General features: G+C 73.2%; 89 protein-coding genes (1 of these 89 running past the window's edge). 38 read left to right on the top strand and 51 right to left on the bottom strand.

The window, feature by feature from the left end; genetic code table 11:
* Positions 1-464: the 5' portion of an SAM-dependent methyltransferase gene (locus tag Val02_RS00445; RefSeq protein WP_239151132.1), read on the bottom strand. Its footprint begins 349 nt before the window's first position; 464 of the gene's 813 nt are visible here — the first part of the coding sequence; it begins with the start codon at positions 462-464; its stop codon lies off the left edge, out of view.
* Positions 465-627: 163 nt separating this feature from the next.
* On the opposite strand from Val02_RS00445, the gene Val02_RS00440 reads away from it, so the two are divergent.
* On the top strand, positions 628-1,314 hold the full coding sequence (locus tag Val02_RS00440) for a MerR family transcriptional regulator (RefSeq protein WP_203896804.1): 687 nt from the start codon (positions 628-630) through the stop codon (positions 1,312-1,314).
* Between the two features lie 25 nt (positions 1,315-1,339).
* Here Val02_RS00440 and Val02_RS00435 read toward each other — a convergent pair whose 3' ends face one another.
* Complete coding sequence (locus tag Val02_RS00435) at positions 1,340-3,226, bottom strand: WD40 repeat domain-containing protein (RefSeq protein WP_203896803.1); 1,887 nt, start codon at positions 3,224-3,226, stop codon at positions 1,340-1,342.
* Between the two features lie 98 nt (positions 3,227-3,324).
* Between Val02_RS00435 and Val02_RS00430 the strand changes: the two genes are divergently transcribed.
* The 3 genes from Val02_RS00430 to Val02_RS00420 are packed head-to-tail and all read left to right on the top strand — an operon-like array spanning position 3,325 to position 6,056.
* Positions 3,325-4,482: a cytochrome P450 gene (locus Val02_RS00430; RefSeq protein ID WP_203896834.1), complete on the top strand. Its 1,158-nt coding sequence runs from the start codon at positions 3,325-3,327 to the stop codon at positions 4,480-4,482.
* A gap of 48 nt (positions 4,483-4,530) precedes the next feature.
* Entirely contained in the window at positions 4,531-5,010 is a 480-nt protein-coding gene (locus Val02_RS00425; protein ID WP_203896802.1) for a SigE family RNA polymerase sigma factor, read from the top strand.
* Positions 5,007-6,056, top strand: coding sequence for a hypothetical protein (locus Val02_RS00420; protein ID WP_203896801.1), 1,050 nt, complete (start codon positions 5,007-5,009; stop codon positions 6,054-6,056). The genes Val02_RS00425 and Val02_RS00420 overlap by 4 nt, the downstream gene beginning before the upstream one ends.
* Positions 6,057-6,066: 10 nt before the next feature.
* On the opposite strand, the gene Val02_RS00415 is transcribed toward Val02_RS00420, so the two are convergent.
* The 10 genes from Val02_RS00415 to Val02_RS00370 all read right to left on the bottom strand — a co-directional run bounded on the left by Val02_RS00415 (position 6,067) and on the right by Val02_RS00370 (position 15,287).
* Positions 6,067-6,699, bottom strand: a complete 633-nt coding sequence (locus tag Val02_RS00415) for a response regulator transcription factor (protein ID WP_203896800.1) — start codon at positions 6,697-6,699, stop codon at positions 6,067-6,069.
* On the bottom strand, positions 6,696-7,874 hold the full coding sequence (locus Val02_RS00410; protein WP_203896799.1) for a sensor histidine kinase: 1,179 nt from the start codon (positions 7,872-7,874) through the stop codon (positions 6,696-6,698). The genes Val02_RS00415 and Val02_RS00410 overlap by 4 nt, the downstream gene beginning before the upstream one ends.
* The gene (locus Val02_RS00405; RefSeq protein WP_203896798.1) at positions 7,871-8,296 is read right to left on the bottom strand and encodes an ABA4-like family protein; all 426 of its coding nucleotides are present in this window, start codon (positions 8,294-8,296) and stop codon (positions 7,871-7,873) included. The genes Val02_RS00410 and Val02_RS00405 overlap by 4 nt, the downstream gene beginning before the upstream one ends.
* A complete protein-coding gene (locus tag Val02_RS00400) occupies positions 8,293-9,237 on the bottom strand; it encodes a hypothetical protein (RefSeq protein ID WP_203896797.1) in 945 nt (314 codons plus the stop codon). The genes Val02_RS00405 and Val02_RS00400 overlap by 4 nt, the downstream gene beginning before the upstream one ends.
* Positions 9,238-9,337: 100 nt before the next feature.
* Positions 9,338-10,267 (bottom strand): STM4011 family radical SAM protein, encoded by a 930-nt coding sequence (locus tag Val02_RS00395; RefSeq protein ID WP_203896796.1) that lies wholly within the window; start codon positions 10,265-10,267, stop codon positions 9,338-9,340.
* Positions 10,264-11,544 (bottom strand): STM4012 family radical SAM protein, encoded by a 1,281-nt coding sequence (locus tag Val02_RS00390; RefSeq protein ID WP_203896795.1) that lies wholly within the window; start codon positions 11,542-11,544, stop codon positions 10,264-10,266. The genes Val02_RS00395 and Val02_RS00390 overlap by 4 nt, the downstream gene beginning before the upstream one ends.
* Positions 11,541-12,323, bottom strand: a complete 783-nt coding sequence (locus Val02_RS00385; protein WP_203896794.1) for an STM4013/SEN3800 family hydrolase — start codon at positions 12,321-12,323, stop codon at positions 11,541-11,543. The genes Val02_RS00390 and Val02_RS00385 overlap by 4 nt, the downstream gene beginning before the upstream one ends.
* Positions 12,311-13,393, bottom strand: a complete 1,083-nt coding sequence (locus tag Val02_RS00380) for an STM4014 family protein (protein ID WP_203896793.1) — start codon at positions 13,391-13,393, stop codon at positions 12,311-12,313. Before Val02_RS00380 ends, Val02_RS00385 begins: the two co-directional genes overlap by 13 nt.
* 2 nt (positions 13,394-13,395) lie before the next feature.
* Positions 13,396-14,343 carry an STM4015 family protein gene (locus Val02_RS00375; protein ID WP_203896792.1) on the bottom strand — a complete coding sequence of 316 codons (948 nt, stop codon included), beginning with the start codon at positions 14,341-14,343 and terminating at the stop codon, positions 13,396-13,398.
* A gap of 8 nt (positions 14,344-14,351) precedes the next feature.
* On the bottom strand, positions 14,352-15,287 hold the full coding sequence (locus Val02_RS00370) for an STM4015 family protein (RefSeq protein ID WP_239151128.1): 936 nt from the start codon (positions 15,285-15,287) through the stop codon (positions 14,352-14,354).
* A gap of 173 nt (positions 15,288-15,460) precedes the next feature.
* Here Val02_RS00370 and Val02_RS00365 point away from each other — a divergent pair, with 173 nt between their 5' ends.
* Positions 15,461-18,754 (top strand): S8 family serine peptidase, encoded by a 3,294-nt coding sequence (locus Val02_RS00365; RefSeq protein ID WP_203896791.1) that lies wholly within the window; start codon positions 15,461-15,463, stop codon positions 18,752-18,754.
* 32 nt (positions 18,755-18,786) lie between these two features.
* On the opposite strand, the gene Val02_RS00360 is transcribed toward Val02_RS00365, so the two are convergent.
* Positions 18,787-19,113 carry a YciI family protein gene (locus Val02_RS00360; protein ID WP_203896790.1) on the bottom strand — a complete coding sequence of 109 codons (327 nt, stop codon included), beginning with the start codon at positions 19,111-19,113 and terminating at the stop codon, positions 18,787-18,789.
* A gap of 171 nt (positions 19,114-19,284) precedes the next feature.
* Between Val02_RS00360 and fxsT the strand changes: the two genes are divergently transcribed.
* Positions 19,285-21,243 carry an FxSxx-COOH system tetratricopeptide repeat protein gene (fxsT, locus tag Val02_RS00355; RefSeq protein ID WP_239151142.1) on the top strand — a complete coding sequence of 653 codons (1,959 nt, stop codon included), beginning with the start codon at positions 19,285-19,287 and terminating at the stop codon, positions 21,241-21,243.
* Here the strand turns inward: fxsT and Val02_RS00350 are convergent.
* A complete protein-coding gene (locus tag Val02_RS00350) occupies positions 21,208-22,257 on the bottom strand; it encodes a LacI family DNA-binding transcriptional regulator (protein ID WP_203896788.1) in 1,050 nt (349 codons plus the stop codon). The genes fxsT and Val02_RS00350 overlap by 36 nt on opposite strands.
* 41 nt (positions 22,258-22,298) lie before the next feature.
* Here Val02_RS00350 and Val02_RS00345 point away from each other — a divergent pair, with 41 nt between their 5' ends.
* Positions 22,299-24,710 carry a glycoside hydrolase family 2 protein gene (locus Val02_RS00345; protein ID WP_203896787.1) on the top strand — a complete coding sequence of 804 codons (2,412 nt, stop codon included), beginning with the start codon at positions 22,299-22,301 and terminating at the stop codon, positions 24,708-24,710.
* Here the strand turns inward: Val02_RS00345 and Val02_RS00340 are convergent.
* Genes Val02_RS00340 through Val02_RS00330 form a run of 3 tightly spaced genes read right to left on the bottom strand, consistent with a single transcriptional unit; the run spans position 24,677 to position 27,641 of the window.
* On the bottom strand, positions 24,677-25,498 hold the full coding sequence (locus Val02_RS00340) for a carbohydrate ABC transporter permease (protein WP_203896786.1): 822 nt from the start codon (positions 25,496-25,498) through the stop codon (positions 24,677-24,679). The two genes, Val02_RS00345 and Val02_RS00340, sit on opposite strands and share 34 nt — an antisense overlap.
* On the bottom strand, positions 25,495-26,367 hold the full coding sequence (locus Val02_RS00335; RefSeq protein WP_203896785.1) for a carbohydrate ABC transporter permease: 873 nt from the start codon (positions 26,365-26,367) through the stop codon (positions 25,495-25,497). The genes Val02_RS00340 and Val02_RS00335 overlap by 4 nt, the downstream gene beginning before the upstream one ends.
* Entirely contained in the window at positions 26,364-27,641 is a 1,278-nt protein-coding gene (locus Val02_RS00330) for an ABC transporter substrate-binding protein (RefSeq protein ID WP_203896784.1), read from the bottom strand. The genes Val02_RS00335 and Val02_RS00330 overlap by 4 nt, the downstream gene beginning before the upstream one ends.
* Before the next feature lie 235 nt (positions 27,642-27,876).
* Between Val02_RS00330 and Val02_RS00325 the strand changes: the two genes are divergently transcribed.
* Entirely contained in the window at positions 27,877-28,710 is an 834-nt protein-coding gene (locus Val02_RS00325; protein WP_203896783.1) for a spermidine synthase, read from the top strand.
* 51 nt (positions 28,711-28,761) lie between these two features.
* On the opposite strand, the gene Val02_RS00320 is transcribed toward Val02_RS00325, so the two are convergent.
* The 5 genes from Val02_RS00320 to Val02_RS00300 form a co-directional block, all read right to left on the bottom strand.
* Complete coding sequence (locus Val02_RS00320) at positions 28,762-29,217, bottom strand: hypothetical protein (protein ID WP_203896782.1); 456 nt, start codon at positions 29,215-29,217, stop codon at positions 28,762-28,764.
* 158 nt (positions 29,218-29,375) lie between these two features.
* Positions 29,376-31,448, bottom strand: coding sequence for an amino acid adenylation domain-containing protein (locus Val02_RS00315; protein ID WP_203896781.1), 2,073 nt, complete (start codon positions 31,446-31,448; stop codon positions 29,376-29,378).
* A 119-nt stretch (positions 31,449-31,567) separates the two neighbouring features.
* Positions 31,568-35,830 (bottom strand): discoidin domain-containing protein, encoded by a 4,263-nt coding sequence (locus Val02_RS00310; RefSeq protein ID WP_203896780.1) that lies wholly within the window; start codon positions 35,828-35,830, stop codon positions 31,568-31,570.
* Positions 35,831-36,062: 232 nt separating this feature from the next.
* Positions 36,063-40,739, bottom strand: a complete 4,677-nt coding sequence (locus Val02_RS00305; RefSeq protein WP_203896779.1) for an nSTAND1 domain-containing NTPase — start codon at positions 40,737-40,739, stop codon at positions 36,063-36,065.
* A 76-nt stretch (positions 40,740-40,815) separates the two neighbouring features.
* Entirely contained in the window at positions 40,816-43,407 is a 2,592-nt protein-coding gene (locus Val02_RS00300) for an ATP-binding protein (RefSeq protein ID WP_203896778.1), read from the bottom strand.
* 153 nt (positions 43,408-43,560) lie between these two features.
* Between Val02_RS00300 and Val02_RS00295 the strand changes: the two genes are divergently transcribed.
* From Val02_RS00295 to Val02_RS00285, 3 genes are read left to right on the top strand one after another with little or no spacing between them, the layout of a single operon-like run.
* The gene (locus tag Val02_RS00295; RefSeq protein ID WP_203896777.1) at positions 43,561-43,743 is read left to right on the top strand and encodes a hypothetical protein; all 183 of its coding nucleotides are present in this window, start codon (positions 43,561-43,563) and stop codon (positions 43,741-43,743) included.
* Between the two features lie 52 nt (positions 43,744-43,795).
* Entirely contained in the window at positions 43,796-44,767 is a 972-nt protein-coding gene (locus Val02_RS00290) for a helix-turn-helix domain-containing protein (protein WP_203896776.1), read from the top strand.
* A gap of 38 nt (positions 44,768-44,805) precedes the next feature.
* Positions 44,806-45,723: a hypothetical protein gene (locus tag Val02_RS00285; RefSeq protein ID WP_203896775.1), complete on the top strand. Its 918-nt coding sequence runs from the start codon at positions 44,806-44,808 to the stop codon at positions 45,721-45,723.
* Between the two features lie 60 nt (positions 45,724-45,783).
* Here the strand turns inward: Val02_RS00285 and Val02_RS00280 are convergent, their stop codons facing one another.
* The 5 genes from Val02_RS00280 to Val02_RS00260 form a co-directional block, all read right to left on the bottom strand.
* A complete protein-coding gene (locus tag Val02_RS00280) occupies positions 45,784-46,509 on the bottom strand; it encodes a DUF6892 domain-containing protein (RefSeq protein WP_203896774.1) in 726 nt (241 codons plus the stop codon).
* 121 nt (positions 46,510-46,630) lie between these two features.
* Complete coding sequence (locus Val02_RS48530) at positions 46,631-47,647, bottom strand: methyl-accepting chemotaxis protein (protein WP_308439975.1); 1,017 nt, start codon at positions 47,645-47,647, stop codon at positions 46,631-46,633.
* A 67-nt stretch (positions 47,648-47,714) separates the two neighbouring features.
* Positions 47,715-48,299, bottom strand: coding sequence for a hypothetical protein (locus Val02_RS00270; RefSeq protein WP_203896772.1), 585 nt, complete (start codon positions 48,297-48,299; stop codon positions 47,715-47,717).
* Positions 48,300-48,306: 7 nt separating this feature from the next.
* On the bottom strand, positions 48,307-49,188 hold the full coding sequence (locus tag Val02_RS00265; protein WP_203896771.1) for a methyltransferase domain-containing protein: 882 nt from the start codon (positions 49,186-49,188) through the stop codon (positions 48,307-48,309).
* Between the two features lie 13 nt (positions 49,189-49,201).
* Positions 49,202-50,128 carry an NADP-dependent oxidoreductase gene (locus Val02_RS00260; protein ID WP_203896770.1) on the bottom strand — a complete coding sequence of 309 codons (927 nt, stop codon included), beginning with the start codon at positions 50,126-50,128 and terminating at the stop codon, positions 49,202-49,204.
* A gap of 76 nt (positions 50,129-50,204) precedes the next feature.
* On the opposite strand from Val02_RS00260, the gene Val02_RS00255 reads away from it, so the two are divergent.
* Positions 50,205-50,606 (top strand): winged helix-turn-helix transcriptional regulator, encoded by a 402-nt coding sequence (locus tag Val02_RS00255; protein ID WP_203896769.1) that lies wholly within the window; start codon positions 50,205-50,207, stop codon positions 50,604-50,606.
* Here Val02_RS00255 and Val02_RS00250 read toward each other — a convergent pair.
* From Val02_RS00250 to Val02_RS00240, 3 genes are all read right to left on the bottom strand, one after another.
* Complete coding sequence (locus tag Val02_RS00250; protein ID WP_203896768.1) at positions 50,594-51,598, bottom strand: hypothetical protein; 1,005 nt, start codon at positions 51,596-51,598, stop codon at positions 50,594-50,596. The genes Val02_RS00255 and Val02_RS00250 overlap by 13 nt on opposite strands.
* 74 nt (positions 51,599-51,672) lie before the next feature.
* The gene (locus Val02_RS00245; RefSeq protein ID WP_203896767.1) at positions 51,673-52,083 is read right to left on the bottom strand and encodes a hypothetical protein; all 411 of its coding nucleotides are present in this window, start codon (positions 52,081-52,083) and stop codon (positions 51,673-51,675) included.
* A 39-nt stretch (positions 52,084-52,122) separates the two neighbouring features.
* Complete coding sequence (locus Val02_RS00240) at positions 52,123-52,329, bottom strand: hypothetical protein (protein WP_203896766.1); 207 nt, start codon at positions 52,327-52,329, stop codon at positions 52,123-52,125.
* Positions 52,330-52,481: 152 nt separating this feature from the next.
* Here Val02_RS00240 and Val02_RS00235 point away from each other — a divergent pair, with 152 nt between their 5' ends.
* A complete protein-coding gene (locus Val02_RS00235; RefSeq protein ID WP_203896765.1) occupies positions 52,482-53,057 on the top strand; it encodes an HD domain-containing protein in 576 nt (191 codons plus the stop codon).
* Here Val02_RS00235 and Val02_RS00230 read toward each other — a convergent pair.
* Both Val02_RS00230 and Val02_RS00225 read right to left on the bottom strand, forming a co-directional pair.
* Complete coding sequence (locus tag Val02_RS00230) at positions 53,047-55,467, bottom strand: penicillin acylase family protein (RefSeq protein ID WP_203896764.1); 2,421 nt, start codon at positions 55,465-55,467, stop codon at positions 53,047-53,049. The two genes, Val02_RS00235 and Val02_RS00230, sit on opposite strands and share 11 nt — an antisense overlap.
* A 160-nt stretch (positions 55,468-55,627) precedes the next feature.
* A complete protein-coding gene (locus Val02_RS00225; RefSeq protein ID WP_239151124.1) occupies positions 55,628-56,461 on the bottom strand; it encodes a metallophosphoesterase family protein in 834 nt (277 codons plus the stop codon).
* Positions 56,462-56,489: 28 nt separating this feature from the next.
* Between Val02_RS00225 and Val02_RS00220 the strand changes: the two genes are divergently transcribed.
* Complete coding sequence (locus Val02_RS00220; RefSeq protein ID WP_203896762.1) at positions 56,490-57,563, top strand: ATP-dependent DNA ligase; 1,074 nt, start codon at positions 56,490-56,492, stop codon at positions 57,561-57,563.
* Between the two features lie 9 nt (positions 57,564-57,572).
* Here Val02_RS00220 and Val02_RS00215 read toward each other — a convergent pair whose 3' ends face one another.
* A complete protein-coding gene (locus Val02_RS00215; RefSeq protein WP_203896761.1) occupies positions 57,573-58,649 on the bottom strand; it encodes an alkene reductase in 1,077 nt (358 codons plus the stop codon).
* A 117-nt stretch (positions 58,650-58,766) separates the two neighbouring features.
* Here Val02_RS00215 and Val02_RS00210 point away from each other — a divergent pair, with 117 nt between their 5' ends.
* The 9 genes from Val02_RS00210 to Val02_RS00170 all read left to right on the top strand — a co-directional run bounded on the left by Val02_RS00210 (position 58,767) and on the right by Val02_RS00170 (position 68,708).
* Positions 58,767-59,261, top strand: a complete 495-nt coding sequence (locus Val02_RS00210) for a MarR family winged helix-turn-helix transcriptional regulator (RefSeq protein ID WP_203896760.1) — start codon at positions 58,767-58,769, stop codon at positions 59,259-59,261.
* Positions 59,262-59,403: 142 nt separating this feature from the next.
* Entirely contained in the window at positions 59,404-59,751 is a 348-nt protein-coding gene (locus Val02_RS00205) for a hypothetical protein (RefSeq protein ID WP_203896759.1), read from the top strand.
* A 57-nt stretch (positions 59,752-59,808) separates the two neighbouring features.
* The gene (locus tag Val02_RS00200; protein WP_203896758.1) at positions 59,809-63,915 is read left to right on the top strand and encodes an ATP-binding protein; all 4,107 of its coding nucleotides are present in this window, start codon (positions 59,809-59,811) and stop codon (positions 63,913-63,915) included.
* On the top strand, positions 63,912-64,394 hold the full coding sequence (locus tag Val02_RS00195) for a GNAT family N-acetyltransferase (protein WP_239151123.1): 483 nt from the start codon (positions 63,912-63,914) through the stop codon (positions 64,392-64,394). Before Val02_RS00200 ends, Val02_RS00195 begins: the two co-directional genes overlap by 4 nt.
* 64 nt (positions 64,395-64,458) lie before the next feature.
* Complete coding sequence (locus tag Val02_RS00190) at positions 64,459-65,199, top strand: hypothetical protein (protein ID WP_203896757.1); 741 nt, start codon at positions 64,459-64,461, stop codon at positions 65,197-65,199.
* Positions 65,196-67,568 carry a lantibiotic dehydratase family protein gene (locus tag Val02_RS00185; RefSeq protein ID WP_203896756.1) on the top strand — a complete coding sequence of 791 codons (2,373 nt, stop codon included), beginning with the start codon at positions 65,196-65,198 and terminating at the stop codon, positions 67,566-67,568. Before Val02_RS00190 ends, Val02_RS00185 begins: the two co-directional genes overlap by 4 nt.
* Before the next feature lie 5 nt (positions 67,569-67,573).
* Entirely contained in the window at positions 67,574-68,119 is a 546-nt protein-coding gene (locus tag Val02_RS00180; protein WP_203896755.1) for a hypothetical protein, read from the top strand.
* Complete coding sequence (locus Val02_RS00175) at positions 68,095-68,511, top strand: CBS domain-containing protein (protein ID WP_203896754.1); 417 nt, start codon at positions 68,095-68,097, stop codon at positions 68,509-68,511. The genes Val02_RS00180 and Val02_RS00175 overlap by 25 nt, the downstream gene beginning before the upstream one ends.
* Positions 68,512-68,522: 11 nt before the next feature.
* Positions 68,523-68,708, top strand: coding sequence for an antitoxin (locus Val02_RS00170; RefSeq protein WP_203896753.1), 186 nt, complete (start codon positions 68,523-68,525; stop codon positions 68,706-68,708).
* A 9-nt stretch (positions 68,709-68,717) separates the two neighbouring features.
* Here the strand turns inward: Val02_RS00170 and Val02_RS00165 are convergent, their stop codons facing one another.
* Both Val02_RS00165 and Val02_RS00160 read right to left on the bottom strand, forming a co-directional pair.
* Positions 68,718-70,109: a class I adenylate-forming enzyme family protein gene (locus tag Val02_RS00165; protein WP_203896752.1), complete on the bottom strand. Its 1,392-nt coding sequence runs from the start codon at positions 70,107-70,109 to the stop codon at positions 68,718-68,720.
* On the bottom strand, positions 70,106-71,620 hold the full coding sequence (locus Val02_RS00160; RefSeq protein ID WP_203896751.1) for an NAD(P)-binding domain-containing protein: 1,515 nt from the start codon (positions 71,618-71,620) through the stop codon (positions 70,106-70,108). Before Val02_RS00160 ends, Val02_RS00165 begins: the two co-directional genes overlap by 4 nt.
* A 73-nt stretch (positions 71,621-71,693) precedes the next feature.
* Between Val02_RS00160 and Val02_RS00155 the strand changes: the two genes are divergently transcribed.
* Positions 71,694-73,169, top strand: a complete 1,476-nt coding sequence (locus Val02_RS00155) for an aromatic amino acid ammonia-lyase (protein WP_239151122.1) — start codon at positions 71,694-71,696, stop codon at positions 73,167-73,169.
* On the opposite strand, the gene Val02_RS00150 is transcribed toward Val02_RS00155, so the two are convergent.
* A complete protein-coding gene (locus Val02_RS00150) occupies positions 73,155-73,817 on the bottom strand; it encodes a response regulator transcription factor (RefSeq protein ID WP_203896750.1) in 663 nt (220 codons plus the stop codon). The two genes, Val02_RS00155 and Val02_RS00150, sit on opposite strands and share 15 nt — an antisense overlap.
* A gap of 154 nt (positions 73,818-73,971) precedes the next feature.
* On the opposite strand from Val02_RS00150, the gene Val02_RS00145 reads away from it, so the two are divergent.
* Both Val02_RS00145 and Val02_RS00140 read left to right on the top strand, forming a co-directional pair.
* Positions 73,972-75,249, top strand: coding sequence for a sensor histidine kinase (locus Val02_RS00145; protein WP_203896749.1), 1,278 nt, complete (start codon positions 73,972-73,974; stop codon positions 75,247-75,249).
* Positions 75,201-75,845: a LuxR C-terminal-related transcriptional regulator gene (locus Val02_RS00140; RefSeq protein ID WP_203896748.1), complete on the top strand. Its 645-nt coding sequence runs from the start codon at positions 75,201-75,203 to the stop codon at positions 75,843-75,845. Before Val02_RS00145 ends, Val02_RS00140 begins: the two co-directional genes overlap by 49 nt.
* Before the next feature lie 43 nt (positions 75,846-75,888).
* Here the strand turns inward: Val02_RS00140 and Val02_RS00135 are convergent, their stop codons facing one another.
* The 9 genes from Val02_RS00135 to Val02_RS00095 all read right to left on the bottom strand — a co-directional run bounded on the left by Val02_RS00135 (position 75,889) and on the right by Val02_RS00095 (position 85,364).
* On the bottom strand, positions 75,889-76,236 hold the full coding sequence (locus tag Val02_RS00135; protein ID WP_203896747.1) for a hypothetical protein: 348 nt from the start codon (positions 76,234-76,236) through the stop codon (positions 75,889-75,891).
* Between the two features lie 101 nt (positions 76,237-76,337).
* Positions 76,338-78,389: an MMPL family transporter gene (locus Val02_RS00130; RefSeq protein ID WP_203896746.1), complete on the bottom strand. Its 2,052-nt coding sequence runs from the start codon at positions 78,387-78,389 to the stop codon at positions 76,338-76,340.
* 64 nt (positions 78,390-78,453) lie between these two features.
* Entirely contained in the window at positions 78,454-79,482 is a 1,029-nt protein-coding gene (locus Val02_RS00125) for an aminoglycoside phosphotransferase/kinase family protein (protein WP_239151121.1), read from the bottom strand.
* Positions 79,473-80,240 carry a maleylpyruvate isomerase N-terminal domain-containing protein gene (locus tag Val02_RS00120; protein WP_203896745.1) on the bottom strand — a complete coding sequence of 256 codons (768 nt, stop codon included), beginning with the start codon at positions 80,238-80,240 and terminating at the stop codon, positions 79,473-79,475. The genes Val02_RS00125 and Val02_RS00120 overlap by 10 nt, the downstream gene beginning before the upstream one ends.
* 104 nt (positions 80,241-80,344) lie before the next feature.
* Positions 80,345-81,322: a hypothetical protein gene (locus Val02_RS00115; protein WP_203896744.1), complete on the bottom strand. Its 978-nt coding sequence runs from the start codon at positions 81,320-81,322 to the stop codon at positions 80,345-80,347.
* A 75-nt stretch (positions 81,323-81,397) separates the two neighbouring features.
* On the bottom strand, positions 81,398-82,558 hold the full coding sequence (locus tag Val02_RS00110) for a hypothetical protein (protein ID WP_203896743.1): 1,161 nt from the start codon (positions 82,556-82,558) through the stop codon (positions 81,398-81,400).
* A 115-nt stretch (positions 82,559-82,673) separates the two neighbouring features.
* Positions 82,674-83,813, bottom strand: coding sequence for a serine hydrolase domain-containing protein (locus tag Val02_RS00105; RefSeq protein WP_239151118.1), 1,140 nt, complete (start codon positions 83,811-83,813; stop codon positions 82,674-82,676).
* Positions 83,814-83,895: 82 nt separating this feature from the next.
* Positions 83,896-84,297 (bottom strand): carboxypeptidase-like regulatory domain-containing protein, encoded by a 402-nt coding sequence (locus tag Val02_RS00100; protein ID WP_203896741.1) that lies wholly within the window; start codon positions 84,295-84,297, stop codon positions 83,896-83,898.
* Between the two features lie 95 nt (positions 84,298-84,392).
* Positions 84,393-85,364 carry a trypsin-like serine peptidase gene (locus Val02_RS00095; protein WP_203896740.1) on the bottom strand — a complete coding sequence of 324 codons (972 nt, stop codon included), beginning with the start codon at positions 85,362-85,364 and terminating at the stop codon, positions 84,393-84,395.
* A gap of 217 nt (positions 85,365-85,581) precedes the next feature.
* On the opposite strand from Val02_RS00095, the gene Val02_RS00090 reads away from it, so the two are divergent.
* The gene (locus Val02_RS00090) at positions 85,582-86,082 is read left to right on the top strand and encodes a hypothetical protein (protein ID WP_203896739.1); all 501 of its coding nucleotides are present in this window, start codon (positions 85,582-85,584) and stop codon (positions 86,080-86,082) included.
* Here Val02_RS00090 and Val02_RS00085 read toward each other — a convergent pair.
* Positions 86,063-86,812 carry an SDR family oxidoreductase gene (locus tag Val02_RS00085; RefSeq protein ID WP_203896738.1) on the bottom strand — a complete coding sequence of 250 codons (750 nt, stop codon included), beginning with the start codon at positions 86,810-86,812 and terminating at the stop codon, positions 86,063-86,065. The two genes, Val02_RS00090 and Val02_RS00085, sit on opposite strands and share 20 nt — an antisense overlap.
* 81 nt (positions 86,813-86,893) lie before the next feature.
* Here Val02_RS00085 and Val02_RS00080 point away from each other — a divergent pair, with 81 nt between their 5' ends.
* The 3 genes from Val02_RS00080 to Val02_RS00070 all read left to right on the top strand — a co-directional run bounded on the left by Val02_RS00080 (position 86,894) and on the right by Val02_RS00070 (position 91,665).
* On the top strand, positions 86,894-87,364 hold the full coding sequence (locus Val02_RS00080; protein ID WP_203896737.1) for an RrF2 family transcriptional regulator: 471 nt from the start codon (positions 86,894-86,896) through the stop codon (positions 87,362-87,364).
* A complete protein-coding gene (locus Val02_RS00075; RefSeq protein WP_203896736.1) occupies positions 87,361-88,377 on the top strand; it encodes a WD40/YVTN/BNR-like repeat-containing protein in 1,017 nt (338 codons plus the stop codon). Before Val02_RS00080 ends, Val02_RS00075 begins: the two co-directional genes overlap by 4 nt.
* 111 nt (positions 88,378-88,488) lie before the next feature.
* Positions 88,489-91,665 (top strand): GH92 family glycosyl hydrolase, encoded by a 3,177-nt coding sequence (locus Val02_RS00070; protein WP_203896735.1) that lies wholly within the window; start codon positions 88,489-88,491, stop codon positions 91,663-91,665.
* Between the two features lie 11 nt (positions 91,666-91,676).
* Here the strand turns inward: Val02_RS00070 and Val02_RS00065 are convergent, their stop codons facing one another.
* From Val02_RS00065 to Val02_RS00055, 3 genes are all read right to left on the bottom strand, one after another.
* Positions 91,677-92,306: a response regulator gene (locus tag Val02_RS00065; protein WP_203896734.1), complete on the bottom strand. Its 630-nt coding sequence runs from the start codon at positions 92,304-92,306 to the stop codon at positions 91,677-91,679.
* Positions 92,303-93,421, bottom strand: a complete 1,119-nt coding sequence (locus Val02_RS00060; RefSeq protein WP_203896733.1) for a sensor histidine kinase — start codon at positions 93,419-93,421, stop codon at positions 92,303-92,305. The genes Val02_RS00065 and Val02_RS00060 overlap by 4 nt, the downstream gene beginning before the upstream one ends.
* A 66-nt stretch (positions 93,422-93,487) precedes the next feature.
* Positions 93,488-95,974, bottom strand: a complete 2,487-nt coding sequence (locus Val02_RS00055) for an ABC transporter permease (protein ID WP_203896732.1) — start codon at positions 95,972-95,974, stop codon at positions 93,488-93,490.
* A 142-nt stretch (positions 95,975-96,116) separates the two neighbouring features.
* Here Val02_RS00055 and Val02_RS00050 point away from each other — a divergent pair, with 142 nt between their 5' ends.
* A complete protein-coding gene (locus Val02_RS00050) occupies positions 96,117-96,818 on the top strand; it encodes a hypothetical protein (RefSeq protein ID WP_203896731.1) in 702 nt (233 codons plus the stop codon).
* On the opposite strand, the gene Val02_RS00045 is transcribed toward Val02_RS00050, so the two are convergent.
* The gene (locus Val02_RS00045) at positions 96,737-97,642 is read right to left on the bottom strand and encodes a helix-turn-helix transcriptional regulator (RefSeq protein WP_203896730.1); all 906 of its coding nucleotides are present in this window, start codon (positions 97,640-97,642) and stop codon (positions 96,737-96,739) included. The two genes, Val02_RS00050 and Val02_RS00045, sit on opposite strands and share 82 nt — an antisense overlap.
* An 86-nt stretch (positions 97,643-97,728) precedes the next feature.
* Between Val02_RS00045 and Val02_RS00040 the strand changes: the two genes are divergently transcribed.
* Positions 97,729-98,739 carry an NAD-dependent epimerase/dehydratase family protein gene (locus Val02_RS00040; RefSeq protein WP_203896729.1) on the top strand — a complete coding sequence of 337 codons (1,011 nt, stop codon included), beginning with the start codon at positions 97,729-97,731 and terminating at the stop codon, positions 98,737-98,739.
* Between the two features lie 61 nt (positions 98,740-98,800).
* Here the strand turns inward: Val02_RS00040 and Val02_RS00035 are convergent, their stop codons facing one another.
* Positions 98,801-99,199 carry a hypothetical protein gene (locus Val02_RS00035; protein WP_203896728.1) on the bottom strand — a complete coding sequence of 133 codons (399 nt, stop codon included), beginning with the start codon at positions 99,197-99,199 and terminating at the stop codon, positions 98,801-98,803.
* Positions 99,200-99,293: 94 nt separating this feature from the next.
* Between Val02_RS00035 and Val02_RS00030 the strand changes: the two genes are divergently transcribed.
* The 6 genes from Val02_RS00030 to Val02_RS00005 all read left to right on the top strand — a co-directional run bounded on the left by Val02_RS00030 (position 99,294) and on the right by Val02_RS00005 (position 115,174).
* Positions 99,294-101,870, top strand: coding sequence for an NPCBM/NEW2 domain-containing protein (locus Val02_RS00030; protein WP_203896727.1), 2,577 nt, complete (start codon positions 99,294-99,296; stop codon positions 101,868-101,870).
* 48 nt (positions 101,871-101,918) lie between these two features.
* Positions 101,919-102,257, top strand: coding sequence for a CU044_2847 family protein (locus Val02_RS00025; RefSeq protein ID WP_203896726.1), 339 nt, complete (start codon positions 101,919-101,921; stop codon positions 102,255-102,257).
* Positions 102,257-103,885, top strand: coding sequence for a VMAP-C domain-containing protein (locus Val02_RS00020; RefSeq protein WP_203896725.1), 1,629 nt, complete (start codon positions 102,257-102,259; stop codon positions 103,883-103,885). The genes Val02_RS00025 and Val02_RS00020 overlap by 1 nt, the downstream gene beginning before the upstream one ends.
* The gene (locus tag Val02_RS00015) at positions 103,882-104,850 is read left to right on the top strand and encodes an AAA family ATPase (protein ID WP_239151117.1); all 969 of its coding nucleotides are present in this window, start codon (positions 103,882-103,884) and stop codon (positions 104,848-104,850) included. Before Val02_RS00020 ends, Val02_RS00015 begins: the two co-directional genes overlap by 4 nt.
* A complete protein-coding gene (locus Val02_RS00010; RefSeq protein WP_203896724.1) occupies positions 104,840-109,939 on the top strand; it encodes an SAV_2336 N-terminal domain-related protein in 5,100 nt (1,699 codons plus the stop codon). Before Val02_RS00015 ends, Val02_RS00010 begins: the two co-directional genes overlap by 11 nt.
* 108 nt (positions 109,940-110,047) lie before the next feature.
* On the top strand, positions 110,048-115,174 hold the full coding sequence (locus tag Val02_RS00005; RefSeq protein WP_203896723.1) for a diguanylate cyclase: 5,127 nt from the start codon (positions 110,048-110,050) through the stop codon (positions 115,172-115,174).
* The last annotated feature ends 169 nt before the right edge of the window (positions 115,175-115,343 follow it).

Genomic DNA, 115,343 nt, shown 5'->3' with positions numbered 1-115,343 from the left:
TGCCCGCTGTCGAGCATGTGCCGCACCGGCTCCGCGCCCAGGATGCGGTCCACGTCGGAGAGGTCGGCGTCGACGTAGCTGGTGCGCCCCTCGGGGGTGCTGGTCAGCAGTGCCCGCGCGTGCGTGAGCACGATCGGGTCGTTGTCGATGTACGCCACCTCGGTCGAGGGCTGCAGGCCCTGGGCGATCTCGTGGATGTTCGGGCTGGTGGGGAGGCCGGTGCCGACGTCGATGAACCGGCGCACGCCCGCGTCGACGAGGAAGCGGACGGTGCGCATCAGGTACGCCCGGTTTTCCCGGGGGGCGGTGCGGGCGTTGGGATTGACCTTCAGCCCCTGCTCGGCGGCGGCACGGTCGGCGGCGAAGTTGTCCTTGCCGCCCAGCAGGTAGTCGTACACCCGTGCGGGATGCGGCCGGTCGGTCTGCAGGTCGGCGTGGTAGTGGTCCGGATCCGGGGAGGTCACGGTCCACAGTGAACACGAAGTCTGGGCGGCCCGCGTTCCTGGGGGGAGATCGCGGGCCGAACACACCATAGACGAACATCTCAGGCAAAGGAACTCGCATCGCGTCCTCGATTGCGTAGTTCTACCGATGTTGCATCGAATCCGGCCGCCCACCATGGGAGCCGTGAACGCACGCGAGTACACCATCGCCGAACTGGCCCGCGAGGTCGGCATGTCGCCCCGGAACATCCGGGCCCATCAGGCGCGCGGCCTCATCGCCCGGCCCGTCCGCCGGGGGCGCGTCGCCTACTACGACTTCGGGCACCGCGACCGCCTGGAGTCGGTGAAGGCGCTGCAGCGCCAGGGGTTCAACCTCGCGGCCATCGAGGCCATGCTCGGCACCGGCCAGACCAGGGCGCACAACGAACAGCTGAACCGGCTCGTCGGGCGGCTGGCGGAGGAGCAGCCGGCGCTGGCGTTCCGGCTCGAGCGGCACGGCATCACGGCCCGCGGCGACAACGGCACGCCCCACGTGCTGCGCCCCCAACTGCTGCGCCGCGCCCTCGAACTGCGCAAGGTCGGGCTGCCTACGCTGGCGGCGCTGCACATCCTCATCGCGATCCTGGACCGGCTGGGCGCGGTCGCCGACGATCTGGCCCGGATGACCGGCGGGCGGATCCGCACACTGACCCGGGATCCGGACTCGGCACGGGCACTGGAGCCGGTCGAGCGGATCGCCGCCGGACTGCCGGACGGCCTGGCCGAACTGCTGAACGAGGCATTCCGCGCGGCGGTGGAGAACCTGGCCGCGCGCCCGGACCCGGTAGCGACCCGCCGCGCCCCGGTCCACCCCACCCGCCGCGCCAGCTGACCCCAGCCCGCGGCGTCGAAGGGGTTCACGTCAGGGTGAAGACGTATATGCCGGGGTCGGCCGTCACGCACAGCGCGCCGTCCGGCAGCCAGCACACCGTGTTCACCCACGTCGCGTCGACCCGCATCGCCGCCACCGGCCGGTCGGCCCCGATCTCGTGGACGCGCAGTTCGTTGGTCCAGCCGGCCATTGCCAGTAGCGAGCCGTCCGGGGAGACCGCCATCGCGTGCACCCGCCCGACCCCCGAACGGGCGACCCGACCCCGCACCGCACCCGACTCCGCGTCCCAGTGGCGCACACCGTCGGCACCGGCCGTCACCAGCAGGTCCGTGCATGGGTCCACCGTGACGGCGGAGGTGCCGGTGGTGTCGAGCGTGTGCCGGAGCGCCCCCGTCGTCCCGTCCACGATGGATATCCGGTCCTCGTGGACCAGCGCGCACCACGTCCCGTCGCGGCCGATCGCCGTTCCTTGTACCCGGGTGGGCGGGGTGATCCGCCAGCGGAGTTCGCCGGCGGTCAGGTCGTGCGCCTCCGCCCAGCCGTCCGAGTGGCCGCCGGCCACCAGGAGCCACGTGCCGTCGGGAGCGGCGGCGAGCGCGGCGGCGCGACCACCGGCCGTCGGGTTGTGCAACAGGCGGCCGTCGTGTGGGTCGTGCACACGGATCGTGCGGTCGGTGTGGGCGGCGGCGAGCCAGGCGCCGTTCCGGGCCGCCGCGAGTATGAGGGCGGACGCGTCGTGGCGCAGCGTGCGGAGTCGCTGCGCGGTGGCGGCGTCGCGCAGTTCGACCGCGTCGTCGCGGATCGCCGCGATCCACGTGCCGTCCGCGGCGGCCACCGCCCCGCCCCAGCGGGAGCGTCGGGCCGTCCCACCGGGGCGCACCGAGCGGTCCTCGACCGTCCACAGTCGAACGTCACCGGCGTCGCACCCGCTCGCCACCCATTCGCCGGAGGGGCCGAACGCGAGTCCCCACACGGCGCGGTGGTTGCCGCGGAACGTGCGCACCCGGGCGCCGGAGCGCGCGTCCCACACCCGGACCGGGCCGTCGCCGGCCGTCGCGACGAGCCGGCCGTCCGGCGAGAACGCCACCGCGTGCACGTCCGCGCCGTGCTCCAGCGTCGCCACCCGCCGGCCGGTGCGCGGGTCCCACACGATGCCGCTCCGGTCGCCTCCGCTGGCCAGAAGTGCGCCGTCCGGCGAGGCGGCCAGCGCGTACACCACGTCGGAGTGTCCATCGTGGACGGTGCTCACGCCGTTCCACAGATGAATGTCGTAGTCGAAACCGGCGGCCGCGACCCACGTCCCGTCGGGTGACACGGCAACCGCCTGGGGCAGTGTCCCCGCCGCGAACCGCTCCCGGACCTCCCCCGTCGCGGCGTCCAGCAGCCACACCTCGCCCCGGTTGATCGACGCGGCGACCAGCGAACCGTCGGCGGTGACGGCCACGTCGGTGCAGACCGCCTCGACGACCGGCACCTCCCGCAGCAGTGCGCCGGTGCGCAGGTCGGACAGGCGCACCGACTCCCCCGAGGTCGACGCGACGAGCCCGGTCGCCGAGACGGCCACGCCGGCCACCCGGTCCGGATGCCGCGCGAGCCGCCCCAGGACGTGCCCGTACGAACAGCCCGCCACCAGCTCGCCGTCCGGCGTCACCGCGAGCGAGCGCACGGCCGCGGGCGCCCGGATCACGCGCCGCAAGCCGGGGAACACGTCCGGCAACGGCCACCGGTTGACCAGCCGGCGGGCCGGCGGCAACCCGCCCGGCGCCACGCCCAGCCGGCTGCACGCGATGTCGACCAGTGCCGACGCCGGCTCCACCGGCCCCAACAGCTGCGCGAACGCCGCCACCTCGGGTACGCCCGCCGGGCCCCGTTCGCGCAGTGCGTCGTCGAGCCATCGCCATCCGTCCGCCACGGGACACAGCATCACATCGCGGGACAAGTACCGTAGTGCGCGTGACGAGTGTCGTGGCGAACGCCGAAGTCGATACCCTGCTGGACGAGCTGACCCGCATGGTCGGCCGCGAGGACCCCTACCCGCGCTACGCACGGCTGCGCGAGATCTCGCCGGTGCTGCGGGCCCAGGACGGCGCGCTCGTGCTCACCCACTACGCCGACATCACGACGATGTTCCGGGACCAGCGCCTCGGCCACCCGCCGCAGGAGGCGCTCGGCCTGATCGGGCTGGCGGACTGGGCCGATCACCCCGCGCTGTACAACCTCTTCACGAGCATGCTGCAGCAGAACCCGCCGGATCACACCCGGCTGCGGCGGCTGGTCAGCGGGGCGTTCACGGCGCGGCGGGTGCAGGCGCTGCGGCCGCGGATCGAGGAGATGGTCGACGAGCTGCTGGAGCGGATGGACGGGCCGGTCGAGTTCGTGTCGGCGTTCGCGTTCCCGTTGCCGGTCAACGTGATCGGCGAGCTGCTCGGTATCCCCGAGCCGGACCGGGCGCAGTTCCAGACGCTGACCCGGGACTGGACGCAGGTCTTCGAGATCATCACACCGGAGGTGCTGGCCACCGCCGACAAGGCCGCCGCCACCGTCCGCGAGTATCTCTCCGGGCTGGTCGAGGAGCGCCGCCGCGCACCCGGTGACGACCTGCTCAGCGCGCTCGTCGCGCACGAGGAGGCCGGCGACCGCCTGAGCACCGACGAGCTGCTGGTGATGGCGGGCCTGCTGTTCATCGCCGGGTTCGAGACGACCACCAACCTGCTCGCCAACGGCCTGGTCGCGCTCCTCACCCACCCCGACCAGGCGGCCCTTCTGCGGGAACGCCCGGAGCTGGCCCCGAGCGCCGTCGAGGAGCTGCTGCGCTGGGACACGCCGGTGCAGCTCTCCAGCCGCCTCGTGTTCCAGCCGGTGACGCTCGGCGGCGTGGAGCACGAGCCCGGTTCGCGGATGGTGGCGTACCTCGGCGCGGGCAACCGGGACCCGCGGCGCTTCGAGGATCCGGAGACGCTGCGCCTCGACCGCAGCGACAACGGGCCGCTGTCGTTCGGCGGCGGGATCCACTACTGCCTGGGTGCGCCGCTCGCCCGGCTGGAGGCGCAGGTGGCGTTCCCGGCCCTGCTGCGTCGCTTTCCCGACCTGGCGCTCGACGGCAAGCCCACGCAGCGCGACAGCCTCAGCATCCGCGGCCTCACGCAGCTGCCCGTCACCACCACCTGATCCCCGCCGGCTGTCAACGGACGGCGCGTCCCGGCGCGTGCGTTATCCGTGACGTTCGACGATTACGTGCGAGTGCGCGGGCCGGCCCTCGTCCGGCTGGCCCGCCTCATCGCCGGCGACCGGCACCTCGGCGAGGATCTGGTGCAGGAGGTGCTGACGAAGGCGTTCCCCCGGTGGGGGCGCATCGTCGCCGGCGGCCGGCCGGACGTGTACCTGCGCCAGATGCTGGTCAACGCGCACATCTCGTGGCGCCGCAAGCGTTCCAGCGCGGAACTCGTCGACGGGGACACCCGCGTCGAACGGGCCGACCGGGCCGACATCGGCGCGGAGACGGCCGCCCGGGACGCGATCTGGCGCCAGATCCGGCTGCTGCCGACGAACCAGCGCGTCGCGGTCGTCCTGCGCTACTACGAGGACCTCGACGACGTCGCGATAGCCGAGATCCTGAACTGCTCCCCGGTCACGGTGCGCACCCACATCATGCGTGGGCTCGCCGCCCTGCGCGCCCGCGAAGGGAGCCTCCGATGAACGACGTGATCGTTGCCGCCCTGCGGGAGAACGCCGAGGGCGACGAGCGCATCGAGCAGCTGCTGACCGCCGTCCACGCCGGTGCCCGGCACCGCCAGAACCGCCGGGTCGGCGCCGCCCTGCTGAGCGTGCTCGCGGCGACGACGCTGCTGATCGGCTCCTCCGCCTGGTGGCCCGGCAACCGCGGCACCGTCCCGATCCCGGAGACGGCGGCGGCCCGACCACCGGCCACCGGCGGGATGAACGCGATCGAGGCGCCCGAGGTCGTCGGCAGCGACCCGACGCTCTTCCACCTCGACGTCGCCGACCTGCGCGGCTGGAGCAGCGTCGCCTGGAGCAGCGGCCGCAACGGCCACGAGGAACTGGTCGCGGAGACGTCCGAAGGCGGCGAGGTGCGCATCGAGCTCTCCCGCGACCCGCAGACGCTGGCGCAGCGCGGCGGCGTGACCGGTTCGGCCATGGTGTGGGGGAACACCGCCGAGACGACCGACTACGGCGACCGGCACATGGTGCGCTGGCAACCCGCGCCCGGCCTGTGGGCCCAGGTGCGTTCCGGGGTCGACGCCGCCGACGCGCTGCGGATCGCCGAGTCCGTGCGGCTGGACCGGGTGTTCCGGTGCGCGGTGCCGTTCCGGCTGGTCGGCTTCGAGGCGACGACGCTCGTCAAGTGCGCCACCCACTTCACCGTCCTGTACGCGCGCGGTTCACCGAAGCCGACGGTGCTGCCGATCGCGTTGGGGCCGTGGGGCGAGGTGTGGCTGTCGATCGGCGGGGACCCGCAGACGGAGTACCAGGTGGCGATGACGCAGGCGCAGGTCGCCGCGTCGGGTATGCCGGCCCAGCGGATCACCCGCGTTCCGGCCCGGATGACGCCGCCGCCGAGCCCGGCGAAGGCCGGCTGGGAGGTGCCGGCCGGCGAGGCGACGGCGTACGTGTGGGGGTTCGGCGCGCCGGACGAGGCCGTCATGACGGCGCTGGTGGGCGCGATCCGACCGGTCGACGACGTGCTCGACATGGAGTCGTGGCCGACGGGTCCGTTCGGCTGAGCGGCGGGGGTCAGAGCTCTGCGGTGCCGGCGACCAGGGCGAGGCGCACCCGGTTGGGGCTGTCGGTCTTGGCCATCAGCGCGGTGATGTGGGTCTTCACCGTCGTGATGCCGATGTGCAGGCGTTCGGCGATCTCCGCGTTGGTGAACCCCTCGCCGACCAGGCGCAGCACGTCGCGTTCCCGGGCGGTCAGGCCGCGCACCGGCGCCGGCGTCACCTCACGGGCCTGCACCGCGCGGCGCACCAGCCGCTGCAGCACCGCCTGGCTGAACGGGCTCTCGCCGGCAGCCGCCTTCCGGATGCCGTCGAGCAACTCCGTCGGGGCGGCGTCCTTGAGCAGGAAGCCGCACGCGCCGGCCGTCAACGCCGGGTACAGGTGATCGTCGTCCCCGAACGTCGTCAGCACCAGCACCCGGGTCGACGGCCGCTGCGCGAGGATCCGCCCGGTGGCGCTGATCCCGTCGACGCCCGGCATGTTCAGGTCCATCACCACCACGTCGGGGTGCACCTGTTCGGCCAGCCGCTCCGCCTCGCGGCCGTTCTCGGCCTCGCCGACGACCTCCATGTCGGGCGCGGAGTCGCACAGCATCCGCAGGCCGGCGCGCACCAGGTGCTGGTCGTCCGCCAGCAGAATTCTGATCATGACTCTGAGCCCGGCGGGTGCAGCACCGTCTTGACGCGCCAGCCGGTCGCGTGCGGGCCGGCGTCGAGGCGGCCGCCGAGGACCTCCACGCGTTCGCGCATGCCGGTGATGCCGTGGCCGCCGCCGACCGGCTTCGCCGTGGATGCCGTGCCCGTGCCGCCGTCGTCCTGGACCTCCCAGTGCAGCGCGTCGGCGTCGAGGGTCACGCGCAGGCGGACGTTCGCCTGCGCACCGGCGTGCTTGGCCACGTTGGTCAGCGCCTCCTGGGTCAACCGCAGCACGGCCATGCCGCGCACCGCGTCGAGGGTACCGACCTCCGGGGCGATGTCGGCGTCGACGACGATGCCGGTGCCGCGGGCCCGTTCGACGGCGGCGCCGAGCGCGGCCGGCAGCGAACCGGGCTCGATCGCGGTCAGCGCGGCGTCCTTGCGCGGCCCGTCGGGGTTGCGCAGCACGGCCACCAGCCGGCGCAGGTCGGCGAGGGCGGCGGTGCCGGTCCCGTGCACGTCGTCGAAGACCTCGGTGACCCGCGGGTCGACGTCGGGCAGCACGTGTCGGGCCACGCCGACGCGCAGCACCATCGAGGCGACGTGGTGGGCGACGACGTCGTGGAGTTCGCGGGCGACGGTGCTGCGCTCGTCGGCCCGGGTGGCGCGGCTCTCCGACTCCAGGCGGCGGCGCTCCTCCTCGACCTGTTCGCGGGCGCGGCGGGCCAGCTCGCGGGAGTTGCGGATGTTGAGGCCGAACAGGATCGGCAGGGCGACGATCGGCGCGATGCCCATGAGCGAACCGGCGATCTCCAGCGGGGAGTCGCCGATCACGTCGACCACGTAGGCGGCGAAGACGGTGAGCCCGCCGGCCGTGACGTGCCACGGGCGGCGGGCCCGCATCGCCAGTTCCAGGAGGGCCCAGGTGGAACCGACCCGGCTGATCGTCGGGTCGATGTCGGCCACGTGCGACAGGAGGAGCAGGAAGCTCTGCACCAGCGAACCGGCGAACGGCATCCGGTAGGTGATCAGCGCGCCGGCGAAGGCGACGCCACCCACGGCCCACTCCCGCCAGCCGGGCGCGTGGGTCAGCGGGTGCAGCGTCAGGTACGCGACGCCGCTGAGGTCGAGGAGCAGGAGCCGCAGCCACGCGTACCGTTCCTCGAAGAACCTGCTCCCCCAGCTCACGTGTGCACTCTAGGCCAGCGCCGACATATGCCCAGGTACAACAGCAGGCCCAACGGGGCGAGCATGATCACCAGTACCAGCAGCGGCGAGACGATCCACCACGGGACGTTCCGCTCGCGGGCGTCGAGCCAGATCCAGCGCCCGACGAACAGGTCGAACGCGATCACGTGCGCCCACACCGCCGCGGCACCGGTCGCACCGGCGAACAGTTCGCGGATGCCGGGCAGCGACGGATTTGCCACCGCCGGCAGGATGTCGCCGACGGCCGGCAGCACCAGCACCGCGTAGACGAGCACCGGCGGCAGCACGATCAGCGGCGAGCGGACGATCCTGGCGGTCCACGCCCACCCGGGCAGCACGATCATCAGTGCCCAGAACGGCGCGGCCACCAGGAACGTCAGTTCGAACAGAAACTCGGTCACCGGGGGACCCCCGCGAGCGACGGGGTGCACGCCCGGCGGGAAGCGGCGGTGAGGGTGACGGCCACGCCGCCCACCACGGCCGCCGCCAGCGCCGTGAAGCCCAGCGCGGTCGCCGCGTCCGGCCGCAGCAGCGGCTGCCCGCGCAGCGCCTGCACGCTCAGCAGCACCGTCAGCACCATGTACCCGGCCCCGCCGATGCGCACCAGCGCCAGCCGGGCGGCGTCGTCCAGGACCGGGAACCGCCGCGCCAGCAGCGTCAGCGCCAGGGCCAGCAGCGGCAACGCCTGCAGCGCGTGCAGCCCCACGAAGTGGCCGATCCGCAGGTCCCCGCCGATCGTGCTCCAGCCCACGACGGGCAGTCCGGGACCGCCGTCGGCGGTGCCGACCGCGTGCGCGCCGCCGAGGCCGACCATGCCGGGGCGCGGGATCGTCATCGGGATGGCCGCGAGCATGCCGAGCAGCGAACCGGCCAGCCCGAGCCGCACGCCGGACGACGCGGCCCGGTCCCCGAGGGTCTGCCGCGCCAGTATCACGGCGATCGCCAGGTGCGCGAACCACAGGATCATGATCGAGGCGCCCATGACCCTGAACAGCATGGCGTCCAGCGGCGTACCTTCGTTGAAGTGGCTCGCCCGGCCGCGCAGCACCTGCCCCACGATGATCACCATCTCGACGACGAACGCGGCGACGATGACCACGACGGCCCGGTCGGCCCAGCGACTGCGGCGCGGGAGCAGGGACAGCATCCACGCCAGCGTCACCGAGTAGATCGCGATCGACACGGCGAACTTCCACGACTTGAGCCAGATCGGCGCGCCCAGCAGGATGCGGGAGTCGGCGAAGATCGCCACCGTGGCGACGATCGACAGCAGGGCCATCGCCGCGGCGAGGACCATCAGCGGGCGGTTCCACGTGGCCGCCCGGCGCAACGGGGTAGTCATGCCGACAGCCTCTGATCGCGAACGATCGAAATCGCCCGACCGCGGGCCGGTCCGGTGGCCGCCGGTACGGCCCGCCCCTCCTACCGTGGTAGGAGAAACCCTAGGGGAACGCGGCGGGGATGCGTTCGATCAGCCCGCCCGCGAACACGTCGCGCAGCCCGAGCGGTTTCAGGTGCACGTATCCGATGTGGCAGTCGCAGGTGGCGTTGACGCAGGTGCGCGGCTTCAGGCCGGCCCGCCAACTGCCGTCGTAGAGATTGCCGATCGGCTCGTCGATGAAATGGCAGCGGCGCACGGTCCCGTCGCCGCGCACCGAAATGGCGTCCTCCCCGGCGAAACAGGGCCGCCCGAGGGAAATGTGCGGCCGCACGCTGTGACCGAAGAGCGGGTCGATCGCCGTCCACTCCCTCTCCTCGGCCGGCGAATAGGTGTGCCCGTCGGCGGCGTTGATCCACACATAGACGTCCTTCGGCAGCGCCGCGCGCAGGGCCCGGGCGTCCGCCAGCTGCGCCGGCAGGCCCACCACCCCGACGGAATAACGGACGCCGGAATCCGACAGCTCGCCGCAGCGGGCGAGAAAGCGTTCCATCGAGATCTGGGTGGGATGGAAGGTGGTCCAGAGCGCGACGCGGGTGCGGTCGGCGGCGGCCAGCCAACCGACGCGGGCGGCGAGGTTGGTCTGGATGGCGACCCGGTCCAGGTGCGGGAGGTGGGACATCCGGACGATCGCGTCGCGGTACCAGCGGCGCGTCAGTCCCTCGCCCCACGGCGTGAAGAGAATGCGCATGGGGATGCGGTTTTCCTCGACCCAATCGACAAAACGAGATAGTGCCGCCCGGTCCGCGCGCAGCAGCGCGGGCGGGTCACGGCGTTTCGCGAATGGGCAGTAGGCGCAGTCGTAATTGCAACTCGCGAGCGGGCCGCGATACAAAATCGTCAATACTTCAATTGCTTCGTGTCGCGCGTCCGCCGGGGGCGCGACCGCAGTTCCCAGCCGCACCGCTTCGCTGCCACGTCCGCGGACAGTCATCGGGGCGCGTTCTCCGCCATGGCGTGGCGGACCGCGTCCGAGACGAGCCAGGGGCCGATCGCGTCGGAGTGGGCCAGCCCTTGCGGGGTGAGCCGCGTGCCGTCGCCGGTGGCCCAGCCGCGCTCCACCAGTTCGGGAAGCGCCGGCGGATCCTCCCGGAACCGCCTCCGGTACGCGTCGGCGTCCACGCCCTCCGCGCGGAGCAACGACTTCAGGAGCCAGCGGCGGCGCTGCTCACCGGCGTCCAGCGCGAACCCGTACTCGGCGAACGCGAACTCCTCCGGCCGGCGGTTCAGATAGTCGTCGAGCACACCGCGCACCTCCCGCACACTCACCGCGTAGTCGAACGAGTAGTGCAGGGCCCGCGTGTACGAACGGGCACCGCAGCCGAGTCCCACCATCCCGTCGTCCTGACAGGAGTACTCGTCCTCGGCGTCCGGCACACCGGCCAGGCGGAACTGCCGCATCGAGCGCTGTTCGTAGCCGGCGTCGGTCAACGTCTCCACCGCCTGCCAATACAGCGTCAGGCGCTGGGTGTCCCAGTCCGCCGGGGTGTGCGCGCGGCGGCCCAGTCCGGTCAACGGGCGCACGTACAGCGGGTACAGGTACAGCTCCTCGGGGCGCCACTTCAGGGCGGCGTCGAGGCTCTCCGCCCAGGTGTCCGGCGTCTGGCCGTCGATGCCGTAGATCAGGTCGACGTTGAGGATCGGGAAGTCGTGTGCCCGAACGGCCGAAAGCGCCGCCTCGACCTCGGTGCGGCGCTGCGGGCGACCCGCCGCACGGGCCTCGACGTCGAGGAAGCTCTGCACGCCCATGCTCACCCGCGTGGTGCCGTGCGCGGCGAGGACGGCCAGCCGGTCCGGGGTGGCCGTCGCCGGTGACGTCTCCACGGAGAGCGGAACCCCGGCCACGCCCGCGATCCCGAACAGCTCCTCCAGCTCGGCCGCGGTGAGATAGGTGGGCGTGCCGCCGCCGAACGCCGCGCGCGCGTACCGGGCGCCGTCGCCGAGCGCATCGGTCACCCGTGCCGCCTGACTGCGCAGCTGCGCCAGGTACGCACTCACCTGCGCGGCCGGCGGGCGGGCCCGCGTGAAGAGGTTGCAGAACCCGCAGCGCATCTCGCAGAACGGCACGTGCACGTACAGGAACAGCGCGTCCGTCGGTTCGTCGCGCCACACGTCACGCAGCGCGGGGCGCGGCACCAGCGGCCGGTACGCGCTCTTGTGCGGATACGCGTACAGGTATCCGGCGTAGGGCGTGCCGTCGAGAATGTTCATGCGGGCACCACGAAGTCGGCGTACGGCACGGTCCAGACGACCTCGTGCCCGACGCGGTGCCCCTCGTGCCCGTCCTCGCCGTAGGCGGTGCCGTGGTCGGAGCAGACGATGACGAGGACCGGCCGTCCTCTGTGGACGGTCGCGAGGAGCCGATCGAACCGGCTGTCGACGTACTCCAGCGCGGCGGCGTGACTGTCCACCGTGTCCTGCGGGGCGTCCGGCAGGTAGTGGCGGTTGGGCTGGTGCAGCGCGGCGACGTTCAGGAACGTGAAGAGCGGCCGCTGCCCCGGCACCCGCGCGACGACCTCGGCCAGGCGGTCGAGCTGGGCGTCCAGACAGTCCGGTGCCGTCACCCCGAACGCCGGCTCCCAGTGCGCCTCCGCGAAGAGGCCCGGCAGGACGGAGCCGAGCGCGCCCCGGCCGTTGAAGAAGCCGACGCCGCCGACGCACACGGTGTGGTACCCGGCCTCGGCGAGCGCGGTGGGCAGGTCGGCGGCCGCGAAGACCCAGGTGTCCTCGCCCGACGTCGCGCTGCCGGGGAAGGCCGCCGCGTAACGGCGCTGGTGCGGGCCAGGTGCGACCGGCGTCGGCAGGAAGCCGGCGAAGAACGCGTGATGGGCCGCGTAGGTGAAGCTGGCCGGGGTGTGGCGGCGTTCCCAGCGCAGCACGCGGGCGAACGCCGGGGTGCGCCCGCGCTCCCACAGGTCGACGGCAACGTCGTAGCGCAGCGTGTCGAGGGTGACGAACAGCAGGTCGTGGCTCGGGATCAGGCGGCGCATGCCATCGCGCTCCGCTCGGCGAAGGCCCGGTACCGGCCGGTGGCCAGCGCGTGCAACTCCTCGGTGTAGGTGTCCCGCCCGTCGGCGAGCAGGCCCGGCAGCAGGTCCCCGAACGCGTTTACCTCGGCGACCGCGTGCGCCCGCCAGTCCACCGAGAACATCAGGTCCACGCCGACGTGCAGGCTGCGCGGGAAGCACGCGGCGACCCGTTCGCAGGTCTGCATGGCCGCCGCCCAACCGGCCGGGCCGGTGGCGTGCCTGACGGCGTCGAGATCGCCGCGGGCGTTGCCGAGGTGCAGGTTGGTCATCGGGCCGGGTCCGGTGCGCACCACGGCGTGGGTCGCGCGGCCGGCGATCACGACGACGCGCAGGTCGAGCACGCCGGTGTCGAGCCCCGCCTTGGGGAACCAGCGTTCGACGTGCAACCCGTCCGGCGCCAGCCGGTCCACTATGGAGGCGACGTCGGCCTCCCGGGTGTACCGCCGCACCCGCAGCGAGTTGAACATCGCACCACCGGCCGTCTCGACCGGCGTGACGGCGGCGATCCGGGTCCCGGTGACCTGCAACGCGACGACCCCGGCCGCCGACGACCCGTACGCCGGCTTGACGAACACCCGCGACCAGCCGGCGTCGCGCATGGCGGCCCGCAGCGCCGGATAACCGTCCACCGTGGACGGAAGCGCCGCCGGGACGGGAACGCCCGCCGCCCGCAGCACCGCGTGGCAGCGCCGCTTGTCGCACAGCACCGCGATGTCGTCGGCCGGATTGAGCACGGTCCCGGCCGCGGCCTCCAGCGCCCGCGCGGCGCGCACCAGCCCGCGGTACGCGGCGGCCGTCCCGATAAGCTCCCCGTGTCTCGCCGGCGTCGCGGCGCCGCGCAGCAACCGGTCGACCTCAGGGTCCTCGCCGGGCGAGTCGATGCGCAGGAGCGCACCGCGCGCGGGCCGGGCGCCGGCGAGCACGTCCCGCCAGGGCAGCACCTCGGGCGCGGGCAGCCGGCGCCGCCGCGCCGCCGCCAGGAACAGGGTCACCCGCCGGTTGTCCGGGTTGCCCACGACGGTGAGGTCCACGTTCACTCCGTCACGGCGGGGTAGCGGTACTCCTCGCCGTCACCGTCGTCGTCGGGCTCCTGCTGCTCGGACACGTCGACCCGCACGCCCGGCAGCGCGCGGACGAGCTGCGCCGCGGCCGCGTCGGAGAGGTAGTGGTGGTGCAGGTCCAACTCCTCCAGGTGCTCCAGCGGCTGCCCGGCGAGCAGCACCTGTGCCCCCTTGTCCCCGAGCGTGCCGAGCGACAGGTCGAGCCGGGTCAGCCGCTGAACGACCGGCGCCACGGCCAGCGCGCCGGCGAGGCGGTCCGCGTGCTCGGCGTTGCGCAGCCCCAGCGAGCGCAGCCCGCGGAACTTCTCCCCGGACAGCAGCGGCGCGAGGTCGTCCACGGTGACGTCGCCGCCGTAGTCGTCGACGCCGAGCCACAGTTCGAGGTCGGTGAGGGCGGGGAGGCGGCTGCGCAGGACGGCGCCGACCACGTCCCGGGACAGTCCCCCGCTCTCGAACGCCAGCGACCGCAGCCGCGCGTGCGTCACCGGCCGGAACTCCAGCTCCTCGCCGCAGCCGCGCACGCGCAGCACCTCAAGGTCGGGGTAGGCGTCGAGCAGGAGACTGACGTCGCCCACCTTCATCCAGGAGACCTCGCACTCCTCGCTGGTCATGTCGCCGAGGAAGAGCGCCGTCAGCCGGTGCAGGCGGGGCGCCACCCGGCACAGCTGCGGGATCGGCGCCGGGTTGAACGCCGCGTACCCCCACGCGCCGATCACCAGCGCCTCGACGCGCGGCCCGACCGCGTCCACGAACGCCTCGAAGCCGTCCCGGAACCCGTCGGAGAAGCGGTCGTTGTCGTCGAAGTCCCAGAACGAGTAGCGCCAGGCGACCGGACCGTCCACAGTGGGCGGTCGCTCGCCCGGCCGGTACTCCACGACGGGCAGCCCCGCGAACTCCGTCGCATGCCGGTGAAAAGTCATGGTGCGCTCTATTCCGATACGGCCGTGTAGCGGCGGTCTTTGCGTTCGTACAGCCCCGGCCGGATGAACTCGGACAGGTCCACCTCGACGCCGGGCAGCGCCGCGACCAGTCGGGCCCGCGCCTCCGGCGTGATCCAGTGGTGGTGCAGGTCGAGCCGCTGCAGGTGGGCGAGCTTCGCCCGGCCGGCGATGAGCGCCTCGGCGCCCGTGTCGCCGAGCGTGCCCAGCGACAGGTCCAGCACGTCCAGCTGGGCGGTGATCGGGGCGTCCACCGCGGCGGCCGCCAGCGCGTCGCTGACCGGCGAGTTGCACAGCCCGAGGTTTTCCAACGCCGGCAGCAGCCCGCCCTCGAGCACCCCGGCCAGGTCGTCGACCTCGGTGTCGCCCCCGTACTCGGGCACACCGAGCCACAGCTCCAGGTGGCGCAGCGCGGGCAGGTCGCAGTCGCCGAGCGCGCGGACGGTCTCCGACGGCAGGCCGCCCGACTCGAACGCCAGCTCGGTCAGCGCGGGGTGCGCCACGGGCGACAGCAGCACCGAACCGCGCACCCGCAGCGCCTCCAGCGCAGGGAACGCGGCGAACAGCGGCGTGATGTCGTCGTGCTCGATCCAGGAGATCTCCGACTCCTCCGGCGTCAGGTCGGCGAGGAACAGCGCGCGCAGCCCGGTGAGCCGCGGCGCCACGTCGAGCAGCGCCTCGAGCGGGAACGCGTTGCCGTCCGCGAAGCCCCACGTGCCCAGCACCAGGGAGCGCACCGCGTCGCCGCCCCGCTCGGCCAGCGCGGCCAGCTTCCCCTCGAACCCACCGACCGGGGCCGGATAGCCGGCCTCCTCGACCCGCCAGGCGAACGCCGACGGCTCCCCGAGCTCCTCGTCGTCCGGCGCGAAGACCCGCACCGGCAGGCCGCCGAAGCTCTCGCAGTGCCTGTACACCCTGACCGCCACGCGGGCGCCCCCCGTCTCGCTCGTTCGGACGCCGGCACGCTAGCAGCCCCCTCGGACATTTTTCTCAGGACGCGTGCCCGAACGGGAGGAAAACCGGATCAGGACAAACCGAATCGCCACCAATCAACGTCTATATATATGCACCGACGTAGAAGTCGTAGACAGGAGAGGCGATGGGTCTGAGACGAAGGATCACCGCGGGAGCCGCCGTCGGCACGCTCGTCACGGCGCTGGCCGTCGTGCCGCAGCAGGCGTTCGCCGCGCCCGGGTCGGCGCTGGAAGAGGCCGCCTCCACCGGAGACACGCGCAGCGTAACCCTGATCACCGGCGACCGGGTGCGGTTCACCGGCACCGACCGGTTCGGCATCCAGCGCGCCAAGGGTCGGGAGAAGGTGCCGTTCAGCGTGCGGCGGGTGGACGGGCACCTGCACGTCGTGCCGGCCGACGCAATGCCGATGATCCGCGCGGGCAAGCTCGACGCGCGGCTCTTCGACGTGACCTCCCTGGTCGAGTGGGGCTACGACGACCGGCGTCCCGACGTGCCGCTCATCGTCACCGGCGCCGGCCAGGGCAACTCCGGAGTGGCGGCCGCGCGCGCGGGCGTTCCCGCGAAGATGAAGGTGACCCGGGAACTGCCCGGGGCGCGCGGGGCGGCCGTGAGCGCCGACCGGGCCGCGCTCGCCGACACGTGGAACACGATCAAGGCGGCCGGGACCCGTGCGGAGGCCCCGACCTTCCGGATCGACGCACTGCTCCACCCCACGCTCGACGTGAGCGTGCCGCTGACCGGCGCGCCGACGGCGTGGGCGGCCGGGTTCACCGGCACCGGCGTCACCGTCGCGGTCGTCGACAGCGGCATCGACGGCAACCACCCCGACCTCGCCGGCAAGGTGGTCGCGGCGCAGGACTTCACCGGCGCGGAGGACCTGCGCGACGTCGTCGGCCACGGCACGCACGTGGCGTCCACGATCGCCGGCACCGGTGCCGCCTCCGGCGGCAAGTACAAGGGCGTGGCACCCGGGGCGAACCTGGTCAACGCCAAGGTCTGCCTGCCGTTCGGTTGCCCCGAGTCGGCGATCGTCGCCGGCATGCAGTGGGCCGTCGCCGAGCAGCACGCCAAGGTCGTCAACATGAGCCTCGGCGGCGGCGACACCCCGGGCACCGACCCGCTCGAGCAGGCCGTCGCCGACCTCACGGAACAGTACGGCGCGCTGTTCGTCATCGCCGCCGGCAACGCCGGCAGCGAGCGCAGCATCGGCTCGCCCGGCAGCGCCGACGCGGCGTTGACCGTGGGCGCCGTCGACAAGCAGGGCAAGCTGGCGCCGTTCTCCAGTCGCGGTCCGCGCACCGGCGACAGCGCCGTCAAGCCCGACATCACCGCCCCCGGCGTGGGGATCGTGGCCGCGCGCAGTGGCGACAGTTCCGGTTCGGGCTCCTATGTCTCCTTCTCGGGAACGTCCATGGCCACCCCGCACGTCGCCGGTGGCGCCGCGATCCTGGCCCAGCAGCGGCCCGACCTGAAAGCCGCCGGCCTCAAGTCGACCCTGATGGCGGCCGCCCGACCCGACCCCGCGGTGAGCGTCTACGCCCAGGGCGCCGGCATGCTCGACCTGGCGCGCACCATCGACCAGCGGGTCACCGCCACGCCGCCGAGCGCCAGCTTCGGCCGGGCGCTGTGGCCGCACGGCGACGACACCCCGGTCACGCGCACCGTCACGCTCGCCAACGGCGGCAGCACCGCGGTCACGCTCGACCTGGCCGTGCAGGCGACCAGCGGCGCGGGCGTCTTCACCGCCGACCGCTCCAGCGTCACCATCCCGGCCGGCGGCACGGCGCCGGTCACGCTCACCGCCGACACCCGGGCGAACGTGCCCGACGGGCTGCACGGCGGCTTCCTCGTGGCCAGTTCCGGCGGCGCCGTGGTGACCCGGGTGCCGTTCGGGGTGGAGAAGGAGGTCGAGAGCTACGACGTCACGGTCAGGACGATCAGCCGCGCCGGCGGTGTGCCGGAGGACTCGTTCACGCTGCTGATCGGCCTCGACGCGCCGGTGGTCGTCGACGCGTACGACCCCGACGGGACCGCCGAGACACGGGTGCCCAAGGGGCGTTACTCGGTCTTCTCGCAGATCCTCGACGAGGCCGACAGCGAGAACCCGAAGATCTCGTTCGTGGTGCAGACGGTGCTCGACGTGAGCGCCGCCCGCACGGTCACGCTCGACGCACGGGCCGCCAAGCCGGTGAAGGTGCCGGCGCCCGAGGCCGGCGCGAAGGAGTTCCACGTGCTGGCCGTCGCCGGGCTCGACGATCCCGAGACGGGATTCGCGCTCGGGGCGGCGACGGCGACGTTCGACAGCCTCTACCTGGGGGCCGCGGGCGGCAACCCCTCCCTCGACCACTTCGTGACGAAGGTGTCGGTGCAGTTCGGCAAACCCGCCGCGGACGGCTCCTTCGCCGACAGCCCGTACCAGTACAACGGCGCCTGGGCGGTGCGCGGGAAGTTCCCCGTCGGCCTGTCCCGCACGCTGCGCCAGCGCGACCTCGCCAAGGTCAAGGTCGACTACCGGGCCTCGATGACCGGCACGCCGGTCTCCACCCGGGGCGTCTACGCGGCCGTGCCGGACCTGCCGTTCGGCGGGTCGGCGTTCCCGGAGTTCCACCCGCCGGTGGTGCGCACCGAGTACTTCGGCGGTGACCCGGACGTCACCTGGAGCACCGACATGGACGAGTACGACGGCGCCGAGGCCTACACGCTCATCGTGTCCGACACGCTCACCTACCGGCCCGGCCGCACCTACTCCGAGGTGTGGAACCAGCCGGTCTCCGGCCCGATGGTCGGCAAGGAGGGCTTCTACGTCGCCCGGCTCGGCAACGAACTCCTCGTCAGCGTGCCGATGGTCGCCGACGGTTCGGGGCACTACGGTTCGGGCACCGCGTCGCAGATGCGCGTGGCGCTGTACAAGGACGGCGTGCTCATCGGCGAGTCCACCCAGACCGACTCGATGATCTTCGACGTGCCGGCCGAACCGGGCCGCTACCGCGCCGAGGTCACCGACGTGCGGGGCGCACCGTACAAGTACTCGACGACCACGAGCGGCGTGTGGGAGTTCACCTCCGGCTTCGTCTCCGACGAGGTGATCACGCCGCTGGCCGTGTCGACGATCGGCTTCTCGCCGGCGGTCGACGGGTCCGGTGCGGCGCCGGCGGGACGGCCGTTCGTCCTCCCGGTGAACGTGCGCGCCCAGGCCGACTCGGGCGCCGGCAAGGCGAAGTCGCTCACGGTCGAGGCCTCCTACGACAGCGGCAAGACGTGGAAGGCGGCGCCGGTGTTCCGGGTGCCGGGCGGCGGCTGGATCGCGATCCTGTCCCACCCGGCCGCACCGGGAACGGTGTCCCTGCGCGCCAGGTCCACCGACACGGCCGGCAACACGGTCAGTGAAACGGTGCTCGACGCGTACGCGATCAAGTAGGTGAGCGCTGCGGCGGGTGTTCGGCCGTCCGGCTACTCGGGCCCGAACACCTGCCGCAGGTCACCCTCGCCGTCGCCGACGATCGCCCAGAACCGCCGGCTCACCTCGATCGCCTCCTCCTTCGTGCGCACGTCGAGCAGCGCGAAGGAGACGATCGTCTCGGGGGACGTGGTGTAGGGCCCGTGCGCGTAGGCGACCGCGCCGCCGCGGGCCGTCATGTGCGTACCGGTCATCCCCAGCCCACCCGTCGCGACGAGAACGCCCGCCCGGCTCAGTTCGTCCACGAAGCGGGCCATCTCGGCGTACAGGCGCGCGTCGGGGGCGGGGCCGCCGCCGTTCATCGTCATCAGGAACCGCATGCCGCCCATGGAAGCACGCGTGGGGTGCCGCTCCGGAAGCCCGCCGATGTCATTGACACGACCGCGCCGTACGGGTGTTCCCGCACCGAAGCGCACCCGGGCACCGGCGCCGCGTGATAGACCATGGCCGTGACCGGGCCCCTACCGTCCTCCGACACCTGGACCGTGCCGATGCAGGCCGGCCAGGGCTACGCCGCCGGTCAGCACATCACCCAGTACAACACCTGGATGTACACCGCGGCCGTGCGGGCGCCGCAGGACGTTCCGCCGCCCGAGGGCGCGCACAATCTGCCGCTGGCGTCGACCGAGTTCGTCGGGCGCGATCTCGATCAGCTGGACGCGTTGCTGGGCCGGACCCGTTCGGGGGTGGTGGGCCAGTCCGCCGCCCACAGCCAGGTCGCCGTCCACGGGCTGGGCGGCATCGGCAAGACCGAACTCGTCCTCCACTACGCACGCGACTATCGCCGGCGGTTCCCGCTGGTGTGGTGGATCAACGCCGACAATGCGGACAACATCTCAGAAGGACTCACCGGAATTACCACCCGACTACAGTGCGCCGTCGCGGCGACGCACGCCCAGCAGTGGGCGATCGGCTGGTTGCAAGCGCACCCCGGCTGGCTGCTGGTGCTGGACAACGTGGAGGAGGTCGCGCACATCTCGCCGCTGCTCAGCCAGGTGGCGGGACACGGCCACATCCTGGTGACCACGCGCCGCGACCCGTCCGCCGGTGAATGGGCTGCTCTCGGCATGGAGCCGCTCCGCCTGGCGCAGTTGGACCGAAAGGCCAGCGTGGACCTTCTGATCAGGCTCACCGGCAACGCCGACCGCAGCGGCGCGGACGCGGTGGCCGAGGAACTCGGCGACCTCCCGTTGGCACTGGAACAGGCCGCCACGTACATCACCCGCCGGCCCGGCATGGACTACCGCAGCTACCAGGTCGCCCTCGCCGAACGGTTCGGGAAGGTTTCCCGACACGGCGGGCGCGACGGGCGCACGACGCGAACCTTCGCCGAAGTGTGGCAGGTGACGATGGCAACGATCACCGAGCAGTCCCCGCTGGCGCGCCGCATTCTCGACGTGGTGGCGTGGCTCGGCCCCGAACGCCTCCCCCAGGACGTCCTGTACCCGCTCGCGGACGACCCCGACAGAGTCATCGACGCGATCGAACTGCTGGCCGCGCACAACATGGTCCGGCGGCGCGAGGACCACACGATCAGCACGCACCGTCTGGTCCAGGCGGTGACTCGCGATCTCCAACCCGCGACCACCGAATGGCCCGCCTTGGCAGTCAACCTTCTCGCGTCGGCGGCACCCACCCAATACCTGCGGGACGTCGACACCGACCGGCCACGCTGGAAGAGCTTCCTCCCGCACATCGACGCGTGCTGGAACGCGATGCCCGCGCAGCGCCGCAACCAGGCACTGCTCTTGCTCGTCCACAACGCCGCGTTGTACCGAATGAATCTGGAGCAGACCGGTGCCGAGGAGGCCGTGGCTCTGCTGGAAGAGGTCGCCGCCTGCTACGAGCGGTCACTGGGTCGCACACACCGCAGCACCATCAGGGCTCGGCGTCACCTCGGGGAGGCCCTGATTCGTATCCGGCGGTCGACGGAGGCCGCTGCACGACTGGAGGAAGTCGTCGCCGACTACCGGCGAACGTTCGGCGACGATCACTGGGAGACGCTGGTCAGCCGGCTTCACCTCGCCAAGACCTACCGCGCTTCGCACCAGGTCGGCACAGCCGTCGACCTCATAGAACGGGTTTTCGACGACTGCCGCCGGGCACTCGGCGACGAGCACCTGATCACGCTTTGGGCCGGCCGCGAGTTGGCCAGCGTCTATCGCACGGCCGGACGCGCGGCGGATGCACTCCGCTACCGTCGGGCTGCCGTCTCTCAGGTCCGAAAATGGTACGGCAAGGAGCACCTGGAGACTCTTCGTATCCGCCGCCGCCTCGCCGGTGATCATGTCGCGATGGGAAAGGTCGAGGAGGCCGTCCTCCAGTACAAACACGTTGTCGCCGATTGTCGGCGCGTCCTCGGGAAGGACCACCCGGAGACCCTGAAGGCGGTCGAGGAGTTGAAGGACGCCTCGTCACAGCGGTCGTGGTGGCGGCGGTGGATGGGGTGACGGGGCGGCCGTGCTCCCCCGCACCACCAGATGCGGCGTCGTGTCCTGGAAGTCGCTGACCGGCTCCCCACCGATGGCCGCCAGCAACCGCTGCGCCGCATGCGCCCCGTACGCCGGTATGTCCCGGCTGATCGCCGTGAGCGCCGGATGCACCAACCGGCACAGCGGCGAGTCGTCCCACGCCACGAGAGACACGTCCCGAGGCACGGACAGCCCGAGTTCCTGCGCCACACCCAATCCGGCCACGGCCATCACGTCGTTGTCGTACACCAGGGCGGTGGGCGGCGCGGCCGACGACAGCAGCGCACGCGTCACGGACGCGCTCGACTCACCGGTGTAGTCCGCGGCGACCAGCCGGAAGTCGGAGACCCCCGCGGAGGAACACGCCGCCGTGAAAGCTTCATCGCGGATCCGCGTGTGCAGGAGTTCGGGGAGGCCGGTGACGCGGGCGATGCGGGTGTGCCCCAGTCCCACCAGGTGGTCCACCACCTCCACCAGCGCGGCCGCGTCGTCGGACCAGACGCCCGCCATCCGGCCGGCGCCGCGCGGGTTTCCGATGACGATCGCGGGCAGGCCGAGATGTTCCAGGACCGGGACGCGGGGGTCGTCGACGCGCAGGTCGACGAGGATGACGCCGTCGACGCGGCGTTCGGCCCACCAGCGGTGGTACACCTCGATCTCGGCCTCGAGGGAGGCGACGACCTGCAGCGTGAGTCCGTAGGAGCGGGCCGACAGCGCGGTCTCGAACCCGGAGATGAGCTGCATGAAGAACGGTTCCACGCCGAGGATCCGGGCCGGGCGGCAGACCACGAGTCCGACCGCGTAGGCGCTCGCGCCGGAGAGCGCGCGGGCGGCCGTGTTGGGGCTCCAGCCGAGTTCGTCGGCGATGGCGCGGATGCGCCGCCGGGTCGCCTCGGAGACGCCGGCCTGTCCGTTGAGGGCGTACGAGACAGCCACCTTGGACACTCCGGCGCGGCGGGCGATGTCCGCGATGGTCGGCCGTTTCACAGGCATACCCTACCGGCAGGAGAACTTGACCGGTTAAGCTCCGGCACATGCGCCTGCTGCACGACGGCTGGACCGTTCGCCCATCGACCGATGACGAAGCTGTGCCGGCCGAGATCCCGGGCTGTGTGCACACCGACCTCCTGCGCGCGGGCCGCATTCCGGACCCGTTCCACGACGATAACGAGACCCGCCTGCACTGGATCGGGCACACCGAGTGGGTGTACGAGACGACGTTCGACGCCCCGGAAGAGGCTGACCGGGTGGACCTGGTCGCGCTGGGACTCGACACCGTGGCGACCGTCTCCGTCAACGGGACCGAGGTGGGCAGCACCGCGAATCAGCATCGCTCGTACCGGTTCGACGTCAAGAAGCTGTTGCGGCGCAAGGGAAACACGCTGACCGTCCACTTCGGATCCGCGTACGCGTACGCCGAGGCGGTCCGCGCGGCCGTGGGTGAGCGGCCCAACGCGTACGACGAGCCGTTCCAGTACATCCGCAAGATGGCCTGCAACTTCGGCTGGGACTGGGGGCCGACCGTCGTCACCGCCGGCATCTGGCGCCCGATCGGCCTGCACGCCTGGTCCGTCGCGCGCCTGGCCGAGGTCCGCCCGCTGGTCACCGTCGACGGCGACACCGGCTACGTCGAGGTCTTCGTGACCCTCGACCGCGCCGCGCCCGCCGACCTCGTTCTCACACTTCAAATCTCCGGGGGAACGGCCACCACGCGCATCGGTGCCGATGAGGACTCCGCGACGGTGGCCATCGACGTGGCGGACGCGCGCCGCTGGTGGCCGCGCGGCTACGGGGATGCGCACCGCTACGACGTCACGCTGACCCTGTCCACAGTGGACGGCGCCACGCTGGACACCTGGCACCACAAGGTGGGCTTCCGCAGCGTCGACCTGGACACCACGCCCGACGCCGACGGCTCGCGCTTCGTGCTGCGGGTCAACGACACCCCGATCGCGGTGCGCGGCGTCAACTGGATCCCGGACGACGCGTTCCCGACGCGGGTCGACCGGGAGCGCTACCGCACGCGCTTCACGCAGGCGACCGACGCGGGCGTCAACTTCCTGCGCGTCTGGGGCGGCGGCCGCTACGAGAGCGCGGAGTTCTACGACCTCGCCGACGAACTGGGCCTGCTCGTCGGGCAGGACTTCCTCTTCGCCTGCGCCGCCTACCCGGAGGAGGAGCCGCTCGCCGCCGAGATCGCCGCCGAGGCCCACGAACAGGTGGTGCGCCTGATGCCGCACCCGAGCCTGGTGATGTGGGTCGGCAACAACGAGAACATCTGGGGCTTCCACGACTGGGACTGGCAGCAGCCGCTCGACGGGCGTTCGTGGGGCGGGGGGTACTACTTCGACCTGCTGCCCCGCACGGTCGCGCGGCTGGACCCGACCCGGCCGTACTGGCCCGGCAGCCCGTACTCCGGCACCCCGGACCTGCATCCCAACGACCCCGCGCACGGAACCACGCACATCTGGGACGTGTGGAACACCCACGACTACACGCGCTACCGCGAATGGCGGCCGCGGTTCGTGGCGGAGTTCGGGTTCCAGGCGCCGCCGGCGTGGGCGACGCTGCGGGCGGCCGTCTCGGACGACCCGTTGACGCCGGACTCCCCCGGGATCGCCCATCACCAGAAGGCCCGGGAGGGCAACGACAAGCTGCTGCGCGGCCTCGCCGGACACCTGCCCGCACCGGCGGACTTCGACGACTGGCACTGGGCCACCCAGCTCAACCAGGCGCGGGCGATCCGGTTCGGGATCGAGCACTTCCGCGCGCTCCGTCCACTGTGTACCGGCACGATTCTCTGGCAGCTGAACGACTGCTGGCCCGTCACGAGCTGGTCCGCGGTCGACGGGGACGGCCGGCGCAAGCCGCTGTGGTACGCGCTGCGCCGCGCCTACGCCGACCGGCTCCTGACGTTCCAGCCCGACGGCGAGGATCTGGTGCTCGTGGCGGTCAACGACGGCCCGGCCCCGTGGCGCGAGAGCGTCGAGGTGGTGCGCCACTCGTTCGCGGGCGACGCCCTCGCCGGTGTCACGCTCGACGTGGACGTCCCCCCGGGCGGGGCGGCGCGGCTCACCCTGCCGGCGCGCGTGGCCACCCCGGGCGACCCCGCCGCCGAACTGATGACCGCCGGCGACGCGACGTGGTTCTTCGCCGAGGACGTCGATCTCCGGTATCCGGAGCCGGCGTGGGAGGCGACCGTCGAGGGCGACACCGTCCGGATAACGGCGCACACCTTGCTGCGCGACCTGGCGCTCTTCCCCGACCGCCTGGACCCGACCGCGAGCGTCGACGACCTGCTCGTCACGCTGCTTCCCGGGCGCAGCCACACCTTCCGGGTCCGCGCCGGGGGCACACCCGACCCGGCGGCACTGACGTCGCGGCCGGTGCTGCGCTGCGCCAACGACCTCGCTCACTTGGTCGCACCCAGCGTCAACCCGTTGTAGATCCAGCGCTGCAACGCCAGGAACGCCAGCAGCGTCGGCACGATCACGATGACCACACCGGCGGAGATGACCTCCCACCGCGCCCCGAACGGCCCCTTGAACCGGAACAGCGACGTGGAGATGACGCCGAGATCGCGGTCCGGCATGTACAGGAACGGGATGTAGAACTCGTTGTAGATGGCGATGCCCTTGACGATGACGACCGTCGCGATGGCCGGCTTCAGCAGCGGCAGGATGACGCGCCGGTAGATGGTGAACGCGTCGGCGCCGTCGATGGCCGCCGCCTCGTCCAGCTCACGGGGCACCCCGCGGAGGAACTGCTGGAAGATGTAGATGGAGATGATGTCGGTGCCGAGGAACAGCGCGATCGCCGACCACCGCGTGTTGAACAGGCCGAGCCGGTTGACCACCTGGAACGTGGCCACCTGCGTGGTGACGCCCGGCACCAGCGTCGCGAGGAGGAACATCGCGATGACAAGCCCGCGCAGCCGGAACGTGAACCGGTCCAACGCGTACGCCGCCATCGACCCGATGAGCACGGAGCCGACGAGCGAGAACGCCAGAATGATGCCCGTGTTGACGAACCCGGTCAGCATTCCCCCGTCGTTGAACGCCGTCACGTAGTTGTCCACATTGGACCAGTCGCCCGGCAGGTCGAACGGCCCCGAGTGGAGGTACTCGTCGTTGGTCTTCGCCGCCGCGATGACGATGACGACCAGCGGCAGCAGCATGACGACCGCCGCGCCGACGAGCGAGGCGTACTTGAGCACCGTGGCGATGCGACTCATGTGAGGTCCACCCGTTCCTCCGGTACCACGCGGCGCTGGATCCAGGTCACCACCAGCACCAGCAGGAGCAGCACGACGGCCATGGCCGAGGCGAGCCCGAGCTTGTAGTACTTGAATGCCATGTTGACGGCCGAGATGACGAACGTCTCGCTGCCGTTGGCCCCGCCGGTCATGATGTACGGGATCTCGAAGACCGACAGGGAGCCGGAGACGGCGAGGATCACCATCAGCCCGATGACGGGTTTGATGCCCGGCAGGATGATGTACCGCGCCTGGTGCCAACGGTTCGCGCCGTCCAGCTCCGCCGCCTCGTACACCTGCGCCGGGATCGACTGCACCGCCCCGAGGAACAGCACGAAGTTGAGGCCGAGGTAGCGCCAGATCGACGTGCCGGCGAGCGACCAGTTGACCGTGTCGGGGTCGCCGAGCCACTGGTGCGTCAGGCTCTCCAGTCCGATGAGGCGCAGCGTGGTGTCCAACGTTCCACCGGGTTGGAAGAAGTAGAGGAAGACCATCCCGATGGCGACCCCGTTGATGAGGTACGGGAAGAAGAGGATCCCCTTGAAGAGGTTGCGGAACCGGACGTCGAAGCTGAGCACGATCGCGAAGTACAGCGCCAGCACGGTCTGCGCGGCCGAGGCGACGATGTAGTAGAGGCTCACCTTCAGCACGCCGAACAGCTCCGGCCGGGTGGCGATCTCGACGTAGTTGTCGCCGCCGACGAACTCCTTCGTGGGGCTCAGCCCGTCCCACGCCGTCACGCTGTAGCCGAACATGCTCACCACGGGCAGGTAGGTGAAGACGATCAGCAGGGCCAGCGGGACGGCGAGGAACAGATAGGGCGTGAGCCTGATGCGCTTCTTCTTCACTTGACGGTGGCCCTGGCCTGCTTCCACCGCTTGTTCAGGTCGGCGAAGATGTCCTCCTTGGACTCCTTCTTGGCGCCGCGCGCCGCGTCCACGATGCGCTGGCGGTACTTGCCGTCGAAGAGCGCGATCTCGGCGGCGTTACCGATCTTCCCGTCCAGCCCCTCCTGGCCCTTCGGCGCCGGGTTGAACTCCAGGTACTGCACGTCGGCCGCGGCGAGGTCGGCGAGCGTCGCGGGCATCTGCTGGCCGAGCACCACCGGCACGCCGCCCTGGTCGACCGCGTAGTTGGACTCGTCGGCGAACCACTCGACCCAGGCCCGCGCGGCGGCCTTGTGCTTGCTGTTGCGGTTGACGGCGTTCTTGTAGTCACCGGAGACGACGGTGTGGAACTTCCCGTTGGTCTGCGTCGGGAACGGCAGGTAGCCGATGTCGGCCTTGTCCGGCGCGGCCGCCTGCATCTGCACGACCGACCACGAACCGAGCGCCATCGTGGCGACCTTGCCGGTGCCGAGGAGGCCCTTCGACTGCTCCCAGTTGGTGGTCGTCGGGTCGGGCTCGGTCAGCCCCTGCTTCACCACGTCGAACAGCAGCGAGTCGATGACGTGGTGCTCCTTGCCGGCGGTCCACGGGGCGTCGTCCTGGGCGAGCTTGGTGACGGCGTCCGGGTCGCCGGTGATGGTGCCCCGCAGCCCCTCCCACTGCCCGAGCGGCCAGGTCTCCTTGTAGTTGGTGTAGAGCGGGATGGCGCCGGTCTTCTCCTTGACGGCCTTGAGCGCCGCGAGGAACTCCTCCGGGGTCTTCGGCGGCGCGGTGATGCCGGCCTGCGCCCACACCTTCTTGTTGTAGACGAACCCCTGCGCGTTGCCGGTGATCGCCAGCCCGTACACCTTGCCGTCGAACGTCTGCTCGGTGCGCACGAAGCGGTACCTGTCCTTCAGCTCGTCGACGGTGCCGAGCGGCTCGAAGAACGCGGGCAACTGGTCGGCGTTGACGGAGTTCGGAATGAGCAGGACGTCGCCGTAGTCCTTGGTGCCCATCCGGATCCGGACCTCACCCTCGTAGTCCGTGATGGCCTCGAACTTCACCTTCACGTCGGGGTATTTGGCCTCGAAGCGTTTCTTGTATTCCTGGAACACCGTGTTGACGATGTCTGTCCGCTGGGTGAGAACGGTGATCTCACCCTCGACCTTTCCGCTGTCGGCGTCGTCGCCGCCGCTGCAGCCGGTCGCCAGCACTCCGACCGCGAGCAGCCCGGCCGCTATTGCCTTACGCATAACCGCATTTCCGCCTCTCGATGAGCAGGGAGCGATCGCGTGGCCCGACCGTACACGCGGTCAACAGGGCGGTCAACGCCGTCGAGGAGCCTTTCGCCGAACTCCAGTAACCGGTTAAGTTAAATCGCACCATAACCGGTTAAGTGTTGCCTGCACATTGGTGTGCGCCGCTGAAATGATCAGGTGGGATCGCCCACCGGAGCGCTGCCGGCGGGGTGTGCCGTACCGTGCCCGCATGGCGAGGCGCGGCCCGGCCGGCGTTCAGCGGACCGGCGAGTACGGCACGATCGAGCTGGTTCCCGACCGGGACCGGCCCGGGTCGTGGATCCTGCTCACCGACGGGCGGCAGCAGTCCTACGTGGACACCGACGACCCGCGGCAGCTGCGCTTCGGGTACGTCCGGCGGTTCCGCGCGGTCGTCGACGCGGCCGCCCCGGCCGGGCGGCCACTGACCGTGCTGCACCTGGGCGGCGGCGCCCTCACGCTGCCGCGCTACGTAGCGGCGACCCGTCCCGGCTCTACCCAGCGGGTGGTGGAGCACGACGCCGTTCTCATCGACATGGTCCGCGAACATCTGCCGCTGCCGCGCGGCGCCGACGTGCGGGTGCGCGCCGCGGACGCCCGCGCGGTCGTCGAGTCGACCCGGGACGGCCGCTTCGACCTCGTCGTGTCGGACGTCTTCGACGGCGGGCGCATGCCGCGCAGCGTGGCGAGCACGGAGTTCTACGGGCACGTCGCCCGGATCCTGCGCCCCGGCGGGCTCTTCGTCGCCAACGTGACCGACGGGCCGCCGATGACGTACACCCGCACCCAGGCCGCCACGCTCGCCGGGGCCTTCGGCGGCGGCGACACCTGCCTGCTGACCGAACGCAGCCTGTACGCCGGCAACCGGCACGGCAACTCGGTCCTGATCGCCGCGGCCGGGCCGCTGCCGGTCGCGGAATACGCGCGGGACGCGAGCCGCGACCCCGAGCCGTGGCTGATCCTGCACGGCAACGAGCTGACCCGCTTCACGGCCGGCGCCAGGGCGATGACGGACGCGACGGCGACGGACTCCCCACCGGACTGAACACGCGAAGGCGCCGCCGGCGAATCACCGGCGGCGCCGTATCGGCACGGCTCAGACGTACCCGGTGGTGCCGAGGTCCAGGCCGCCGGCCACGCCGTGGGAGTCCACCAGCTCCTGCTCCGTCTCGGTCGATCCGAAACAGACCGACCAGGAGTGCGCCGCCACGCCGGACGACGGGCACGTCCAGTAACCGATCGTGTCGCCGGTGACCGGGGGAGACTTGACCAGGTCCGCCGACGCCGAGATCGAGTACAGGGAGGACCGGTTGTTGCGCACGATCACCGCCGCCTGCACGGCGCCGCCGCCGACCGATCGGATCGCGCAGACCTGCGCGAGAACGTTGCTGTTCACCGTCTTGGTCGAGGCACAGCGCCACGTCGCGTCGCTGCTGGTGATCGGATTCGTGTTGCCGTAGGGGCGCCACGTGCCCTGCGAAGCGGCCTGTGCCGGGCCGCCGGTGATGACGTTCAGCCCCAGGACGGCCATGACGACCGCGGTCGCTCCCACTGCCCACTTCTTGAGTCGCACTCGTTCTCCCCTGTGTCGGCGACATCGATGCGATGACCGTATGGGGGGCCGCTCTCGTCCCGCTCTCCCCGACGCAGCGGCTCCGACCTGCGTCGGCCGTGCGGGTACCGGCCCGAAACCGCCCCTCGAACTGCCGCTCAGGACAATGCGGCGAGCACTTTCCGGCAGCGCCGCAGCAGTTCCTCGTCCTCGTCCGGCTGGGTCCAGTGGTCGCGGCGCCGCTCCGCCAACTCCTGCCGGATCCGCGGCACGGCCGGCGCCGCGAGACTTCCCATCCGCTCCAGGCAACCGATGGAGACCCGGGCCGTCACGGGATTGGCCTCCCAGCCGCGCAGCAGCGCGTCGAGCACCGGCGCGGCCGCCGGCTCACCGGTGATCTCCCAGATCGCGGCGGCCCCGTGCACCGGCTTCCAGCCGAACCGGTCCTCGCGGCCCAGCCACTCTCGCAGCCGGGGCAGCGCGACGGCGGCCGGCGCTCCGATCCGGCCGAGCGCCTCGGCCGCGTCCGTCATGCCCTCGTCCAGGAGCGCGAGCAGCGGCGGCAGAGCCTCGTCCGCGTCGCGCCCGATCTCCCACAGCGCCGACGCCGCCGCCGAACGCACCCGGATCTCCTGCGCCGGGATGAGTCGCCGCACCTGCGGAAGCACGGCCGAGGCCACGGGTCCGAACCGCGCGAGCGCCCTCAGGGTCCACCCCACCGCGTCCCACGCCTCGTGCCGCACCGCCGCGGTGAGGTGGTCGGCGAGGGCCGGCAGCGCCCGCGGGTCGCCGAGCACCCCGAGGGCGTACACCGGCGAGCCGAAGCCCCGTTCGAGGTCGTCGCGGGTGAGATCCTGCCGGGCCAGCAGGGCGCACAGCGGCGGCACGAACAGGTCGGCCGCGTCCGGCAGGCAGCCCGCCACCTGCACGGCGCGCCACTCGTCGACCCCGCGGTCGAACGCCACCAGCAGGCTCGGCACCGCGCGGACGTCACCGAGCCGGGCCAGCGCCCGCACGGTCGTCTGGTGCGCCCGGCGCAGGTGCGGGTCGTCGGCCGCCCACGCCGCCGGTCCGGCGGTGACCGCGCGCGCCGCGAGCGAGGCGCGCGCGGGCTCCGCCAGGGCCCCGCACGAGTCCAGCGCGCCGGCCGCCTCGGCGGTCACCTCGTGGTCCGCGCCGAGCTGCGCGCCGATCGCGGCGATGAGCACGCCGTGGTCGCCTCGCCACTGCCGCACGAGGTCGGCGCCCATCCGGATCGCGTCCACCCGGGCGCCGGGGTCCGGATGGGCCAGTTGTGCCTCCAGCAGCGCCGTGCGTTGCGGCACCCGCGAGTCGAGCACCCGGTGGAACGTCGTCAGCAGCCCGGTGGTGTGCGCGTGGACGCGCCCGTGGCGTTCGAGGTCGGCGAAGGCCTCCACCACGTGCGGCGGCACGCCCTCCTGGGTCACCGGCTCGGGCTGCGGCAGCGGCCACGGCAACCGGTCGCCGTCGACCGTCCACAGGAGACCGACGACGGTCGGCACGAGGTCGTCGTCGATGCGCTCGGGCACGCACCGCGCCCGGTGCACGAGGGCCGCGATCCGGACCTCCGGCTCCCGCTCCGCATCGGCGGCCAGCCGGTCGAACCAGGCAACCGCACCGTCCACGCAGGACCGGTCGCGCAGCGCCAGGTCGGCCATCGCCGCCACCAGCAGCAGGCGCTCGTCCACGCCGTACTCCGCGGCGAACCGCGCACGGATCACCGCCGTCGTCCCGGCCGGATCGCCGTCCAGGAAGAGTCCCAGCGCGGGGACGGCCGCCCTGCGGACCATGCGGTCGGCGTCGGCGGCCAGCCCGACGAACTCCGCGCCCCGGCCGCACACCAGCCGCGCGGCGGCGTTGTGATCGACGTACTCACGCGTCTCGGGGTCGTGCTCGTCGATGTCGCGGAAGTACTCGCTGTCGCGGCGCTCCACCGCCTCGCGACCGATGTCGACGAGCAGCCGCAGCACCGACGCGCGATCCGGGGTATCCGGGTCGTGCACCAGGTCGAACAGGAACGGCAGGCTCGCCGTCGTGCACCGGCTGATGTCCCCCTGGTGATGCACGGCACCGTAGAAGCGGTCGAGCGCCTTGCGCCGTTCTCCCGGATCGGGCGAGCGCAGGGCCGTCAACAGCGACGGGACCTCCTCGGCCGACCCGTACGCATGCTGCATGGACGCCCAGTCGACGTCGTGAAGTCCGTCAAGCACGGACCGCACTATGCCCTTGGGGTACGACAAAAACGTCCCTGGGTAAGACGGGATGCGGGGCGGGAGCCACCCACCGGCGCCCGCCCCGCACGTATCACTCCCCTGCGTGAATCACTCCGCTACTCGAAGACCAGCCGGAACGTCGTCGTCGTGTTGCGGACGTTCTCGGCGTTGTTGCTGTAGCGCACATTGCGGAACGTGGCCTGCCCGACGGCCGGCCCCTGGTCCGGCTCCGGCAGCTCGTTGGCCCAGATGCCGATGCCGGACTTCGCGTCGTACCGGTCGCCGCTGCGGCGCGCCCCGCTGATGGAGACGTTCGTGAGGATCGTGTCCGTCACCGCGAACTCCGGCGAGCCGGGGCTGCTGTACTTGGTCTGGAACATCACGCCGACGTAGGTCGGGTCGACGATGTCCACATCGGACACCCGGATCCCCTGGAACTCCTTGGACGCCGAGAAGCACCAGATCGCCGGGAACACCTGATCGCCCCAGAAGTGGCCGCCGGCGCGGAGAATCGTCGCGTTCTCCACCCGGGTGGGCGGGCTGGCGCCGAAGCCGTTGAACGGATAGCCGAAGTTGAGCGAGCTGATGGTGATGCCGGAGTACACGAGCGTGTCGGCGATGTAGAGATTGCGGAACACGTTGTCGAAGCCGCCGTAGACCGCCAGTCCGGCCGCGCGCCAGGTGAGGATCGACGTCAGGTTCTCGAACACGTTGCCGCGGTTGTCCCCGCCGCCGCCGTCCTGGGCGTTGAACAACGCGAAGCTGTCGTCGCCGGAGGAGCGGGATTCGTTGTTGGCGACCAGGTTCCCGGTGCTGCCGTTGGTCATGTTGATCGCGTCGGCGAACGTGTCGCGGATGCGGTTGTCGCGGATCGTCATGTTGTCGGTGTTGGCGCCCCAGAAGAAGACCACCTGATGCTCCACCCAGATGTCCTGGAACGTCATGCCGGAGGCGTTCGCCACGTTGAACACCTTGCCCGAGGAGTCGCTGCGCTCGACGAAGTTGCCGAAGACGGCCAGGTGCGCGAAGGTCGCGCCGTTGGCCCCGCTGCCCACCTCGAATCCGATGTCGGTGTTCTGCTGACCCGGCGGTGCGGTGATGCGGGTGAACCACGGGCCGGCCCCGACGATGCGCAGCGCCTTTCCGTACACCTGGTACTTCTGCTGGGCGGGATACGTGCCGGCCGGCAGGTAAACGCCGACGAGGTTCGCGTCCTGACGGGCCCGGTCGATCGCGGCCTGCACGTCCTGCTGCCCGAACCCGGTCGGCACCGCGTAGCGCGCCGGGTCGGGATTGGCGAGCGCGGTCGCCTGTTCGAGGCTGACGAAGTCGACCGTGTACGTGAGGCCGTTCGCCGGATCCTTCTGCAGCTTGATCCTGCTGCCGGCGTTGACGGTGCGGTCGAGGACGACGTTCGCCTCGTCGTAGATGTGCCTCGGCGCGCCGGCGCCCGGCGAGTTGCCCGGCCCGGACTCCGCGCCGTACAGCCAGGCGTACTTCGACGTCAGGTCGATCGCCTTGTGGAACACGCCGTCGACGTAGAGGTTCAGCGTCGAGGTGAGGCCGCCGCCGCCCGCCGCGTCCGGCATGGTGAAGCGCACCACGAGGGTGTTCGCCTGGGCCCGCGTCGTCCACTCCACGCTCGCGCCGGCGTTGGCGAGGGTCACCGCGCGGCGGCCGGACGCCTCACCCGCGGGGTCGCCGACCGTCCTGTTCGGACCGATGGCCGCCGCGCCGCCGCCGAGCACGCCGTCCTCCGCCTCGTAGGTGTCGAACGGCAGGTTCGCGCCGCGGCCGACGAACAGCGGGCGTTCGCTGGTGTTGTTGGCGCGCTTGACCGGCACCTCGTTGGCGTCGTCGGCGATGACGACCCGCACGGTGAACCGGCCGGCGGCCGAGGTCCAGGTGCCCAGCGACACCGGTGCGGTGGTGGCACCGGCGGCGATCGTTCCACTGTGGACACCGGTGAGCGTGCGCACGACCGTGCCGTTGCCGTCCAGGACGGTGAGCGTGATGCCGTGCGCCCCGGCGGCCGAGGCCAGCGTGCCGTCGTTGCGCAGCGCCACCGCGAACGTGAGCGTCGCGCCCGGCGCCGGTGCGGCCGGCGTCCAGGCGACCGAGGCGGCCACCAGGTCGGAACTGCTCACCGGCCGCACCACCAGCGGGTTCGGCGCGGTGTAGGTGTTGTTGGTGTCGCTCTGCTCGATGACGGTGTTGTCCGGGTCGACCTGCGCGGTGACGGTGTAGCTGCCGGCGGCGCGGGTGCCGATGGGCACGTTGACCGTCGCCGAGGCGCCGGCGGCCAGGGCGGGCACGGTCCCGGTGCCCTCCGGCGTCACCTTCAGCGTCGTGGCGGCGGCCGGTGCGGTGCCGGCGTTGCGCACCGTCGCGGCGACCGTGACCGCGTCGCTCTCCACCGGGTCGGCCGGGTTCCAGGAGAGTCCGGTGACGGTCAGGTCCGGGTTGGGTGCCGGGGTGCCGATCACCTCGAACTCGGCGAGCTGGCCGCCGGGCGCGCCGCTGTTGGCGGTGAGGCGCAGCTCGACGTCGGCGGCCGTGGCCGTCAGCGCGATCCGCACGACGTTGCCCGACGCCGGGTCGAACGTGTAGTCGGCCGCCGCCCGGAGGGTCGTCAGGCCGGTCGCGTCCTGCGCGCGGCCCAGGATCTCGATCCGCTGCACCCGCCGGCCCCACGCCGGGTCCGGGTTGAGACGCAGGTTGATCCCCGTGATGCTCGCGTTGGCGCCGAGCTTCACGGTCAGCGACGCCGGATAGGCGCCGCCGGCGCTCTCCCAGTACGTGGCGGGGTCGTTGTCGTTGGCGTTCGTGGCGACGTAGGTGTGCACCGTCGACGAGGCGCTGATGGGCTTGCCGACGGCGAGGTTCGCGCCGGTGCCGGTGCCCGTGCGGGTGACGGCGTTGCTGTCCGGCGACGCGTTGCCGGCGGCGTCCCGGGCCCGCACGGTGTACGTGACGGTGGCGCTCGCCGGCTGCTCGTCGGTGTAGGTGAGCACGGCGCCGGCGACGGAGAACCGCAGCGCGCCGTTCGCGTACACGTCGTAGGCCGTCACGCCGACGTTGTCGGTGCCGGCGTTCCAGGTGAGGCGGATCTGGGTGCCGGAGGGCTGGGTGTACGCCAGGTTCGTCGGCGCCGTCGGCGGTTGGGTGTCTCCGCCGGCGCCGGTGCGGGTGACGCTGTTGCTGTCCGGCGAGACGTTGCCGGCGGCGTCCCGGGCGCGCACGGTGTACGTGACGGTGGCGCTCGCCGGCTGCTCGTCGGTGTAGGTGAGCACGGTGCCGGCGACGGTGGTGCGCAGGGCGCCGTTGGCGTAGACGTCGTAGCCGGTCACGCCGACGTTGTCCGTGGCGGCGTTCCAGGTGAGGCGGATCTGGGTGCTCGACGGTTGGCTGAACGCCAGGGCGCCCGGCGCGGACGGCGCCTGGGTGTCCCCTGTGGACGGTCCGTACACCTCGAACTCCGCCAGCTGCGCCGCCGGCCAGCCGGTGTTGCCCGTGACGTGCAGCCGCACGTAGCGCACGGAGGTCGCGCCGAACGTGACCGTGACGGTGTTGTCCGTCGACGGCGCGAAGACGTATCCGGCCGACGCCACGATGTCGTGGAACGCGCTGCCGTCGTTGCTGCCGCGCACCGTCAGGGTCTGCGTGCGCGCACCCCAGTCGGTGAGCGGCAGGCGCAGCACCAGCCGGTCGACGGCCACGGTCGCGCCGAGATCCACCTGGATCCACTGCGGGAACGCGCTGTTGGCGCTCTCCCAGTACGTGGCCCGGTTGCCGTCACCGGCGTTGCCCGCGCCGAGCGAACCGTTGGCGCTGCTGGCGGTGAACGTCTTACCGGCGGCGAGATTCGGACTGCCGCCGGACGGGCCGTACGCCTCCACTGTGGACAGTTGCGCGGCCGGCCAGCCGGTGTTGGCGCTCACCACCAGCCGCAGGTAGCGCAGCTGCGCGCTCGGGAACGTCACCCGTACCGTGTTCTGCGCCGACGGGTCGAACGTGTAGCCGGCGGCGGCCCGCACCGTGGCGAACGTCGACCCGTCGGTGCCGCCCTGCACGGCGATGGTCTGGGTGCGCGCCGCCCAGCCGGAGGGCAGGCGCAGCACCAGTTCGGCCACGGCCCGCGGCTGGCCCAGGTCGACCTGTGCCCACTGCGGAAGGGCGGCGCCGCCGGCGCTCTCCCAGTAGCTGGCCTGGTTCCCGTCGGTGATGTTCGCTGCGGGGAACCCGCTGACGGTGCTGCTGGCGGCGGTGGCCCGCCCCGAGGCGAGGTCGGGGCCGTCGGCCGCCGCGAACGCGAACGGGGCGTTGAGCCCTGCGGCTATCAGGGCGAGGATGATCAAGAACCAAGGTCTGCGCGTCATGGCGTTCCCTCTCTCGGGGACCGGACGCGATCGGCCCACGTGTCATCGCCGGCAGGGGGCGCTGCCGGTGGGACACGTCGATGGGAGGCCTGTCGGGGGTCGCGGCCGGGTCGAAGGCGGTCGATCCTGCCGAAGGATAGACACACGGGAATCAAGAAGTCCATGCATGGCTGCAAGACTTCTTCAGGCGGAAGTCAAAATCTTTCAGTCGCCTCGCAAGAACTCGACAGACTCAGCAGGGCGTCGTGTACTCGATGGTCGGGAAGTACCGCTTCCACTCTGCTTTGTCCACGACGTTCTGCCACCCGCCGCACATGCGCTCGTAGACCCGTTTCGGCTCCAGGTCCCACAGCTGGACGCCGACCGGCGGACCGAAGATCTGGTAGCCGCTCGCCGACGTCTCCGCGGCCAGGATCCGGCTGTCGTCGGTGAACGCGGCCGCGCTGCTCTGGAGCCGGTCGGCGCGCGACGGCACGGCCGCCACCAGTGTCGGGTCGCCGTCCACCCGCCAGAGCAACAGCCGCCGGTCCACCCCCGAGGAGGAGTAGCCGACGAGCATCTTGCTGTCCGGACGGGCCGTCAGCAGCCCCACACCCTTCTCCACGGTCAACGCCCCGCGGATGACCGGCCGGCGCGGGTCGCTGATGTCCCACAGCTCGAGCGTGTCCTGCGAGATCACACCCAGCATGCGGTTGTCCGGGGACGCGAAGAGCTCCCGGCCCTCGGATCGGACGATCCCGGCCTTCTCCACCTTGTCCGGTGCGGTGCGCACCCACAGCTGCGCGAAGAACACGTCGCCTTGCCGTCCCCGGGTGATGTACACCTTGCTCGTGACGTCGTTGTTGACGCTGCCGCCCTCCACGGCCCCGTCGAGCGTGCCGGACCGGCCGGGCCTGGCCGGATCCGAGACGTTCCACAGAGTGATGTCTGTCTTGCCCCACACCGTCAGCTCGCGCCCGCCGGCGAACCACACGTAGTCCACCGGCGACGGTGCGGTGACGGTGCCGACCCGGACCGGGCGCAACGGGTCGCGCAGATCCCACAACTGGATCTCGGTGCTGCCCTCCGACGCGATCGCCAGCAGTTGCCCGTCCTCGGTAATGGTGACCTGGGCGCCGTTGTCGCTCAGCGAACGGGCCGGCAGAATCTCGCCGCCGACCGGGTTGGCCGGGTCCGCGACGTCCCAGAAGCGCAGCTTCGTGCGCGCCTTGTCCCGCGAGACGAGGAACGGCCGCCCGCCCGGCATGAAGGCGGCGGCCCGCCACTCCACCGGAAGCTGGACCACCTGGCGCGGCGTACCCGCGCTGACGTCCCACACCGTGGCGCCGATGTCCGGGCCCATCTGCTCGTAGCTTCTGTCGTACTCCGTCACGTCGGTGACCAGGTACTTGTGGTCCGCCGAGAACGGACTGCCCGGCACGACCGACCCGGTGTTGGGCATCCGTCCCGGGACCGGCCGCGCGGTCGGGCTCCACAGGGCGATCGTGCCGTCCGCGCCCCCGCTCGCCAGCGCCTCCCCGTCGGGCCGGAAGACCACCTGGTCGTGCTCGCCCGGCCCGACCAGGCCGGTGCCCGACCCGAACCGGATCTCTCCCTGGTCGAACCGCCACACCGAGACCCCGGCCTGGTCGTCGGCGGCCGCCAGCACCTTCCCGTCCGCCCGCCACGACAGCGAGTTCGCCAGCCCGCCCCCGGCCATGCTCAGGTCCTTGAACGCACCCGGCTTGTCGGGGTTGGTCACGTCCCACACCCGGGGGCCGAGCGGCCCCGAGGAAGCCAGCCGGGTGCCGTCCGGGCTCCACGCCACGACCACCGCGGTCGGTGTTTCCAGGGGAACGCCCCGCAGCGTCGGCTTGCGCCGGTCCGTCACGTTCCAGATGCGCACCCACGGGACCTTGTCCGCACCGATCGCGTTGGCACTCGCGAGGCTGCGCCCGTCCGGACTGAACGCCACCGAGAAGACGATGTCGTTGTCCGGCTTCCACGACGTGGCGATCGTCGGCTTGCGCGGGTCGGACAGGTCCCACAGCCGGATCTCCGTGCCGGAACCCGTCGCCACCCAACGCCCGTCCGGCGCGAACGCCACCGAGTACGGATCCGCCTCCGCCGACGGCACGGTCGCCTGCAGCGCCGGATTGCGCGGATCGGAGATGTCCCACACCGACAGCGACTCATGGGCCGCGCCGACCAGCGTCTTCCCGTCCGCGCTCAGCGCGATCGTGCGCGCCGGCGTCTTGATCCGCGACAGCGCCTTCGGATGGCGCGCGTCGGCCACGTCCCACAGCGCGATCGACCCGTCCCGGCTGGAACTGACCAGCGTCCGGCCGTCCGGCGTGAACCGCAGGTTGTGGATCAGGTCCTTGTGCGCCGGGATGTTCGTCGGGAACGGCTGGGTGTACGCGCCGAACAGCGCCTCCCGGGCCTGCGGGGTCGGCGAGATCTTGTACGCCGTCAGCGCCAGCTGGAGCGCGGTCGCCGGATCGGTGGCGCGCAGCGCCGACGCCTGGGCGGCAACCTGTCGGGAGGCCGTCAGCTCCCGTTCCTCGCGCGCGGCGCCGTACTGGGTGAACGCCACCGCGCCCGCCGCACCGGCCACCAGCACCAGGATCGTCGCGATCGCCGTCACCGCGCGCCGCACCCGCTTGCGCCGCGACGCCGCCCGGATGCTGGTCTCCAGGAACTCCTTCTCCAGCGTGCTCAGCGGCGGCCCGGTCCGGTGCGCGGCCAGCGGGCGGGCCGTCTCGAGGCGCACGCCGGCGTAGAGGCCACCGGGGTCGCGATCCTCCCGCGCCCACGAACGGGCCGCCTCGGACAGCCGCTGCCGCACGATCAGGTCCGCGCGGTCCTCGTCGAGCCAGCTCCGCAGCCGGGGCCACGCGCGGATCAGCGCCTCGTGGGCCACCTCGGCGGTGTCCGCGCCGACCGTGACGAGGCGCGCCTGCGCCAGCCTGTTCAGGACGCGGGCGACCGTGGCGTCGGGGCCGGGGTCGTCGGTGATCAGGTCGGCGAGGTCGACCCGGCGGCGGGTGTCCTCGGCCTGTTCGCGGATCTCCACCATGCGCGGCAGCAACCGGCGCAGCGCGGCCCGTTCCTCGTCGCCGAGCTGCTGGTAGACCGTCTCGGCGCTGGCCGCCACGGCACCGCCCACGCCGCCGGTGGCGCGATAGCCCTCGAGGCCGAGCGTCGAGTCGGTGCGCTGCTGCCAGGTCGCGTAGAGCGCGTGCGACAGCAGGGGCAGCACGCCGGGGTTGCCCGCGCCGACGTCGAGCAGCAGCACCTCCACGAGGCCCGGCTCCAACGTCAGGCCGGCCTGCCGCGCCGGTTCCTCGATGGCGCGGCGCAGCTGCTCCGGGCCCATCGGGCCGACGGTGACGTTCTCCTCCAGGATCGGCACCAGCTCCGGGTAGGCGGCGCAGCGGGAGTAGAAGTCGGCGCGGATGCCGAGCACCACGATCGCGGCCTGGTCGTCGGCGCCGCTGCCGGCGGCCGCGCGCAGCGCGGCGATGAACGCCCGCCGTTCGGCCTCGTCGGCGCAGAGCGTGAAGACCTCCTCGAACTGGTCGACGACCAGCACCAGCCGGGGCCGCACCGACCCGCGCGGGATGCGAGCGGCGCGCAGGGCCTGCAACACGTGCACCGCGAACGTCTTCGGGTCGCGGCTGATCTCCTCGTGCAGCGCACCGCCGGGCACCCGGGCGAGGGCGGCGACGGCGGAGGCCAGTTCGCGCAGCGGATGCGCCCCGGGGGTCAGCGCGACGCGCGGCCAGTCCTTGACGCCGTCCACGGTCACGGTGGCCGCCGCCGCCCCGGTCACCAGGTCGCCGCGTTCCAGGGACGCGAGCAGCCCCGCGCGCAGCACGGAGGACTTGCCGGAGCCGGACGGCCCGAGCACGGCCAGCAGCCCGCTGCCGGACAGCCGGGCGGCGAACCGCTTGAGCAGGCTCGCCGTCAGCTCCTCCCGGCCGAAGAACCGGTCCGCGTCGTCCTCCTGGTAGGAGGCCAGGCCGAGATACGGACTCTCCACTGTGGACGGTGTGGCGGTCAGCCGGTCCAGCAGTTCCCGCGCGGTGGGCCGGTCCCGCGGGTCCTTCGACAGCGCGGCGGCCACCAGGTCGCGCAGCGGGCCGGCGAGCGTGCCGAGGTCCGGCGGGTCGTTCAGGATGGCCTGCGCGATCGCCAGCGCGGAGCCGCCCTCCCCGAACGGGATCCGCCCCGTGCCGGCGAACGCGATCACCGCGCCCCAGCCGAAGATGTCGACGGCCTGCGTGGCGATGCGCGTGGCGGACGGCCCGAACCGTTCCGGGGCCATGTACGGCACGGTGCCGACGACGTTCTTCTCGCCCGTGAAATTGCCGGCGTCCACCGGCTGCGCGAGGCCGAAGTCGATCACCTTGGGGCTGCCCGGTGCGAGCAGCACGTTGCTCGGCTTGAGGTCCCGGTGGATGACCGACGCGCCGTGGATCGCGGTGAGCGCGGCCGCGGTGCCGACGGCCAGCGCGTAGAGGTTGGCGGGGCTCAGCGGGCCGTCGCGTTCGACCACGTCACCGAGGCTCGGCCCGTCCACGTACTCGATCGCCAGGAACGGCGGGTCGTGCTCCAGGTCGGCGTCGAGCACCTCGGCCGTGCAGTACGGCGGCACCTGCTGGGCCCGCGCCACCTCGCTGCGGAACCGGCGGGCGTGCGCCGGGTCGCCGGCCAGCGCCGCCTTGACCACCTTGACCGCCACCGCCCGCCCGGCCGGCGAACTGCCCAGGTACACCGTGCCCATGCCGCCCTCGCCGAGCCGGCCGAGGATCTCGTACTGGCCGAGCCGGCGCGGGTCGCCGGGCAGCAGCGGCTGCGTCCGGTGCCGCGGCGTCACCCCGGCGAACGCGTCCGGTGACAGGCCGTTGAGTACCGCAGAAGTCATGATTCTCCCCGCACGGTGCGGTCTTGCCCCGTCGACGGGCCACGCCGGGCGGGCGGCGGGACGGCACGGCACACGCTCAACGGGAAAGCCTCTCGCTCAACCACTCGGCCTCGGGCACGCCGATGCCGCGATAGATCTCCAACGCCGCCCGCCAGTAGCGGCGGGCGAGGGCCGGGTTGCCGACGGCGTCGCGGGTGTGCCCGATGCCCTCGAGCGCCCGCGCCGTCGCGTACCGGTCGCCGGTCAGCTCCGCCAGCACCAGGCCCGCGCCGTGCTGCTCGCGCGCCTCCCGGTACCGGCCGAGCTTGTGCAGCACGGTACCGAGCGCGTTGCGCGCGTCGGACTCGCGGCTGCGGCTGCCGATCTCCTCGGCGATCGCGATGACGCCGCGGAACGTCTCCGCCGCCGCGATGAAGTCGCCCTGCCGCGCCTCGATCGCGCCCAGGTGCCGCAGCGCCTGCGACTCGCCGGCCCGGTCGCCGATCTCGCGCAGGATCACCAGCGCGTCCCGGTGCCGTTCGGCGGCGGCCTTCCAGTCCCCCTGCCGCTGGAAGACCGCGCCGAGGTTGTCGAGCGCGCGCGCCTCGCCGGCCCGGTCGCCGATCTCCCGCAGGATGTCCAGCGCCGCCGAGTGGACGGCCGCGGCCTCCGCCCAGCGCCCCTGCCTGCGCAGCACCGCGCCGAGGTTGTCCGACGCCCGCGCCTCACCGCGCCGGTCGCCGATCTCCCGGAAGACCTGGACCGCCTGACGGGAGTCCTCGACCGCGTCGTCGTAGCGCCCGAGCTGGTAGTGGACCGCCCCGAGGTTCGTCAGGACGCGGGCCTGACCGGCCGCATCCCCGATCTCGCGGAACGCCGTCAGCGCCCGCACGTAGTCGTCGGTGGCCCGGTCGTAGCGCCCCCAGCGCCACCACACGGTGCCGAGGTTGGTGCGCGCCGTGCTCTCGGCCCGGACGTCGCCGAGCACGCGGGCCGCTTCGAGGGCAGCCGTGTGCACCCGAACGGCGTCGGTGTGGTGAGCGCCGTTCTGCAGGTAGCGCCACAGCACCTCGGCGAGCCGGCCCGCGTGCGAGGGCCACCCCTGCCGCGCCGCGAACCCGGCCGCGTCGACCAGCGTCTCGTGTTCCTCCTCCAGCCAGCGCCGGGCCTGCTCGGGACCGTCGAACGCCCGCGCCGGCACGTCGAGCGTGGGCCGGTTGTGGCGTTCGGCGGGGAACGCGGCGTCCATCGCGCCCGCCGCGCTGCCGAGCAGGTGATCGAGGAGCCGGTCGACGGCGGCGCGCCGGTCCTCGTCGGACTCCTCGCGCACGGCCACGTCGCGGGCGTACGCCCGGAGCAGGTCGTGCATCGTGTACCGCCCGCTGCCGGAACGCTGCACCAGGTGCGCGCGGGCGAGCGTGTCCAGCGGCCGCCGCACGGCCGCGGCACCGACACCGGCGAGCGCGGCCGCCGCCTCGACGCCGACCTCGGAGGAGGGCCCGAGCCCGAGCAGCCGGAACAGCCGCCCCGCGTCGTCCGGCAGGTGCCGGTAGGACCAGGAGAAGACGGCGCGCACACCGGTGCGTTCGTCTGCGCCGGCGTCGAGGAGGTCGAGCCGGCTGTGCTCGTCGCCGAGTTCGGAGACCAGCTTGGCCAGCGGGTCCTCGGGCCGTTCGATGACCATCTCGGCGGCGACGCGCAGCGCGAGCGGCAGGCCGGTGCAGAGTTCGACCAGGGTGGTCACCGCTTCGGGCTCGGCGGCGGCGCGTTCGCCGAGCAGCGTGTGCAGCAGCCGTTCGGCGTCGGCGCCGTCGAGCAGGCCCAGGTCGAGGCGGCGCGCGCCGTGGCGGGCGATGAGGCCGGCGAGGCTGTCCCGGCTGGTGACGAGCACGAAGCAGGTGGATGTCCCGGGCAGGAGCGGGCGCACCTGCTCGGTGTTGATGGCGTTGTCGAGCAGGACCAGCATCCGGCGCCCGGACAGCAGCGAACGGTACCGGGCCGCGCGTTCGCCGACGTCGTACGGCACCTCGCCGGTGGGTACGCCGAGCGTGCGCAGGATGCGGGCCAGCGCCTCGGCGGGCTGCATCGGCATGTCCGGGTCGTAGCCGCGCAGGTCGAGGTAGAGCTGCCCGTCCGGGAACCGGTCGGCGACCAGGTGCGCCCAGTGCACGGCGAGGGCGGTCTTGCCCACTCCGGCCGTTCCACTGACTGCCGAGATGACGACGGCGGTCCGCTCGGGTGCGGCATCGAGCAGGTCGTGCATCGCCGCGATCGTCGTGTCACGCCCGGTGAACGCCGCGACGTCCGGCGGAAGCTCGCGCGGAACGGCTCCCCGTGACGGCTCTTCGACAGGTACGATCGCGGAAACTTCATTGACAGGGGTCGACCCGGCCCCTACAGGCGGGCCCCCGAGGGGACCCATGGAGGCCTCCCGGGCCTCCTCCCACAGCCGCTCGATCTCCCCGACGTCCCCCTCCAGCGCCTCGGCGACCGCCCGCACCACTTCCCAGCGGGACAGCCTCGGCGCGCTGAAGACGTCATGGATCGTGGTCGGGTTGATCCCCCGGGGCCGGGTCGGGTTGCGCGTGGCACGCTGCAACGTCCGCATGCTGGGTTGCCCGGCGGCCCGGTGCAGCCCGTGCATCCGCTCGAAGAGCGCCCGCATCGGGCCGTCCTGGACCAGAGGCATGCTGACATGCCCCATTTCGCCTCCCCGTCGCACTCCGCCCGCTGAACTAGCAACAATGCCAGTCGCACACAGCTTTTGTCAGCTTGGTTCGACTGACTGTCAGCGATGGCTCGGTCCTTTCGGGCGCACACCGGACACGGCATGCTCACATCCATGGTTGTGAAGCGAGTGGACGACGGGGACACGGTCGACCCGTCCGCCGAGGTCAAAGAGTTGATCACCGACTGGGAGGACCCCGAGGGGACCATCCACCCGGCCGGAACGAAGTTGGAGCTCGACGCGGAGACCGCCGCGGAACTCGAGCAGCTGGGCCTTCTCGGGCCGACAGCGATCTGATCTGCCAACGCAGTGCGGGACGGCACCGCCGATTCATTGGACGGGGGAAACGATGGGCGACGGTGCCGTCAACTCTGCATTGGCACGGCTCGCGCGCCGGGAACGGGCGCGCGCCGACCTGACGCAGGAGGAGGTCGCGGAGTACGCGCAGATCAGTGTGCGCACCATCCGCGATCTCGAACGGGGGGCGGTCGGCCGGCCGCGAAGGGACACGTTGGAGCGCCTGGCTCGGGGGTTGGGGCTCGCGGGTCGGGCTGCGGACGAGTTCGTGGCGGCCGGTCGATCGTTGACGGACGACGAAGTGGAAGAAACCACCATAAGCGAGGGGACGCCTCTCGCGCAGCTGCCGCTGGACACACGGGGATTCAGCGGCCGACGCGCGGAGCTCGCCCACCTCGACGCGGTCGCGGCCGACCCGGAGCTGGCCACCCGGGCGGCCCTGACCGTGATCACCGGCCCACCGGGCGTCGGCAAGACCGCCCTGGCCGTGCACTGGGCGCACCGGGTGCAGCGCCGGTTCCCGGACGGCCAGCTGTTCATCTCGCTCGACGGGCCCGATCCGATGGCCGGTGTGCTGGCGGCGCTGGACGTCGCACCGGACCGCGTCCCGGACGGCACGCCCGCCCGCGCCGCGCTCTACCGCAGCCGCCTCGCCGGGCGGCGGATGGTGATCGTTCTCGACGGGGCGCAGGAGGCCGACGCCGTGCGGCCGCTGCTGCCGGCGTCCCCGAGCTGCGCGGTCGTCGTCACCGCCCGGCCACGACTGGTGGACCTGGTGGCGGTGGACGGCGCGCGACCGCTGCCGCTACGCCGGCTCTCCGACGCGGACGCGCGGGACCTGCTGGCCGCCCGCCTCGGTCCGGAACGCCTCGCCGCCGAACCGCAGGCGGCCGCCGTCCTGCTGGCCCGCTGCGCCGGCCTGCCCTCGGCGCTGACCCGGGTGGCCGCGGAGGCGGAGTTCGATCCGGACTGTCCGCTCTCCCACCTGACCGGACGGGTGCCGGGACAGGCCCGCGCCGGGTAACGTCGAAGCACTCACCCGTCCGGCGGGAGGAGACGCCGATGCGCCCGATGGCCACGACTCCGTCCGACCTGCCGGAATGCCGGGTGCACGTGGCCCGCCATCCCAGTCGCACCGTCGTGACGGACCGGGTCGACCCGTCGATCTTTCAGGGCCAGCTCACCCACTGGCTGCTCGGCGCGGTGCTGACCGACGAGCGCGGCCTGTACCGCACCCATCCGAGCCGGCACCCCCAGGTGCACGAGCGCGCCGATCGCCCGACCCGGGCGATCGTCATTTTCATCATGTTCTTCGTCGGCGTCTGGACCACCTGGTTCATCGGCATGGCGCTGGGCGTCCTGGCCCTGGTGGCGATCACGCACCTGCGCGACCGGATACCGCGGCGCAGCGAACCGCCGCAGGAGGATCCGCGCCGCATCACGCTCTTCCGCCAGCAGGACCGCGAGGCCTACGACGAGGCGTTGGAGTCCGCGCGGCGGTTCAGCGCGGGATGGCCGTCGCTGGCGCAGCTCATCGACCCGGACGAGGCCCGCGACACGCTGGCCCGCACGCTGTGGGACGTGGCCGAGGTGCTGGCCCACCGGCAGGCCGTGCACAGCTTCGTCGCCGAGTTGCTCGCCTACGACGTGACCGGCCTGCCGCCGGAGAGCCCGGTGCACGCCCGCATCCGCGAGGAGGAGAAGGTCGCGCGCGACAGCCTGCCGGCCATCGAGGAGGAGCTGCGCGCGCACCTGTCCAACCTGCGCACGATGGCCGACTCGGCCGAGGAGTTCGCCCGGGAGATGGAGCTGCGCGAGCGGGAGCGGGCGATCGGCGAGGCGATCGACTCCGCCCGCCGCAAGCTGGACACGACCGCGGCCGGCCGGGTCGCTCCGGCGACCGCCAGCCGGGAGCTCGCCGACCGCACCGCCGCGGTGCTCGCCGCCTACCGGGACCTCACGTCCCGATACGCGTCGTAGGCAGGGCTGGCCCGTGTCCGGCGGAGTGGGCGCGGGTTCGGGCCGGCTTGAGCAGGCGCATCAGGCGGTGACGGTGACGCCCCGTGCCCGGAGTCGGTCCAACAACCGTGCGTTGTCGGGTGTGACGGTCCGCTCGGGGTAGGAGCACCGCGGGGTGTAGGAGAGCGCGCGCAATGCGGGCATGTCGGCCAACGGAGCCAGATCGTCGGCCTTGTCCCGGTCGAGACCATTGTTGCGAATCGTGAGTTCCTCGATCCGGGTAGCGGCCAGCGGCCTGAGGTCGTTGACGTTCTGGGAATCCAGGGACAGCACCCGCAACGACGGGATCCGGGCGAGCGGCCCGATGTCAGCCACCGGGAAGCCGCCACGGATGTGTAGCTCGTGAAGCTTGGTCAGGCCGGTCAGGGGAGACAGGTCGCTCGCCTTGGTGAAGTAGTCGACCACCAGTTTGCGCAGGTTTGGCAGCGTCTCGGCGATGCCGTCGAACGATCGGATGTCGAACTCGTCGCCTCCCCCGTCATTCTGGGCGTATATCGCGAACATTGTCAGGTCGCTGCTGTCGCTCCAGGTCAGCTCTTCGGTCGCGGCGAGCTGGTCCTGGCTGATCGGGATGGCCAGGAGCGCATCGACCACCTCTTGACGGTATCGAAAGTCTCGGTCATCGGGGCTTTCGCCGTCCTTCAGCGCGCCTTCGGGCGTTTCGTTGAACGCGTCGACATCGAAGCGTGGCAGCACGCCGGCCCTGGTGAGCGTGTCGACGATGGCCAGGCGCAGGTTGACGTCCACGGCGGTGACTGTAGTCCCGCACATCAATCGCGCTTCGACGACTTGCGTCGGAGTGAGCCGGCACGGCCGTCGAGCCCGCGTGCCGTCCCCTGATCGCTACGCATGCTCCGCGAGACGGGAGCTAGTAGGAGGCGCGGAGATCCTTCGCCTGGGCGTCGAGGCGTTCGGCGAGCGAGCGGGCCTCGACGATGGCGCCCTCGTTCTTCTGGCGGGCCTCCGAGATGTGGGCCATCGTGCGGGAGATCTCCCCCGCGCGGGAGACCGCGGCTCCGATGTTGCGCCCCATCTCCACCGTCGTGGCGTCCTGTTCCTCGACCGCGCCGGCGATGGTGGTCTGCAGGTCGTTGACGCGTTCGATGACGTCGGTGATGCGGCGGATCGCGGTGACGGCGCCGCCCGTGTCGGCCTGGATCGCGGCGATGCGGCGGACGATGTCCTCCGTGGCGCGCGCGGTCTCCTGGGCCAGTTCCTTGACCTCGCCGGCGACGACGGCGAAGCCCTTACCGGCGGCGCCGGCCCGGGCGGCCTCGATGGTGGCGTTCAGGGCGAGCAGGTTGGTCTGCTCGGCGATCGAGGTGATCACGCGCACGACGTCGCCGATCTCCGACGATGACGTGCCCAGGCGGGAGACGGTGTCGCTGGTCTCGGCGCTGACCGTCATGGCCTCGGCCGCCACGGACACCGCCTCGGCGGCGCTGCGGGAGATCTCGCGGATGCTGGCGCCCATCTGTTCGGCACCGGCGGCCGCGGACGAGACGTTGTTGAAGATCTCGTCGACCGTGCCGCCGACGCCGGCCGACGCGGTGGAGAGGCTGTTCGCCGTGTTCGCCGCATCGTTGATCAGCGAGAGCAGCCGGCGGGTCTGCTCGGCGAGCGCGTCCGCCGAGGCGTTCGACTGGCCGGTCACCACCCGCGGCAGTTCCTGCGTGACGGCTTCGGCGGGCGGACTGACGTTCGACAGCATCGAACCGGCACCGGCGGCGGCGAGAAGCCCCACGACCGTGACGACGGCGAGCGTCCATCCCGGCCCGGCACCCAGGACGAGCGCGATCAGCCCGGCCACTACGGCCGCGCCTACCGGCCCGAAGACCATTCCGTAGCCGCGCGTTCGACCGCTCACCCGCCACCTCCCGCTCATGCTGCGACTCCATCCTGTACGGACATCGGGAGCGGCGGCGCCGAATTCAGAAGAATGCGGAAGCAGCTCAGGTGTCTCGCAACACGGGCCCGCCCGCGCGCAGGCGCGCCAGGAAAGATCCGACATTCAGCGACGCGCCGTCCGGGTCCAGCAGCTCGGGCAGGAACGCGCCCGCGATCGAGCGTGCGTCGTAGTCCGCGTCCTCGTCGACGCCGAAGTTGTCGACGAACCGGGCGGCCGGCGCGTCGACGTCGAGGTCGTGATCCGAGTTGATCACCCACGGCACCTCGACCGCGCCGGTGCGCAGGATGCCGTCGTTGTAGTAGCCGTACACCAGGTAGGTGAAGGCGCCGTCGCCGACGACGATCTCGCAGTCGCCGCCCTCCAGCGTCTCGGCCCGGGTGAACCCGCCCACGTAGAGGCTCGGGTGGTACTGGTACAGCTCGATCGGGCCGGCCACGGTGAGGTCGCCGGCGACCGCGACCAGTTCGACGCCGGCGAGGTCGATCCGGGCGCCGAGCGCCGCCAGGAACGGCCCGTCCAGCTCCAGCGCGCCGTCGATGTAGAGGACGGACGTGTAGTCGCCCTGGAACTCCGCCGTCAGCGCGCCGTCGAGCAGGGTGTCGGCGGCGGCGAAGGGAATGATCCGCACGGGAGGATCATGACAGCGTCACGCGGAGCGAGTCCCGAAGGGCCGGAATCTCGTCGCCCGGGCAGTAGCCGAACGCGACCGTCAACCGCCGGCCGGCGGCTACCGGGACCGGCGCGGGCAGCGGCACCACGAGGTGGTTCATCAGCCAGTCGACGCTGCCCGGCGGGTCGTACGTCAGCGCCAGGAGGTTCTTGGTGGACAGCCGCACGGCGTTGCACACCCCGGCGCCTTCGACCGTGAAGGCGACCGAGGCCTCGCACCGGCGCGGCAGCGGGTCGCTGTAGAAGAAGCGCTGGAAGACGGCCGGCGGCGCGAGCGGCGTGGTGCGCGGCTGCGCGGCGAACGGCTCCTGGAAGACCGGCGCCGGCACGTGGTAGCCGCGGTAGCTGAAGTCCTGCGCGACCGGCGCCACGGCCTGCACGCACGCCTCCGGCACGAAGCGCGGCAGCGGTCCGCCGAAGCGGGCCAGATAGCGGTGCTTGAAGGCGGCGACGACCTCGATCTGGCGTTCGCGGAGGAGGCCGACGTGCAGCATCTCGCAGAGCACCACGTCGACCGGCCCGTCCGGCAGGAACTCCCGCGCGTCGGCGTGCACCAGCGTGACGCGGTCGCCGACCGCCTCGCGCAGCGCGGCGCGGGCCGTCTCGGCGACGCCCGGCTCGCGTTCGACGGCGGTCACGTGTGCGCCCCGGCGGGCGGCGAAGTACGAGAGGACGCCGGTGCCGGCGCCGAGGTCGAGCACGCGCGTGCCCGGGCCGACCGTGAGGTCCACGGCCCGGGCGAACGCCTCCATGCGCGGCTCGTCGAGCAGCATGTGCGCGTGGTACTGCAGCGGGATGACGTCGGCCGGATAGCCCCGGTGCGGCGCGTCGAGGTCCGCTGCGGTCACGCGCTCCATCTAACTACGGCACAAACACCAGGCGGCCGCGAACGCCGCCCTTGGCGAGGAGTTCGTGCACGGTGGCGGCGTCCTCGAGGGGGTAGGCGCCGGCGACGCGGAGCGTGAGCGCGCCCGACTCGACGAGGCCGGCGAGGCGGGCCAGTTCCGCGCCGTCGCTGTGCACCATGACGACGGCGGTGCTGATGCCGCGTTCCCCGGCGGGTGGCCGCGTGCCGACGGCGATCACGTAGCGGCCGCCGTCCCGGACCGCACCGAGCGCGGGCGCCCCGACGCCGGCCGGGTCGAAGAACCCGTCCACGCCCTCCGGAACGACCGCCCGCACGGCATCGCCGACGGCGTCCGCACGCCGCACGAACGTGGCGCCCCGCCCGCGCAGCCACTCCTCGTCGGCGGCCCCGGCGATCGCGACGACGCGCAGCCCGCGGTGGATCGCGAGTTCGACCGCGTAGCCGCCGACCGATCCGGCCGCGCCGGTCACGGCCAGCGTCGCTCCCGCCGGCAGGTCGAGCAGGTCCAGCGCCTGGGACGCGGTCTGGGCGTTCAGCGGGAGGGTCGAGGCCTCGACGGCGGAGACGCCGGCCGGGGCGCGGGCCACCGCGGCGGCCGGCAGCACGACGTACTCGGCCTGTGCGCCGTTGCCCGGGGCGAACCAGTCCGACAGTCCGACGACCTCGTCCCCGACGGCGAAGCCGGTGACGCCGTCGCCGACCGCGTCGACGGTGCCGGCGACGTCCCAGCCGAGCGTGCGCCCGGTCGTGTCCGGCCCGCGCCCGGCGAAGACCCCCGCGCGGGTGGCGGCGTCGACCGGCTGCGCGGGGGCGGCCGCCACCCGGATCCGCACCTCGCCCCCGGCCGGCGCGGGCAGCGGCACCTCGTCGACGCGCAGGACCGAGGGAGGACCGTACTCGTGGAAGGTGAGTGCTCTCATGCGCACCACGCTAGGGCTGTTACTCTCCCCCGGAAAGTACGTACCCCGGGGTGCGTTACCGACGCCAGGGAGTGTCATGCCGACCCGCACCGCCGCCCAGCAGCGCGACGAGGCCCGCTGGGCGTACGACGCGTTCCTCGCCCAGTGCCCCACGCGCGACCTGCTCGACACGCTCGCCGACAAGTGGACCTGCCTGGTCGTGGCCGCCCTGCGCGACGGCGACCGCCGGTACAGCGACATCAACCGCACCGTCGCCGGCGTCAGCCAGAAGATGCTCACCCAGACCCTGCGCGGCCTCGAACGGGACGGCCTGATCACGCGCACCGTCACCGCGTCGGTGCCGGTGCGCGTGGACTACGACCTGACGCCGCTGGGGCGTTCCCTGCTGCCGGTGATGGCGGCGATCAAGGCCTGGGCCGAGGCGAACATGGACGAAGTGCAGGCGGCGCGGCGGAGCTACGACGCTCAGGCCGCGTAACGGTTGCTGGTGTAGGTGCGGGAGAGGTTCCCGGGGATCGTGAAGTACTCGGCGGCGAGCCGCGCCGGGTTGGTGGCCAGTTCGCCGCGGCCGGGCACGTCGTTGCCGTCGTCCCAGCCCCAGGGGGCGTTCGCGGAGTCGGTGCCGCAGTCGTAGGTGCCCACGCCGCACGCGTCGGACCCGGTCGAGGTGTCGTCGTCGCCGGCGAAGCTGCCCCAGCCCGCGAAGAGCGCCGTGTCGTTGCGCCGGGACCAGAGGCCGCCGGACGCGAAGATGTCCACGAGCGTGTAGGGCACGTCGCGGTCGTCGGCGTTCGCCGGGGGTTCGGCCGAGGTCGCCGGGTAGTAGATCAGGCCGTCGCCCTGGATGTTGTACTGGGGGAACGCCTTGAGCCCGTGGCCCTTCGCCTCCTGCGCCGTCACCGGATGGGAGAGGCCGTCGCGCGGGTTCGTCTGCAGTTGGAGCGTGCCGTCGACACTCTCGCGGCCGGAGGTCCAGGTGCTGCCGGCGGGCGTGTACGAGTAGAAGTCCGAGTGCGCCACGGTCACCGCGGCCCGCAGGGCGCCGTAGGTGCTGCCGTCGCGTTCGACCGCGAGGAGCACGCCCTCGGCGTCGTTCTCGTGCTCGGTCTCGAAGAACGGGTGATCCGTCCAGTCGCGCGGGTGGAAGAACAGGTACGTGACGTACCAGTGGGTCGAGGTCTCGACGACCGAGTAGTACACCGACGGCGCGTAGGCGGCGGCGGCCACCCGTGCGGCGCCCTCCCAGTTGTCCCGGCCGGTCCAGTTGCCGTCGAAGTCGACGCGGGTCACGTAGTCGGACCGGCCGCCGAGGGCGTGCCCGCCGGTCTGGTCGACGTCCTGGTAGTGGATGGGCGCCCAGCGCAGCGCCAGTTGGGCATGACTCGCCTCGGCGGCGGCGGGCCCGGCCGGCAGCGTCGCCAGCCCGACCCCCACGAGTGCCGCGACGGCACCCGACAGCCACTTTCGCATGTGCTCTCCCGGAGTCAGTGCGATAGATGGCTGTAAATGTAGAGGCTACGGGTTACGCCGAGAAGGCCGAGTGATCAAGCAGAGGCGTACGGATTGGTCTCGTTGTTCTCGTAGTGCACCGTCTCGAAGACGTTGTTGTAGTTGTTGTCCTGGACGGTCACGTCCCAGTTGCCGTCGCCCGTGGTGTCGGCCGAGGCCTCGTCCCATTTCCCGTCGCCGTCGCGGTCGGTGTACTGCTCGTCGTACCAGCCGTCGCCGGTGGTGTCGACGTTGTGCGACTCGAACCGGCCGTCGAAGTCGTTGTCGTAGTCGCCGGACTCGAGCAGGCCGTCGCCGTCGGTGTCGTGGCCGACGAAGTCGGCCCGGCCGTCGTGGTTCTGGTCGACGTAGACGTGGTAGCCGCCGTGGCCGTCGGCCTCGACGGTGTGCGCGTCCCAGCTGCCGTCACCGTCCGCATCGACCTTGATCTCGTAGTCGTCGCTCACCCGTGAACCTCCCTCGTGACGGAGGCCAGCATAAGCGGCCTACGGGGACTCCTCCAGCACGCTGTCGATGTCCCGGCCGTAACGCAGCGCAGCGGTCGCCGTGGCCGCGGCGAGGCGGCGGCGTTCGCCCGGCGGGGTGAGGTGCCGGCCGGCGAGTTCGCGGCGCAGCCGCTGCAGCTCGGCGAGGTGCGAATCCAGCCGGTCCAGGACATAGGAATGCAGGTCAGAGACGGTTTCTTGGGACATGCCGCACCCCCCGCGCCGAGCAGACGACGTCATGGTGGCACACCGGAGGACCCGCCGGGCTCACCCATGAAGGGGTTGCAAACGGAGGCCATCCGGTGAACAGCGGATGAACGATGTTGATCATCGAGGCGGCACCGACCTACCGTCGAGGCATGACCGCCGTCGCCGCGGCACCGTCCTCCGTCGATGCCGCCCGGGCCCTCGCCGAGCGTCTCCTCGATACCTCGGTCGAACGTCGTGCGCACAGCGCGGGCGTCGCCGCAAGAGCCGCCGAGCTGGCCCGTGCCGTTCCGCCCGCGGAGCGTGAACTGCTCGTCGCCGCCGCCTGGCTGCACGACATCGGCTACGCGCCCGACGTGCGGCGCACCGGGTTCCACCCGCTCGACGGTGCGCTGTACCTCGCCGAACGGGGCTGGTCGCCACGACTGTGCGCGCTCGTCGCCCACCACTCCGGGGCCGTGCACGTGGCACCGGCGGGCGCGCTGAAGGCGTTCCCCGACGAATGTTCACCCGTGTCCGACGCCCTCACCTACGCCGACCAGACGGTCGGACCCTGGGGCCGGCGGGCCTCGGTCCAGGACCGGATGGCCGAGATGCTCCGGCGGCACGGCCCCGACTCGGCACAGGCCCGGGCCCACCACCGGCGCGGCCCGCACCTGCTCGCCGTCGCGGCGCGCGTGGAGGCCCGGCTCGCGGCCGGGCCCCCACGGCTCACACCTACCCGCTGACCGTCTTCACCTTCAGCGCCGGGTCCGTCAGGATCGACGCCTCCGTGAAGCGGCACTCGCGCAGCTTCTTCTGCGAGAAGAGCTTCGTCTGGTCGGAGAAGTGCGGCGAGTTGGGATTGCCCGACTCCCCGAACGTCAGCAGCGCCTTCGCGTCCACCGCACCGCTCGACGTCCAGCCCATCGTGAGCAGGAAGCTGGTGCCGGTGTTGATGACGTACCCCTTGCGGGTCAGGTCGGAGCCGGTGTTCGGCAGCCGCGCCCCGGCGTCCAGCACCGGCTCCAGGCTGGAACCCGGCACCGGCGTGTACTCGACGACGTTCGCGATGCCCAGCTCCTCGGTGGTGCCCGGAACGGGGATCTTCTCGTTCTTCTTGACCGTGTACTGCACCGCGTCGAGCCGTACGTCATAGGCCCAGCCGAGCGTGCGCATCCGGATCATGGCCCGCGCCAGCCCCTCCAGCAGCGGCTGGGTGTTCGCCGGCGCACCGCGCGGGGTGTTGCCCGGATCGGCCGGGTTGAACGGCACCCCGAACAGCGGCCCCGCCTCGTACAGCGCGTTCGGGTACTGGTCGATGACCGAGAAGACCGTCTCGCGCCACAGCACCGCGCCCTTGCTCGCCAGGTCGAACTTCTTGTCCCAGCCCGCCAGCGCGTTGCAGCCCTGGGTGACGTTGACCGACACCCCGTCGACCACCACCGGCGTGTTGCCCCGGGCCCGACAGGCCGCCACGGTGGCCGCCGTCGACTCGTCCGAGGTGAACGTGTTGCCGGAGAGGATCGCCGTGCCGAGCCCCGCCACCGTCCACTTCGCGGTGCTGTTGATCAGGCGCAGGTTCTGCCGCGAACGGGGCGTCAGCGGCGTGCCCTCCGGCCCCTGCAGCGGCGAGTACCCGACCAGGAACTGCGAGGCGTGCGGCACCCAGTGGCTGTCGTTGGCGTTGAACACGTAGTCCCGCCGGGTCAGCTGCGGCTGCTGCGCGAACGGGATCAACCCCGGCGAGCGCGCCCCCGGGATCGGCACCCAGGCGTTGGTGCTCGTGCTGCCGTTCAGGAAGCCGCCGGTGGCCGCCCACTCCGCCAGCGAGGCCGGGGAGAGCGCCGGGGTCTGCGACGGATCCGCGTAGAACGCGTTCCCGTTCCGGTCGGCCGCGATGATGTTCACCCACGGGATGCCCTGGTCGCTGCCCAGCGCCGCCCGGATGCCGGCCGTGTCGGCGGCCCGCGCGATGTTGAACCACTGGCGCAGCATGCGATCGTTGTCGATGTTCGCGTCGCGGTAGGTCAGCGCGGTCTCGGCCGACCAGCCGAGGGCCGGGCTCTGCGCCGACAGGTCCAGCACGTTGCCGTAGCGGGTGCTGTACATCGTGCGGCTGACCTGGGTCGTGGCGCCGCCGCCGGTGTTGACCGCGATGGTGACGTTCTTCTCGGTCATCTGCTCCGGCACGCCGTCGACGTAGTACGACGTGGGATCGCCGGGCACGAGGTCGACGGTGTAGAACGTGAACCGCGAACCGGCCGCGATGGTGTGGCTCCACGCCACCTTCTCGGTGAACCCGATCTGGATGCCGGGCAGGCCGCCGAGGCCCGCGCCGTAGACGTCCAACTGGCCGGGCACCCGCAGGTGCGACTCCCAGAAGCGCAGTTCGCCCTGCCAGGGGAAGTGCGGGTTGCCGACGAGCATGCCCTTGCCGGTCGAGGAACGGTCGGCGCCGATCGCCCAGGCGTTGCTGCCCTCGCTGCTCGTCCCGCTGAAGCGCTCCAGGCCGCCGGCGGTGGCGGCCGCCGTCGCGGGACCCTTCGCGAGCGCCGCGGCGCCGGGCGGGCTGGCCAGCGCGACGGGCAGCACCAGGGCGTCGCCGCTGGCGAACAGGGCCACGCTGCGCTGGTAGGTCAGCACGTCGACGGCGCTGATCGGCTGGATCCACGAGGCGCCCGCGCAGTAGCCGGGGATGTTCGCCGCGCCGGTCGCCGCCAGGTACGCGTTGAACCCGGCGACGTAGCCGTCGAGCAGCTGCCGTTCCTCCGCGCTCAGCGCGGCGTTCTGCGCCTCGGCGCGTTCGCGGATGCCGAGTGCGCGGTAGCCGAAGTCCGTCGCGACGTGGATGTCGTCCGGCCCGGGGCCGAGATACTTCGCGCGTTCGCCGCGCACCTTGATGACCATGTCCATCAGGTCGCAGAACCGGTCCTCGGCATAGGCGTAGCCCTGCCCGAACGTCACGCTGCCCAGATTGGCGGCGAGCACGTGCGGGATGCCGTAGGCGGTGCGGCGGATGACGGCCGAATAGCCGGCCGCTTTGACCTCCGTGCCCGGGCCGCCCGGATCGGCGAGCGCGGTCCCCGGGAGGCCGAGGGAGATGATGATCGATAATACGGACAGGACAGCGACAAGAAACCTGTTATGCCTCTGCACGCTCGATTCCTTCGTCAGGGGATACCCGGACAACCGAATTTACGGCCGACGATGCCTTTGCGGGGATCTCGACCACCCTGACGTTCCCCTATCCCTAACGCGAATCGCATCCCTTCTGAGGTGCGCGTTGGTACCCCGGACGGACATCGGCCCCAGCCGATCATCGAACCGTCAGGACCTTTCGCACCGGTTGCGGTGTCCCGTTCACACGGGCGCGCCATTCGCGCGGATAACCGAGTGACACCTCTTCGAACCGCACCCCGTCGTACTCGGTGGTGCGCGGAATGTGCAGATGGCCGTAGACCACGACCGCCGCGCGGAACCGCGTGTGCCAGTCCGCGGTGAGATCGGTCCCGCACCATTGGGCGAACTCCGGGTACCACATGATCTCCGTCGGTTCGCGGCGCAGCGGGTGGTGGTTGATCAGCACCGTGGGCACCCCGGGATCCAGCGCGGCGAGGCGCCGCTCGGTGCCGGCGACCCGCGCCCGGCACCAGTCGTCACGGGTCGCGTACGGCTCCGGGTGCAGGAAGAACTCGTCGGTGCAGACCACGCCGGCCGCGTGCGCCGCGGCGAGCGACTCCTCCTTGGTGTGCGTTCCGGGGGCGCGCCAGGAGTAGTCGTAGAGGGTGAACAGCGGCGCGACGCGCACCGGGCCGCCCGTTCCGGTCCACAGTGGATACTCGTCCTCCGGCGTCAGCACGTCGAGCCGCCGGCACTCCGCCACCAGCGCCAGGTACCGCTCCTCGCCGCGCAGCGTCACCGGGTCGTGCTCCGGGGTCCACAGCTCGTGGTTGCCCGGCGTCCAGACGACCCGGGCGAAGCGGTCGCGCAACAGCTCCAGCGTCTCGGTGACGTGGGCGAACGTCTCCCCCACGTCACCGGCGACGATCAGCCAGTCGTCCGGGTGCCCCGGCCGGATCGAGTCGACCACGGCGCGGTTGTCCGCGTAGGCGACGTGCAGGTCACTGACGGCCAGAAGATCACCGGACACCCGCCCATCCTTGCAGCACAATGGGGCGGTGCGCCTTCCCGTGATGCCGCCCGTCGCGCCGATGCTGGCCAAGCCCGTCGCCGACATCCCGCCGGACCGACTCTACGAACCGAAGTGGGACGGCTTCCGTTCGATCATCTTCCGCGACGGCGACGACGTCGAGATCGGCAGCCGCAACGAGAAGCCGATGACCCGCTACTTCCCCGAACTCGTCGAGGCCGTGCGGGCCAACTTCCCGCAGCGCGCCGTCGTCGACGGCGAGATCGTCATCGCCGACACCGCGCGCAACACGCTCGACTTCGAGGCGCTCCAGCAGCGGATCCACCCGGCGGCGAGTCGCGTGACGCTGCTGTCCGAGCAGACCCCGGCGAGCTTCGTGGCGTTCGACCTGCTCGCCGTGGGCGACGACGATCTGATGGAACGCCCGTTGCGGGAACGGCGCGACCGACTCGTGGAGGTGCTCGCCGGCGCCGAGCCACCCGTCTACGTGACCCCGGCGACCACGGACCTGGAGACCGCGCGCCAGTGGTTCGAACGCTTCGAGGGCGCCGGGCTCGACGGCCTCATCGCCAAGCCGCTGGACCTGACGTACCAGCCGGACAAGCGGGTCATGCAGAAGATCAAGCACGAGCGGACCGCCGACTGTGTGGTGGCCGGCTACCGGGTGCACAAGACCGGCGACGACCTGATCGGCTCGCTGCTGCTCGGGCTGCACGACGAGCGCGGAGTGCTCGCCTCGGTCGGCGTGATCGGCGCCTTCCCGATGGCGGTCCGCAGGGAGCTGTTCCAGGAGCTGCAGCCGCTGGTGACCCAGTTCGAGGGGCACCCGTGGAACTGGGCGGCGCACAGCCAGGGCGAACGGACCCCGCGCCGCAACGAGGGCAGTCGCTGGAACAACGGCAAGGACCTGTCGTTCACGCCGCTGCGCCCGGAACGGGTCGTCGAGGTGCGCTACGACTACATGGAGGGCGTGCGCTTCCGGCACACCGCGCAGTTCGTGCGGTGGCGGCCGGACCGGACGCCCGAGTCGTGCACCTACGCGCAGCTCGAACGCCCGGTCGACTTCCACATCGCCGACGTGTTGTCATCGCAGAAGGCCTAGCGGCGGGGATCAGGCCAGGGTCGGGTAGTCCGTGTAGCCGGTTTCGTCGCCGCCGTACGCCTTGCTGTAGTCCGGCTGGTTGAACGGGCCACCGGCGCGCAGCCGCTCCGGCAGGTCCGGGTTGGCCAGGTACAGCGCGGCGTACGAGACGAGGTCGGCGGCGCCGGTCTCGACGAGTTTGAGCGCCTCCGGTCCGGTGTACGCCCCGGGGGTGAACGGGTTCAGGATGAACGTGCCGGACCACAGCTTGCGCAGCACCGGCGTGAAGTCGGTGTCCGGCCCCTCGCCGATGTGCAGGTAGGCGAGGCCGAGCGGGTCGATGGCCTCGACCAGTGCGCTGTACACCTCGCGGTGGTCGTCCTCGCGGATGTCGTTGTACGGGTTCGACGGGGAGATGCGCAGGCCCACCCGGTCAGCACCGATCGCGTCGGCGACCGCCCGCACGACCTCGACGGCGAACCGGATCCGTCCGGCGACGTCGCCGCCCCAGCCGTCGGTGCGCGTGTTGACGCCGCTGGCGAGGGACTGGTGGATGAGATACCCGTTGGCGCCGTGCAGTTCGACGCCGTCGAACCCGGCCTCGATCGCGTTGCGGGCGGCGTCGGCGAAGTCGGCGACCGTGCGCCAGAGCTCGGCGTCGCTGAGCTCACGCGGTTCGGCGAGGTCGCGCGGGCCCTCCGGGGTGTGCACCTGGCCCTCGGCCCTCACCGCGGAGACGCCCCGCGGATGGTGGCCGGCCTCCTGGTCGTAGTACTGCGCCGGGTGGCCGATGCGGCCGGTGTGCATGAGCTGCGCGAAGATCAGCCCGCCCCGTTCGTGCACGGCGTCGGTGACCTGGCGCCAGCCGGCGATCTGCGCGGGCGTGTGCAGGCCGGGGGTGTTCATGTAGCCCTGCCCCTCGGCGTTGGGCTGCGTGCCCTCGGTGATGATCAGGCCGGCCCCGGCGCGCTGCGCGTAGTAGGTGGCCATGAGCGCGGTCGGCGCACCGCCGCCCCCGTACGCGCGGTTGCGGGTCATCGGCGACATCACGATGCGGTTGCGCGCGGTGTAGCGGCCGATCGTCACCGGGTCGAACGCTGTGGTCATCGGTGTCATCCCCCTCGGAAGATTGCTGTTCCGCACAGGTAAATGCCCGTCACCACTACGAACATTCCTAGTAATAACGTGAGCGACCCCACACGACCCGCACAGTAAACTCGTGATATGCCGTACGACCCGAAGAATCCGCCGCCGCCCCGGGCCGCAGCCGGGGGGCCGGTCAGTCACGCGATCTTCCGGCTCGCCAAGGCACACCGCGCGCTCGCCGCACAGCTGCTGCGCGACGTGGGACTGCACCCCGGGCAGGAGTTGCTGATGATGCGGCTCTGGGACTGCGGGCCGATGCGGCAGACCTACCTGGCGGAGGAGTTCGACACGGACTCGGCGAGCATGACGCGCACCGTGCAGCGCCTGGAGAAGGCCGGCTACGTGCGCCGCGTCCCGGACCCGGCCGACGGGCGGGCCACCCTCGTGGAGCCGACGGCCGCCAGCCTCGGCCTCCGCACGCGGGTCGAACGCCTCTGGGCCGAGCTTGAGCGGCGCACGCTCGGCGACCTCCCGCCGAGCCAGCGGGCCGCGACCCTGGAGACGCTGCGCTGCCTCGAGCGCAACGTGCTCAGCGACGCGGGCCGGCCGCCAGCGGCGCCACCACCCGGATGAGGAGCAGGGACACGGGGAGCAGTCCGACGTAGGGCAGCACCGCCGTCCGGACGATCGAGGAGTCGCCGCCACGAGGGCGGAATCCCGCCGCCCGGGTAAACGGGTGGCGGGCCGGGATCACGGCGGCGGATCCTGATCGGCGATGGGACTGATGGATGCGATGGCCGCCCGGGTGGCCGCCGGCGAGAGGGTCACCTTCCGGCCGACCGGTTCCTCGATGGTGCCGCTGATCCGTAGCCGGCAGGAGGTCACCGTCGCCCCGGCCGACGCCTCGGCGGTGGAGACCGGCGACATCGTGCTCGCGCGGGTCGGCGGGACCGTGTATCTGCACCTGGTGTCGGCCGTCGACCGGGCACGGCACCGGGTGCAGATCAGCAACAACCGCGGCCGCGTCAACGGATGGACCGGGATGGAACGTCTATTCGGCATCTGCGTCGCCGTCGACGGGGTCCCCCGGCCCCGGACGGGCGGCAAGGTGCGTTCGACCTGAGTCCGGTACGGTGCGCTCCAACCCCCAGAGCGACGGAGCATCCACAGGAGACGATCGGTGCGAGAGGGCGGGCCCGACGACTTCCAGGCGTCGCTGGACGCGGGAGCGCAGGCCCTGTACGAGCGGGGCGACCTGCAGCTGAGCAGGCAGCTCTACGACGCCGCCTACCGCGCGGCCGAACGCGCCGGCGACGTCGACGCGACCGCGCGGGCGGCACTCGGCGCCGCCGGCCTCTGGGCGCACGAGCACCGCAACGCGGCCGCGGCCGCGCTCGTGGAGGTTCGGCTGAAGCGGGCGGCCGACGCCGTCGACCCGCACAGCCCGCTCGGTTTGCGGCTGCGGATCCGGCTCGCCGGCGAGGCCGACTACCGCACCGGCGGGCCCGGCAGCATCCGTGGCGTTCTCGAGGAGGCGCGGCGCGGCGGCGATCCGGTCGCGCTCGCCGAGGCGTTGACGCTCGCGCACCACAGCGCCCTCGGGCCGGCCCATCGCGCGGACCGGCACGCGTGGGCCGAGGAACTCGTCCGCGTCGCCACGCAGACCGGCCGGCGCAGCGATCCGCTCATGGGCCGGCTGTGCCACACGATCGACCTCTATCTCGACGGGGATCCGCACGCCGGCCGGCACCTGCGGACGTTGCGCGGGCAGCTGGACGAGCACGACCACCTGGCGATCGCGTACGTGCTCTCCGCGCTGGAGGTGATGCTGGAGATCCGGGCCGGCCGGCTGGACCGGGCGGAGGAGCTGGCCGCCGCGTGCGCCGAACGCGGCACGCTCGCCGGCGACCAGCACGTGCAGAGCTGGTTCGGCGGGCATCTGGTGGCGATCCGCTGGTTCCAGGGGCGCATCGCCGAGCTGGCCCCGATGCTGAGCGAACTGGCCGACGCCCCCACGCTGTCCACAGTGGACAACTCGCCGCTGGCGGCCCTCGCGACGGCCGCGGCGAGCGCCGGTGACCGGCTGGAGGCGGCCGGCGCCCTGGCCCGCCTGCGGGGGCGCAGCCTCGCCGACCTTCCGCAGAGCAGCACCTGGCTGACCTCCATGTACGGCCTCATCGAGGCGGCCCACCTGACCGGCGACCGCGCGCTGTCGGCGCAGGCGTACGAGCTTCTGCAGCCGTACGCGGCGCGGCCGATGATGGCCGGGCCCGGCATCTCCTGCTTCGGCTCGGTGCGCCACGCGTTGGGCGTCGCCGCGCTGACCGCGGGGGCGTTCGACCGGGCGATCGCGCACCTGCGCGAAGCGCTCGACGACAACCTGGCGCTCGGGCACTACCCGGCGGCGGTGCTGTCGCGGTGGCGGCTCCGGCAGGCGCTCGTCGCGCGTGGTGCGCCGGGCGACGCGGAGGCCGCCCTGGAGGCGACCGGCGCGGCCGGCCGGGACGCGACGCGGCTGGGCATGATGCTGCCCGGCGCCGCCCGGGACGCCCCGCTCGGCCGCGACCGGGAACGCGCCGACCTGCGGGCCATGCTGCGCGACGCGCGGGCGGGACGCAGTTCCAGCGTGGTGCTGCGGGGTGAGGCGGGCATCGGCAAGACGACCCTGCTCGACGACCTGGCCGCCGACGCGCACGGGTTCCGGGTGGTGCGGGTGGTCGGCGTGGAGTTCGAGTCGGACCTGCCGTTCGCGGCGCTGACCGCGCTCACCCGGCCGCTGGTGCGCTTCCTCGACGACGTGCCGCGGGTGCAGGCGGAGGCGTTCCGGGCGGCGACGGGTACCGGCACCGCGCGGCCGCCGGACCGGTTGACCGTGTACGCCGCGACGGTGTCGCTGCTGGCCGCCGCCGCGGAGAAGCGACCGCTGCTGTGCCTCGTCGACGACGCGCAGTGGCTCGACCGGGCCTCCACGGAGGCGCTGCTGTTCGCCGGGCGGCGGCTGCTCGCCGAGGGCGTGACGATGGTGTTCGCCGCCCGGGACGTGCCCCGGTTCGAGGCGCCCGGACTGGCCGAACTGACCCTCGACGGGCTCGACGAGTCGGCCGGCACGGCGTTGCTGCGCCGCAACGGGGTCTCCTCGGACCTGGTGGCCCGCACCCTCGTGAGCATGACCAACGGGAATCCGCTGGCGCTGGCCGAGTTGCCGCGCGTGCTGTCCGAGGAGCAGAAGAGCGGCCAGGCCCCGCTCCTCGACGAGCTGCCCACCACGGAACGCCTCGAGCGCGCCTTCGCCGACCGGGTGGCGGCGCTGCCGGCGCAGGGGCGTTCGGCCCTGCTGGTGTGCGCGATCGCCGGCGAGGTCGCCCCGGAGACGATCGAACCGGCGCTCGCCGCGCTCGGCCTCGAAAGCGGGCCGGTCGACGAGGCGGTGCGGGCCGGGCTGCTGCGGCGGGTGGCGGGCGTGCTGACGTTCCGGCATCCGCTGGTCCGCTCCGCCGTGTACCACCGCGCGACACCCGACGAGAAGCGTGCGGTGCACGCCGTGCTGGCGGCCGTTCACCCGGAATCGGAAGAGGACGACCGGCGGGTCTGGCACCTCGCGCACGCGGCGTCGGGAACGGACGAGGAGGTCGCGGCGGCCCTGGCCCGCGCGGGGGTGCGGGCCCGGCGGCGCGGCGGGCTCGTCGCGGAGGCCACGGCGTTCGAACGCTCGGCCGCGCTCACGGCCGACCCGGTGAAGCGCGGCGCCCGGCTCGCCCAGGCCGCCCGCGCGTGGACCGGCACCGGGAAGATCGAGTACGCGGCGGGGCTGCTGGACAAGGCGACCCCGCTGGTGGCCGGCTCGGCCCGGCACCGCTGCGACGTCCTGGCCCAGCGGGCGCACCTGGCGATGCTGCGCGGCGAGCCGGCCCTGCTCGCCGAGCCCGGCCTCTTCGACACGATCACCGCCGAGGCCGAACGCGCGGCACCCGAGGCCCCGCAGGCCGCCGGCCTGATGCTGAGCATGGCCATGACCGCGCCGCTGAGCCGGTGGGACGTGGCCACCGCGCTGCGCACCGGCGAACGCGCGCTCGCCCTGGCCAGCCCGCACGGCCCCGGGACGCGCAACCCGGAGGTGGCGGTGCGGCTGGCGTTCGCGCAGGTGCTCGCGGGGCTGCCGGACGGGCCGCGGCTGGCGCGCCGGTGCGTGCCGGTGAGCGTGCGGGCCGACGACCACGGGGCGTGCGCCGCCCTGGCCGAGGTGCTCACCTGGATCGGCGACACCGGTGTGGCGCGGCAGCTCGTCGAGCACGACGTCGACGCGGCGCGGCGGGTCGGCGACGTGTCGCTGCTGGCGTTCGCGCTGACCCAGCGGGCACACCTGCTGCTGCGCACCGGGCGGCTCGCGGCGGCCTGCGCGGACGCGCTCGAGGCGGCCGAACTGGCGGAGGCGACCGGCCAGCCGGGCAGCACGGCGGCGGCGCGGGCGGTGCTGGCGCGGGTCTGCGCCGCGCAGGGGCGGCACGCCGAGAGCGCGGCGCACGCCGCCGTGGCGACCGCGCTGCTGCCGCACCACCTGGGCATCGAGGCGGCCGTGCGGCTGGCGGCGGGCTCGGGTGCCCTGGCCACCGGCCGCTTCGCCGACGCCGTCGCCGAACTGTCCACTGTGGACGACATCCTGCGTTCCGGCGGCGTCGTGGAGCCGGCGGTCTTCCCGGTCGGCGGCGACCTCGCGGAGGCGTTGCTGCGGGTCGACCGGCGGGCCGACGCGCTCGGGGTGCTGCGCCGCCTGGAGACCGCCGCCGCGCGGACCGGCCGGGTGGCCGCGCGGGCCTCGGCGAGCCGCACCCGGGCGCTGCTGGCCGACGACCCGGAGCCGCACTTCAAGGAGGCGCTCGACGGGTTCTCCCAGGTGGACGCGCCGCTGGAGACGGCCCGCACCGAGCTGTACTACGGCCGGTGGCTGCGCCGGGGCCGGCGCCGCCAGCACGCCCGCGAGCGCCTCGAACGGGCCCGGGACGCGTTCGAGGGGGCGGGCGCCGTGGACTGGGCGCAGCAGGCCGCCTCCGAACTCTCCCCGTCGTCGAGCCGGCGCACCCCGGGCCCGCAGCACGGCGCCGCCGAGGAGCTGACCGCGCACGAGTGGCGCATCGCGTACGCCGCCGCGCAGGGGCGCACCAGCCGGGAGATCGCCGCGCAGGTGCTGCTGTCGGTGCGCACCGTCGAGTACCACCTCGGCGCGGTGTACCGCAAGCTCGGCATCAGGTCCCGGCGGGAGCTGGCGGAACGGCTGGGGTCGGCGCCGTGAGGCCGCAGACGATCACCACCGCGCGGCTGGTGCTGACGCCGCTGGTGCCGGACGACGCGGACGAGATGGCCGTGGTCCTCGGCGACGAACGCCTGCACGAGTTCATCGGCGGGCGGCCGGCCACCCGGGAGGAGCTGCGCGCCCGGTACCTGCGGTGGGCGTTCGGGTCGGGCAGCCCCGACGAGCACTGGCTGAACTGGGTGGTGCGCGCCGACGGGCAGGCGGTCGGCTGGGTGCAGGCGACCGTCAGCGGCGGTTCCGCCGAGGTGGCCTGGGTGATCGGCGTGGCGTGGCAGGGCAACGGCTACGCGGGCGAGGCGGCGACCGCGCTGGTCGCCTGGCTGCGGGCCGGCGGCGCGCACCCGATCACCGCCACCATACGGCCCGATCATCACGCCTCCGCCGCCGTGGCCACCCGCGCCGGCCTGGCCCCCACCGATCGGGAGATCGACGGGGAGCGGCTCTGGATCACCCCGTAGTCACGCCGACGACCCCGTAGGTCTACGGATTCGAACCGGTAGGTGCCGCCCGCACACTTCGCGGGTGTGGATCCAGATGCGGCTGCGCTCGCCGCGCTGTGAACGGAAGCGGGCCTACGTGACGGTCCGCGACCTCGCGTCCGAGCTGCTCGCCGCGTCCGCCGTACACAACTTCTGCTTCCTGCACGAGCCGCCCGGCCTGCGCATCCGCTTCGAGGTGGCCGACGAGCAGCGGGCCGGCACGCAGGCGACGATCGACCGCCGGCTCGACGGCTGGGACGCCTGCGCCGGCGTGTACACGCCCGACGACGCGGCGAGCCAGCACTGCGACCGCCTCTCCACGTTGGACGCGTTGGCGTGGCTCGACTTCCACCTGCTGGCCGAACGGGGGCGGGGCTGGCTGTTCGCGCTGGCGGTGCAGCGCGAACTCTTCCCCAGCCTCGGTGTGGCGGACGGGCAGGAGCGGCGGGTGTGGACCCGGCTGCGGGAGCGGCCGCGGACCGGGCCGGGCCGGCTGCGCCCCGGGCCGTCCGCGGCCACCGTTCGCCGGTTGTGGTCGGCGCCCGAGGATCTGCGGGCCGGGCTGCCGCGGCCGGCCGCCACCCTGGTCGACGCGTGGGCGCCGCAGCTCGCCGCCGCCGGCCGGGCCTGGCACCGGAGCGACCTCGGTCGTCGGGCCGCCGCCGTGGGGCCGTGCGAGGGGGCCGTGCACGTCGCTCTTCTCTCGTGGAACCGGGGCCGCGTGCACCCCGTCACCCAGGCACGCGTCGCATCCGCTCTCGCCGAACCGGAGGACCGGACTTGACCGACGACCCCTCCGCCGCGCTGCTGCGGCTGGCCGCCCTTCCCGTGGGCACGCTGCTGGCGGGCGGCAGCCCACGGGCGTTCGCACACCTGGCCCGGCTCGACGAACGGGAGGCCGCGCACCGCACCCGCGCCCGCGCGCTCGCCGCCGACGTGGGTGCCCGCCTGGTGCGCCACCCGCTGCTGGACGCGCCGGGGCGGGCCGCCGCGTTGGCCGTTCGGCGCACCCTCTACCAGGGCTCCGAGCTGACCGGCGGCGACGTCGAGGCGCTGGCCCGCCGCGCCGAACGCCTGCTGCCCGGCGACGACCTGGCCGTGCGGCTGCGCTACCAGGTGGTGGGCCAGTCGACGCTGTCGACGCTGCGCCGCGACACGTTCCGCACGATCGCCTTCGAGGACGAACGCCTCCTGGAGGCGGCCTGGGGCCTGCTGCACGCGACGGCCTCGGGCCGGCACGTGGCGGCCGACGGCGACCGCGCGCTGTACCGGGACATCGCCGCCCGGGTGGCCGAGGGCGAGCCGTGGAGCAGCAAGCGCATGCGCCGCCGCCTGGACTACCTGTGGCACACGCTGACCCGGGCCAGCACCCGGGCGACGCCGCGCGGCTGGCTCGGGCACCTGGCGCTGCTGCCGGTGCACGGCTACGGCCGCTGGGACGGCACGACCCGGCTGCGGGTGACGGAGGGCGCCGCCGCCCGGGTGACGCCCGCCTACCGGCACGTCCGCCTCGACGGCGCGCACCGGTTGGCCCTCGCGCCGCTGACCTGGGTCGAGCCGGCCGAGCTGATCATCTGGACGGGCGGCGCGGACCCGCGCGACCCGCGGGGCGAGGTGCGGGTCCCGCGCACGGACGCGCTGGACACGATCGTCGAACGCCTCTCCCCCGGCCCGGTCCGCGCCGGCGCCCTGGTGGACGCGCTCGCCGGACGGGACCCGGCGCGCCGCGCCGCCGTGACGGCGCACCTGGAGACGTTGATCGCCACCGGGGTGCTGCGCGTCGGCCCGGTCGACCGGCCGGTGCTGACCGGCTGGCGGCCGATCGGGGACGACGTCGAGACGCCGCCGGGCGTGGACGTGTTCCGGCAGACCGACGCGGCGCTGGCCGTCGACCACGCGCACCGGCTCACCGGACTCGTCGGGCTGGCCCTGCGCACCATGGCGTTGATCGACTCCGACGGGCTGCCGCCGCGCCCGCTGCTGCCGCCGGACCTCGGCACGCATCCCCGGCCGCTGCTGGAGCTGGCGCGCGAGTGCGCGACGGCGGGCGTTCGGGTGGGTGCGTGGCGGCCGCACCACTACGACTGGCCGGCCGTCACCGACCCGGGCTCCGGTTACGCGCGGCTGGTGGCCCATCTCGACCAGCGGATGGACCGGGAGACGGCCGGCGATCTCGACGTCGAGGCGCTGGACTCGTTGGGGGCCCCGGCCGCGATCCCGGAGTGGCCGGTGGACGCGCTGATCCGGCCGCTGCGCGGGCCCGGGGAGATCATCGGTGCCCTGGACCTCGTGACGCCGGCGGGGCTGCTCGACGCGCGGTTCGTCGACGGGCTGTCGGCGCTGCACCCGGAGCTGCCGCAGGTGCGGGCGTACCGGGAGTTCCTGCGCGAGCTGAGCGAGACGGCCGGGGTGCCGCTGGTCGAGGTCTGCCCGCCCGGGACCGGCCGGTGGCCGGCGCACTGCGAACGCTGGACCGGCGACCCGGATCGCGCCGGCGGCACCTACCTTCCGCTGTCCGGCTTCACGCTGCGGGTCGAGGGCGGCCGGCGCGTGGTGGCCGAGTTCCGCGGCGAACGGGTCTGGCCGGTGCTGCACGCCACCCGCACGCCGGCGGTCCCCTGGGACACCGTCACCGGCCTGCTGATGCTGGCCTCCCCGCAGCCCGAACGCGACCACTGGCGGCCGCTGCGCTACTCGTTCGACGCGTGGCCGCACCGGTCGTTCGTGCCGCGGATCACGGTCGGCGGGCAGCTGGTGATCTCGCCGGCGCAGTGGCGGCTGCGGCCCTCGACGATGTGGCGCCCGGCCGACCGGCTCGCCGACAAGTACGTGGCCCTGGCGCGCCTGGTGCGCCGGCTGCGGATGCCGCGGCTGGTGGAGGTGGCTCCGGGCGTTCACGAGGAGGCGACGGCGGTCGACCTGTACGGCCCGCAGGGGGTCCGCGTCCTGGACCGGATGATCCGCTCCGGGGCGCCCACCCTGTACGTGCGCGAACTGCTCGCCGACCCCGAGCACCTGGCCGTGCACGACGAGGCGACGGGCGCCCCCACGGTGGCCGAACTGCTCCTGCGCATCCCGGCGGGTACGTCCCGTGACGTACGCGCGGATACCTCCCGCGCACCGTTCTCGAAGGTCTCCGCCGGCGCACGCTGAGGGGCATGAGGCTCACCCCGCGATGGCGCAAGACGGTCCTGACCCTGCACGTGATCACGTCGGTCGGCTGGCTCGGCGCGGATCTCACGCTGCTGCTGCTCGGGCTGCTGGGCCTGACCGGTGCCGCCGACCCGGCCGTGGTGTATCCGGCGGAGGCGCTGATCGGGCTGTGGCTGTTCGTGCCGTTGAGCGTGGTGGTGTGGGTGATCGGGCTGGTCAGCGCGCTCGCGACGCCGTGGGGGCTGGTGCGGCACTGGTGGGTGCTGGTGAAGTTCGCGCTGACGACGGTGATGCTGGGGCTGGTGCTGTTCCTGCTGCGGCCGGGGCTGGCGGATGCCCTGGAGGCCGACGGTGTCCGCACGGCTCACGAACGCCTCGACATGGTGATGCCGCCGGCGGTCTCCAGCACCGTGCTGATCATCGCGACGGTGCTCTCCACCTTCAAGCCCTGGGGCCGCCGGCAGGTGTCGCGGGCCCGTTCCCGGGTAGTCGAAGGACACGCACAACCCCCGAAAGGAGCATTACCGTGCCCACCGCAAGGGACATCATGACCCCCGACGTGACGTGTGTCGGCGAGAGCGAGAGCCTCACCGCCGCCGCGCGCAAGATGGCTCGGCTCAACGTGGGTTCGCTGCCGATCTGCGGCAACGACGAACGCCTGATGGGCATGCTCACCGACCGCGACGTGGTCGTGAAGGTGATCGCCGAGGGCGCCGACCCCGGCACGGTGACCGCCGCCGACCTGGCGCAGGGCAAGCCGGTCACGATCGGCGCCGACGACGACGCGGCCGAGATCCTGCGGACGATGGCGCAGCACAAGGTGCGCCGGCTGCCGGTCATCGACGGGCACCGGCTCGTCGGGATCGTGGCCGTGGCCGACGTGGCCCGCGCGCTGCCGGACCGCCCGGTCGGCGACCTGATCGACGCCATCTCCGAGAACTGAGGAACCCTCATATGAACGACTTCCTGCGCAGCGCCAAGGACTTCGCCGACAAGCACGACGAGCAGGTCGACCAGGGCATCGACAAGGCCGGCGACCAGATCGACCAGCGCACCGGCAGCAAGTACACCGAGCACATCGACAAGGGCGAGGACATCGCCCAGCAGCGCACCGGTGCGGGCGACACCACCGGCTCCTAGCAGCCGCCGCTAGGAGCGCAACAGGGCCCGCTTGTCGGGCTTGCCGCTGGGCGCGACCGGCACCTCGCCGATCGTCGTCACGGTCGACGGGACGGACGCCGGTCCGAGCCGGTCGCGCACCGCGGCGCGCAGCAGTTCCGCGTCGACGTTTCCGCCCTCCGTGGGAACGACGAACGCGTGCACCGCCTCCCCCGTCCGCTCGTCCGGGGCGCCCACCACGTAGGCCTCGGCGACGTTCGGCTGCGCGGCGAGGACCCGTTCGATCGGGCCGGCGTACTGGATGTTCGCGTTGACGATGATGACGTCGCGGGCCCGGCCCAGCAGGTACAGGTAGCCGTCCGGGTCGATCCTGGCCAGGTCCCTGGTGCGCACCCAGCCGTCGACGAACACGTCCTTCGTCTCGTCCGGGTCGCCGCGGTAGCCGCGGGCCTGGGCGGGCGTGCGTACGAACAGCTCGCCGTCGCGCACCTCCGCCTCGACGGCCGGCTCTCCCACCGACTCGGGGCGTTCGGCGATGCCGGCCGGGGTCTGCATGGCGATCATGCCGGTCTCGGTCTGCCCGTAGCCGTGGAACACCACCGGGCCGAGCACGTCGAGCGCCTGCCGCAGGCGTGCGGGGTCGGCCGGCGAACCCGACACGAGCAGGGCCCCGAGCGTCTGGAGCCGGGCGCGCATCCGGTACAGCCCGGGGACGGTGATCACGCTGGCCGTGGCGCGGTGGCGTTCGATCGCGACGGCGTGGAACGGCCCCTCGCGCACCGGCGCCGCGGCGACCATCCGACCGCCGGCGGCGAGGGTGAGCAGGCCGTACTCCAGCATCACCTGGCTGCTGAGCGTGCCGAAGACGAGGTAGCGCTCCAGGTGCCGGGCGAGTTCGCGGATCGCCGGGGGCCAGCGGTCGGGGTGCAGGTTCCAGGCGGCACCCATCGCGGCGTAGGTCTGCTCGCAGCCCTTGGGGTCGCCGGTGCTGCCGCTGGTGTGGATCACGCGCGCGACATCCGTCGCCCGTCCCGCCGGCGCCGCGTCGGTCTCCGGCGCCGCGATCAGGTCCCCGATCGGGATCGCCGGCACCGGGATCTCGTGCGGGGCGTCGACGATCGCCGCCTTCGTGTCGCCGAGCAGGTGACGCACCTGCGGGGCGGCCAGGCCGGGCCGGACGCCGACGACGCGGGCGCCCGTCACGTGCGCGGCGACGATCGCGGCGAACGCCTCCGGCGTGACACCCAGCAGCACGCCGACGCCGTCGCCCGGGGCGATGCCCCGCGCGTGGAGTCCGCCGGTGGCGCGGCGGATCAGCGACAGCAACTCGTCGGCGCCGACCACCCGCTCCCCGTGCTCGAACACGGGCCGATCCCCGGCCTTCGCCAGCAGGTCGAGGAGCGGGCCGGGGAACGCGCTCATCCCAGGCAGTCCTTCACGAACACCGCCAGTGGCTCCTGGTGCACCTGCGGGATGTTCCACTCGTTCTCGAGGTTCTCCGCGAGGTGGTGCGTGGCGGCCAGTTCGCCGCCCCGGTAGAAGCGCACCACCGGGTGCAGGTAGCTGGCGTCGACCGCGCCGGCGATGTCGTTCTCCCTGGGGCGCGGCACCGTGATGTCGAACGGGTCGACCGTGTCGTGGTCCGGCCCGTACTCCAGGGTCGTGATGAAACCGTCCGGCACGGTCTCCCGGAAGTACGCGACCGGCAGTTCCTCCCGGTAGTGGGCGTGCCCGTTGTCGACGGTCACCACGTCGCCCATCACCTGGAACTGCTGCCACAGCGCCGAGGAGCGGTTGACCCGCGCGACGATCGCACCCGCGATGGCCTCCGGCGTCGAGTCCAGCTCGGTCACCGGCCAGTCGCCGGTCAGGATGCGGTACAGCGCGCGCACCCCGTAGCGGAACCCGTGGATGAACCCGCTCGTGGACTTCTTGAAGTCGCGCTGCTGCGTGAGCGTTCCGGCGAAGTGCAGGCCGGGCACGTTGACCGACTCGTAGGAGGGGGTCTGCTCGGGGAAGCGGTCCTTGATGACCAGTGCCGGCCGGCAGGACTCGTCGAAGATGGAGGCGTCGAAGCGGAAGCCGGTGCAGGCGATGATCCGGTCGTAGTACAGCTCGCGCAGCGCCTCCACGGTGCGCGCGTACCGGAACATGACGGTGAACCCGCCCCCCTCGGCGGGAACGATGCTCTCGACGGTGCCGTCGAGGACCGCGTTCTGGGACTTGAGCTGGTACGTGTCGAGGAAGTTGTTGTTGACCGCCCGCAGGTGCCCGACGTAGTGCGTCTGCCACGCCAGCTTCACCGAGTGCGGGCCGGCGACGTGGATGACGGCGGCCTTCTCGATCAGCGCGTCGGCGGTCTCGAAGCCGGAGTTCCCCTTGCCGATGACGAGAACCCGCTGGTTGCGGAAGCTCTCCGGGTCCGTGTCGAACGTGTCGTAGCGCTCGACGTGCTCGATCCCGTCGATCGGCGGCACGTAGAGCTGCGACACTCCGGTGGCGACGATGAGCTTGCGCGCCTGCCACGTTCTGTCTCCACTGTGGACGGTGAAGACGTCGCCGCTCTTCGACACCCGCGTGACGGTCGTGTCGTAGCTGACCCGGACGTTCTGCGCCTTGGCGAAGTCGGCGAGATAGCGCAGCAGGACGTCGGCCCGCGGGAAGTAGCGCTCGGTGTACCGGGTGAACAGCAGGTCCGGGTCGTCGCTCAGGATCGAGTTCCAGTCCATGCGCATGTTGCGCTCGGGGTCGTCGGAACCGGTGTTCGGCTTGTTGATCGAGATCAGTTGGCGATGTCGCGGGTACCTGGTGAAAAAGGTGCCGGGGGCGCTGCCGGCCTCCAGAACGGCGTAGTCGTGGCCGCCGCGTTCGAAGGAGGCGCCGAGCTGCAGGCCCGCGGGGCCGGCTCCGATGATCAGGTAGTCGAGCGTCATGGGCGGCGACCGTACGCGCCGGAACTCAGAGGGTTGCCGCTCCGTTCTGAGAATCCGACGTTAATGTTCTGCCGTGACGAGCATCGACCTGGCGACGCCACTGCGCGTCGCGGACCTGCGGCGGGCGGCCGACCCGGTGACCGTCGTGGTTCCCGCGGAGGTGGCCGAACGGGTCAAGCGCGGCCGGGAGTTCCTCCAGGAGGCACTCGGCGACGGCCGCCAGATCTACGGCGCGACGACCGGCTTCGGTGCCCTGGTCGGCTACGCCGGCCGGGACGACGCCGTCGACCAGTGCGACAACACGCTCGCGCACCTCGGCGCCGGCTTCGGCCCGGACCTCGACCCCGCGGTCGTGCGGGCCGCGGTGCTGGTGCGCGCCTGGTCGCTCGCGCGCGGCTTCTCCGGCGTCTCCCCGCACGTGGTCGACGGACTCGTCGCCATGCTCGCCACGAACGTCGCACCGGCCGTGCCGCGCTACGGGTCGGTCGGGGCGAGCGGGGACCTGATCCCGCTGGCCTACGCCGCGCAGGCGTTGCGCGGGCGGGGGTTCGCGTACGTCGACGGCACGCGGGTCGCCGCCGACGAGGCGCTGCGCAGGGCCGGTCTCGCCCCGCTGGCCCTCGACGGCCGCGACGCGCTCGCCATGGTCAACGGCACCTCGCTGACGACGGCGGCGCTGGCCCTCGCCCTGGGCCGGGTGCGGGTGGCGCACCGGGCGGCGCAGGCCCTCACCTGCGTGCTCGTCGACGTGCTCGGCAGCGACCCGCAGTTCCTCGACCCGCGGTTGCTGGCGGCGTACGGGCACCCGGGGGCGATCTCGGTCGGCCGGTACATGAGCTGCCTGCTCGACGGCACCGTTGCGTCGGGCACCCGGGCGTTGCAGGAGCCGTACAGCATCCGCTGCGCGCCGCAGTTGCTCGGGGCGGCCGAGGACGCGCTGCGCTACGCCGACGGGGTCGTCGCCGCGGACCTGGCGAGCGTGAGCGACAACCCGGTGTTCTTCGCCGACGACGGTCAGGTGATCCACGGGGGGAACTTCTTCGGCCAGCCCGCCGCGTTCGCCGCCGACACCGTCTCGGCCGTCTGCGCCCAGCTCGCCAACCTGGTCGAACGCCAACTCGACCTGCTGGTCGACCCGGCCCGCAACGGAGGGCTGCCACCGATGCTGGCCGCCGGGCCGGGCAAGCAGCACGGGCTGCAGGGCGCCCAGTTGGCCGCCACCGCGATGGCCGTGCAGATCAGGCGCGACGCGACGCCGGCCAGCATGCAGAGCGTGCCGACCAACCTGCACAACCAGGACGTGGTGCCGTTCGGCACGCAGGCCGCGCTGCGCGCGCTCGATCAGGCCGAACTCCTGCTGCTCATCTGCGGCACGCTCGCCGTCGGCCTGCGCCAGGCCGTGCACGTGGGCGCGCGCCGCCCCACGGCAACCGGCGCCGCTGACGTGCTCAAGGCGTTCGACCAGATAGAACCGATCGACCCCGACCGTCCGCTGGACGCGGACATCCGGCGCGCGGCCGCCGTCCTCGAGACGCTAGATCTCGCCTAGCCGGTAGCCGACGCCGTGGACCGTGCGCACGACGGACCTGCCGAGCTTGCGGCGCAGGTAGTACACGTAGGTGTCCACAATGGACGCCGCCGGCGCCGCCTCGAAGACCCAGCGCCGCAGCTCGGCCCGGGAGTGCACGGCGCGCGGCCGCTCGGCGAGGACGCGCAGCAGCTCGCACTCCCGCGCGGAGAGCGCGACGGCCGACCCGTCCCGCCGCACCGCCTGCCGGCGCCCCACGTCCAGGTGCCCGTCGCCGACGCGCAGCAGGTCGCTGACCGACAGCTGCCGCCGGCACAGCGCACGGATGCGCGCGTTGAGCTCCTCCACGTGGAACGGCTTCACCAGGTAGTCGTCGGCGCCGGCGTCCAGCCCGTCGACCCGGTCCCCCACGCCGGCCAGCGCGCTCACCAGCAACGCCCGCGCGTGAACGGCCCGCGCGCGCAGGCGCATCAGCAGGTCCAGCCCGTCGAGGGCGGGCAGCTTGCGATCGATCACCATGACGTCGTACGCCCGGGTGAGCCCCAGGTGCAGCCCGCGCTGGCCGTCGTGCGCCACGTCGACCTCGTAACCGGCGTCGACCAGCGCCCCGCGCAGCCGCGCGACCAGCTCGGCGTCCTGCTCGACGAGGAGTAGTCGGGTGCTCCGCACTCCAGGAGGTTCGCACGAAAACGGGCACAGAGACAGTGATGAATGCCGCTGGCCCCGCCGCCATCCATTCGGCCCGCCGAGCAGGTATTACGGGCATCACGTTCGGGGTGTTGGCACCACTGGCGCCGTTTCGCGGGTGGTCGACAATGGGCGGATGGACCTGCTCCCGACAGTCCGTACCGGTGCCGTCGCGGCGGCGCGCGGGCTGCTGCTGGCGGTCCTGTCACTGTCGCTCAACATCGTGCTGTTCGTCCTGTTCCTCGTCTCTTTCCTACTGATTCCCGTACTCGGGATCGGCGTCCCGCTCTTCCCGGTGGTGGTTCACCTCGTGCGGCTGCGGGCCGAAGTGGAGCGGCGGATCGCCGGGTGGAGCGGTGTCGACATCCCTTCGCCGTACCGGCCGCTGCCGCCCGGGCTGTGGGGCCGTTTCGCCGCCGTGCTGCGGGACCCGGCCACCTGGCGGGACGCGGCGTGGCTCATGCCCGGCGCGATCGTCGGCGGGGTGCTGGGCCTGATCGCGGTGTGCGTCCCCTTCTACGGCGTGGAGGGGGTGCTGCTGGTGCCGGTGCTGATCACGGATTTCGTCGACTGGTACGGCTACGGCGTGGTCTGGCCCATCGACGGCTTCTTCGACCGGCTGCTGGTCCTCCCGCAGGGCGTGCTGATCCTGACCATCGGCGTGCTCGGGGCGCCGCTGCTGACGATGGGCGTGGCGCGCTTCGCGGCGCTGCTGCTCGCCCCGACCGCCGCCGAGGCGTTGCACGCGCGGGTGGCCCACCTCGCCGCGACCCGCGCCGAGACCGTCGACGCGCAGGCCGCCGAACTGCGCCGCATCGAGCGCGACCTGCACGACGGGGCGCAGGCGCAGCTGGTGTCGTTGAGCATGACGATCGGGCTCGCCGAGGAGCTGCTGCGGCGCGACCCGGACGCCGCGCAGCGGCTGCTCGCCGAGGCGCGGGAGGCCGGCGGCCAGGCCCTGGCCGAGCTGCGGCGGCTGGTGCGCGGCATCCACCCGCCGGTGCTGGCCGAACGGGGCCTCCCGGGAGCCCTGTCGGCGCTGGGCCTGGCGCTGGCGATCCCCGTCTCCGTGGAGGTGGAGCTGCCCGGCCGGCCGGAGGCACCGGTGGAGTCCGCGCTCTACTTCGCGGCGGCCGAGCTGCTGGCGAACGTGGTCAAGCACAGCGGCGCCGCTTCGGCCTCGGTTCTCCTTCGGTGGGAGGGCGACCTGCTGAGGCTGGCCGTCTCCGACGACGGGCGCGGGGGCGCCGATCCGTCGCGCGGGAGCGGGCTCGCCGGGATCGGGCGCAGGCTCGCGGCGTTCGATGGAACGATGGTCGTGTCCAGCCCGGCCGGTGGGCCGACCGTCGTCACCGTGGAGCTGCCGTGCGCGTTGTCATCGCAGAGGACCTCGCCCTCCTCCGGGACGGGCTGACGCGGCTGCTCGAGGCGTTCTCGTTCGAGGTGGTGGCCGCCGTGGACAACGGGCCGGCGCTGCTGCCCGCGCTGCTGTCCCACCGCCCGGACGTCGCGATCGTGGACGTGCGGCTGCCGCCGTCGTTCACGGACGAGGGGCTGCGCGCCGCCATCGCCGCGCGGGAGCGGATCCCGGGGCTGCCGGTGGTGGTCCTCTCGCAGCACGTCGAGCAGCTCTACGCGCGCGAACTGCTCTCCGACCGGGGCGGCTCGGTCGGGTACCTGCTCAAGGACCGGGTGTCGCACGTGGGGCAGTTCGTCGACGCGGTGCGGCAGGTGGCCGGCGGCGGGACGGTCATGGATCCCGACGTGATCGCGCAGCTGTTGGAGAGCCGTTCGGCGGCCGAACCGCTGGGCGCGCTGACCGCGCGGGAACGGGAGGTGCTGGCGCAGATCGCCGAGGGCCGGTCGAACGCGGCGATCGCGGCCAAGCTCTTCATCACCGAGAAGGCCGTGAGCAAGCACATCAACAACATCTTCGCGAAGCTCGGGATGCCCCCGTCGAACGACGACAACCGCCGCGTGCTGGCGGTGCTCACGTACCTGCGCGCGTGACGATCTTGACGCGCGGTCGTCCATCTGCGTGCGCCTCGCAGGCCTACGGGCGCCAACGCGCACGCACTCCGGCCACCAGGGCGCGGCCGCGCTGGCGCAGCGGCCCGCGGGACGCCCGGCGCCGGCGGCGCACGCCGACGACCGCGAGGTCCGTCATCCGCGCGACGATGCGGCTCTCCCGGCGCTTGCGCGGCGGCGCCGGGCGGTCCGGCGGCGCCACGGTCAACTTCGGCCGCCGCACCGCCGCCCACACCACGATGCCGCCGACCACTCCCCCGGTCCCGAACGCCACCAGCAACGAGAACGCCGAGTCCCCACCGAACAGCAACTGACCCACCGCGACGCCGGCGAAGACCCGCCAGACGATCCGCCCCTTGTCGAACCCGCCCACGACTCGGACCCTCCCCCATCGACCGGCGTAAAAACAGCGGTATGTCGCGCAATGTGCACGATCCCGGGGTTGCGCGCCCCGGGATCGCACACCACGTCCGGCTACACCGTCGCGGGCTCCCGCGCCGCAGCGGTCACCGGCGCGGGCGCCGACGCGAGCCGCCCCGGCCACCAGGTGCGCCGCCCGACGTGCAGCGCCAGCGCCGGCACCAGCAGGCTGCGCACCAGGAACGTGTCCAGCAGCACCCCGACCCCGACGATCACCCCCGTCTGCACCGAGCCCACCAGCGGCAGGACCCCCAGTGCGGCGAACGTCGCGGCCAGCACCACCCCGGCGCTGGTGATCACCCCGCCGGTGACGGCGAGCGCGTGCCGGATGCCGGCGTGGTGCCCGCGGGCGGCCGCCTCCTCGCGGGCCCGCGTCATGAGGAAGATCGTGTAGTCGACGCCGAGCGCCACCAGGAACAGGAAGGCCTGCAGCGGCAGCGCGACGTAGAGGTCCGGGTGGCCCATGGCGTTCAGGATGAAGCCGGCCGCGCCGAGCGCCGCGGCGTACGAGACGACCACGCTCGCCATGAGCAGCAGCGGCGCCACGAGCGCCCGCAGCAGCGCCACCAGGATCCCGAACACGACCAGCAGGATCAGCGGCATCACGACCCGGTTGTCCCGGTCGACCGCGGTCTCGTTGTCGAGCTGTTCCGCGGTGAAGCCGCCCACCAGCGCCGCCGCGCCGGGCACGGCGTGCGTAGCGCGCCGCAATCTGTCCACTGTGGACAGAGCCGCGTCGCTGTCGGGGGTGTCGGCCAGCGTCACGCGGATGCGGGCCCATGCGCCGTCCGGTGATTTCTCGGGAACGGACACCTCGACGACCCCCGGCACAGCTCGCGCGGCGGCCGCGACCGCGTCACCGGAGGCGGCCCGCGTGACGACCTCGGCCGGCGAGACGGTGCCCCCGGGGTAGTGCGCGGCGATGAGGCGCTGGCCGCGCACCGAGCCCACCTCGGTCGTGAACGACCGGTCGTTCGGCAGGCCGACGGACAGGTTCGTGATGCCGAGCGTGAGCGCCCCGAGAACGGCGGCGCTCGCCAGCCACACCGTCCGCGGCCGCCGGCCCACCAGGTCCGCCACCCGCGCCCACCCGCTCGCTCTGACGACCACGCCCACCCGCGGCACGAACGGCCAGAACAGCCACCGTCCGCACAGGACCAGCAGGGCCGGCAACAGCGTCGTCATCGCCAGGAACGCGCACAGCACACCCACCGCGCCGACCGGCCCGATGCCCCGTGTGCTCGGAAGAACGGCGGCCAGCAGGCAGAGCAGCCCGGCGCCCACGGTCGCCGCCGACGCCGCGATCGCCCCGATGGAACGCCGCACCGCCACCGCCATCGCCCGGTGCCGGTCCTCGTGCACGCGTAGTTCCTCCCGGTAGCGGGAGATGAGCAGCAGCGCGTAGTCCACGCCGACGCCGAACACCAGCACGGTCAGGATGCTCTGGCTCTGGAAGTCGACGGCCACCCCGGCATGCTTCGCCAGCAGGTACACCAGCGCCGAGGCCGACTGCGCGGCGACCGCCACCGTGACCAGCGGCACCAACCACAGCACCGGGCTGCGATACGTCACGAGCAGCAGCAGCGACACCGTGACGGCCGTCGCGGCCAGCAGCGCGGTGTCCATCCCCTCGAACGCGTCGAAGACGTCGTCCTCGGCCGCCGCCGCGCCGGTCAGCGCGATGGCGAGCGCACCGTCCGGGGTGGTCAGCCGCGCCTTCATGGCCGACACCGCCGCGGCGCGAACGTCGTCGTCCCCGGCCACCGGGAAGCCGAACAGCAGTGCCCTGCCGTCGCCGCTCGGCGTGGCCGGCCCGACGGCACCCCCGTCGGCGTACCGCGCGAACGCCGTGCGGTCGGCCTCCACCCGCGCCCGATCGGCGTCGGTGAGCCCGCTCTCGCGCACGTACACGGCCACGGCGACCGGTGCGCGCGAGTCGGGGAACGCGTTCTTCACCCGTTCGGCGGCCCGGTGCGCCTCCGCCTCCGCCGGCAGTGCGCCGAGCGCGTCGTTCTCCTGCACCTCGGTGAGCTTGACGGCGAACGGCCCCGCCACCCCGAGAACCACCATCCACAGCAGCACGACCAGATACTTGATTCTTGTCATGCCCTGAATCCAAGGCGCCGCAAGCCTTACGGGCAGGAGCGGCAGCGCCTCCACACCGGTGGTGCTAACACCACTTCCGGTACCAGGCGGCCACGACTTCCAGGATCGGCCGCCGCCCCGCGAACATCTCCTCGACGCCCCGCGTGTCGTACTGCCCCGTGGTCTTCGGCCGGGTCTCCAAGGCGGCCAGCATCATCGGCGCGAGCCAGAAGTACTTGGCGGCGCCGCACAGCCCGATGCCCCGCCGCGCCGTCGTCGCGTCGACGGCGCCGTCGAGGCCGCGCACGTACCCGGCGCTGACCAGCTCCACGACGTCGTCGAGGTGCGCCAGGTCCACGAAGCCGTCGAAGAACGTGTCGAGGATGAGGTTGGCGGCGTCCTCGCCGATCGGCCCCGGGCCGATGAAGCTCCAGTCCAGCAGCACCGGACCGGTGGGCGTGACGACGAGGTTCATCGGCCAGACGTCGTGGTGGCACAGGGTCGCGGGCAGGTCGTCGGTGGCACGCAGCACGTCGTGGCGGCGTTCCCACAGGTCTCGCAGATCCGCGCGGAGGGCGGCGGGCCAGGCGGCGTCGGGGTGCTCCCACGGCGCCCGCGCGGGCACCTTGCGGGAGAGCGTGTAGTCGCGCAGCCAGTCGCGGGACAGCCACGGCACGTCGGGGCGGCGCCCGAGCCACGCGGCGTGCGCGGCCCCGAGGCGCTCCGCCAGCTCCCCCAGGTCCGCCGGGGTCGCGGCCGGGCCGGGCGTCCCGGCCACCCACTCCAGCCAGATCGCGGTCGAACCGTCGGAGCGCCGCACCACCTCGCGCAGCCGCGGCGCCCGGATGCCGGCGCCCGCGAAGGCCGCGGCGAGCCCCTCGGTGTAGGCGAGCGACTCGCGACGCCAGTAGTTCCAGTGGCCGGGGTCCTCGCTGGTGGCCCAGTGCGCCGGCACACCGTCGCGCCCGGGCGGGGTGGACAGCTTCAGCACCGCCGGGCCGCCGTCCCGCTCGACCCGCCAGATCCCACCCGTGGCCCCGTTGAACCCGTTGTGGCTCAACGCCTCCGCCGCCCACGACGGGTCGACGAGATCGCCGGGCGGCCTCAGCTCCACCGGATCCGCACCGCCTTGCGCCACGCCTCGGCCACGTCCTGCCGGCCCTCGACGGTCAGCTCGTCCGCCCTGTTCCACACGCTGAGGTAGACCTGCACGGCCGTCCCCGCGAACGTCACCTCGCCCGGCCCGTGCTCCCCCGGCGTCGTCTCGACGGAGGCGCCGCCGACCCGCACCGTCCACGCGTGCCCGGTGTCCAGGGCGCGGACCAGCAGCGTGTAGGGCGGATCGGCGTGCAGCTTTCCCTTGCCCCGCGTGATGAACCCGCTCAGCAGCTCGTCGATCCCGTCGGCCGCCACCAGCGGGTCGATGTCGACGTCGGCCGCCGTGGGGCATCGCCCGAGCCGGGCCGCGACGGCGTCGACGGCGTGGATCGTCGTCTCGTGCGCCTGCCGCCGCGCCCAGAACCGGCGTGGCGGCGGCGCGTCCTTGAGGAACACCATCGCCTTGAGGTCGTCGTCGGCCGCCTCGACGGCCTCGATCAGCCCCACCAAGCCGGCGTCGAACCACGCCAGCAGATCGTCGGCCGCGGCCGCCTCCGCGACGGAGGCCTTGGTGTCGGGATCCTTCTCGCCGCGCAGGTGCCCGGCCGCCCAGCGGTGCACCATCCCCTGGTGGGTGACCAGCTTCGTCACGTCCCACGCGGCGCAGGTCGGCACCCGGGCGTGCGGGCCGGCGGCACCGGCCGCCTCGTGCAGGGCCGCGCCGGCGCGCCGGAGGGCGGCGACGTGCTCCTCGATCGTCAGGTGTGTGGGCACCGTCGCACCATAGCGGCGCCCGCCGACATTTCCGGGGTCCTTCGCGACGACGGCCCCCGCCACGGTGGACGGGGGCCGTCGTCGGTACTACCGCGCGGGTCCGGTCAGCGGATCGTTCCCAGGCGGTGGGCGGCCGCGCCGAGCAGGAGCGCGAGCAGGGCCAACAGGGCGAGCAGAGCGACGCCCGCGCCGGTGCGCGCCAGGGCGGCGATGCCGGGAGCGGTGGAGCCGAGGGCCGCATCCCCGACGCTCGCGTAGCCGAACGCCGCACCGCCCGCGGTCCCCGTGCCGGTGCCGCTGCCCGACCCCACGCCGGGGCCGTCTTCCGCGCCCTCGCCGGAGCCGTCTTCCGAACCGTTGCCCTCTTCCAAGCCGTTGCCCGGTCCTGAGCCGGTGCCCGGGCCGGAATCCGGCAGGTCGGTGCCGATCGCGACATCCACGCCGACACCGATGTCCGCTCCGACGGAGCCATCGACGCCCAGCCCGACACCGGCCGAACCCGCACTGACACCCGCGTCCACACCGAGGCCCAGATCGGTCGGGCTCACACCCACACCGACCTCCACACCGAGCCCGACGCCTGCCGAGTCCGCGCTGACACCGGCGTCCACACCGAGGCCCGCATCGGTCGAGGCCACGCCGACACCCGCCGCCACGGCGAGCGCGACGCCGCTCGGGTCGGCGCAGGGCGCGGCGCCGAGCAGCGCACCGCCGACGGTCAGGGACACCGACGCGCCGTTGCCGACTCCGGCGTCCACGTCGACGCCGACGTCGAGCTCGGACGCCTCCGGTGCCTCCGGTGTCTCCGGTGCCTCTGGTGAGGCTGCGCCGGAGGCGTTCGGGGTGTCGAGGTCGGCGTCGAGGGTGGGCGGTCCGACCCGTGCCGCCAGGTCGGCGGCGGCGTTCGGGGCCGGCAACCGTCCGATGTGGACGGTCAGCGGCGGGACGGACGGGCCGGTGGTGGTGCTGCCGGCCGTGACGGTGAGCGTGCCGGTCGTGGTGCCCGGCGTGTCGGCCCATGCCGACGTCGTGCTCAGGGCCCAGGCCGCGCCGGCGAATCCGGCGGTGACCAGGCCACGCATGATCCAACGATGCATAGCAACCTACCAAGTTCTCGTATCGACTTTTCCAGGGACGACGATGTGCTCGGCCGGTTGCTAGCCGGGGCGTCCGGGTGGCCCCCGGGTGGGTGTGCCGTCGCGTCCGGCCCGGCGGGGCGGGACGACGTGCCGGTCGGACGCCGGCGGGACGAGGCCCACCGGAAGGGTTGCGGCGCCGGGGTTCGCGGCGCGGTCGTCCGCGGCGGCGACGGTCGCCGTGGTGACGGTGCGGCTCGCGGTGCCCGGGCCGGTCGGCGCCGGGCGCAGCGGCGCGGGCGGCACCGGCCCGAACGGTGGCAGCGTCACCGGTGATCGCCGCTCCGAACCGCCGTGGCCTCCCGGAGCGGTGCCGCACGCCGCTGCGGAACCATGGGGGCCGCAGGAGGGGGGCCGGCGAGCGGCGGATGTCGCCGAAGCCGGTCGACCGTCCACATCGGACGGTCCGGCGGCCGGGTCACCGTCGGCCGGCGCCGCTCCGGGGACGGGCCACGGGGCCGCACCGGGTGAGCCCGGCCGGTCGGGGAGGCCGGGCAGGCAGGAGCCGAGCGACGGACCGAGCTGCGACGGGGCGACCGGGGGCGAGGCGAGCCGCGACGGGGCGAGTGGGGACGGGCTGAGTGGGGACGGGCTGAGGCCCGCGGCCGGGTCGACAGCGCAGGGATTCGCCGCGCCGGGCGGCAGCACGCCGACGTCGCCGGACCCGGGGACGCCGGGCAGGACGACACCGACAGACCCGCCGACACTCACACCGGGCGCCGCGACACCGACCGAGCCGCCGACACCCACGCCGGGAAGGACCGGGCCGACCGTCGCACCGGGCACACCCGGCACCGCAACGCCCACCGAGCCACCGACACCCACACCCGGCACAGCCACACCGACCGAGCCATCCACGCTCACGCCGGGAAGGACCGGGCCGGCCGTCGCAGCGGGCACCCCGGGCACGAGGGGCATGGCCGGCGCCGTGACGCTCACGGCGCCGCTGCCCCTCACGGCCGGCGGCGCGGCACCGACCGAGCCACCGACACCCACGCCGGGGCGGGCCGGCAGGAGCCCACCGATCCCCGGCGACCCGCCGGCGGCCACCCCTCCCGCAGGAGCGGCCGGCCCGAACATCGGCGACACACCCGTGTCCGCCGATGCCGGCCGGCCGTCCCCGAGAATCCACAGCAGCGCGCAGACCCCGGCCACCAGAGCCGTTCCCCAGGTCCGCCGCATGCCGTTCACCTCCACCCGATGGGGTGAAAGTGTGATCACGCGAACACGCTAAGTACAGATTCGGCAACCGTTCCGCACCCGGGGAGCACCCCGGTTGAACCGGTCGTATGACATGTCAGCCACCCGTCGCGGGAGCGCCGGCGAACGTCGCCATGATGATCCGCTGCGCCGCGGCCGGCTGCGAGGTGCCGCCCATGTTCAGCGGGTTGACCGAGTAGACGAGGCGTCGGGCCAGGTCACGGGTGGCGCCCATGCCGTTGTTGTACCCGGGGCGGTCGCCGCTCTTGCCCCACACGACCAGCGGGCCGAGTGCGATGCGGGTCAGCCCGGCCGCGTGCACGGCGCGCCCGCTCCCGTCGGCCAGCGGCACGTCCGGCACCGTGAACATCTCGTTCAGGTACGGCTGCCGGACCAGCCGGCCGGTGAAGAGCGCCACGAGGAAGCGGTCCAGGTCCGGGGCGTTGGAGATGATCGACGCCGCGGACCACTGCAGCGACGTGTCCGCGTCGGTGATGTCTTCCCACGTTCCGTCGGGGCGGATCTCGTATCCGCGGGCGTGCGGTCCGCGGATCGTCCGTTCCTCCTCGGGAACTTCCGTGGCGCGCAGCCCCAGCGGCGCGATGATCCGGTGGCGCACGTTGTCCGCCCAGGAACGGCCCGTGACGCGTTCGACGAGGAGCCCGGCGACGATGTAGTCCGCGTTGCCGTATCGCTGCTTCGTCCCGGGCGCGAACGCCAGCGGCGCGGCCGTGTCCAGTTGGCTGCCCGGCGGGTAGTGGTCGTAGCGGTGTTCGAGGTACCAGTCGGCGTCCTTGCTGTCGATGCCGGCGCCGTTGACGCCGCTGGTGTAGGTCAGCATCTGCCGGATCGTGATCGGGGCGGTGCCGGCGGGCAGCAGATCGGGCAGGTACTGCTGCACGGTGCCGTCCAGGCTGATCCGCCCCTCGGCCGCCAGTTGCAGCACCACGACCGCCGTGAACGTCTTCGTCATGCTGCCGATCCGGAACCGCGCGTCCTGCGGCACCGGCGCGCCGGTGTCCCTGTCGGCGATGCCGCCGGTCCCCTGCCAACACCCGGCGGTACCGCGAACCTGGACGACGGCGCCGCTGACCTTACCGTCGGGCAGGCCGTCGATCGCGGCGTTCAACTGTAAGAAATCGAGCGGCGGCAGGGCGGCCGGTGCGGCGGAGGCCCCGGTGGGCAGTAGCAGAACGACCGACGCGACCGCGCCGGCCAGACGGTGAGAGATGGACATGCACAAGATCCTGGAAGAGCGCGCGATCCGGTACATCCGGGACTCGCACACCCTTTTCCCCTAAGGGAAACCCGCATTGCGGCTAACGCAGCCGCACGTCCAGGGTCACGGTGTCGCCGGCGGTGACCGTCACCGGACCGGCCTCGGTCGGGGCGCCACCGGCCGGCGTGACCGTGAACTGGTAGGTGCCCGGCGCCAGGCTCCACCGGTAGGTGCCGTCGACGCCGGTGGTGACGGCCAGTTCCGGCACCGGTGGCGCGTCGCCGACCCCGCTCGGCTGCACGAGCGCACCCGCGACCGGCGCCCCGTCGGCGCCGAGCACCCGGCCGCTGACGCTTCCGCGGCCGGCCGGCCCCGCGGGGCGCGATGCCGAGGCGTCGGAGACCGGCGCCTCCGGATCGCCCGGGCCCGAACCGCCACCGGCGCCGCACCCGCCGAGCGTGAGCACGCCGACCGCCACGAGCAGCAGCATCAGTGAACGCATCGCCCCTCCCCGGATCGTCACTGCGTCGGACGCGCGGGCACGCACCGCGGTTCCCCCGCCCGGGTCGGCACGCCCGAGCGGGGGAACCATCGGTGTCAGGGCGCGTTCTTCCAGGCCTGCAGGTTGTTGAACCGGGCCTCGGTGATCCGGGCGGCGTGGTTGTTGGTGTGCGGGGACGACCCGTGCACGCCGTATCCGTGAATCGCCATGGAGCAGTACCCGCTGCAGAACGAACTTCCGGACGCGCGATATTGATAAACCGCGCTCCCGCTCATTCCACCGATCGTGTCATTGGTGTAAAAAACCTGATTGCCGGTCGTTGCGACAACGGTCCGGGAAACGTAGTCGCCACGCCATTGCTGGCCGAACGGCTTGTCACCGGGGTAGCCGTTGATGAGCGTGCTGTAGCCGTTCAGGCTCGCCGACTGCCACCAGTAGCCGAACCAGCCGGTGCTGTTGCCGACGGTGCAGTTGAGCTTCAGCGCGCCGTAGTCGTACTCCTCGTTGCCGTCGACGATCCAGCCGTTGACCGACCACGACTGGCGCACGGTGCAGCTGCCGTACGGGGTGGAACTGCCGTCGCGGCCCGGCCAGACGACCAGGCCCGTGTACCAGGCGCCGCCGGCGCCCTCGTTGACGCAGTGGCCGGCGGTGGCCACGATGTCCGGCCCGTAGAGCCAGCCGGTGCAGTGCGCGTTGCCGTTGCGCGTGATCTGCACAACGGCGCTGGCCGGGAACGATGTCGCCGGCGTGATCCGGATCCGGTCGTCGGTGCCGATGATCGACTCGGTGCCCAGCGCGGTCGTCGAGGAGCCCGACGGCGCCGTGCTGTTGAGCGTCAGGCCCGGGCCGGTACCCACCCGGCCGGACTCGCCGCGCGCCGCGGTCAGCCCGAGGGCGGGTGACGGGCTGACCTTGGCGCCGTCGCTGGAGACCGGCGTGTCGGCCGCGAGCGCCGGCGCCGGTGCCGGTGCCGCGGAGACCGGACCGGCCGCGGCGAGCACGGCGGCGAGCGCCGCGGCGAATCCCGTCGCGAGCGTTCCCGCGCGCATTCGGTGTGCGTGCATCTGCTTTCCTCCCCAGTTCCCCGAATCATTTCGAATCCCCGATGGAATCGAAATGCTTGGAACGCGGAGGACCATAACGAAATGATTTTGATCGTTGGGCCGTCGAATCAGATCGGCGACATGTCGGCCGCACGTCGGCGCACGTGGCACTTTTCCGGGATACTCCGGAGGTCAAGATCGGGGAGGCTCTGGTCCAACGACGACCAAGGAGCCCACGATGTCCTACGGATACCCGACCTACGCCCCGCCGCAGCCCGTTGTCCACTACAACCACAACCCGGGCCGCCGTTCCGCGCCGCCGTCCGTGCACATCATCGCGCTCCTGCAGTACCTCGGCGGGACCCTGATGCTCGCCGGGGCCGCGGTGGTCGCGTTCATCGCGTTCCGTGTCTCCCAGGACACCCAGATCCAGGCGGAACTGGCGAAGTACCCGGAGGTGACCGGATACGCCGAGCCGGTGCTCTACGGCGTCGCGGGTGTGCTCGCGTTCTTCGCGCTCGTCGCGTTCTTCATCGGGCGCAAGCTGCAGCGGGGTCGCCAGTGGGCGCGCGTGCTGGTGATCATCTTCAGCATGCTCAGCATCGCCGGCAGCGTGTACACGATGCTCGCGGGCGGCAGCGTGGCGCTCGACGCCGGGTCGCTCTTCTTCCCCGTGCTCACGCTGATCCTGCTGAACACCCGCGCGGCGCGTTCCTGGTTCAGCCACCGGACGTGGTGAGCCAGTCCGCCAAGCGAACCGTGCCGATGCGCGCCTCGCCGGTCGGCACGACGGACTCCGGCCCGAGCAGGGCCCCGAAGTACCGCGCGGTGTCGTCGGACACCACCTCGCGGGTGTCACCCCGGACTTCCAGCACCGTACGGACGAGGTCGACCAGCGGCCGGCGGTCGGGGCCGGCGAGGTCGAGCGTGGCGTTCGCCGGTTCCCCCGAAACGATCGTCGCCAGGGTGTCCGCGACGTCGTCGGCCGCGACCGGCTGGAACGGCGCGGACGTCAGGTGGGCCACCCCGTCGACGGTGCCGGCGTCGGCGATCCCGACGAGGAACTCGAAGAACTGCGTCGCCCGCACGATCGTGTAGGGGACGCCGCCGTCGCGGATCAGTTCCTCCTGCGCCACCTTGGCGGCCAGGTAACCGCTGTCCGACACCCGGTCGGCGCCGACGATCGACAGCGCGACGTGGTGCCGCACGCCGGCCTCGGCCTCGGCGGCGAGCAGGTTGGCCGTCGAACGGCTGAAGAACGCCAGCACGTCCGCCGGCGCGAACGACGGCGAGTTGGAGACGTCGACAACGACGTCGGCCCCGGTCAGCGCCTCTTTCACACCCGTGCCGGCCACGGTGTCGACACCGGTCGACGGCGCCGCGGCGATCACCTCGTGCCCGGCCGCGCGCAGCCGCTCACCCAGCCTGGTGCCGATGAGTCCGGTCCCACCGATGACGACGACCTTCATGACACTCTCCTCAACTCGGATATCGCTTGTCCGAGAGACTACTCGGACAGGCCTTATCCGAGTCAAGGTAGGATTCGCCACATGCGAATGTCGGGCGGGGTCGAGTGGGCGTTGCACTGCTGCGTGGTGCTGACCGCCGCCGACCGGCCCGTCCCGGCGGCCCGCCTCGCCGAATTGCACGACGTCTCCGGCAGCTACCTCGCGAAGGTGCTGCAGAGTCTCTCCCGCGCCGGCCTGGTGCACTCCAGCCAGGGAAACGCCGGCGGCTACGCGCTGACCCGTTCGGCCGAGGAGATCAGCGTCCTCGACGTCGTGACGGCGGTGGACGGGCCGGCGCCGGCGTTCACCTGCACGGAGATCCGCCAGCGCGGCCCCCTCGCCACACCCGCCGCGGAGTGCGTGACACCATGTGCCATCGCGCGGGCGATGACGGCGGCCGATGAGGCGTGGCGCGCCGCCCTGCGCGCCGTGACGATCGCGGACCTCGCCCGGGACGTCACCGACGACTACGGGCCGAGGACGTTCGCCGCGATCCGGGGGTGGCTGGGGTGAGACGGGTGCTGGCCCTGGCGCTCACCGCGCTCCTCGCGGGGTGTTCGGCCGAGGCACCGGCGCGCACCGACCCCTCGGCGCACCGCGGCGAGCGGCACAGCGCACTGCCCGCCGAGGGCAACGACCGGGTGGAGCTGGCGTTCGGCGACGCGCGCACGGGCTACGCGCTGTTCCTCGGGCGCAAGGGCACCGAGAAGAGCGTCCTCTACACCACCACCGACGGCGGCACGACGTGGCGGAGACTGCCGTTCGACGCGCCGCTCGGGCCGCACGCGACGATGTGGGCACAGGGCGCCCGCGGGCTGACGGTGCTCGCCCGCAACGGCTATCGCACCTCGGACGACGGCGGCGCCACGTTCCGCGACGGGGACCCGCCGGCCGACGACCGTCCACAGTGGAGCTGCTGCCTCGCCGCCGACGCCGGGCGCGATGCCGGCGAGCGGCGCTACGGCGTCTTCCGCGGCGAGGAGCCGGTGGGCAGGCAGCCGCCGCTGTCGGCCGACAACGGCGCCGTGGCCGTCGACGGGCGCGGCCGCACCGTGGTCGCCGGTGCGGACAGCACCACCGTCGTGTCGGCCGTCCAGGAGAACGGCGCCTGGCGCACCCTGCCGGAGCTGACCGTCGAGGACCGGCCGGCCGCGGTCTGGCTGCGCACCGACCCGGACAGCGGCGAGGTCCTGATGGCGCTGGGGCGGGACGGCGGCGTCACGGTCCACGCGCTGCGCGGCGACGCGTGGCGGCCGGTCGGCGAGAAGGATCCGGGCTACCGGGTGGGACACGTCGCGGCCGCCGGCAAGGGCGTGCTGGCGCTGGCCGGCGAGGGCACCCCGGGATATCTGCTCGCCGACGGCACCTGGCGCGCCGCGCCGGGACCGGAGCACGTGGCGTTGATCGACCGGCTCGCCGACGGCACCCTCGTGGCGACGTCGGAGAGCGTGCCGAACGCCGTCTGGCTCGCCCCCGGTACCGGGGCCGAGCGGAGCTGGGTCGAGATCTCCGTCAGCCCCGCCTGATCCATTCATTGACATTCATTGACATCACTGGGCTAGACCACTACAAAGACTCCGAGAGCGCTCTCCCTCGTCACCGGCCCGTCCCCCGACGGCCAGCCGAACGGAGACCGCATGTCCCGACCCCGCGCCGTGTCCCTCGTGGCCCTCTGCCCGATCGCTCGCGACGGCGGTGCTCGCAAGCTGCGCGCCTTGCTGCTCGCGACCGTATTCGCCGCCGCAATCGGCACCGTTGCCACGCCCAACTCCGCGGCCCACGCCGCCGACCTGGCCCTCACCCAGTACGTCAACCCGCTCATCGGCACCGACGACAGCAACTCGCCGAACCCGGTCGGCGGCGGTGCGGGCGGCAGCACGTTCCCCGGCGCGACCGTGCCGTTCGGCATGACGCAGTTCAGCCCCGACACGCCCACCGCCTCGCCGTCGGGCTACCGCGACCGGGACCGCACCATCGAGGAGTTCAGCCTCACCCACTTCAACGGCGCGGGCTGCCCGAACAACGAGGATCTCGGCATCCTGCCGATCACCGGCGCCATCGGCACCTCCCCCGGCACCGGCTGGACCGGATACGCCTCCGCGTACACGAAGTCCAACGAGAGCGCCGCCGCCGGCTACTACCGCAACCGGCTCGACAAGTACGGCGTCAACGCCGAACTCAGCGCCACCAAGCGCACCGGCGCCCTGCGCCTCACCTACCCGGCCACCACCACCGCCAGGGTGCTGGTCAACACCAGCCGCAGCGCCACCGGCAACCGCAGCGGCTCCGTCACCGTCAACGGCAGCCAGCTCACCGGTTCGGTCACCGCCGGCGGCTTCTGCGGCTCCTCCAAGACGTACCAGATCTACTTCGCGATCCGCTTCGACCGGACGCCCAGCGGCTTCGGCACCTGGAACGGCGGCGCCGTCACCGCCGGCTCCGCGAGCACGAGCGGCACCAACACCGGCGCCTACGTCACCTTCGACACGAGCGGCAACCCGACCGTGAACGCCACCGTCGCGCTCTCGTTCGTCAGCGTCGCCGGCGCCACCGCCAACCTCAACGCCGAGATCGCCGCGTTCGACACCGTCCGGGCGAACGCCGACGCCGCGTGGAACACCGCGCTGAACCGGATCCAGGTCACCGGCGGGTCAACCACCGACCTGCAGAAGTTCTACACGGCGCTCTACCACGTGCTGCAGAACCCCAACGTCGCCAGCGACACCAACGGGCAGTACCGCGGGTTCGACAACGCGGTGCACTCGGCCTCGCACCCGGTGTACCAGAACTACTCCGGCTGGGACATCTACCGTTCCTGGGCGTCGCTCGTGGCCCTCATCGCGCCCGACGTGATGACCGACATCGTCAAGTCGATGGTGCTCGACGGCCAGCAGGGCGGCCTCCTGCCGAAGTGGTCCCAGCAGACCAACGAGGACTTCGTGATGACCGGCGACCCCGGCCCGATCGTCGTCTCCAGCGCCTACGCGTTCGGCGTGCGCGACTACGACACCGCCGCCGCGCTGGCCCTCATGAAGAAGGCCATCGCCGGCGGCACCACGCAGGGCTCGCCCATCCGCGGCCGCCAGGGCACCTACGAGTCGAACAGGTTCATCCCCGGCGACCCGTCGGACACGCTCGAGTACGCCGCGTCGGACTTCGCCGTGGCGCAGTTCGCCAAGGGGCTCGGCGACACGGCCACCTACAACTCGGCGATGACCCGCGCCCAGTACTGGCGCAACATCTGGAACGACGAGTCGGCCTACATCCACCCGCGCAACAGCGGCGGCACGTGGCCGTGGCCGCTGAACCCGGCCCAGGAGTCGCCCTACGTCGAGGGGAACGCCGCCCAGTACACCTGGATGGTGCCGCACAACCTCGGCGGCGTCGTCAACCTGATGGGCGGCCCGACGGCGGCGGCCCAGCGGCTCGACCACCACTTCACCGAACTGAACGGCGGCCTGTCCCGCCCGTACTTCTACATCGGCAACGAACCCGAGCACAGCGTGCCGTGGACGTACCACTTCGCCCGCAAGCCGGCCGGCGCCTCCAGCGCGGTGCGCCGCGTCATGGCGGAGTCGTTCACCACGGGGGCCGGCGGGCTGCCGGGCAACGACGACCTCGGGGCCACGTCGGCCTGGTACGTCTGGGGCGCGCTGGGCATGTACCCGGTCACGCCGGGCGCCGACACCCTCGCCGTCCACGGTGGACAGTTCCCGTCGGTGACGATCTTCCGCAGCGGCGGCAACATCACCGTCAACGGCGGCAGCGCCACCGCGCAGTACGTGCAGGGCCTTTCCCTGAACGGCACCGCCGTCACGCGCAACTACCTGCGCTACACCGACATCGGGGCCGGCGCCACGATCGGCTACACGATGGGCACCTCGCCGTCGGCGTGGGGAACGGGCGCGGGCGACGTGCCCCCGTCGTTCACCGACGGCGCCACGCAGCCCGGCACGCCCGCCGACCTCGGCACCAACCTGGCCCAGGGCAAGGCGACCACGTCGTCGGCGACCTGCAACGCCAACGAGTCGGCGGCGAAGGCGGTCGACGGCACGCTCGCCGGCAACAGCAAATGGTGCTCCACGGCCGCCAGCAAGTTCCTCACGGTCGACCTCGGCAGCACGCAGAACGTCTCCGCCTTCGTGCTCAAGCACGCCGGCCTCGGCGGCGAGACCACCGGGTGGAACACCGGCGCGTTCACCGTCTCGACCAGCCTGGACGGGAACACGTTCACGCAGGCGGTGAACGTCAGCGGGCGGCGCTCCAGCCGCACCGTGCACCAGATCGCCGCCCGCAACGCCCGCTACGTGCGCCTCGACGTCAGCACGCCGACCAACAACGGCGACGGCGCGGCGCGTATCTACGAGTTCGAGGTCTACGGCGGCGTGCGCGCGGCCGGCAACCTCGCGCAGGACCGCCCGACGTCGGCCGACTCGCAGTGCGCCACCACGGAGGGGCCGGAGAAGGCGGTCAACGGCACCGTCTCCGGCGGCAACGCCGACAAGTGGTGCTCCGGCGGCACGAACAAGTGGATGTACGTGGACCTGGGCGCCGCCCAGCGGTTCACCTCGGTCGTGGTGCACCACGCCGGTGACGGTGGCGAGGACACCGCCTGGAACACCCGCGACTACGACCTGCTCGTGTCGAACGACGGCGGCACCTGGACGCCGCTGTCCCAGGTGCGCGGCAACACGGCGAACGTCAGTTCGTCCACAGTGGACGCCACCGCGCGGTACGTGATGCTGAGCATCGTCACCCCGACGCAGAACACCGACCAGGCCGCCCGCATCTACGAGCTGGAGGTCAACGGCTGAGGAACGCTGGCCTACCGGACGAGCCCCGTGCGGTAGGCCAGCACCACCGCCTGCACCCGGTCGCGCAGTTCGAGCTTGGCCAGCACCCGCCCCACGTGCGTCTTCACCGTCGTCTCCGCGAGATGCATGGTCTGCGCGATCTCCGTGTTCGACAACCCCTGCGCGATGAGCAGAAACACCTCGCGTTCGCGGTCGGTGAGCGCCGACAGCGGCGTGTCCGGGCGCCGCACGAGCTGTCCGGCGAAGCGGTCCAGCAACAGCCTCGTGATCCGGGGCGCGACCACCGCCTCGCCCGCCGCGACGATCCGGATCGCGGACAGCAGTTCCTCCGGGGGAACGTTCTTCAGCAGGAAGCCGCTCGCCCCGGCCTGCAGCGCCGCGAAGGCGTCCGCGTCGGTGTCGAACGTCGTCAGGGCCAGCACCCGCGGGCCACGGATCTCCCGGGTGGCCGCGATGCCGTCCATGACCGGCATCCGCAGGTCCATCACCACGACGTCGGCGGCGGTGTGCCGGAGCAGGCGCAGCGCGGCGGCCCCGTCGCCGGCCTCCCCCACCACCGTCATGTCGTCCTGCGCGGTCAGGATCATGCGCAGGCCGGCGCGCACGAGTTCCTGGTCGTCGACGACCACGACCCGGATCACGGCTTCGCCTTCAGCGGCAGCAGCGCCTCGACGCGCCACCCGCCCTCGAAACGCGGCCCGGCGGCGAACGTTCCACCGTGGACGGCGGCCCGCTCCCGCATGCCCCGGATACCGTGCCCCTCACACCCCTCGGGTGCCGGTGATCGCGCCGGGCCGTCGTCGGCGACCACAATGGACAGTCCACCGTCCATGTAGGACAGGACGACCTCGACGCCCGTGTGCGGGCCGGCGTGGCGCAGGACGTTCGTCAGCGACTCCTGCACGATGCGGTAGGCGGTCAGCTCCTCGGCGGCGGTCAGCGGCACCGGCTCCCCCTCGGTGCGCCGCGCGATGCGCAGCCCGGCCGCCTCCGCGCGGGCCACGAGGGTGTCCAGCTCGGCGATCCCGGCCCTGCGCCGGTCCCCGTCGCGCTCCTCCCCCTGCCCGTCGCGGAGGACCTCCACGATGCGCCGCATGTCCTCCAGCGCGTCGCGGCCCGTCGCCGCGATCGTGTCGAGCGCTCCCGGGACGTTCTCGGGGGAACGCCCCAGCGCGTACCGCGCCCCGTCGGCCTGCACGATCATCACGCTGAGGCTGTGCGCCACCACGTCGTGCAGTTCGCGCGCGACGTCCGCCCGCACGTCGGCGGCGGCCAGGCGACCGAGGTAGTCGCGCTCGCGTTCCAGGGTGGCGGCGCGTTCCTCCAGCGCGGCGACGTACAGGTGCCTGGTCCGCACGGCGTACGCGGTGAACCAGGCGGCCAGCGACGCCGCCCCGTACAGGATCGGAAGCGACCAGAAGAAGCGCGGGACGAGGATGCACACGATCAGCACGCCGATCGCGGCGCCGACGCCGGCCAGGATCCCCCACAGCAGCCGTTCGGCGTACTTCACGACGGAGTACATCGCCACGAGCACGGCGAGGTCGTAGGCGCGCACCGTCCCGCCCGCGAACAGGTGCAGCGGCGCGAGCAGGTACACCACCGCCGCCGTGGCGACCGGGAAGCGCCGCCGGGCCAGCAGGGCGGCCGCCATCGCGAGGCCGATCGCGTACACGACGGGACCGCTGCCCCGCTCGCCCCACGCGAGGAACGCGATGCCGGCGCACACGCCCGCGTCGAAGAGCCGTGCTCGCACGACTTCACGGTAGATCAGCGTCACGTCCCGTAGTCCATCCTAGGAGGCTAGGCCACGATCCCCGCGTCAGTCCGACAGGGCGGCGACCACCGTGGACCGGGCGGCGCGGCGCGCGGGGAGGAGCGAGGCCGTCACCCCGGCCGCGGCCGCCACGAGCACCACCAGGGCCAGTTGCGCGTACGGGATGGTGAGGACGGGTTCGATGTTGCCGAACGCGGCCTTCATCGTGAGCCAGCCGTACCCGATCCCGTACGCCACGCCCACCACCGCGCCGACACCCGCCATCAGCAGCGCCTCGACGACGAGCGTCGCCGCGAGCTGTCGCCGGGTCAGCCCGAGCGCGCGCACCAGCGCCGACTCGCGGGTGCGTTCGAGCACCGACAGGGAGAGCGTGTTGGCGATGCCGACGAGCGCGATCACCAGCGTCACCGCCAGCAGCGCGGCCACGATCGCGACGAGCTGCTGGATCTGGGCCCGGTCCTGCTCCCGCACCTCCGCGAGATCCCGCACGTCCACGAGGGGGAACTCGCGCAGCGCGGCGTCGAGGCGTTCGCGGGCGGGGGCGCCGGCGGTGCGGGCCCGCACCAGCACCATGGACTCCCCCGCGGCCTGCGGGAAGACCGCGGCGAAGTCGTCGGCCGTCACGACGATGTCGCCCACCCGGCTGGAACTCTGCACCACCGCCACGACGGTGACGCGGCGCGCCGTGCCGTCCGGGCCGGCCACGTCGACCGGGTCGCCCACGGTCTTGCCGCGCAGCAGGTCCGAGGAGGCCGCCAGGACGGCGCCACCGGGCTTCAGGTCGGCGAGGCTGCCGGCCGTCACCTGGGGGCGGAACGCCGTTCCGAACGCGGCGGGGTCGATGCTGCCGACGAGCATCCCCGACGGGGTGGTGCCCAGCCGGACCCCGGCCACGAGGTCGAACGCGGGATCCGCCCGCAGCGCGGACACCGCCGCCGCCGGGACCTGCGTGGCGCCCCGGCCCACCTCGGCCGGGGTGAGCATGTAGTCGACCGGGAACGCCAGGTTCAGCTGTTCCTCGCCGGTGCGGGTGAGCGATGCGGCGATGGTGCTGCCGCCGGCCATCATCGTGATGCCGATCAGCAGCGCGGCCGCGGTGGGGGCGGTGCGGCCGGGGTTGCGGCGGGCGTTCTCGGTGGCGAGGCGGGCCGGCACCCCGAACAGCCGGCCGGGCAGCCAGCCGAGAAGCGCCACCAGCCGGCCGACGAGCAGGGGCGAGAGCAGCAGCAGGGCGACGAAGTTGAGCGCCCCGCCGGCGATCACGATCACCAGCGCCGTCTCGGCGGAGTCGGCCCGCCAGGAACGCGCCGTCAGTGCCGTTCCCCCGAGGAAGGCGAGGAGGGCGAGAACGACGAGCGGCCACCGCGGCCGGGACCGCCCGAGCGGCTCGATCCGCAGGGCCGCCACCGGCGGCACGCGGGTGGCCCGCCACGCCGGCAACAGCGCCGCGGCCAACGGCAGCGCGAGGCCCAGCAGCACCGCGAGCACCACCGGCACCGCCGTCACCACCGGGGAGTGCGGCGCGATGCCGCCGTCGGAGAGGCGGGTCACGCCCGCGTACAGCCCGGCGCCCACGGCGATCCCGACGAGCAGGCCCGGCACCACCCCGGCGACACCGACCACCGCCGCCTCCGCGAGCACCAGCCGGAACACCTGCGCCCGCCCGGCACCGACGCAGCGCAGCAGGGCCGTCTCGCGGATCCGCTGCGCCACCAGGATGGTGAACGTGTTGTGGCTGACGAACCCGGCCACCAGCGCCGCCACCGCGCCGAAGAGCCGCAGCGCCAGCAGCACCAGGTCGATCCGGCTGAACGCCTTCTCCGCCAGGTCGTGGCGCAGTTCGTCGCCGGTGCGTGTTCTGCCGCCGGGCGGCACGGGCAGCGCGGCGCGCACCGCGGCCGGGTCGCCGTCGACCGCCGCCACCACCTCGCGCAGGCCGGTGGATCCGGTCAGCCGCACGAGGTCGTCGCGGGCCAGCACCACGATCGGGTACACGCCATCGGGTGCCGTGCTGTCGAGCGCGGTCGTCAGGTCGGCGACGCCGACGAGTCGCCGGCGCTGCGGCCGTTCGGCGGTGTCCAGCACGGTGATCTCGTCGCCGACGCGGTAGCCGGTCTTCCCGGCGGTGTTCCGGTCGATCGCCGCCTCGCCGGGGGCCGAGGGGAGGCGGCCGGTGGACGCGCCGAAGCCGGGGCTGACGTCGACGGCGTAGCCGGGACCGGCGAGGCCGCTGACGAGGCGCCCGGCGCGGTCCAGGAGGGGCAGCGGCTCGCGCATCCGGCCCGCGGCGGAGGTCACGCCCGGGACGGCCCGGACGTCGTCCACTGTGGACAGTGGGAGGCGGCCGTCCGGCGCGGCGCTCACCGCGACGTCGACCCCGCGCGAGGTGCGGGCGTACCCGTCGACGAGCGCGGCGCGGGTGGTGTCGCCGAAGACGAACGTCCCCACGACGAAGCCCACCGCGAGCAGGACGGCGATGACGGTCGGCACCAGGCGGCGGGGCCGGATTCCGGACAGGACGGCACGAAGCATGCGCTCGACGCTAGGTGCGCCACCGGGGCGGTCGCGTCGTCGCGAGGTTTCCCAAAGCGCTCCTCCCCCGGTACCACGGCCGCGGGCCGTCTCCTCCGCGCGGACGGTTTCGCCCCGGGGTCGTCCGGGAACGATCGGACGTATGGCGCGTACCGCATGGCTCCTCACGGCGTTCTGCGCGGCGGCCGCGCTCACCGCCTGCGGCGGGAACGCCGAACCGAACCGCACGCCGCAGAACGCCGCCCCGGCGGTGTCCACCTCGCCGGCGCCCTCATCGGCCTCGCCCTCGTCCGAGGACGAGGAGGGCACCACCATTCCCGAGTCCGCGATGCTGCGCCCCGAGGATCTCGGCGGGGCGAACCGCCTGGCGAACGCCGGCCGGCAGGACGAGTTCCTGCGGCCGCCCCGGCCGTGCGGCAAGGGCGGCGCGAGCGACGCTCAGCGGCTCGCCGCCGCGCGGGTGCACTACGCCGTCACGGACGAGGACCTGACCGGGCGCAAGGTGCCGGTGGCGGGGCTGTTCGAGCTGGTGATGACGTTCCGGCCGGGGGGCGCTCAGGCGTATCAGGCCGAGGTGCTGGAGGAACTGGGCCGCTGCCCCACCGGCGAGGGCGACCGGCGGTGGGGCCTCGACTCCAGCGGGGACGTGCTGCGCCTGTTCGTGGACCGGCCGGTGCAGTACGCCGACACGCCGGGGCGGCAGAAGGTGCCCGTTCTGGTGGCGCGCACCGGCGACGTGGTCGTGGTGCTCGCCGACACCGGCTACGAGACGGGCGACGGCGACCCCGCGCTGCTGTCGGCGGTGCTGGACAAGGCGCTCGCCCGGGCCGCGTCGGCCGACTGAAGCGCACCGATCACGCGCAGGAGTTCCAGGGCGCGGTGCGTCGGCGAGTCCGGCTCGGCCGTGAACATCACCACCTGCTGGTCCTGCTCCGGCAGCGACAGGATCTCGAAGTCGAGCGTGAGCCGGCCGACCGTGGGATGGTCGACGATCTCCTCGCTGTGCCGTTCGACGTGCAGCTCCTGGCTCTCCCACAGCGCGGCGAACTCGGCGCTGCCGGCCCGCAGGTCGCGGATCAGCGCGGTGATCCCGGGGTCGTTCGGGTAGCGGGTCGCGGCGAGGCGCAGGTAGCTGACGGCCGTGCCGGCGAAGCGCCGCGCGGCCGCGATGCCGTACCGGCCGCCGGCGGGGTCCAGGAAGTAGCGGCGCACGATGTTGCGGTCGTGCGCGCCGAGCGCGGCGAAGTCCTCGAACATGGCCGCCGCCAGCGGGTTCCACGCGAGCACCTCGCAGCCGCCGTTGAACACGATGACGCCGGCGTCGCCGATCCGGTCGAGCAGCCGTCGGGTGCCCTCGGCGACCGCGTCGGAGGGGCGGGCGGCGGCGTCGGGTGCCGCGTGGCCGGCGAGCCGGAACAGGTGGGCGCGCTCCTGGGTGGACAGCCGCAGCGCCCGGGCGATGTTCTGCAGCACGGCGCGCGACGGGTGCCGGCCGCGGGCCTGTTCCAGCCGGCTGTAGTGGTCGACGGAGATGAGCGCCAGCTGGGCCACCTCCTCGCGGCGCAGTCCCGGGGTGCGCCGCCGGGCGCCGGCCGGCAACCCGACGTCGGCGGGGCGCAGCCGTTCGCGCTTGCCGCGCAGGAACGCCGCGAGGTCCCTCTTGTCCATCACCCGAGCGTAGGCGGCCGGGGCGGATCCAGCCGCGGACCGGGAGTCCCTGGATACGCCCCCGCCGGCCGGACGACAGTCGCCGCATGACTGATGAGGTGCTGGTGACCGGCGGTTCGGGGTTCCTGGCGGGATACGTCACGGCGGAGCTGCTGCGGCGCGGCCACCGGGTGCGGGCGAGCGTGCGGGACCTCGGCCGGTCGGACGACGTGCGGGCCCGGGTGGCGCGGCTGGTCGACCCCGGGGACAACCTGTCGTTCGTCGCCGCCGACCTGCTGCGCGACGACGGCTGGGCCGAGGCCGCCGACGGGGTGGCGTACGTGGTGCACACGGCGTCCCCGATGCCGATCGGTGAGTTCCGCGGGACCGACGTGATCCGGCCGGCGCGGGAGGGCACCCGACGGGTCCTCGAGGCCGCGCGGCGGGCCGGGGTGCGGCGGGTCGTGCTCACCTCGTCCACCGCGGCCGCGATGCCGGCGCGGCCCGACGCGCCCGCCGACGAGAGCGTCTGGACCGACCTGCCGGACCGGCCCGAGTTTGTGTATCCGCGGGCCAAGACGCTCGCCGAGCGGGACGCGTGGGACCTGGTCGGCGGCTGGCCGGACGGGCCGGAGCTGGTGACGATCCTGCCCGCGAACATCCAGGGGCCCGCGCTGGACGGCGACTACGCGCCGTCGGTCGGCCTGATCCGGCTGATGCTGGCCGGCCGGATGCCGCTGCTGCCACGCATCGGCTACGCGGTCGTCGACGTGCGCGACCTCGCCGTCCTGCACGCCGAGGCGCTGAGCGCCGCGGGCGCCGCCGGGCAGCGCTTCATCGCGGCGGGCGAGTTCCTCTGGCTGTCCGAGATGGCCGAGGTGCTGCGGGAGCGGCTCGGCGAGGCCGCCCGGAAGGTGCCGCGGCGGGCGCTGCCCAACTGGATCGTGCGGACCGGCGCGCACGTCAACGCGGAGCTGCGGCAGCTGCGGCCGAACCTCGACCGCCGTTCGCACCTGGACGCCGGGCACGTCGAGCGGACGCTCGGCTGGCGGACCCGGCCGGCCGCCGACACCGTCGCCGACACCGGCCGCAGCCTGGTGGCCCTGGGCCTGGTCTGAACCGGGCCACCTCGGGGGGCCCACGGGACGGGGCCGGAGAGCGGGACGCGGCGAAGAAACCTCAGGCCCCCCGGCGGAACCAGGCGCGCGACGCCGGCGGGGCCGTCACGAGCACCGCCACGGCGATCCCGGCCCCCACCGGCACCACCGCGTACAGCCAGACGAGCCCGATCTCCGACGCGTAGGCGAGCGGCGACAGCCCGAGGCAGAGCAGGAAGAGGCTGCCGAGCACCGCCATGACCTGGAAGCCGCGCCGGCCGCGCCACAGGCCGCGGGCGACCCACAGCGCGAGCAGGGAGAGGCCGAACAGCGGGCTCCACGTCGTCGGGCCGCCCTGCGGTTCGGTCACCACGCCGGCCGCGGACGCCATCAGGTCGAGCACGATCGCCAGCAGGGTCAGGCCGCCGAGCACCGAGAGCAGGGTCACGGCGGCGAAGACGGGTGGCGGTGGGCGTTCCATGCATCGACGCTAGTGCTTGTCCCGGCGTGTTCGCACGACACGCGTTCGCGGGACGGCGGGGCTGATATGGTGACGCCTCCATCGAGGAGGATCCATGCATTTGGTGCTCGTCGCCGTTGTCGGCGCGGCAATCGGGCTCGTCGCACCGGCGCCGGCCGCGACGACCTGGACCGTCGAGGGGCCCGGGGAGGTCGCCGCCACGCTCGCGCTCGACGACGGCCGGCTGGCGTTCGGGGTGCAACGGCGCGGCGACACGGTGATCCCGCCCTCCCCCGTGGGCGTGGTCACCGAGGAGGCCGACCTCAGCAGCGGGCTGGCGTTCGTGTCGCGGAGCGACCGGAACCTGCGCGAGCAGTACACGATGACGACCGGCAAGCGCCTCGCGCGCGACACCGCGCTGTCCGAGTCGACGTTCGCGTTCACCGCCGGGAGCCGCCGGATCGACGTCGTGGTAAGGGTTTCCGCCGAGGGCGCCGCCTACCGCTATGTTTTCGAGGGAACGCTCACGCGGGAGGCCTCCGCCTGGACCCTGCCGCAGGACGCGCCCGCCTGGCTGCTGCCGTACAACGTCAACTACGAGGAGACGCGGGTACAGACCACGGCCGGCGCCGCCACGGCACGCGACTACGGCTTCCCGGCCCTGTTCCGGGTCAGCGACAACTACGTGCTGCTCACCGAGTCCGATGTGGACGGTCGCTACAGCGGCGGCCGGCTCACCAAGACGGCCGACTCCTCGACGTTCACCCTGAAACTGGCCGACGCGCGGATCAGCGCGACGGGACCGCTCACGACGCCCTGGCGGGTGGCCGTCGTGGGAGACCTGGGCACGGTCACCACCTCGACCCTGGTCGACGACCTGGCACCGCCCTCGAGGCTGCCGGACACCTCCTGGGTGCGGCCCGGCACCGTCGGGTGGTCCTGGCTGTCGGAGCACGCCAGCCCGGCGGATCCGGTGCGGCAGCGGCAGTACGTCGACTTCGCCGCCCGCAACGGCTGGCCCTACGTGCTCGTCGACGAGGGCTGGAACGCCTCCTGGGTCCCGGAACTGGTCCGCTACGCCCGCGCCCGCGGCGTCGACATCCTGCTCTGGTTCCACTGGACCGCACTCGACACCGCCGCCGAACGCGACACCGTCCTGCCGCGCGTCAAGTCGTGGGGCGTCGCCGGCGTGAAGCTCGACTTCATGGACTCCGACTCCCAGGCGCGCTGGCGCTGGTACGACGCGATCCTGCCCGCCACGGCCGCCAACCGCCTCATGGTGAACTTCCACGGCGCCTCGATCCCGCGCGGGTTCCAGCGCACGTGGCCGCACGTGATGACCGTCGAGGCGGTGCGCGGCGCCGAGTACCAGCACACCCGCGCGAGCACCAACACGATGTTCCCGTTCACCCGCAACGTCGTCGGCGGGATGGACTACACGCCGGTCACCTGGAGCGTCACCGACCGGGACACCACGGAGGCGCACGAGGTCGCGCTGTCGGTGGTGTACGAGTCGGGCTGGCAGCACCTCGCCGACCGTCCGGAACAGTACGACGTGCGGCCGGAGGCGCTGCGCACGCTGGATCAGGTGCCGACCGTGTGGGACGAGACGCGCCTGGTGACCGGCGAACCGGGGCGGGAGGCCGTGCTCGCGCGGCGCGGCGGCGACCGGTGGTTCGTCGGCGGGATCTCGGCCGTCGCGGCGCACACGGTGCTGGTGCCGCTGGGCTTCCTCGGCTCCGGGCGGTTCCTCGCCGAGACGTTGCGCGACGGCGACCACGGGCTGGTGCGGGAGACCCGGATCGTGCGCCACACCGACACGCTCGCCGTCCCCGAACGGGCCAACGGCGGCTTCGTCACCGTCCTGTGCGCCTACACCGGAGTGTCCACCTGCGACCGGCCGGTGCGGCGCGCGCCGGCCACGACCCTGGCCGTGACGCCGGCGTCGGTCGACGTCGACGGCGGGGAGAGCTTCGAGGTGACGGCGACGTTCGCGCTGCCGTCCGGCGGGCCGCTGCGCGACGTGCGGCTGGCGCCGCAGGCGCCCGACGGGTGGACGGTCGACGGCGATGCCGTCACGGCGCGGGCGCTCCGCGGCGGCAAGTCGCTCACCGGGACGTGGCGGGTGAGCGTTCCGGCGAACGTGCCGGCGGGCGACCATGAGCTGCCGGTCGTGGCGGAGTACACCCACGAGGAGCGGGTCGTGCACGTGGAGCAGGCGGTGCGCGTGTTCGTGCCGCCGCCGGTGCCGACCGGGACGCCGTTCGTGAGCGACCTGCCGTTCCTGCGCGAGTTCAACGGCTACGGGCCGGTCGAGCGGGACCGTTCCAACGGGGAGAACGCGGCCGGCGACGGCCACCCGATGACGATGGACGGGGTGGTGTACGCGAAGGGGGTCGGCACGCACGCGCCCGGTGAGATCGTGCTGTGGCTGGGCGGCTCCTGCACCGGGTTCACCGCGCTCGTGGGCATCGACGACGAGGTGACCCAGTCGGGGTCGGTGGAGTTCCAGGTGAACGGCGACGGGCGGGCCCTCGGCACCACCGGGGTGCTGCGCAGCGCCGACGCGCCACGGGAGTTCACCGTCAACGTCACCGGCGTGCGGGAGCTGACGCTGCGGGTCACCAACGGCGGCGACAACGACAACTTCGACCACGCCGACTGGGCCCAGGCAAGGCTCACGTGTGCCTAGAATCCGACACTCGTCACCTGCGCTGGGTAGGGGTAGCGTCACCGAGCGATGAGCGAGCTGCTGCGGTTCGAGACGGGCTCCGGTTCGGTCGTGGTCGAGGTGGCCGAGGACGAGCCCGGCATCCGGCTGGCCTCCCGCGACGGCGTGGTCGAGCAGGCCCCCGCGCACCTGGAGAACGCCCTGGCGAGCGTGCGCGGGGCCGCCGAGAGCACCCTGCGGGTCTTCCGTGACGGGGTCCTGCGCCCGGACGGGATCGAGGTCGAGTTCGGCGTCCGGCTGAACGCCGAGGCCGGCGCCGTCATCGCGAAGTCCACAGTGGAGGGTCACTTCGTCGTCAAGCTCTCGTGGCAGCGCGACCCGGAAACGCAGCGCTCACCGGAGACCTGATGGCTCCCGCGCAGTGGCCGGCGCGGGTGGCCGGCGGGGCCGGGTTCCTGGTCGAACGCGACCGGGTGCTGACCGCCGCGCACGTGGTCGAGGGGCTCGACGCGGTCGACGTGCGCTTCCCGGCGCGGCGGGAGCTGGGCGCGATACCGGCGACCGTGGAGTTCACCGGGCCGTGGCGGCGCAGCGGCGAGCCCGACGGCGACCTGGCGGTGCTGCGGCTGCACGACCCCGTCGACATCGCACCGGCGCGCTTCGCCGCCTGCGGCGCGCTCGAGGCCAGGCCGAAGGCCGTCCTGCACGTGGTCGGCTTCCCCGCCGCCGACGGCATCGAACGCGTCGCCACCGTTCAGGTCGACTTCCCGACCTACCTGGTGCAGGGCGAGTGGGCGCAGCTGCGCAGCGACGAGTCGTTCGGGCCGGCGGTCGGCAAGGGGTACAGCGGCGCGGCCGTCACGATCGCCGGCACCGGCGAGGTGGTCGGCATGGTGACCGCGGCCGACCGGCAGGACCGCATCGGGCACATGCTGACCGCGGCGCGGCTGCGCGCGCACTGGGCCCCGCTGGCCGCTCTGCTGCCGCTCGGGCCGCTGGCCGCCCCGGCGCATCGGGAGCTGCGGGCCGGGCTCGACGACGTTCCCGTGGAAAAGGCCCGTGCGGCGGCGCGCAGCGCGACCGGGGACGATCACGCCGAGCCCGACCCGGCCGCCCTCGCCGGTGCGCGCAGCGCCTACGACGTCGCGGCCTACCTCGTCGAACGGCTCGCCGCGCCGCACCGCGCGGAGGATCTGCTGAAGCGCTTCCTGGCCGCGCTCGCCGCGCCGCCGGCGGCACCCGGCGAGGTGACCGTCTCCGTGCAGGTCTCGCGCAGCGGCGCCGGACCGCGCAAGGTGCTGCTGGGCATCCGGCTCTACTCGGGCGGCCGGCCGCTCGCCGAGGTCTGCCACGAGGTCGTGACCGCCGCCCGCCTGCGCGCCCGGGTCGAGGAGCTGCTGCCGCACGCCATCGACGAACGGGTCCCGCCGGACTGCCGGGTGACGGTGGAGTTCGTGCTGCCGCGGGCCTGGCTGTCGCTGCCGGTCGACAGCTGGGCCGAGCGGCGCGGCAGCAGCGTCCAGCTCGGCTGGCGGCACCCGGTGACGGTCCGGGACCTGGCGCGCTACCAACGCAAGGCACCGGACCGCGAGCACGACCGCCGGTGGGCGCACCTCGACCGCGGCGGCGACGTCGTGCACTGGATCGGCTGTCGCGACGCCGTCGAGGCCGCCCGCCTCGCCGCCACGCTCGCCGTGCGCGCGGAGCGCGCCGTCCTCGCCCTCGCGTCCCCGCCGGATCCGGTCGAACGGCACCCCGCGCTGCGGGCCGGCTTCGACAGCGGCATGCCGGTGATGCTGTGGCGGCGGGCCGCCTGCCCGGCGCACTGCGACGGGGACGACTGTCCGGGACGGCACTTCCGCAGTCGGCTCACCGACCGGATCTCGTTGCTGCCGAGCCTGACCGAGCTTCCCGCGCTCACCTGCGCGCTGCGCGCCGAGGCGGGCCCCGACGGCGGCGATCCGATGACCCTGCTGTGGGAGCCGCCGCTGCCCCGCACCGCCGCACCGACCCTGGGCCTCGGGGGTACATCGTGAGTTGGGGGATCTACACGGGTAGCGGCAAACCGCACGACGGCGTCGACGCGCTGCCCGCACCGCCGCCGTGGCGGGTGTTCCTCGGGCGGCCGGTGCGCCCGGTGCCGCCACCGTCCACAGTGCACTCCGACGTGGTGCGGGCCACCACCTACCGGCCCGACGCCCGCACCGTGCAGCAGGTCAACGCCGCGCTGTACCTGCGCCGGCCGCTGCTCGTCACCGGGCCGCCCGGCACCGGCAAGACCACCCTCGCCTACGCCGTCGCCCACGAACTGCGGCTCGGGCCGGTGCTGCGCTGGTCGATCAGCAGCCAGGCGACCCTGCGCGACGGGCTGTACCAGTACGACCCGCTGAGCCGCCTGCAGGAGGCCGGTCAGGGGGCCGGCGAGGATCTCGGCAGGTTCCTGCGGCTCGGGCCGCTCGGCACGGCGCTGCTGCCCTGGTCCCGCCCGCGCGTGCTGCTCATCGACGAGATCGACAAGAGCGACCTGGACCTGCCCAACGACCTGCTGACGGCGTTCGAGGACGGCTCCTACGAGATCCCCGAACTGGTGCGCGCCAACACGCCCACCGCATCCGTGCTCGACGCGGGCGGCGAACTGCGCGCGCAGATCACCGGCGGGAAGGTGCTGTGCCACAGCTTCCCGCTCGTCATCATGACCAGCAACGGGGAGCGGGAGTTCCCACCGGCGTTCCTGCGCCGCTGCATCACCGTGGAGATCCGCCAGCCCACCGGCCCCGAACTCAACGCCATCGTCGCCGCGCACCTGCCCGAGCACGTGGCGGCGGCGGGTGCGGTCGTCGAGCAGTTCCTGGCGCGGCGTTCGGCCGGGGAACTCGCCACCGACCAGCTGCTCAACGCCATCTACCTGACGCAGGCGACCGGGGCGGCCGATCCGCACGCCCTCGCCGAGGACCTGATGCCCTACCTGTCGTCGGCGTTGCCCGAACCCGATGCGGATTGACCTGCTCCGGGCGGTGCTCGCCGCGCGCGGTGCCGAGTTGCACCAGCGGGAGCTGGCCGAACTCGTCTGGCTGGCCGGGCACATCACGCCCGCCGACTCCGCCCCTCCCGCCGTGCCGTCCACCGGTCCGTCCACTGTGGACGACAGTGCTCCGCCGGAGCTTCCGGTCTCCACGGCGGTCCCGCCGCCGGGTCCGCCCGCCGCCCCGCTGCACCTGCCCGACGGCGGCCTCCCGGGTGACGGGGTCGAACAGGGCGGCGGCGCGACCGCCATCCTCGCACCGGCCGCGCCCGCCCTCGGCGGCAAGCTGGCGCTGCAGCGGGCACTGCGGCCGTTGCGCCGCCACGTGCCGGACCGGCGGCGCTACACGGTGGACGAACCGGCGACCGCCGACCGCATCGCCGACGGCGGCTCCCGGCTGCCCGTCCTGCGGCCCGCTCCGCAGCGCTGGCTCGACCTCGCGCTCGTTCTCGACGTCGGGCCGTCCATGGCCATGTGGCGCCAGCTCCTCGACGAACTGCGCCAGACCCTGGCCGAGTCCGGGACGTTCCGCAGCGTCGCCGTGTGGGAGCTGGACACCGGACAGCACGTCCGGCCGGGGCGGGCAGCCGGGCCGGCCATGCTCACCCCGGACCCGTCCGCGCTCGTGCGCGCCGACCGGCGGCAGGTGACACTGGTCGCCAGCGACTGTTCGGGGCCGGCGTGGCACACCGGCGCCGCCGCGCGGCTCGTGCGCCGCCTGGCCCGGCACGGCGCCGTCGCCGTCGTGCAGCCCCTCCCCGAACGCCTCTGGGAGCGCACCGCCGCACCCGTCACCGTCGGCGAACTGTCGGCGCCGGCGCCCTGCGTTGCGAACACCGGGCTACGCTTCGCGCCCTACGACGGCATGCGCCCGCCCGGTCCCGGTGCCGTCGTCGTGCCGGTGCTGGAGCTGGCGCCGTCGTGGTTCGCCGGCTGGGCGGGGCTGATCGCGACCGGCCGGCCGGTGGAGTGCGCGGCGGTGGCGTACCTGGGTCCCGTCCCGCCCGCGTCGAGCGCCCCCGGCGGTGACGAGCCCGCCCGCGAACGGGTGCGGCGGTTCCGGGCCACGGCCTCGCCGGCCGCCGTTCGGCTGATGCGGTGTGCCGCCACGACCACGCCGGCGGTGCCGGTGCTGCGCCTGATCCAGCGTTCCGTGCTGGGCGGCTCGGTGCCGGGCGATCTGGCCGAGGTCGTTCTCAGCGGACTGCTGGCGCCGGTGCGCGGGGCCGCCGGGCGGTACGCGTTCCTGCCCGGGGTGCGCGACGCGCTGCTCGACGGGCTGGCCCGCGCGGACGCCACGGCGACCGTGGACCTGCTGATGCGCGTGTCGGCCGCGATCGAACGCGACGCCGGGGTGACGGCGCGTGCCTTCCGCGCCCTGGTGCCCACGGGGGACGGCGCGGAACGGCTCGGCTCGGGGGCGTTCGCCCTCATCAGCACGGAGGCCCTGCGCAGGCTGTACCCCACCGCGGACCCGGGCATCGGCAACGGCGGGGGCACCGGCGCGATCCCGCGGTGGCGCCCGCGCGCGGTCCTTTCCGGCCACACCGGCCCGGTGAACGCCCTCGCCGTCTGTGACGTCGGGCCGCTCGTGCTCGCCTCCGGCGGCGACGATCGGACGGTCCGCCTGTGGGACCCCCGTTCGGGCACACCGCTGCACGACCCGCTCACCGGCCACACCGGAACGGTCAACGCCCTCGCCGAGTATGTCCACAGTGGACAGGTGATGCTGGCGTCCGCGTCGGCCGACGGCACGCTGCGCATGTGGGATCCGGCGACGGGCGTCCGCCGCGACAGCGCGCACACGGGCCGCGGGCGGGAGATCGGGGCGATGGCCACCCGGGTCCGACGCGACGGGCGCAACCGGCTCATCACCGGCGGCCGCAGCGGCTCGGTGCTCGACTGGGTCTTCCCGCTGATCGCCGACATCCCGAAGACCGTCCACTACGAACGGGCCGGGGTGCGGACCGACGACGGGATCACCGCTGTCGCGACGTCGGGCGAGCCGGAGCCGAACGACCTCGTCGTCATCGGCACGCACCGCGGCGCGGTGTGGGCGACCGGCGGCCCGATGGGCAAGCGGCTGCGCTCCTTCCCGGGCTCGACGCGGACCGACGCCGCCGCGGTGCTCGACGGCCCGCGCGGCCCGGTGCCGGTGACCGCCCACGGGACGGCGATCCGGATCTGGGGGCCCTGGTTCGACGGGTCGGTCACCACGGTCCGATCGGCCCACGCCGGGCGGGTCAGCGCGCTGTGTCCCCTGCCGGACGGCGGGTTCGCCAGCGTCGGCGGCGACGCGGACGTGCGGGTCTGGGGACCGGACGGCGTGGTGCGCGGCGTGTATCCGACCGGCCACGCGGGCCCGATCCGGGCGCTGGCCGTCCTGCCCGGCACCGGAGGGTCGATGCTGCTGGCCACGGCCGGCGAGGACGGCACGGTGCGCCTGTTCGACCTGCGCCTCCCCCGTCCCGCGACGGCGCTTCCCGGGTCGACCGGGCCGGGCGACGTGCTGGCGCAATCCGACGCCTACCGGCAACTCATGGCGCTCTCCGGCCGGGGGTACGTCGCCGAGCGGCTCGACGGAGTGCTGCGCCGGCCGGACCGCGGCGGCCGGCCGCTGTTCGTCTTCACCGGCAACCGCGGCACCGGTAAGAGCACCGTCGCCCGCCTGCTCGCCGAGATCCTGCGCGACCTCGGCGTCCTGCGCGACGGCCACACGGTCCCCGTGAACGCCACCGATCTCTTCCCGCCGGACACCGATCTGCCCCCAGACAACGATCTACCCCCGAACACCGATCTACCCCCGAACACCGAATTACCGCCGAACACCGACTTGCCGCCGCGCGCCGATGTCGCGCCCGGCGTCGATCCGCTCGCGCTCATGGCCGACGCCGTCTCCCGGGCGTCGCACGGGCTCCTGTACGTCGACGACGCCCACCTGATTCCCGACGAACAGTTGCGCGCCCTCCTGGACCGGCTCGCCGACTCCACCGACCCGGTCGCCGTCGTCCTGGCCACCGACCGCGCCGCCCGCTGGCCATGGCGGGCCGGCCTGGAGTCCTTCCACCGGGTGGACTTCGCCGACTACGGGCCGGGGGCGCTGTTCGACATCCTGATGCGCACGCTGCGGACCTGGCGGCTGGCGGTGGCGCCCGAGGCGGCGCAACCGCTGCGGGACGCCGTCGAGGCCCTGCACCGGGACCGGCCGCCGGACTTCGGCAACGCCCGGGAGATCCACAGACTGGCGCTGCACGTCGCGGAGAACCGCACCGCCCGCGTGCGCGCAGACGACCCCGACGCGCCCGTGCTGGCGGTCGACGTGCCCGCGCCCGGCGCCACCCGGACGGCCCCGCCGCAGGTGATCCTGGTCGCCCACCAGGACGGCGTGCCCGGCGACGACCACCCCGCGGCGGCACACCGCCTGTACACGGCCCTGACGGAGGTCGCCCGGCGGCTCGGCTCGAACGGGCGGCCGCAGGTGCAGGCGCCCGACGCGTTCGCGCTGCGCGTTCCCACCGAGGAACAGACCCACGTCACGGCCGCCGCCGCGCTCGCGGCCGTGCGGGAGGTGCTGATGCCGCTGGCCGCCGAGGACCGGCGCTACGCGGTGGCGCTGGTCGACCAGCGGGACGGGCAGTCGGCGGCCACCTCGATGCTCGACAGCCGCGAACTCACCGCCGCCCTGCGCACCGACCCGGCCGCCCGGGTGGCTGTTCTCATCTCCTCCGCGCTCTTCCACGACGGGCTCGTCGACGACACGACCGGATTCGCACCGCGCGCGATCGCACTGGCCGGCCCGACGGGCCACTTCGCCTACCTGGCCCTCTTCCGCGCACCGCGGGCGCCCGCAGTGTTCCGCCGCACGGCACCGCTGGTCGGCGCGGAGGCGCTCGCCACCGAACTGGAGGCCGCGCTCGCCGCGCACACCGATCCCGGGCCGGCGCTGATGTACCTGCACGTCTCGGGGATGCGGCGGGCGGCGGACTCCCGGACGGTGCCGATCGACGAGGAGGGCATGCGGCTGGTCGCCGACCGGCTGGCGTCGGCGGCCGGGCCGCACGAACGGGTGGTCACGCTGTGGCCCGACGAGTTCGCGGTCGTGGTGGCGCGGCCGACCAGCGCCGACGCGGCGACGGTCCGGGCGCACGAGCTGCGGGCCGCGCTGAGCGTGCCGACCGAGGCGGGCGGGGAGCAGTTCGCGCCGCTGGTGAGTGTCGGGATCGCCGTCTCGGTCGGGGTGCACGACAGCGTCGAACTGCGCCGCCGGGCCGCGGCCGCCGTCGCGCAGGCCGACGAGAACCGGGTGGGCGTGGTGCTGTACTCGGCGACCGCGCGCACCTACACGGTGCCACCCAGCTTCCAGGCCGAGGTCGACCGGACCCTGCTCGCGGACGACTACGACCTCGCGTACCGGCCGGTCGTCGACCTGCGCGCCGGTCGCACCGCCGCCGCCCTGGCGGTGGTCCGGTGGCGGCACCCCGAACGCGGCCCGCACAGTCCGGGGGCGTTCCTCGGGGCGCTGGAGCGCTCGCGGCACCTGTGGCGCTTCGTGGCCGGTGCGGTCGGCGGTGCGCTCGACGCGCTCTCCGGGTGGCGGGCCGCCGGGCACGCCGTCGCCCTGGTGATGGACCTGCCGGGCGGTGCGGTGGCCCAGGAAGCCGGCCTGGTCCCGCCGCCCGACGGGTGGCTGGTGCTGCGCCTCACCCCGCCGACGGTGATGCCGCGCGGCCGGTTCGCGGCGGAGGTCGCGCGGCTGCGGGCCGGTGGTGCCCGGGTGGCGATCGAGGGCGCCGAAACGCTGTTCGGCGGCGATGCCCCGCCGGTCGACGTGATCACCGTTGCGCGGCGGTCGGTCGGCGTGCTGGACACCGAGGCGACGGCGGTGCGCGCGCTGATCGGTTCCGCCGCCGAGCGCGGCCGGCTCACCCTCGCCGAGGGCGTGTCCCGCCCGCGTCAGCGGGAGCTGCTGGCCGCGTGGGGGTGCGACTGGGCGGAGGGGCCGTTCTTCGGGGACCCGGTCGACGCGACGGAGTTCGGGGCGATGCTGGAACGCGAGAACAGCGGGTGAGCCGGACGCCCTCAGATCGGACGCGCCGCACCCGATGGGGAGCACGTGGACCATCGCGCCGGACCTGCCGGACGCCCGACCGGGGCGCCCGGCTTTCCGGGTTATGAGGTGCTGAGCGAACTCGGCAGCGGCGCCGACGCCACCGTGCTCCGGGTGCGGCGGATCGCCGACGGCGGCACGTACGCGCTGAAGGTGATCGACCGCGAGTCGGCCGACCCGGACGCGGCGACGACGGCGTTGTGCCGCGAGGCGGCGCTGCTGGCCGGCGTGCACCACCCCGATCTCGTGGCGGTGCACGAGGTGGGGGTGCGCGACGGGCGGCCGTTCCTGGTGATGGACCTGGTGGAGGGGCGTTCACTGGCGCGGCTGCTGGACGGCGGGCCGATGCCGGCCGACCAGGTCACCGCCCTCGCGCTCGACCTCGCCGACCCGCTGTCGGCGCTGCACCGGGCCGGGCTGGTGCACCGGGACGTGAAGCCGGGCAACGTGATGGTCCGCACCGACGGGCGGTTCCGTCTGATCGACTTCGGGATGGCGGCGCGGGAGGTGGCGGACGGTTCGGACGTGGCGGTCGGGACGCTTGTGTACTCGGCGCCCGAACAGTCCGGCACGCTGCGGCGCGCCGTCGACGCGCGCTCCGACCTGTACTCCCTCGGCGTGGTGCTGTACGAGTGCCTGGCCGGGCGGCCGCCGTTCGCGGGGCCGGACGTGGGCGAACTGCTGCACATGCACGCCGTCGTGCCGCCCCCGGACCTGGCCGCGCTGGTGCCCGACGCGCCGCCGAAGCTGGTCGCGGCGATCATGCGCCTGCTGGCGAAGGAACCGGACGACCGGTACCAGACGGGCACGGATCTCATCGCCGAGCTGACCGGCCGGCCGCACCGGCACCGGCGGGAACAGATCGTCGGCCGCGCGCAGGAGACCGCCGCCCTGCGGGAGCGGTGGGAGGCGGCGAAGCAGGGCGCCGGCGGCACGGTCGCGCTGCACGGCGGCAGCGGGTTCGGCAAGAGCCGCCTGCTGCGGGAGTTGACGGAACGGGCGCAGGGGATCGTGCTGTGCGGCTCGGGCACCCGGGACGACCCGGTGCCGATGGGGCCGCTGCGGCGGGCGTTCGACGGGTGGCTGCGGCAGGTCGACGCGCTGCCGGCGGGCGCGCGGGCGCGCACGCACGAGCGGATCCGGGCGTGCGCGGGGGCGTCCGGGCCGGTGCTGGCGGCGTTCTCCGAGGGGCTGGCGGCGGTGCTCGGGCCGGCCGGGCCGCCGGAGGAGCAGTTCGCGTCGACGGTCGCGGACTTCCTGGTGGCGCTGGCCCGCGAGGGGGACGGGCTGCTGCTCGCGCTCGACGACGCGGACTGGCTCGACCCGGCGTCGCGGCGCGTCCTGGGCCATCTCGCGGACGACGCGGACGGGGCGCCGTTGCTGGTCGTCGTCGCCGGTCGCGAGCCGTCCGCCATCGCCGATCCCGATATGGAACTGGCGATCGGCCCGCTCGCCGTCGGGGACGTCGCCGCGCTCGTCTGCGCGCTGCTGCCCGGCACGCAGCCCGACGACGCGCTGACCAAGCACCTGGTGACGCGCAGCCGCGGCAACCCGTTCGTGGTGCGCGAGTACCTGCGGGCGGTGGCCGACGCCGGACTGGTGCGGCCGTTCTGGGGGCGCTGGGTCCTCGACGAGGCCGGGCTGGACGCGCTGGCCCTCCCCCAGGACGCCCTCGGCCTACTGCTGTCCCGGCTCGACGCGCTCAGCGAACCCTCCGTGGCGGTGCTCGCGACGGCCGCCGTCGCCGGTTCGGACGTGGCGCCGGAGGTGCTGACGGAGGTGCTCGGCCGCCCGGCCGACGACGTGCGGGCGGCGCTGCGCGAGGCGGTGCGGCTCGGGCTGGTGGAGCAGCGCGCCGGGGGCGGGTACGCGTTCCTGCACGTCGGGTTGCGGGACGCGCTCGCCGCGCGGCTGGACCGGCCGACCGTCGAGGCGACCCATCTGGCGATCGCCGACGCGCTGTCGACCGTCGAGGAGCCGCCGCCGGAACGGGTGTTCGCGATCGCGCGGCACTATCTGGCGGCGGGTGCGGCCGTGCCGGCGACCCGGGCCCTCCCGGCCTACGTGGCGGCGGGCGAACTGGCGCTGCGCGGCAACGCCCCGGCGGACGCGGTGACGTTCCTCGGGCGGGCGCGTGAGCTGGCCGGGGCGCCGTCGGTGGCCCTGCTGCACGACCTCGGAACGGCGCTGATGCACGTCGGCCGGTTCGGGGACGCGGCGGCCGTGCTGGAGGAGGCGGTCGAACTCGAGAACGACCCGCTGCGCCGCGCCGAACTGCTCGTGACGCTCTCCGACGTGTGCTGGGCCGGCTGGCGGGTGCTCGACGGTTCGGCGACGCTGCGCCGCGGACTCGCCGAACTGGGCGTGCGGATGCCGCGACGGCGTTCGGTCCTGCTCGTGACGACCTTCGTGATGATCTTCGGGGTGGTGTTCACGCAGCTGCTCGGCCTCGGGTCGAGTTCGCTGCAGGGCACCGAACGCCGCCGCCGCGAACTCGCCGCCGACCTGTACACGCGCGGCTTCAACCTGTCCGGCCTCGAAGGACGGATCGACCTGTGGCTGGGCTACGGCGTGCGGGCGATCTACTGGGGCAACCGGCTGGGCCACGGCAAGCCGTACGCGCAGGGCCAGTACCTGCTCGGCATCTTCGCGAACGTGCTGCGGATGCGAGGGGTCGCGCGGTCGGCGTTCGACCGGATGAACGCCGACCCGGCGGTGACCGAACCGGGGCTGCGGGCCCTGACCATCTACGGCCGGGCCCTGTCGGAGTACATCCTCGGCACCGGCCCCGCGGCGCCGGTGGCGCGCGCCCTGTCCGAACACGGTCGTTTCCTGGACGTCGGCACCTACTCGGAGGGCGCGTTCGCGCTGGCCGTCGACGCGGTCAACCAGGGCCGCAACGCCGAGGCCGCCCGGGTGGCCGACCTCGCCCGACGACGGATGGTGACCGGATCGGGAGAACTGTCGGCGCTGTCGCTGATCCCCGTGGTGGGCGCCGCGGCGCAGGGCCGGCTCGCCGACGCGGCCCGCGACCTGGAGGCCCTCGACCGCGACCTCGGCGGCGCGAACGGCCGCACCGTGCAGATCTACGCGTCCGCGGCCCGCATCCAGGTGCTGTCGGAGCAGCAGGAGATCGGCACCGCGTTCGACGAGGCGGCCGACGCGTACGAAGCCGTCGGCGGGCACCCGCGGATGATGCGCCGGCCGCTGCGGGCCACGCTGCGCCTCGTCGCCACCGGGCGGATCGCGCAGTACCGCGCCGCGACGGAGGCCGCGGACCGCGCCGAACGCCTCGCCCAGGCCCGCGCCGCCGTCAAGCGGCTGGCGACGGCGGCCCAGGATCCGGCGGCGCGCAGCTACCTCGCGTGCGTGCGGGCCGACCTGTTCGTGGCGACCGGGCGGCCGGAACGCGCGCTGGCGGTGCTCGGCGCCGACGTGGCGGTGCACCGGCCGCCGGCGCCGCTCATCGAGTTCGAACGGGCCCGGGTGCGCGCCCGCGCGCTGGTGGCGCTCGAGGCGGACCGGCTGGCGATCCGCGAGGTGCGCACCGCGCTGGAGATCGCCGAGGAGGAGGGCTGGCCGCACCGGCACGGCTGGGTGGCGGCCGAGTTCGGGTCGCTGCTGAGCGGCCGGCGTCATGCGTCGAGCGCGCACGCGTCCAGTTCCCCCGGATCGGTCGGCGACGACCGGCGGCGGCTACGCGCCCTGGAACATCTCAGCGCCGCGGCGTCGCGGGTCCTCGACCCGGACCGGCTCGCGCGGGTGGCGCTCGACGAGATCATCCGGCTGCTGCACGCGGACCGCGCCCACCTCTTCCTGACCGCCCCGTCGGACGACCGGCTCGTGCCGCACCTCGGGCGGGACGCCGCCGGCAACGACATCGGCGAGCTCTCCGGCTACAGCACCAGCCTCGTGGAGAAGGTCCGGCTCGGCCGCGAGCCGCTGGTGGTGACCGGCACGGACGAGGGCGCGGCGCTCGGCGCGCAGAGCGTGGTGCTGCACGGCCTGCGCTCGATCATGATCGCGCCGCTGCTGCTCGACGACCGCCTGCTCGGCGTCGTGTACCTGGACAGCAAGGTCGCGAAGGGGCTGTTCAGCGCCGCCGACGCGGGCACGCTCAACGCGCTCGCCGGCCACATCGCCGTCGCCCTGGAGACCGCCCGCACCGCCCAGCTGGAGATCTCGGTGCAGGTCGCGCAGCGGCAGCGGGACCTGGCCGACCGGCTGCGGGCCGCGTTCGAGGCGATGAGCGACACCCTGGACCCGGCGACCGTCCTGGCCAGGCTGATCCACTGGGCCGGGGCCGTGGTCAGCAACCAGGGTGTGTGGCTGGTCGCCGTCCGCGGGCAGGACACGGTCGTCGGCCACCTCGCCGCCGACGGGACCTTGGTCGAACGTCCGACGCCCGACGATCCCGCCCTCGGCCCCCTGCTCGCGACGGCCGGCCCGACGACGGATCCGCCGCTGCCGGGGGACCTGGCCGAGCGCGCGCCGGAAGCGGCGGCCTGGGCGGCGCTGCCCCTGCGTTCGCGCAACGCCGATCTCGGTGTGCTGATCGTCGCCTCCGCCGCGGCCGAACGCCTCGACGACGAGCTGGAGGTCGCCGGCGCGGTCGTCGCCCAGGGCATGACCGCCTACGTCAACGCCAGCCTCTTCGCCCGCGTCCGCGAACTGGCGACCAAGGACGAACTGACCGGCGTCGCCAACCGGCGGCACCTCTTCGAGCTGGCCGAACGGGAGGTCGCCGCCGCCACCCGCTACGACCGCCCGATCGTCGCGATGATGCTCGACGTCGACCACTTCAAGCGGGTGAACGACACCTACGGCCACCCCTCCGGCGACGACGTCATCCGCGAGGTGGCCCAACGCATGCGAGCCGAACTGCGCCAGGTCGACCTGCTCGGCCGCTACGGCGGGGAGGAGTTCGCGGTCGTCGTGCCGGGGGCCGACCGGGCGGCGGGCCGGGTGCTCGCCGAACGCATCCGCGAGAAGGTGGCGGCCGTTCCGGTACCGACGCGCACCGGGCCGGTGACCGTGACGATCAGCGTGGGCCTGGCCGAACGGGCCGGGGCGACCGAGGATCTCGCCTCGGTGCTGGCGCGGGCCGACGAGGCGCTGTACGCGGCCAAGCAGGCGGGCCGGAACAGGGTCTGGGACGACGGGTCGCGGGAGGGCGCCGCCACCCTGCCGGCGTGAGTGTTCACCCGGGCTCGGTCCAGCGCGAGATCCGGTGCCGCCCGGGCGGAGTGCGCCCGACGTACATCCCTGGCGTGCGATGCGCGGCCGCCGTCAGGGGCGGCGGTGGTAGATGTTGCGGCGTGGCCGTCTCTGCGGGTCCAGGTATGGGGGTGGGAGGAATTCGGGG

It is taken from the genome of Virgisporangium aliadipatigenens (assembly GCF_016863615.1).
GTDB classification, from domain to species: Bacteria; Actinomycetota; Actinomycetes; order Mycobacteriales; family Micromonosporaceae; genus Virgisporangium; species Virgisporangium aliadipatigenens.
Note: the sequence above shows the minus strand (reverse complement) of the source record. Positions and strands in the feature narration are given on the sequence as shown.

What these genes read in the sequence shown, in the direction of transcription:
- Val02_RS00430 (WP_203896834.1), top strand. Translation starts at nt 3,325, where the DNA reads ATGGTCGGCCGCGAGGACCCCTACCCGCGCTACGCACGGCTGCGCGAG.
- Val02_RS00420 (WP_203896801.1), top strand. Translation starts at nt 5,007, where the DNA reads ATGAACGACGTGATCGTTGCCGCCCTGCGGGAGAACGCCGAGGGCGAC.
- Val02_RS00415 (WP_203896800.1), bottom strand. Translation starts at nt 6,699, where the DNA reads ATGATCAGAATTCTGCTGGCGGACGACCAGCACCTGGTGCGCGCCGGC.
- Val02_RS00400 (WP_203896797.1), bottom strand. Translation starts at nt 9,237, where the DNA reads ATGACTACCCCGTTGCGCCGGGCGGCCACGTGGAACCGCCCGCTGATG.
- Val02_RS00395 (WP_203896796.1), bottom strand. Translation starts at nt 10,267, where the DNA reads ATGACTGTCCGCGGACGTGGCAGCGAAGCGGTGCGGCTGGGAACTGCG.
- Val02_RS00390 (WP_203896795.1), bottom strand. Translation starts at nt 11,544, where the DNA reads ATGAACATTCTCGACGGCACGCCCTACGCCGGATACCTGTACGCGTAT.
- Val02_RS00385 (WP_203896794.1), bottom strand. Translation starts at nt 12,323, where the DNA reads ATGCGCCGCCTGATCCCGAGCCACGACCTGCTGTTCGTCACCCTCGAC.
- Val02_RS00375 (WP_203896792.1), bottom strand. Translation starts at nt 14,343, where the DNA reads ATGACTTTTCACCGGCATGCGACGGAGTTCGCGGGGCTGCCCGTCGTG.
- Val02_RS00365 (WP_203896791.1), top strand. Translation starts at nt 15,461, where the DNA reads ATGGGTCTGAGACGAAGGATCACCGCGGGAGCCGCCGTCGGCACGCTC.
- Val02_RS00360 (WP_203896790.1), bottom strand. Translation starts at nt 19,113, where the DNA reads ATGCGGTTCCTGATGACGATGAACGGCGGCGGCCCCGCCCCCGACGCG.
- fxsT (WP_239151142.1), top strand. Translation starts at nt 19,285, where the DNA reads ATGCAGGCCGGCCAGGGCTACGCCGCCGGTCAGCACATCACCCAGTAC.
- Val02_RS00350 (WP_203896788.1), bottom strand. Translation starts at nt 22,257, where the DNA reads ATGCCTGTGAAACGGCCGACCATCGCGGACATCGCCCGCCGCGCCGGA.
- Val02_RS00345 (WP_203896787.1), top strand. Translation starts at nt 22,299, where the DNA reads ATGCGCCTGCTGCACGACGGCTGGACCGTTCGCCCATCGACCGATGAC.
- Val02_RS00340 (WP_203896786.1), bottom strand. Translation starts at nt 25,498, where the DNA reads ATGAGTCGCATCGCCACGGTGCTCAAGTACGCCTCGCTCGTCGGCGCG.
- Val02_RS00330 (WP_203896784.1), bottom strand. Translation starts at nt 27,641, where the DNA reads ATGCGTAAGGCAATAGCGGCCGGGCTGCTCGCGGTCGGAGTGCTGGCG.
- Val02_RS00325 (WP_203896783.1), top strand. Translation starts at nt 27,877, where the DNA reads ATGGCGAGGCGCGGCCCGGCCGGCGTTCAGCGGACCGGCGAGTACGGC.
- Val02_RS00310 (WP_203896780.1), bottom strand. Translation starts at nt 35,830, where the DNA reads ATGACGCGCAGACCTTGGTTCTTGATCATCCTCGCCCTGATAGCCGCA.
- Val02_RS00305 (WP_203896779.1), bottom strand. Translation starts at nt 40,739, where the DNA reads ATGACTTCTGCGGTACTCAACGGCCTGTCACCGGACGCGTTCGCCGGG.
- Val02_RS00300 (WP_203896778.1), bottom strand. Translation starts at nt 43,407, where the DNA reads ATGCCTCTGGTCCAGGACGGCCCGATGCGGGCGCTCTTCGAGCGGATG.
- Val02_RS00295 (WP_203896777.1), top strand. Translation starts at nt 43,561, where the DNA reads ATGGTTGTGAAGCGAGTGGACGACGGGGACACGGTCGACCCGTCCGCC.
- Val02_RS00290 (WP_203896776.1), top strand. Translation starts at nt 43,796, where the DNA reads ATGGGCGACGGTGCCGTCAACTCTGCATTGGCACGGCTCGCGCGCCGG.
- Val02_RS00285 (WP_203896775.1), top strand. Translation starts at nt 44,806, where the DNA reads ATGCGCCCGATGGCCACGACTCCGTCCGACCTGCCGGAATGCCGGGTG.
- Val02_RS48530 (WP_308439975.1), bottom strand. Translation starts at nt 47,647, where the DNA reads ATGAGCGGGAGGTGGCGGGTGAGCGGTCGAACGCGCGGCTACGGAATG.
- Val02_RS00260 (WP_203896770.1), bottom strand. Translation starts at nt 50,128, where the DNA reads ATGAGAGCACTCACCTTCCACGAGTACGGTCCTCCCTCGGTCCTGCGC.
- Val02_RS00255 (WP_203896769.1), top strand. Translation starts at nt 50,205, where the DNA reads ATGCCGACCCGCACCGCCGCCCAGCAGCGCGACGAGGCCCGCTGGGCG.
- Val02_RS00250 (WP_203896768.1), bottom strand. Translation starts at nt 51,598, where the DNA reads ATGCGAAAGTGGCTGTCGGGTGCCGTCGCGGCACTCGTGGGGGTCGGG.
- Val02_RS00240 (WP_203896766.1), bottom strand. Translation starts at nt 52,329, where the DNA reads ATGTCCCAAGAAACCGTCTCTGACCTGCATTCCTATGTCCTGGACCGG.
- Val02_RS00235 (WP_203896765.1), top strand. Translation starts at nt 52,482, where the DNA reads ATGACCGCCGTCGCCGCGGCACCGTCCTCCGTCGATGCCGCCCGGGCC.
- Val02_RS00215 (WP_203896761.1), bottom strand. Translation starts at nt 58,649, where the DNA reads ATGACCACAGCGTTCGACCCGGTGACGATCGGCCGCTACACCGCGCGC.
- Val02_RS00210 (WP_203896760.1), top strand. Translation starts at nt 58,767, where the DNA reads ATGCCGTACGACCCGAAGAATCCGCCGCCGCCCCGGGCCGCAGCCGGG.
- Val02_RS00205 (WP_203896759.1), top strand. Translation starts at nt 59,404, where the DNA reads ATGGGACTGATGGATGCGATGGCCGCCCGGGTGGCCGCCGGCGAGAGG.
- Val02_RS00180 (WP_203896755.1), top strand. Translation starts at nt 67,574, where the DNA reads ATGAGGCTCACCCCGCGATGGCGCAAGACGGTCCTGACCCTGCACGTG.
- Val02_RS00170 (WP_203896753.1), top strand. Translation starts at nt 68,523, where the DNA reads ATGAACGACTTCCTGCGCAGCGCCAAGGACTTCGCCGACAAGCACGAC.
- Val02_RS00165 (WP_203896752.1), bottom strand. Translation starts at nt 70,109, where the DNA reads ATGAGCGCGTTCCCCGGCCCGCTCCTCGACCTGCTGGCGAAGGCCGGG.
- Val02_RS00160 (WP_203896751.1), bottom strand. Translation starts at nt 71,620, where the DNA reads ATGACGCTCGACTACCTGATCATCGGAGCCGGCCCCGCGGGCCTGCAG.
- Val02_RS00145 (WP_203896749.1), top strand. Translation starts at nt 73,972, where the DNA reads ATGGACCTGCTCCCGACAGTCCGTACCGGTGCCGTCGCGGCGGCGCGC.
- Val02_RS00130 (WP_203896746.1), bottom strand. Translation starts at nt 78,389, where the DNA reads ATGACAAGAATCAAGTATCTGGTCGTGCTGCTGTGGATGGTGGTTCTC.
- Val02_RS00115 (WP_203896744.1), bottom strand. Translation starts at nt 81,322, where the DNA reads ATGCGTGGCCTGGTCACCGCCGGATTCGCCGGCGCGGCCTGGGCCCTG.
- Val02_RS00110 (WP_203896743.1), bottom strand. Translation starts at nt 82,558, where the DNA reads ATGCGGCGGACCTGGGGAACGGCTCTGGTGGCCGGGGTCTGCGCGCTG.
- Val02_RS00105 (WP_239151118.1), bottom strand. Translation starts at nt 83,813, where the DNA reads ATGTCCATCTCTCACCGTCTGGCCGGCGCGGTCGCGTCGGTCGTTCTG.
- Val02_RS00100 (WP_203896741.1), bottom strand. Translation starts at nt 84,297, where the DNA reads ATGCGTTCACTGATGCTGCTGCTCGTGGCGGTCGGCGTGCTCACGCTC.
- Val02_RS00095 (WP_203896740.1), bottom strand. Translation starts at nt 85,364, where the DNA reads ATGCACGCACACCGAATGCGCGCGGGAACGCTCGCGACGGGATTCGCC.
- Val02_RS00090 (WP_203896739.1), top strand. Translation starts at nt 85,582, where the DNA reads ATGTCCTACGGATACCCGACCTACGCCCCGCCGCAGCCCGTTGTCCAC.
- Val02_RS00085 (WP_203896738.1), bottom strand. Translation starts at nt 86,812, where the DNA reads ATGAAGGTCGTCGTCATCGGTGGGACCGGACTCATCGGCACCAGGCTG.
- Val02_RS00080 (WP_203896737.1), top strand. Translation starts at nt 86,894, where the DNA reads ATGCGAATGTCGGGCGGGGTCGAGTGGGCGTTGCACTGCTGCGTGGTG.
- Val02_RS00070 (WP_203896735.1), top strand. Translation starts at nt 88,489, where the DNA reads ATGTCCCGACCCCGCGCCGTGTCCCTCGTGGCCCTCTGCCCGATCGCT.
- Val02_RS00055 (WP_203896732.1), bottom strand. Translation starts at nt 95,974, where the DNA reads ATGCTTCGTGCCGTCCTGTCCGGAATCCGGCCCCGCCGCCTGGTGCCG.
- Val02_RS00050 (WP_203896731.1), top strand. Translation starts at nt 96,117, where the DNA reads ATGGCGCGTACCGCATGGCTCCTCACGGCGTTCTGCGCGGCGGCCGCG.
- Val02_RS00045 (WP_203896730.1), bottom strand. Translation starts at nt 97,642, where the DNA reads ATGGACAAGAGGGACCTCGCGGCGTTCCTGCGCGGCAAGCGCGAACGG.
- Val02_RS00040 (WP_203896729.1), top strand. Translation starts at nt 97,729, where the DNA reads ATGACTGATGAGGTGCTGGTGACCGGCGGTTCGGGGTTCCTGGCGGGA.
- Val02_RS00035 (WP_203896728.1), bottom strand. Translation starts at nt 99,199, where the DNA reads ATGGAACGCCCACCGCCACCCGTCTTCGCCGCCGTGACCCTGCTCTCG.
- Val02_RS00030 (WP_203896727.1), top strand. Translation starts at nt 99,294, where the DNA reads ATGCATTTGGTGCTCGTCGCCGTTGTCGGCGCGGCAATCGGGCTCGTC.
- Val02_RS00025 (WP_203896726.1), top strand. Translation starts at nt 101,919, where the DNA reads ATGAGCGAGCTGCTGCGGTTCGAGACGGGCTCCGGTTCGGTCGTGGTC.
- Val02_RS00020 (WP_203896725.1), top strand. Translation starts at nt 102,257, where the DNA reads ATGGCTCCCGCGCAGTGGCCGGCGCGGGTGGCCGGCGGGGCCGGGTTC.
- Val02_RS00010 (WP_203896724.1), top strand. Translation starts at nt 104,840, where the DNA reads ATGCGGATTGACCTGCTCCGGGCGGTGCTCGCCGCGCGCGGTGCCGAG.